The following is a 115,343-nucleotide window of genomic DNA, read 5'->3' as shown; positions in this document are numbered from 1 at the left end:
ACGCAGGAAACTGACGCGCGGTATCGCGCTGGCCATCGTTGCCGGCGCGCTGTCGGCGGGTACTGTCATGCCAGCTTGGGCGGCAGATCTTATCGCAATAATCACCCCATCGCATGACAATCCGTTTTTCAAGGCTGAGGCCGTAGGTGCAGAAGCGAAAGCCAAGGAACTTGGCTATGAAACGCTGATCCTCGTTCACGATGACGACGCCAACAAGCAGTCGCAGCTCGTGGACACTGCGATCGGTCGCGGCGCCAAGGCGATTATTCTGGACAATGCCGGTTCCGAAGCGTCCATTGCCGCTGTGCAGAAGGCAAAGGATGCAGGCATTCCATCCTTCCTGATCGACCGGGAAATCAATGCGACCGGCATTGCCGTATCGCAGATCGTTTCCAACAATTATCAGGGCGCTCAGCTCGGTGCCGAAGAATTTGTCAATTTGATGGGTGAAAAAGGCAATTACGTTGAATTGCTTGGCCGCGAAGCCGATCTCAATGCCGGCATACGCTCCAAGGGCTATCACGACGTTATCGACGACTATCCGGATATGAAGATGGTCGCGCAGCAGTCGGCCAATTGGAGCCAGCCGGAAGCCTTCACCAAGATGCAGAGCATTCTGCAGGCCAATCCGGACATCAAGGGCGTGATTTCGGGCAACGATACGATGGCTATGGGCGCATGGGCAGCCCTTGAGGCGGCGGGCCGCAAGGATGTGATCGTCGTCGGCTTCGACGGCTCCAACGACGTGCGCGACTCCATCAAGGCTGGCGGTATCAAGGCCACCGTCCTTCAGCCAGCTTACGCGCAGGCGCAAACTGCTGTCGTTCAGGCCGATGAGTTCATCAAGTCGGGCAAGAAGCCCGCTGAAGAAAAGCAGTTGATGGATTGCGTTCTGATCAATGGCGAAAATGCGGAAAAGCTTGAAACCTTTGCTTTGAAGGATTGAGCCCGGCGCGTTGAGAGCCGGGAGCCCAACGCTCCCGGCATATTCCCTATACCGAGGATATCTTCATGTCAGTGCTGAAGTCAGCGTCCATTGTTGTGCTGGCCTGTGGTGTTGCGCTTTCGGGCTGCAAGATCATCAAGACGCCAACAGCTGAGGAAGCCGCAGCCGCCCGCGGTGACAATTTCAACCCGGACCGCTCGGTTGCCGACATCTGGGACTCCAAGGTCAAACCGTTCTTCGCGGAAAAAACCGTGACGCTTGATGAAGTCATGACGGCGGCCAATACCGATGCCGACGCGGCGGGAAGCAAATTCGGCCACCGTGAAAAACAGGGCAACGCGCCATGGACCTTTGCAACCAAGCTGGAAGGCACGGTCGTTGGAGCCGAGACCAAATCACGGGCCGCCTATGTCGATGTGGACAGCAATGGTGACGGCAAGGCGGATGCGCGTGTCCAGATCGGACCGACCATTCGCGGAACGGCCATTCGCGACAGCTTGAGCTTTGTGAACTTCAACGAATTCCGCAATCAGATTGAATGGGCGCAGTTCGGCAAATCGTTCAATACCCGCGTCAACGATGAAATCCTGTCGAAGCTGCCACGCGAAAATCTGGTCAGCATGAAAGTAAAGGCCAGTGGCGCCTTCGCCATGCCCTCCAAGGGCCAGTTACCTCTTTTCACGCCCGTATCCATAGCGCTGGAGAAGTGAGCCATGGAAACGGAACAGCCAACCAAAGACGATATTGTCCTCAAGCTTGAAGACGTATCGAAAGTCTATTCCGGTATCGTCGCCGTCAAACGCGCCAATCTCGAATTGCGGCGCGGGTCGGTCAATGTGCTGGTGGGCGAAAATGGCGCTGGCAAATCCACATTGATGAAGATCATTGCCGGTGTCGAGCGCCCGACCATGGGCAAGATCATTCTCGACGACGAACCGGTCGCTTTCGACAGTCCTGCCGACGCGCAAAAGCGCGGTATCGCGATGATCTTTCAGGAACTCAATCTGTTTGCCAATATGTCCGTGGCCGAGAATATCTTTGCCACCCGTGAGATCATGCGCGGCGTGCGCGGCATCGATCACAAGGCGCAGGTTCAAAAGGCCAACGAATATCTTAACCGTCTGGATGCTGGCATTGACGCCAATATGCTGGTTTCCGATCTTCCCATCGGCCAGCAGCAATTGGTGGAAATCGCTAAAGCCATTTCACTCGATGCGCGTATCGTTATCATGGACGAACCGACATCCGCGCTTTCAGCCGCCGAGGTCGATATTCTATTCAAAGTCATCGCCGAACTGAAAAGCCAGGGCGTCGCCATCGTCTATATTTCGCATCGTCTCGAAGAGCTAATGCGCATTGGCGATTACATCACCGTGCTGCGCGATGGCAAAATCACCGGCCAAGAAGAAGTCAAAAACATCGATACGCAATGGATCGTGCGATCGATGATCGGCTCCGATGCCAAAGATTTTGCCAAATCGGTGAACCACACGATAGGCGAAGAGCGGTTCCGCGCCGAAAATATAACCCTGCCACGTACGACAGGCGGGCTTGCCGTCGATAATGTGTCCTTGTCGGTCCGCGCTGGTGAAGTTCTAGGGATATACGGCCTTATGGGCGCCGGCCGTTCCGAATTTTTCGAATGCGTCATGGGACAGCACCGTCATTCGACCGGCCATATTTTCATAGACGGACAAGAAGTGACCGAGCGCGATACGACACGCCGCATAAGGCGTGGGCTTGCGCTCATTCCCGAAGACCGTCAGCGCGAGGGTCTGGTGCAGGTTTTGTCTATCGCCAGCAACCTGACAATGGCCAGTCTCGACCGGCTTGCGAAACTGTTCCACATCGGGCCGAAGCGCGAGAAGGAAGCCGTCCGGCAGGCTATCAAGGATCTCGCTATCAAAGCTCCGAACCCGGATTTCGAAGTGACTTCGATGTCGGGCGGCAATCAGCAAAAGGTTGTGATCGGCAAGGCGCTGATGACCAGCCCGAAAGTGCTTTTGATGGACGAGCCATCGCGCGGCATCGACGTTGGCGCAAAGGCGGATGTTTTCCGCACCATGCGCCGCCTCGCTGGCGAAGGACTGGCCATCCTGTTTTCAACCTCCGATCTGGAAGAAGTCATGGCCTTATCCGACCGCATCGCCGTGCTCAGCAATGGCAAGCTGATTGCCATCTTCGACCGCGAGCACGCGACGGAAGCCGATATCATCGCGGCCTCGGCCAGGGGCCATGGTCATAACCACGATCTGCAAACCAAGGAACTCGCGTCATGACAGCCAAAACCGCCACGGCAGCCACTGACCCAACCTTTTCAGGCGGATCGGCCTTGCTGACGCTGATGAAGCTGCGGACATTCATCGCACTTTTTGCAGTTTTCATCTTTTTCTCCTTCGCCGCACCGAACTTCCTTTCGACAGCCAATCTCATTTTGATGTCGAAACACGTGGCGCTGAATGCCTTTCTCGCCATGGGCATGACTTTTGTTATCATCACGGGCGGGATCGACTTGTCTGTCGGTTCGATTGTCGGCCTGTGCGGCATGGTCGCCGGCGGTCTTTTGATCTATGGCATCGATCTGGGCATCGGCTATACAATCTATTTCAATGTGATCGAGATATCGCTCATCACGCTGGCTGTGGGGGTTGCGGTCGGCTTCATCAACGGGCTCCTGATTACCAGGCTCAACGTGGCGCCATTCATCGCAACACTTGGAACCCTATATGTCGCGCGCGGCCTTGCTCTATTGTCGTCTGACGGCCAGACCTTCCCGAACCTCGTCGGACGAGAAGATCTCGGCACCACCGGCTTCGGCTTTCTCGGCGCGGGCAGCATTCTCGGCTTGCCGGTTTCCATCTGGCTTCTGATCGTCGTTGCATTGGGTGCAGCCTATGTCGCCCGCTACACGCCACTGGGACGACAGATTTTTGCAGTAGGCGGCAATGAGCGCGCAGCACGCATGTCCGGCATCCGCGTCGACCGCGTAAAAATGTTCGTCTACATGTTTTCGGGCTTTTGCGCCGCCATTGCCGGTCTTATCATTTCCTCCGAACTGATGGCTTCGCACCCGGCAACCGGAAACTCCTTCGAACTCAATGCCATCGCGGCAGCCGTTCTGGGCGGAACCTCCATGTCGGGCGGGCGCGGCACCATCGGTGGAACGATTATCGGTGCGTTCGTGATCGGGATTCTTTCTGATGGTCTGGTCATGATGGGGGTATCGTCCTTCTGGCAGATGGTCATCAAGGGCCTCGTCATCATCATCGCCGTGGTTGTAGACCAGGCACAGCGGCGCCTTCAGCAGCGCGTCACGCTCATGCAAATGGCAAAGGCAGGATAATGGCAGAATTCAATGGCGCGCTCATCGGCTGCGGCTTCTTCGCAATCAACCAGATGCATGGCTGGAACGATGTTTCCGGTGCAAAAATCGTGGCGATCTGCGACCGCGACCCCGAGCGGTTGAAGATCGTCGGCGATCAGTTCGGGATCGAACGCCGCTATACCGATGCCGAGGCGCTGTTTGCCGATGGAAATATCGATTTTGTCGATATCGCCACAACGGTTGGAAGCCATCGCATGCTGGTTGAAATGGCCGCTGCCCATAAAGTACCAGCCATCTGTCAAAAGCCTTTTGCCAAGAACCTTGAGGACGCCAAGGCCATGGTGAAAGCGTGCCGGGATGCCGGCATTCCATTGATGGTTCACGAGAATTTTCGCTGGCAGACACCGATCCAGGCCGTTCGGAAAGCGCTCGATAGCGGTGCGATAGGCGATCTCTTCTGGGGGCGGTTTTCCTTCCGGTCGGGCTTCGACGTCTTTTCGGGCCAACCTTATCTTGCGGAAGGCGAGCGCTTTATCATCGAAGACCTTGGCATCCACACCCTCGATATCGCGCGCTTTATTCTCGGCGATGTAACAAGCCTCGTCGCGCGCACCAAACGCGTCAATCCGAAAATCAAGGGTGAGGACGTCGCGACCATTCTGCTCGACCACGAAAGTGGCACCACATCTGTTGTCGATGTCAGCTATGCGACCAGACTTCAGGTCGATCCCTTCCCGGAAACCCTCATCGAACTGGATGGCACAGCAGGCTCAATCCGACTGTATCAGGGGTACCGTCTGGAAGTCATCAATGCTGGAGGTACAACCGTTTCGGACGTTTCACCCAAACTGCTGTCCTGGGCATCGCGTCCTTGGCACAATATTCAGGAGAGCGTCTATGCGATCCAGCAACACTGGGTCGATAAGCTTGCTTCCGGCGAGGAAACGTCAACATCGGGTGCCGATAACCTCAAAACCTTCGCGCTGGTGGATGCAGCTTATGACAGTGCGGCCAGCGGCAACCGCGTCGATGTAAAGGCCATGCTGAGATGAGCAGCGTCGATCCGTTTCTGCTTTTTGGCACACAGGAAACCGAGGCTCGGCCATTTCACCTGCAAGCCGGGCGTCTAGCAGTTGACCTGAGCGATGGCAATTTACGCACCATCACCTATGATGGGATCGAAGTGCTGCGTGCAGTGTCTTATCTGATACGCGACCGCGACTGGGGGACATATGCCCCTTCTATCCGCGACCTAACCGTAGAGAGAAACACGGCTGGTTTTACTGTATCCTATCAGGCCCATGTCAGCGGTCCCAGCGATAGCGAGTTAACGATTGCTGTGACCATATCGGCGGATGTTAGCGGCAGATTGACTTTCGACGCTGTCACCACAACGACGACCGGCTTTGAAACCAACCGCTGCGGCTTTTGTATTCTGCATCCGATTGTTGGACTTTCCGGTTCACCGGTTACAGTGGAACATGTCGATGGAACGCATGTGCAGACCCATCTGCCCGATCTCATCGAGCCGTGGCAACCGTTCAAGGATATGCGCGCCATCACCCATGAAGCCATTCCGGGTGTGTTGGCGGAATGCCGTATGGAAGGCGATGTCTTCGAGATGGAGGATCAACGCAACTGGTCCGACGCCTCGTATAAAACCTATGTGCGCCCTCTTGCACTGCCTTGGCCCTATCGGATTGAAGCCGACAAGTCGACCCATCAGCGCGTTGCATTGACCATATGCGATAAACGGTCGAGTGCATCCACTGCCGTCGCGTCAAACACCGAACCAGTGCTCATTACACCTGACAACGCGCGCGGCATCATGCCAAATATCGGCATCATCATCACGCCGGAAGAAGCCAGGGCGAGCCTTGCTTTGTCCAGCCTGTTAAGCGAAATCGCTCCGCAAGATTTGCTATTCCATTACGATCCGCATGCGGGACATGACGCAACGACATTTGCAGATTTCGCTGCTCTTGCCGCTCGATATAATGGGCGCACATCGCTGGAGATCGCACTATCCTGTAAAGGATCGCTTCTCGATGAAACCGCCCAAATCGCCGCGCAAATGAAAGCGGCAGGCTTTGCGCCCGACGCGATCATTGTTTCACCCTCAATAGATCGCCAGTCCACGCCGCCCGGCAGTGCGTGGCCGCCTTGTCCTCCACTGGAAGAAATCTATAGCGCCGCACGCACTGCTTTTCCGAGTGTTACCCTTGGCGGCGGTATGCTGAGCTATTTCACGGAATTGAACCGCAAGCGCGTGCCGGGCGAATTGATCGATTTCGTAACCCATTGCACCAACCCAATTGTCCATGCGGCGGACGATCTAAGCGTCATGCAGACGCTGGAGGCGCTGCCCTTCATTACGCGTTCGGTACGCGCCATTTATGGCGACAAACCCTACCGCATCGGCCCATCGACCATTCCCATGCGTCAAAACCCCTATGGGAGCCGGACGATGGACAACCCCGATGGCAAACGCATCGCCATGGCCAATCGTGATCCGCGCCACAACGGCAACTTCGCGGAAGTATTTGCCTTTGCCTATGCCGCACGAGTGCTAGATGCAAATCTCGACTGTCTGACTCTGTCGGCCCTGACCGGCCCTTTTGGACTGATTGCGCATATAAATGAACCGATGCCTGAAGGCCAAACGCGCCCGATTTTCAACAGCGTGAAAACCTTATCCGCACTGGCCGGAAAAGAATGGCGCGCCTATCGTTCTTCTCGTCCGGCCAACGTTCTTGCCTTCGCGGTGGAGAGCGAACTCTGGCTCGTGAATATCACGCCAGAAGAGCAGAGCGTCAGCATGGAGGGTAAGAGGGCGTTTTCGCTCGCACCCTTTGGAGTTCTGTCCATACCGCTTTAAGCCAAAGCGCGGAAAGCAGTGGGTACACGATATCCTTCCAGTTGCGTATTCTTAAAAATTCAGCGCCGCTTTGCGGGCCGCGCCGCCAAAACGACGTTGTGCCGCTTGGCGAGTTCTGCTGTCACCGCTTCAATTTCCTCAGCTTTGCGCGCCTCGGTCCAGCCAAGTTCCAGGGCCAGAATATCCGCAATCGCGACCAGATTATTGGTGGTCAACGCGCCATCAATGGCAAGCGTCGTACGACGCAACACAACATCAGCCAAATGAACCACCAGTTCATTGCGAGCGATCCATGCGATTTCGGCGCGGCTTACCGTATCGGTTTCGGGCAAATAGGCAACACCGACTTTGGCTTCATCGCGAACGATGGAAGCCGCTGTTGTCCCGTAGCGTTGAAGCAACAACGCTACGCGCGTGGCTTCAAGGCCTGTCGCACTTGCCTGTTCAGCGATCCACGCGCTGCGCGCATTGTCATCCCGCGGGTAGCCCTTACCGCCACCGATTGCGAGATTACGCGTCGAGCGAACGCGCGTGCGCTGCAACCGTTGCAGAACCGTGTCCGTAACCTCTTCGGCAAAACCGCGAAACGTCGTCCATTTACCGCCCACCAGTGAAATGATTGCGAATGGGCGCACCGCATCGGGCTCAATCACCGGAGCCGAGTGATCACGGCTGATAAGCCCCGGTTCTGAGGCATTGGAAGCAGGCAGCGGGCGGATGCCGCTATAGGTGTAGACAATCTGATTGCGGTTGAATTGCAGTTTCGGCAGCAGCGAACGCAGGCTCTCAATGAAATACTCCGTTTCATCATCCTCGCAGCGCACAGCGTCCGGATCATCGGACGGAATATCGGTCGAACCGACCATCGCAAGACCGTGATAGTCGTAAACAAGGCAGATACGACCGTCATCGGCCTCGAAATAAATCATTCTTCCATCAAGGCTTTTCACCAGTTCGGGATGGTCGATCAGAATATGTGATCCCTTGGTGCCACCGATCATCTTGGTGGGTTTACCAAGCGCAGAATTCACCCGGTCGATCCAAGGGCCAGCAGCGTTGATCACGAGCTTCGGCCTGACTGAGAACGAAGCGCCGTCTGGACCTTCAAAGCTGATTGCACCGTCACCGGCTTTGACCAAGGCTGTGAAATTTGCAGCCGCACTATTTGTATTGGCCTGAAGTCCATCGCTGACAAGTTCATAGACCAGCCGCTCAGGTCGGCTGACCTTGGCGTCATGATAGATACCACCTGCCACAATCGCAGGTGTTATGTAAGGCATTTCCTTCGTTGCGGTCTTCTTCAAGAGAAAACGGTGGCGCGGCATGACGCGCTCACGCGCACCAAAATAATCATAGAGGCCAAGGCCGATCTTGATCAACACGCCGCCACGACTGCGGGGCGCAGTTGTGGAACCGAACAATGTGCGCAAGGCCGCAGTGATACCTTTGGTCCACGAGAACACAGGAATAAACGTCGGCAGCGGCTCAACATTATGTGGCGCGTTTTTCAAAAGCAGATTTCGTTCCAGTGTGGATTGCGCAACCAGACCGAATTCCCCGGTTTCCAGATATTTCAAACCACCATGGATCAGCCGCGACGGCGCGGCACTGGTGCCCGATCCGAAATCGCCTTTGTCAACGATAAGACAATTCACGCCTTGCTCGCACAAATCCCGATACAGCCCCGCACCATTGATGCCCGCGCCAAGAATAAGGACGTCCACACTGTCCGCTTCCAGTTGGGCGATGCGGTTCTTCATTTCGGCAGGGCCTACGAAACTGTTCATTTCACCGTCTTTACATCTGTTGTCTGCGCTATCGCGCATTAGGCATTCGCCTGCTGTCAATCCGTAAGGGCTTCGATTTTCGGCCATAACGGGCCAAGCGCCGAGGCAATTTCTTTGAACAGCGCGAAGCGCTTCTCATATTGCGTGCTGCGCTCCGCATCTGGCGTATAAGTGCGGCCGATCGCATCGAGATCGCGCGGATCGCTATAAACATCGGCGAAAACGCCCGCGCCTTTGCCTGCGCAAAGCGCTGCGCCCCAGGCTGCCGCCTCATCCGTCTCGGTAACCGTCACCGGCATTCCAAGCACATTAGCGAACATCTGCGCGAAAGCCGGGCTGCGCGATACGCCACCGGTCAACCGCGCAGCGGAGATGGCGAACCCTTCCTTGAGGTGATCGACATGGATGCGGTGATTGAAGGCAATCCCTTCCCAGACGGCGCGCAGCATGTCGCCGCGTTCCTGCCAGCCGCGCAGACCGAAGAACGCGCCGCTTGCCATGGCGCCATAGGGCGAACCAAAGAGATAAGGATGGAACAATGCTGTCGAGGGCTTTGCCAGCGCAGCATCTATTTCCGGGCGCAGCATATCGTGAATCGAGCGACCTGTCTGCTCCGCTAGACGCCGCTCGGATGGGCAGAGCTTGTCCAGAAACCAGTCATAATTTGCCGTTGACGCCGGCGAGATCGACATGTTGTTCCATTCTCCCGGCGCGATGCCGTTGCGGCAAAACCAGCTCGGATTCACACGCGGTTCGAAGGATAGCGTCTCGTTGATCGAATAGGTTCCCGCAACCACCGCCACAGTGCCCATCTTCAACCCGCCGACGCCGAGCGCCGATGCCGTAACATCGTGCAGACCACCAACAACCGGCGTTCCGGCGACAAGACCGGTCCGCGCCGCGCAAGCCGCAGAAACGCCACCCACGATCTCGTCCGAACGCGACATGGGCGGCAAAGCGTTCCAAAGAGCTTCCAGTCCGAACAACGCAAGTGCGTCGCGTGAATAATCCTGCGTGTTCACGTCCGTGAATGAGGTGGACGCTTCGGTGCGATCCGTACCGACCTCCCCAGTCAGGCAAAACCGGAGCCAGTCCTTGCAGGCGATGACATGTGCGATACGACTGAAGCGCTCAGGCTGATTTTCTTTCACCCAGGCGAGAATGGCCGAAGGTGCGGAAGCATGGGGCAATTGCCCGGTAATGGCGATGGACTGTTCTGCGACCTGACCGTTCACCCAGTTTTCCGCAATATCGACTGCACGACTATCCAACGACAGAATGCCCGCACCGAGCGGGCGGTGGTCACTGTCAAGCATATAGATACCGTCGCCATGGGCAGTGGTGGCGATGGCCAGAATATCGGAAGCAGGCCTGCCGCTCGTGGAAATCGCTTCAGCAATCGCATCCGCCGTGGCATTCCAGAATTCGTCCATGTCACGCTCGACGTGACGGGGATGCGGAAACGACTGGGCGACACGGCGGCGCGCGACTGACAGCGTCCTGCCGTCAATGTCGAACAATACGGCTTTCGTGACGGTCAGTCCGCTATCGATTCCCAACAGGCAGGGCATGGATCGTATTCCTGGTATGTAAATGCAGGCTCAGCAAAGCGCATTCGCCGTGACTTTGTTATTCTTTCTGACCGCCCGAACGGGCGATGACGACATTGATGTCCTGTGACTGCATATGTTCAATATGCGCCTCGGGCGTGTTTTCATCGACGATGACCACATCGAAATCGCTCAAGGCGCCGAAATTGTGCAAAGCGCGCCGTTCGAATTTTGTGTGGTCAGCCAGGAGCACACTTTTTGCCGCGCATTCGCGCATGGCTCTTTTGGTTTCAACCATTTCGGTCGATTGATGAAACAACAGATCGTCGGTGATTGCGGCAATCGAGATGAACGCCACATCGGCACGCAAGCGACGGATTTCGTGGATCGTCATGCCGCCGACAAAGGCATTGCACCAGTTATAAAGCTGCCCACCCAGACCGATCAGCGTGATGTCCTGCATATCGCGAACTTCGTTCATCAGGATCAGCGAATTGGTGATAACGGTCAAAGGCGTTTTGGCCTGAAGATGCGGCACCATTTGCAGAACTGTGGTCGAGTCATCCAGAAAGATGGCTTGGCCCGGTTCGACAAATTGCATCGCGGCTTCGGCGATCAGCTTCTTTTCTTCCGACTGCCGCGACACCCGGTAAAGATCGCTCGCTTCGATCAGGCTGGTGGGTGCTGCGGAAACAACGCCGCGCGTTTTGCGAAAAAGTCCCCGGCTGACAAGTTCATCGACATCACGATGCGCCGTCATCAGACTGATGCCGAAACGTTCCGTCAAATCTTCAATCCGCATCGACCCTTCGGCCATCACAGTCTCGGCGATCTGCTGGCGGCGCACCAGCTGACGCGCATGCCGACTGTCGTTCGGCACCTGATCTGTCATCAGATTGTCTATGCTTGCCTTGTTGCTCACCGTCATGCCTGCCATCCGTTCCCAGCCATTATTTCGTTGTCACTGACAGGTTCCGGCGGACTACGCCAGACAAAAAGGGGAACGATATTTGGAGCGCCGGTAGAAACCGGCGCTCCAAACTTTGCTCTTACTGCTCGAGAACGAACGGAGCCGTGTACTTGTCGACATTATCCTTGGTAATCAGGAAGCAATCGAAAAGCTGCTTTTCCTGATCAACACCGGTCTTGCCGGTCTTGATGAAGCTATCAGCCTGCTTGACGGCAGCTTCCGAGAAAATGGCAACAGGCTGCAGAACGGTGTACTGAAGCTCACCGGCCTTGATCGCCGCGACCGCATCCGGCGAACCGTCGAAACCGCCGACCTTGACCTGTTCCAGCTTGCCAGCCTTCTTAAGAGCAGCGATTGCACCAAGAGCCATTTCGTCGTTACCGGAGATGACACCGACGATATCGGGATTGGCCTGCAACAGTGCCTGCATCTTGTCGTGGCCCTGGGTCCGGTTCCAGTTGGCAACGTCCTTACCGGCCTTCACCAAATCCGGATACTGCGACAGGACCGTTTCGTAACCATTCGAGCGGGTTGCCGCATTGTTGTCCGATGGCGCACCGAACAATTCGACATATTTGCCCTTGTCGCCAACGCTTTCAACCCACTGGGTTGCGCCGATTGCAGCGCCCTGCGCATTGTTGGAGACGAGCTGTGCCTTGGCAAGACCTTCCTGGTTGATTTCGGCATTGACGAGGAATACCGGAATGCCTGCTGCGACGGCGCGCTTGACCGCACCAACCGAGCCGTCGGCATTGGCCGGATCAAGAATGATCGCAACCGACTTGTTGGTGATCGCAGTGTCGATCAGATTGCTTTCAGTGTTGGTGTCGCCCTTGTGACCGCCAACGACAGCCGAATAGCCCAGGCCTTCAGCGGTCTTCTTGGCGATTTCACCTTCGGTGTACCAATATGGGTTCGAAGGGTCGTTGACGATGATCGTCATCAGACCTTCAGCCCAGGCAGCGCTGGCGATAAGCGGCAGTGCCGCTGCAGCAGCGAACAGAACGCGCATACCCTTCTTAAACATGTTTCACTCCCGTAACATTTTTGTTTGTGTTGTGCCGGTTGCCCGGCGGGTATCATTTCCATTGGGCGAGGCTTTTGAGGTTGTTCGCCGTCTTGGAACCTTTCGATACGCCCTTGGAATACGGCCCATCCGAAATCGGACCTGGCCCTGTTCCTATCGTCGGGAGTATTGAATGCTGTTGAGCAGAACCGCGAGCACGATCACCGCGCCGGTGAAGACGGTTTGCCAATAGGAGGATACGCCGATGATCACCAGACCATCGGAGAGGAAGCCTATGACGAAGGCGCCGAGCAGCGTACCCTGAATGGTGCCGCGTCCGCCTGTCAGCGCCGCGCCGCCGATGACGACCGCTGCGATTGCGGTCAGTTCATATGTCGTACCGGCGGTCGGACCGGCAGAGGTCAGCTGCGACGACAGGACCAGACCGGCAATTGCGGCACAAATGCCCGAAATCACATAAACGGAGATCTTGACCCTCTTGACCGGAACACCCGAAAGCTCAGCAGCGCGCTCATTACCGCCCGAAGCATAGAGCCAGCGACCGAACGCGGTGCGATTGAGAACGATGGCGCAGATGATCGCCAGCACAGCTAGAACCAGAACGCCAATCGGAACGCCGAAAAGCGTGTTGAATCCGAGCCAATCAAAACCGGTATTCCCCAGTTCCGGGCGGCCACCGAGATTGTTGTAGGTCAGACCATTTGTCATCAACAAGGCGACACCACGTGCGCAATAGAGCACGCCGAGTGTGGCCACGAAAGCTGGAACCCGCAGATAGGCAATCAGCACGCCATTGACAGCGCCCACAAACGCACCCAGTGCACAGGTGATGATGACCACGGCCCAGACCGGGAAATATAGGATGATCCCGAATTCCTGCAGCGTCACGCCCTGCATCAGGAAACCCGCAACGACACCCGCCAGCCCCAATGTGGAACCGACAGAAAGATCGATGCCGCCATTCAGGATCACCAGCAACATGCCGATTGCCAGCAACCCGAAAATGGCCACATGCGAAGACATGATGAGGAAATTGTCGACCGTGAAATAATAGGGCGACAGGAACGAAAAGGCAGCGATGATTGCGATCAGGGCAAAAAATGCACGACCTTCGAGCAGCAGATGCACGATATTGGTTTTCCGCTTTGCCCCGCCTGGGGTTGCCGCTTTGTCTTTTGTGCTCGTGACTGACATTCTATCAGTGCTCCATAACTAAAGCATTCAAGCGATCTGGTAACATCAGATCAGGCGCTCGAACTTTTCGACTTGCGCATGCCCGCTCGAAAACCGAAGGCATGCAGCAGTTTCTCAGTGACCGACCATGGCTTCACCCGAGGCGGCCATGATCTTTTCCTTAGAGACATCCGAACCGAATTCGGCTGAGATCCGCCCCCGGTGCATGACGATGATGCGGTGCGCGATACTCAGGCATTCGCCAACTTCGGAGGTCGTATAGATGACCGCCAGCCCTTGCTTGGCCTTCTCAGCCAGTAGCTTGAACACCTCAGCCTTCGCACCAATGTCGATGCCCCGGCTTGGTTCATCCAGCAGGATTACTTCCGGCTCGGTCGCCAGCATCTTGCCGATCACGACCTTCTGCTGATTACCCCCAGATAGCGAGCCAATCGCCGCGTCGCCGCCATCCGTCTTGATATGAACATTCTTGATCGATTGATCGATGATGTTCTTCTCGCTCTTTTGGGACGTGAAGAGGCCTTTGGTGATCTCGGCAATGCTGGCCAGAGACAGGTTCTTTCCGACCGTCATCGTCTGGACCAGACCATCACGCTGGCGATCTTCTGGAACCAGAACCAGCCCCTTTTCAATGCGTTGTGCGATGGTAAGGCCCGAGACGTCGTTACCTTTGAGAAGCACACGACCACTACTGGCCTTCAGACGACCGGCGACCGTTTCCAGAAGCTCGGTGCGGCCTGCGCCCATAAGCCCATAGATGCAAACGATTTCGCCTGCCCGCACATTGAGCGACAGCCGGTCAACCAGCGCGAAATCCGCGCCTGCGGGATCTGGAACCGTCAGGTTCTCAACGGAAAGGGCAACATCTCCCCATTCATAACCGGTTGGCGGAGACCCAAGATCAAAATTCTCGCCCACCATATTACGAACGATCCATTCCAGATCGATTTCGTTGCGAGGCGCATAGGCCGTCATCGCGCCATCACGCAATACAACAGCGTGATTGGTGATCTGTAGCGCTTCTTCGAGATGGTGCGAGATGTAGACAATCGCGACGCCACGGGATGTCAGATCGCGGATGACCTTGAACAGCACCTCGACCTCCGACGCACTCAATGCGGAGGTCGGTTCATCCATGATGAGAATGCGGGAATTGACCGAAAGCGCGCGCGCAATTTCCACGATCTGCTGCTGGCCGAGTCGCAATTCCTCGACCGGCGTCAACGGATCGATATCCTCTTCCAGTTCCTGCATCAGTTCACGCGTGAGGCGTTCTTCCTCGGCAAAATTAACGCCAGTCGGCGTACGGATTTCGCGCCCCATGAAAATATTATCGCGCACATTCATGTTCGGCGCGAGGCTCAGTTCCTGATGGATGATCGAGATGCCCCGATCACGCGCCTCGGTCGACGAGTTGAACGTCACCGGTTCGCCATCCAGTATGATCGTGCCGGATGTCGGTTGAATCACCCCCGACAGCACCTTCATCAAAGTCGACTTGCCAGCGCCGTTTTCGCCGAAAAGCGTGGTGACCTGACCGCGACGTATCTCGAAATTCACACCCTTGAGAGCGTGAATGCGGCCATAGGATTTGGCGACATTCTGCGCGGCCAGAACGACATCACCGTTCTTGCCTTCAATTCCGGGATTTTCGATTGTTGCGCCGGCGCTCATTTCACTGCGAACTCCACCGGCGTCACGAGCCAGTTTTTGGGATTGACGAGCTTGAATACGCCGGTGACTGAAACGGTCTTGCCAACGAGATTGTCGGTATCCACACCCTGCAGAACCTGCTTCTTCATTTCGTTGTTGAGCGCAGAACCTGCATTTTGAAATTCGATCTGGTTCTTGAACTGACCAAATTCGATTGTGCCGGTCGCATCGCGCAAATCTGTGCCATTGACGGCAGGACCGGTCTGGACCCGTATCGCCATGCCTTCAGGCAAGCCATCGACCTTGATCACGTTATAGTTCGACTTGCGCTCTTCAACGACGCCGGTGAACTTCACAGGTATGACCGGATTGACGCTGCCGACACCGTATTTCTTGCCTGCCGCAGCCTTATCGGCTGCCAACGCCGTTCCGACTTCAGCTGCATCAGCGGCACGTTCGATAATGCTCGACTTGACCTTCGGGAACTCGGAAGCGCCATAAGCGTCAGGCGAAAATGCCTGCTGACGCACATCGGAATCAGAACCGATCTTAACGACCTTGGTATCAAATCCAATCGCGCCTATAACCACTACAGCCGTAATCACGCTCCAAAGTATGGCGCGGTTTTGCTTGGGCGAAGCTCGCGAAACTTGATTAGTCTGTGCACTCATTATTCAAACCTGCCGAATTGTCGGAACGGATCGCGGCCGAATCCGACCGCCGTGAACACTCACCTGTTTGCAAATCGCCCTGCCGTCAGGCCGGGCCCGACGGAGCTGTCCACCCGCGCGGCAACCTGGACAATGGACAAAATCATGACATCCTCCACATGGTCCCAGGGCTCCGCTCCTCCGTGCCTACTGGAAACAGGCATGGCCACCTGCTTTATGATAGCGACGTGTTATTAATTCCAATAATGATGTTATAAACGATGATATCTGTCAATCAGATGTTTTGGAACAGGCGGCAATAGACTGTGTTTCGGCGCGAAATCCGCCCGTTATGGCATTGGAAACGACTGTTTCAATCCACATATTTAAAGACCATCGCGGCTGCTGGCGACCGGATCGCGGCTCAGTATCTGCTCTGTCAAGATCATGATAATTTGTTATAAATCAAAGATTTAAATCATTATCACCAGACGATTTCAAGCTGCCAAAGGATCGAAAATCGCCTCTACTGTCGAAGCGGCTTCCCTTCCGCTAACAAGTTTGTGAAAAATAATTCGTGCACATAAAAATTTTACAGACATTCCCGAGCCGTTATGTTATCTCCCCTATACGCGAATGCCCGATTTCATTAAAAACAGGGTTGCGGCGACGCATTTCAGTCGCGGGAGGAATCCAGATGTCGATAAAAACGTGTAGTTGCCATGCGTCATAAAGGTGATCTCATCATCGGGATCGACGCTGGCACGTCCGTCCTCAAAGCAGTCGCGTTTGATTTCAAGGGTCGTCAGATTGAATCTGCAGCCGTGCGCAACAAATACGAGACGGGTGATCACGGCGCCGTAACCCAGTCTCTTTCACAAACCTGGAAAGACTGCGTCAGCGCGCTACTGGGCCTTGCAGAAAAAGTTCCAAACCTGCGCGAGAGGGCGGCGGCGATCGCCGTCACCGGCCAGGGCGACGGCACATGGCTTGTCGGCAAAGACAACCAGCCGGTCACCGATGCGTGGATCTGGCTCGATGCGCGCGCCGCCACAACAGTGACGCGGCTTGCCGCTGGTCCCATGAACCGCGCACGCTTCGAAGCGACCGGCACGGGGCTCAATACGTGCCAGCAAGGCTCGCAAATGGCGCATATGGATAGTGTCGCGCCAGAGCTGCTCGACCAGACAGAAGTCGCGCTCCACTGCAAGGATTGGCTCTATCTGAACCTCACCGGCATTCGTGCCACCGACCCATCGGAAGCAAGCTTCACCTTCGGCAATTTCCGCAACCGCCAATATGACGATGTCGTCATTGAAGCATTGGGCCTACAAAAACGCCGCAAGCTTCTGCCCGAAATCATCGACGGCACACAGATCATGCATCCGCTGAGTGCAGAGGCGGCAGCAGCAACCGGCTTGCTGGCCGGAACGCCCGTCAGCCTCGGCTATGTGGACATGGCCATGACTGCGCTCGGTGCTGGCGTTCGTGGCGGAGCCTCCGATGCTGGCTGCTCCACAATCGGCTCCACGGGCGTGCACATGCGCGCAAAGCCGGTCGCGGACATTCACCTCAATCGGGAAGGCACCGGCTATGTTATCGCATTGCCAATTCCCGGCATCGTGACGCAAGTTCAGACCAATATGGGCGCGACGATCAATATCGACTGGATATTGCAGGTGGCCGCCGACCTCATGTCCACACCGGACAAGCCTGTTTCGCTAAACGATCTTATTCCACGCCTCGACGAATGGTTCAATGCGAGTCGACCGGGCGCGATCCTCTATCATCCGTATATTTCGGAAGCAGGCGAGCGCGGACCTTTCGTCAATGCCAGCGCACGTGCAAGCCTCATCGGTCTTTCAAGCCGCGATCGTTTCCCCGAACTGGTGCGATCCGTGGTCGAAGGACTGGGCATGGCGACGCGCGATTGTTATGCGGCAATGGGCGACATGCCAGCCGAGCTGCGCATCACGGGTGGGGCCGCGCGATCACGCGCTTTGCGCAGCACACTCAGCGCATCCATCAATGCACCGGTTCGCGTTTCCTCTCGCGAGGAAGCCGGAGCTGCCGGTGCGGCGATGATGGCTGCTGTCGCCATTGGCGCCTATCCAACCATGGACGACTGTATCGCCGAATGGGTGGAGCCTCTGCTTGGAACCCCGGAAGCGCCCGACGCCTCCCGCGCACGGCACTATGAAGAGCTTTATCTTGCCTATCGGGAATCCCGACTGGCGCTGGCGCCGGTTTGGGACCAACTGGCCGCCGACAGGTAAGACCGGGCGGATTGCCCGCGGCGATATGATGAGACGTGCCGAAACATCGGCATTCCAAGGAGCATGCAATGGCTGAGATGGAAACTTGTGACCTGTTTGTGATTGGCGGCGGCATCAATGGCGCGGGCGTGGCGCGCGATGCTGCCGGGCGCGGTCTCAAAGTCGTTCTGGCCGAAAAGGACGATCTGGCGGAAGGCACTTCGTCACGTTCCGGTAAACTTGTCCATGGCGGCCTGCGCTATCTGGAATATTACGAGTTTCGCCTTGTCCGGGAAGCTTTGATCGAACGCGAAGTCCTGCTCAACGCGGCACCGCACATCATCTGGCCGATGCGTTTCGTTTTGCCCCACAGCCCCCAGGACCGTCCGGCATGGCTTGTGCGGCTTGGCCTGTTTCTCTACGATCATCTCGGGGGACGCAAGAAACTTCCCGGTACCCGCACGCTCGATCTCAGGCGCGACCCGGAAGGCACACCGATCCTCGACCAATATACCAAGGGCTTCGAATATTCAGACTGTTGGGTCGATGACGCCCGCCTTGTCGCGCTCATTGCGCTGGGCGCTGCCGAAAAGGGAGCGACCATCCTCACCCGTACACCGGTTGTGTCGGCACGCCGCGAAAAAGGTGGTTGGATCGTTGAAACGCGCAACCGCGATACAGGCGAACACCGTAGCTTTCGCGCCCGCTGCATCGTCAATTGCGCAGGCCCCTGGGTCACAGATGTCATCCACAATGTGGCCGGATCGAATTCCAGCCGTAATGTTCGCCTAGTCAAGGGTAGCCATATCATCGTCCCCAAATTCTGGGCCGGTTCGAATGCCTATCTCGTCCAGAACCACGACAAGCGCGTGATCTTCATCAACCCTTATGAAGGGGACAAGGCGCTGATCGGCACCACAGACATTGCCTATGAGGGTCGGGCGGAAGACGTTGCCGCAGATGAAAAGGAAATCGATTATCTGCTCGCCGCGGTGAACCGCTATTTCAAGGAAAAACTGCGCCGGGAAGACGTGCTGCACGCATTCTCAGGCGTGCGCCCATTGTTCGATGACGGCAAAGGCAACCCTTCGGCTGTCACGCGCGACTATGTTTTCGATCTGGATGAAACCAACGACGCGCCCCTTCTGAACGTGTTCGGCGGAAAAATCACCACGTTCCGCGAATTGGCTGAGCGCGGCATGCACCGCCTGAAGCATATTTTCCCCAATATGGGGGGCGACTGGACCCATGGCGCGCCGCTACCCGGCGGTGAAATACCCAACGCCGATTACGAAACCTTCGCCAATAGTTTGCGCGACAGCTATCCCTGGATGCCACGCCAGCTTGTGCACCATTACGGTCGTCTTTATGGTGCCCGTACCAAGGATGTCGTCGCTGGTGCGACAGCACTTTCGGACCTAGGCCGCCATTTCGGCGGCAATCTCTACGAGGCCGAAATTCGCTATCTGGTCGCAAAGGAATGGGCGAAGACGGCACAGGATATTCTCTACCGCCGCACGAAGCATTACCTGCACCTGACTGAGGCCGAACGCGCCGCCGTCACGGAATGGTTCGACAACACGCATATTGCTGCCTGAGGACGACATGGCCCTTACGCTCTCTTTGAATACCAACCCGCTGGTCAATCGTTTTGCCGAGCCTGATGATCTGATCGAAACGGTGGCCCGCGATCTGCGTCTGCGCGATCTTCAGCTGACCCATGAATTCATCAATCCCAGCTGGCAGTCCTCTACGATCCGTCGCCTGACGCGCGCGATGGACAAGGCCTTGCAGCGGACAGGCGTGCGCGTGACATCAGGCATGACCGGCCCCTATGGTCGCCTCAATCACTTCGGCCATCCCGACCGCGAGGTGCGCCGCTATTATGTCGACTGGTTCAAGACCTTTGCCGATATTATCGGCGACCTTGGCGGCAAATCGGTCGGCACACAATTTGCGATCTTTACGTATAAAGACTTTGACAATCCGGCACGTCGCGAAGAGCTTATAGAGATTGCAATCGACTGCTGGGCGGAAGTGGCCGACCATGCAGCCGGTGCCGGATTGGATTATGTGTTCTGGGAGCCGATGAGTATCGGTCGGGAATTCGGCGAAACCATCGCCGAATGCGTGAAACTTCAAGCTCGCCTGACCGCTGCAAATATGACGATCCCGATGTGGATGATGGCCGATATCGATCACGGCGATGTCACATCGGCCAATCCGGACGACTTTGACCCCTATGCCTGGGCCCGTGCGGTGCCAAAAGTTTCGCCGATCATCCACATCAAACAGAGCCTGATGGATAAGGGCGGCCATCGTCCGTTCACCGCAGCCTTCAACGCCAAGGGTCGCATTCAGCCAGAACCTTTGTTGAAGGCTTTTGCCGAGGGTGGCGCTGAAGACAACGAAATTTGCCTCGAACTTTCGTTCAAAGAACGCGAACCGAACGACCGCGAAGTCATTCCGCAGATTGCGGAAAGCGTGGCTTTCTGGGCGCCGTACATTGACACGGGCGTCCATGATTTGAAGATATAGACCAAGGCGGAATCCGGTCGATGCGCCACCACGTTCGACCGGATAATGCTTCAAGTGAAAGACCTTAGGTGCGCTTCTCTGAAACGATCAGATCGAAGCGCGCCGGATATGCGAGAGGAGCCGGACAGCTCGAAATGGCAGATGCAGACGATTCCCTCGCCCTTCGTGCAGCCTGGCTCCACTTTGTTGCAGGCATGACCCAGTCAGCCGTTGCCAAGCGCCTCGGCCTGCCTTCGGTCAAAGCGCACCGTCTTATCGCCAAGGCGGTTGCGGATGGGGCCGTCAAGGTCACCATCGACGGCGACATTACCGAATGCATTGATCTGGAAAACCGTCTCGCGGATCGCTACGATATCGATTATTGCGAAGTCGTTCCTGATATTGGTGAAGAAGGTCTGCCCCTCACCGCGCTTGGCCATGCGGGTGCAAATTTTCTTCGCCGCGAAATCGAACACGGCGACCATGAGGTGATCGGCATCGGCCATGGCCGTACCCTGTCGGCTGCGGTGAACTATATGCCACGCGTTGTGGCAAATGATTTGCGCTTTGTCTCGCTTCTCGGCGGCCTTACGCGCAATTTCGCCGCCAATCCCCATGACGTGATGCATCGCATCGCGGAAAAAACGGGTATGCCTGCCTATGTGATGCCGGTGCCCTTCTTCGCCAACACGGCTGAAGATCGCGAAGTGCTGCTTGCCCAGCGCGGCGTCACCACCGTTTTCGACATGGGGTGTCGTGCAGAATTGAAAATTGTCGGGATCGGTACGGTTGATTCTCAAGCGCAACTCGTGACATCCGGCATGATCGAACTCGCCGAAGTCGAAGAAATCGCTTATCTTGGCGGCGTCGGCGAAATGCTCGGACATTTCTTCGATGCCAATGGCAAGCGCCTTGAAACTGGCCTCACCGCACGCACCATCGCCGCATCGGTCGAAAACGCGGATATGAGCCGCATTATTGCTCTTGCGGGCGGCTTGCCGAAAGCCGAAGCCATTCGAGCCGTTCTGAAAAGCGGGCGCCTTTACGGCCTTATCACCGATGAACGCACGGCTAAATTCCTCGTCGAATAATAAACGCGAAAACGTAACAAAATCACATTTATTGTAGATTTTTTTGTGATTTTGTGATTTATCGTCGCTGAATGTTCCGCGAGAGAGATCGGACACAAGCGTGAAGCGCGACGACAGAAGACAGGCGATCATAAATTTACTGATTGAAAATCAGTCCGTCGATCTCGACGATCTGTCGGATCGCTTTGCGGTGTCCAAAATGACGATCCATCGCGATCTGGATTCGCTCGAAGAATCCGGCGTTTTGCGCAAGGTTCGTGGCGGCGCGACAATGGATGCAGGCTCGCAATTCGAAAGCGATTTTCGGTTTCGTGTGCGCCAGGACAATGAAGCCAAGCTTCAGATGGCACGAGCAGCACTGGAACTGATCGAGCCGGGCATGACTGTCATGATCAATGACGGTTCCACCGCGGCAGTTCTGGGCGGGCTTTTTCCCGAAAAGCGGCCACTAACTGTCATCACCAACAACGCGGTCATCATTGATGAGCTGAAAGGCGAAAGCGGGATCAATCTCATTGCCCTCGGCGGCGTTTTCTCGTCCAAGTTCAACGCATTTTTTGGCCTTCTGACGGAAGAGGCACTGTCGCATCTGAGTGCCGACATCGCCTTCATTTCGACACCCGCCGTCAATGGCAGACTCGTCTATCATATGGACGAAAATGTCGTGCGCACCAAACGCGCAATGACCGCTTCGGCAACACGCACCTGCCTTCTGGTCAATCATCAGCGCTTCGGGCGTCCCGCTTTGCATGTCATGGCCGACCTCGCCGACTTCGATGCCATCATCACCGATACATCCCCTGGCCGCGAAATCACGGCCGAGCTGGAACAGGCTGGGATCAAACTGACAATAGCAGACTAGGAAAGAGCATTTAGGCATGGCCAGATTTTGGGTTGGAACGAGCTGGAAAATGAACAAGACGCTGGCGGAAGCGTGGGCATTTGCCGACGCGCTGAAGGCCGCTGACGGCGAACATTCGGCTGATATTCAGCGTTTCATCATTCCACCCTTCACCGCTGTGCGTGAAGTGAAGGAAATCCTGTCCGACACTTCTGTAAAGGTCGGCGCACAAAACATGCATTGGGCTGATAAAGGCGCATGGACCGGTGAAATTTCTCCGCTGATGCTCAAAGACTGCAATCTCGACATCGTGGAACTCGGCCATTCCGAGCGTCGCGAACATTTCGGCGAGACCAACGAGACTGTTGGCCTTAAGGTTGAAGCTGCGGTGCGTCACGGGCTGATCCCGCTGATCTGCATCGGCGAGACATTGGAGGACCGTGAAAGCGGTCGGGCGGCAGAGGTTCTCGCGGAAGAAGTGCGCGGCGCGCTGTCCAAATTGTCGGACGAGCAAAAGCAGGCCGAAATCTTGTTCGCTTATGAGCCCGTCTGGGCCATCGGCGAAAACGGTATTCCCGCTTCCGCAGACTATGCCGATGCTCGGCAGGCAGAAATTATCGCCGTCGCTGAAGGCATTCTCGGTCGCCGCGTGCACTGTCTTTACGGCGGCTCGGTCAATCCCGGCAATTGCGAGGAACTGATTGCCTGCCCGCATATTGACGGCCTCTTCATCGGACGCTCAGCCTGGAACGTCGAAGGCTATCTCGAAATTCTGGCCAAATGCGCAGCCAAGATTCAAGTGAATTGAGAATTCAGACTAGTTAAGGAGTGAGATCATGAAAATTGCAGTAGCAGGAGACAGCGCTGGCGAAGGTTTGGCCAAGGTTCTTGCCGACCACCTCAAGGACCGTTTCGAGGTTTCGGAAATCTCGCGCACCGATGCCGGTGCCGACGCGTTCTACGCTAATCTTTCCGACCGTGTTGCATCGGCTGTTCTGGACGGCACCTATGACCGCGCCATTCTCGTCTGTGGCACTGGTATCGGCGTCTGCATCGCGGCCAACAAGGTTCCGGGCATTCGCGCAGCGCTGACGCACGACACCTATTCGGCGGAACGCGCCGCTTTGTCGAACAACGCCCAGATCATCACAATGGGCGCCCGCGTCATCGGATCGGAAGTCGCCAAGACCATCGCCGATGCATTCCTCGCCCAGACCTTTGACGAAAACGGTCGCTCGGCTGGAAACGTGAACGCCATCAACGATGTTGACGCCAAGTACAACAAGCGCTGATTTATCCGTCAGGGAATGACCATAAAAAAGCGGACGGGAAACCGTCCGCTTTTATTTTTACTGCAGCTAAGAGCTTAGCTGAACTTCGGATCGAGCGAGCCGTCGAGATAGCGCTTCGCCATATCGGCCAGCGGGATCGGGCGGATGGAGGATGCGTGACCGGCTGTGCCGAACTGCTCGAAACGGTCCTTGCAAAGCTTGGTCATCGCCGCCATGGCCGGCTTCAGATATTTGCGCGGATCGAACTCGCTCGGATCTTCCTGCAGGATGCGGCGGATCTGGCCGGTCATCGCCATACGGTTATCCGTATCGATATTGATCTTGCGCACGCCGTGCTTGATGCCGCGCTGGATTTCCTCGACCGGCACACCCCAGGTCGGCTTCATCTTGCCGCCGAACTTGTTGATGATTTCCTGAAGGTCTTCCGGCACAGACGACGAGCCATGCATGACAAGATGCGTGTTCGGCAGCTTGCGATGAATTTCTTCGATCACATTCATGGCCAGCACCGAACCGTCCGGCTTGCGGCTGAACTTGTAAGCGCCGTGCGAGGTGCCCATGGCAATCGCCAATGCATCGACCTTGGTTTCGCGGACGAATTTCACCGCTTCATCCGGGTCGGTCAGAAGCTGGTCGTGCGAGAGCTTGCCTTCCGCGCCGTGGCCGTCTTCTGCATCACCCATACCGGTTTCGAGCGAGCCGAGAACGCCGAGTTCACCTTCCACCGAAATGCCGCCGAGATGCGACATTTCGCTGACGCGGCGCGTGACCGAGACGTTATAGTCCCAATCGGCGGGTGTCTTGCCGTCGGCCTTGAGCGAGCCGTCCATCATCACCGAAGTGAACCCGGCCTGGATAGCCGTCATGCAGGTGGCGGCCTCATTGCCGTGATCAAGATGGACGCAAACTGGAATGTGCGGATAGATTTCCGTCACTGCATCCATCATATGGCGAAGCATGATATCGTTGGCATAAGAACGCGCACCGCGCGATGCCTGCAAGATAACGGGCGCATCAACGGCATTGGCCGCCTCCATGATCGCCAGTGCCTGTTCCATATTGTTGATGTTGAATGCCGGAACGCCATAGCCTTTTTCGGCTGCGTGATCGAGCAATTGACGCAGTGTGATGCGTGCCATTTTTCAGTCTCCCTACCAGTCGCGGTCAGATGCGCTCACGCGCGTAATATTCACCCAGAACATCCACCTCTTCAGCAACGCCAAACACGAGCGCGCTTCGCTCATGGTAGGATTGCGGCAGAATATCGAGGATGGCGGTTGAACCGTTGGTCGCTTTCCCGCCTGCCTCCCGGCAAAGGAAAGCGATCGGATTTGCTTCATAAACAAGCCGCAGGCGGCCCTTCTCGTAGCCCGCACGGCGATCATCCACATAGAAGAAGAGGCCGCCGCGCTGCATGATGCGATGCATGTCCCCAACGGCGGCGCCGAGCCAGCGCATGTTGAAATTGCGACCGCGCGGACCATCTTTGCCGAGGAAGGCGTCATTCACATAGGCCTGCATGCCCGGTGAAAGATGCCGCTGAACGGATGCATTGAACGCAATATCCGACGTGCGTTCCGGCAGGGTCACATTGCGGCGCGTAATCTGGAAGATATCGCTCGCCGGATCGAAGGTGGCGAAAATCACGCCATCGCCAACCGAAAAGCAGAGATCGACAGAATTGCCGTAGGACACATAGCCCGCTGCAATCTGCTTGCTGCCCGGCTGAAGAAAAGGCTCGTCCGTATCAGCGGGGAAGAACGAGAAGATCGTGCCGAGCGGTGCGCCGAGACCAACATTGCCGGAACCGTCAAGCGGGTCGATGGCGACCGCAATCAGACCATCCGCCTTCCCCGCCACAGGTAGATCCGCTTCTTCCGATAAAACGGCGGCCACACCGGCTTCAATCAGCAAATCGACGAACAGATTGTGCGAGCCGACATCGATGCTTTTCTGCTGATCCTGATCGCTATTGACGCCAACAAGCTTGCCCGGATCACCCGGCAACGAACCGCGTGCGATGCGCCCGGCAAGCCTGCTCGCGCCGGTCAAAATGGCTTTGATTGCAGTGGCTGTTGCCAGTCGCAGGGCATCTTGTCCAGCCCAGCCCTCGAGATAGTCTCCAACGGTCTCAGCTTCGATGCGGTCATTATCGCCAGCCAGAACCAGCGGCGCGAAAGTGCCAGCCATTATTATTTACCTTGCTCCAGAAGAAATTTCGCCGAGCATCGACGAGGAAGCGTCGAGCCGTTCATGCCAATCACGTCGTCTTGGATGCAGTCTGCCAGTTGCAGCATGTCGGATACGGGCGAGGCGAAATTCATGGCGGCAACCTCCTTGCCAATCACTGATTTTTTGCCTGCCGCACGCATATTCGTGAGAAAGGTCAGCGGGCCCCAGCCCACTAACATCATCCTGAGATATTAACAACGTGGCTATAACATTATAACGATTTAAATGTGATTTTGTGTTCAATTTTTTTATTTCGTGATCAGTGAAATTCTGCCATCTCCTTGGAAACATTATGTTTCAACCACATCGCCTCTTCGTAGAGATTCAAGGTTGAACCGAGGTTGTAAAGCGAGTCACTGCCTCATTGCGGCGATCATGCTTCTCAAACCGACCATATTCCATTCCATGCATGAACAAGGGTCCTGCCGTTGCGAAACTGGCCGGTTGCCAGCATTGATATGCCTGCTATGAGTGGAGATACTGTTTCGAGATAGATCGCAGCTGAAGGCGCGCGCAATGTGCAAGGCACGGAAATGAACGAGGATTTCGGATCGCTGGATGACGAGCTTGAGCGCGCGCGCGTTGCCTGGCTCTATTTTATCGGTGGGCAGACCCAGCAAGAAATTGCACAGCGGATGAACATCACCCGGCTCAAGGTCAACAAGATCATCGGGCATGTGCGCGAGTCGGGGCAGGTGCAGGTCAACGTCAACCTGCCATTGACCGACTGCATTGAACTGGCTGAGAAGGTTGCGGCGCGATACGATCTGGTCGAGGCGGTCGTCGTGCCCGATCTCGACGATTATATCGAGCAGAAACGGGTTATCGGCGAAGCCGCAGGCACGATGGCGTCGGAACTGATTGAAGGGCGCGACATGGGCGTCGGGATCGGCTCTGGCAGAACCTTGAGCTTTGCCGTCCGCAGGCTCCATCTACGTCCCAAGCCGGAGAGCTGGGTGGTCGGATTGACAGGCGGCGTCACCAGTGGTTCGGCGACAAACACATTCGAAGTTGCCACTGATTTTGCCCGTGCATTGGGCGTGGAATGTCACTACCTGACCGCGCCGATCTATTGCGCAAACCCGGAAAGCCGCAATGCGCTGCTGCTCAATGATGAACTGACCGATGTTCTGGCGAGAACAGAAATTGCTGATATCGGGCTTGTTTCATGCGGCCCGCTGACGCAAGAAACGTCACTGACACATATCCGGGTTGTCAAAGATAATCTCGATACGGTGCTGAAACTTGGCGCCGTCGGAGAATTTATGGGTTGTTTTCTCGACGCTCAGGGACGACCAATCGAACATTTTCTCAATGATTCAATCATTGCCCTGCCGCCGGACAAGCTCAAACTCAAACCCGTCTCGGTACTCGTTTCTGGTGGTCTCAATAAAATTCCAATCATCCGCGCCATATTGCGCGGCGGCTATGTCAATCGTCTCGTCACCAATGAAGGCGTAGCCCGGGCCTTGTTGCAGGGGCCGCGTTAAGCAGCCTCTGCAACAAGAGCATGTCTCCCGAAAATAGGAACGGGCTTCGGGAGACATGCGTAAAACTAAACATAGAGGTGGCCCAACGAAGACGCCTGTAGGGAAACTCTCCAGCAATTCTTACTTCTTCGCAGCGGTCTGCAAGGCTTCCGCCATGGCGCGCAGCGTCACAAATGTCGATGCTGCGCCGGGATCGATGTGGCCCACTGAACGCTCGCCGAGTTTGGCGGAACGACCACGACGCGATTCCATGGCAGCCGTCGATTTCATACCGGCTTCTGCACCATCACGAGCCGCAAGAAGGACATCCAGCGTCGAGCGGCCCTGCTTTGCGGCCTCCGCAGCGGCAGCCACAGCGGGAACCCACGCATCGATCATGGTCTTATCGCCCGGCTCGGCGCGGCCCCGATCACGAATGCCCTGACACGCCGCCGCCAGCCAATCGGCCATGCCCACGCCATCAAGGTTCAGGCGGTTGCTGACCGCAGTGCCAGCGCGCAGGAATGCCGTCGCGTAGAGCGGTCCCGAGGATGCACCCACCGCGTCGAGAAATGCCTTGGCCATGCGCTTGCAGATGGCTTCAATGGTTTCGTCTTCCGGTGCGTCTTCCAGCGCGTGCTGCACAGCCTTCCAGCCGATCTCCATCGTGATGCCGTGATCGCCGTCGCCGATAACGCCGTCCAGCTCCGATAGCCAGTTTTTCTCGGCGATGATCTGCTCGCCGACATTGGCCATCATGATCTTGAAAATGGCGGGCGTAACATCGCCTTCCTTGATTAGCTCACGCGGCGCATCATGGGCGGGCTCGCGAGTTTCTGCAGCATGTTCCACCTTGTGGCTGCGACCGGCCAGACGCGCCTTCGGCTGCACGGCGCCAACCGTCAGCGCGGGCGTATGACACGGATGGTCGAGCAGCGCCTGCAATGTATCGTCGAGCTTCATCAGCGTAATGGAAGCGCCAGCCATTTCGAGCGATGTTGCATATTCGCCCACCCAGGACGCGTGGATGCTCACGCCCTTGGCATCCAGCAACTGCTTGACGCGGCGGAAAACCAGATAGAGCTCGATCTGCGATGTTGCGCCAAGTCCATTGACCAGAACTGCAACGCGGTCACCGCGCTTGAGGGCCAGTTCTTCCAGAATGGATGCCATCAATTCGTCGGTGACGGCATCGGCAGGCGCAAGCTTTTCGCGACGGATACCCGGCTCGCCATGCAGCCCCATGCCGATTTCCATATCCTCGTCGCCGATGGTGAAATTCGGCTTGCCGGTCTGCGGCAAGGAACATGGGCTGAGCGCAACCCCCATGGAACGCGTGGCCTCGTTCGCGGCCTGCGCAAGTGCTTCAACGCGCGCCAGTGGTTCACCGAGATCGGCGGCGGCCCCTGCAACCTTGAATACGAAGAAATCACCTGCAATGCCGCGCCGTTCCGTCTTCCGCTCCGGCGGTGCGGAAGCCACATCGTCGGCGACAGCCACATGGCGCACGTCCATGCCACTCTGAGCCAGTTCTTCCGCAGCCATTGTAAAGTTCAGTACATCGCCGGTGTAATTGCCGTAAAGCATGAGAACGCCGACACCGCCATCCGCCGCGCGCGCCGCCTCGGCTATATGCGATGGCGATGGCGAGGCGAAAATATTGCCAACCGCCGCAGCATCGGCCAGTCCGCGACCGACATAACCAGCAAAAGCAGGCTCATGTCCCGAGCCCCCACCCACAACGATACCGACCTTGCCGTCACGCGGACCATCGACGGCCACCACCGCACGCCCCGTTTCGCCTTCGACGCGCAATATATCGGGATGAGCGCCGACCATGCCTTCGATCAATTCCGCAATAATGTTTCCCGGCGCATTAATCAGCTTTTTTGTTCTGATCTGTTCATTCATGTTCGTATCTCTCATCAAACTTTAGCGACGGATTTAGAGCGGTTCCGGTTAAAACGGAATCGGAGAACCGCTATCTATTTGTTTTTACGCATTATCCGACGCAAAACCGCTACGTACTTTTGCTGGAAATGCTCTAGTTGGCATCGCGTCGCAGATAGCGGCGCGAGATTGCATCAAAGGAAATAGCGAGAACCACAATCGCACCGGATACAATCCCCTGCCAGTAAGGCGAGACACCAAACAGCACGATGATGTTTTCGATGATCGCGATGATACCCGCGCCGAGGATCGCTCCAATCGGGCTGCCGATGCCGCCCGTGGTGGCGACACCACCAATGACAGAGGCTGCAATCGGGGCCAGAACCCAGCTATCGCCGATGGACGGCTGTGCCGTTCCCAGACGCGCCACCATCAATACCCCGGCCAGTGCCGCGATAGCGCCCGCCAAGACGAACACCAGAAGGCGCACACGATTGACGCGAATACCCAGCATACGCGCACCGTCACGATTGTTGCCGATCGCGTACATATAGCGACCAAACGGCGTTTTCAGCATCACGAAGGTTGCAACCAGAAGTGCGGCAATCATCACCAGAAACGGCACCGGAACACCAACGAGATCACCACGTCCAAGAAACTGTACATCACGCGGGATGCCAGTAATCGCGACACCGCGCGTCAGCACCAGATTGGCTCCGCCGAAAATACCCGCTGTACCGATAGTGAGAACCAGCGAATGCAAGCCGAGGACAGTAACCAGCAGGCCGTTGAGCAGGCCGAGGCAAGCACCGAGACACAGCGCCAGAAGCATGGCGGTATAAGGCTCGATTCCCAGCTTGACCATCAGGATACCGGAGACGACACCGCACAAGCCGCCGATGACGCCAAGCGACAGATCGAGTTCTCCCAATACCATGAGCATGGACTGGGCAATGGTAATGAGCCCCACAAAGGCCAATCCGCGTGCAACAACCGAAAGATTATATGGCGTGAGGAAGTAAGGTGAGATCACCGCCGACAGGATGAAAATCACCAGAAGGGCAAAGAATACGCCTGCAAGCGGCGTGCGTATCAGATTGGAAAGCGGTTTAGTTTGCATCGGCTTTTACCTCTGTTCCAAAGATCGCGCCTACGAGTGTTTCATTGTTGGTTTCGGTGGCGTCATAGTCGCCAGTGATGCGCCCATTATGCATCGTGACGATACGGCTTGCGCATTTCTTCAATTCGTTCAGTTCCGAGGAAACCAGGATGACACCCACGCCCTCCTCGGCCAGATTCTTCATGATCCGATAGATTTCGGTCTTGGTGCGAATATCGATGCCCTTGGTCGGTTCATCGAAGATCAGCACACGCGGCCGCGTTGCCATGGCGCGCCCGATAATCGCCTTTTGTTGATTACCGCCCGAAAGCTGCGATATGCGCTTGCCCATGCCGGAGGTGCGGATACCGTAATCGTCGATGATCTTCTGAACGATGTTACGTTCGCGCCGGTCGTTGATGCCAAGCGAACCGCTGGTCAGTGAAAGCACCGACAGACCGATATTCTCGCGCAGCGACAGCAGCGGAAAAATCCCGTGGTGTTTACGCTCTTCCGAAAGATAGAGCATGCCGCCCGCCACAGAACGCGACGTGTCGTTCAACGTCCAATCCTTGCCCTCGACCTTCACGCTTCCGGCTCGAGCCTTGAGAAAACCGAAGATGGTCTGCATGACTTCCGAACGCCCAGCGCCGACCAGACCAGCAAACCCGAGAATCTCGCCCTTGCGCAGATCGAAGCTGACATCCTCAAATCTCGGACCCGAAAGTCCTCGAACTTCCATGATCGGCGCGCCGGTCGCGCCCGTCGGTCGGAAATGCTCGTCCAGCGCGAGATCGCGGCCAGACATGGCGCGGATAAGATCCGCCTCCGTCACGTCGCTGATCTTGCCGCTCTCAATCTTTGTGCCATTGCGAAGGATCGTATAATCATCCCCGATCTGGAAGACTTCATCCATCTTGTGACTGATGAACACAATCGCATGGTCGCGGTCGAGCAGGCTTCGAATAACCTTGAAAACGCGCTCCACCTCGACACGCGTCAGTGACGATGTTGGCTCATCCAGAATGAGAACCTTCATCTGAGAATTGGTGCAGGCGCGCGCGATTTGCAAAAGCTGCTGATCGGATACCGATATATTGGCGACCAACTGATGGGGATGCGCTTCGATACCGAACCGATCCAGATAGGTTTTGGCCTCTTCCATCAATGCGGTGCGATTGACCAGAAAACCGCCGTGACCTGTCCGGCTGAATGGCATGAACAGGTTTTCGGCCACACTCATCTGTGGGAACAGGGTCAGTTCCTGCGGAACATAGGCCACATTCTTATAGAGCGTCGGATCGGAGACAGGATCGCGCCCATCGATCAGAACCTGACCGCGCGATGCGTGATCGGTCCCGGTCAGAATTTTCACGAGGGTGGATTTACCCGCGCCGTTCTCCCCAGCGAGAATATGGGTGCGTCCGAGCTCAATCTGGAGATCGACCCCATCCAGAGCGGTCACACCGGGAAAATCCCTGCCGAGGCCGCGCGTTTCAAGATAAGCCATAGAGGGACATCCTGGACAGCATTGGACAAAGGAAGCGCGGAGAGACTCCGCGCTCCTACAGCGTGATCGGTGGGATTAGTTACCCACGTTTTCCTTGGTCAGGAATGCGTTGCCGGTATCGATATAGCCCGGAACCGGAGCGCCAGTTGCCTGTGCCCAGAGCACCATGACCGACCAGTAACCCTGCAATTCCGGCTGCGATGCCGAGGAACTGTCAGCAACGCCGTTGCGGATCATGTCCAGCATTTCCGGCAGGTTGTCGAGGCCGACGAGCGTGACCTTGCCTTGCTTGCCAGCTTCGACAATAGCCTGACCGATGCCAATCGGGCCTGCGGCATCCGAAGCGACCCAGCCCTTCAGATTTGGGTTGGCCTGCATGATTGCGGCTGCCTGCTGCTGAGCGGTTTCGATGCTGTCATTGTCGATGCCTTCAGCAACGACCTTGATGCCCGGATGCTCGGCGAAAACCTGACGATGGCAATCGGCGCGGATCGAGTGATTTGGCGCCGTCGGCACACCCATCATGATCGCGACTTCGCCTTCACCGCCAAGAACCTCGACCAGACGGCGCGCGGCGATCTTTGCCTGCTCGCAGAAGTCGGAACCGATATGGGTGATCGCCATGCCTTCCGGCGGCACGGAATCGAACAGGACGAGCGGAATCTTCTGTCCCTGCGCTTCTTCGAGCGAAGCGCGATTGCCGGACGGGTCGAGCAAGTCGAGCGCCAAGCCATCGGGACGTGTTGCCAACGCACTGTCGATGATCTGGTTTTGCTGTACGACATCCGCGCTCTGCGGAGCCGAATAAACGATTTCAACATTCGCGCCGGTCTGCGCCTTGAGCGCCGCCGCAGCTTGCTGCGCGCCATCATTCACCTTGTCGAACCAGGGATGCACGACCTTCGGTACGATAACGAAGCGATAGCTATCCTTCTTCGTCGTTCCCGGCGCATCCTGCGCGATTGCGACAGTCGGCAATGCAAAGGCGGCAAGCGCCAGCAAAGTAGCGAATTTTTTCATTAGATTCCTCCCTAAGCAAAATCAGGCCAGGCAACCTCACCTGCCCGCAAATCGATGTGCGAAACTCCATGATTTTCGTTTTACACATTAAGATCTTCGGCACATTTACAACTGTATTTTTAGAATTACAAGAGTTTAGTGACATCCTTCGTCTCGTCCGCATGTCCTCGGGCATAAAATCAGCACTTCAGGGACGACAGAATTTTCGCGACGAGCCATTGTTTTCCGTATCCCTTTTGCCTCCGGCGAAAAGGTCGCCTTCCCCTCGACGGGAAGATCAGCGATGGTTATAAAATCCTCCGAGCCTAGCGCTCGATCATCTGACAGGAGGCCACATGCAGCGTTTCATCAACAACCCCGACGAAGTAGTTGAGGACACTGTAAAGGGCTTTGTCAAAGCTCATTCCGACATTGTGCGTCAGGCTGAAAATCCGCGTGTCATCGTCGCCAAGGATGCGCCCATTGTTGGCAAGGTCGGCGTGGTGACCGGCGGCGGATCGGGCCACGAGCCGGCATTCATCGGCTATACCGGCAAAAACATGCTCGATGCGGTGGCTGTTGGAGAGCTATTCTCTTCACCGACGGCAAAAAGTTTTCATGACGCCATTCGGGAATCCAACGGCGGCAAGGGCGTCGTGGTTCTCTACGGCAATTATGCTGGCGACAACATGAACGTCAAACTGGCAGCCAAGCTTGCGGCAAAAGACGGTATCGAAATTGCAACCGTCGTCGCCAATGACGACGTGTGTTCCGCACCAGTCGACGAACGGGAAAAGCGTCGCGGCGTGGCCGGTGAAATCTTCATGTGGAAAATCGGCGGCGCCAAAGCGGCATCCGGTGCAACGCTGGAAGAAGTGCGCGCAACGGCACAAAGAGCCATCGACAATTGCCGTTCCATCGGGATCGGCCTTGGTCCCTGCACCTTGCCTGCCGTCGGCCACCCCAATTTCGAAATTGCGCCGGGCACTATGGAAGTTGGTATCGGCCATCATGGCGAACCTGGAGTTCGTGTGGAACCGCTCAAGACCGCTGACGCGATAGCCCGGGAGATGTGCCACATCGTTCTCGACGATCACAAACTTGCCGAAGGCACGGAAGTCGCCGTTCTCATATCCGGTCTTGGTGCGACGCCGTTAAACGAACTCTATATCCTCAACGATACGATCGAAACGGAAATCACCGCGCACGGCCTGAAGATCTACCGCACCTATATCGGCAATTACTTCACCTCCCTCGAAATGGTTGGCGCGACACTGACTGTCATGGCGCTTGATGATGAGCTGAAGCAGCTGCTCGATGTCGAAGTGCGCTGCACAACCATTCTGTAAGGAGAAAGCCGTGCAGACCCTGAACAACGCAAAAGCTGGCGCTATTGTCCTCGCCATGGCCGAACGGATCGTGGAAAACCGCGCTTATCTGAGCGAGATCGACGGCAAGATCGGTGACGGTGACCATGGCGTCAACATGGCCAAGGGCTTCAACATGGCTGCCGAACGCCTGAAGGGCAAAGGCGAAACGCTTGCAGCCTCGCTTGATACGCTTGGAACTGTTCTTTTGACCGAAATAGGCGGCTCGATGGGACCGCTTTACGGTGTGATGTTCACCGAATTCGCGGAAAAAATTGACGGCGTCGATGAGATTGACCCGGACACTTTCGGCCGCATGTTGCACGCTGGCCTGGAGGGTGTCCGATCTATCGGTTCGGCAAAGGTTGGGGACAAGACGCTGCTGGACACACTTGTCCCGGCCATCGAAGCATTCGATGACGCGAACACTTCCGGAAAATCCTTTTCGGATGCGCTGGATGCGCTCGTCGAAGCGGCCGAAAAGGGACGCGATTCCACAATCAACCTCGTGGCCAAGGTCGGCAGAGCAAGTCGCCTTGGCGAGAGATCATTGGGCGTACTCGATGCGGGAGCGACCTCATGCGCGATTATCTTGAAAGAGTTATCGCTCGGCGCCCGCGAACGTTTGGAGTAACATCGACGAAATGGTCGCGCGGGTTCACATAGCTCGGCGGCCCATCTGCCGGTCGTTGTTCGCGGATCAGGGGATGTCAGAGATACACATGGGGAACGGACAATGCCGCATTGCGTCCGGCAAGAAAAAGGCAAGGTCCGGGTTGTGCTGGATGACAGAGCGCCTGACCGGACACACATTCCGGGGCCAGGGCTGACGGCACCATCGGTAATCAGGAACGGACCCAGAAAGCAATCGAGGCTGCAGGCGAATTTTCAACGCTCAAGGCCGACCTGAGAGCTTCGGACTTGGATATCTCCGGCACGTGGAACCTCGGCAGATCTGGCCAGTTATTCCTGAAATGTGCGCAGAGGAGAGTGGGAATTGAGCGATTTTGATCTTTACTACTGGCCCGTACCCTTCCGTGGCCAATTTATTCGAGGAATTTTAGCCTATGCCGAATGTTCCTGGGACGAACACAGTTTCGACGAAATCGAAGAAGTCATGGGCCTTGATGCAGAGGAGCAGCCGATTGCATTTATGGGGCCGCCAATACTGATTGATCGCCTGCAAAATTTTGCAGTATCGCAAATGCCCGCAATCGCCATCTATCTCGGGGAAAGGCTGGAACTCCTGCCGTCAACCATCGAAGGCCGGGCCCTTACTGCCAAGATTGTAAACGATGCCAACGATGTCATCGATGAACTGACGCTCGATGGCGGCCGCGAAATGTGGACAGGTGAAAAGTGGAATGAATTCGTTCCCCGGCTGCAAAAGTGGATTCGCATTTTTCAAGACACGGGCAGGCGAAACGGGCTCACTACGAATGAAGGGTTTATCCTGGGAACCGAAAAACCCGGCGTCGCCGATATAGTGACTTCAATTCTCTGGTCTACGATGGCTGACCGTTTCGCTAAAATTGAAGCCATCATTGAAGAGACCTCTCCAACGATATGGAGTCTTTCCAAACGAGTGCAGGAAATACCCTCACTGGCTGCGCTGAGTACCAAAAGCTTCAATGATTATGGCACTTCATATTGCGGCGGAGAAATAGAGAAGTCGCTGCGGAGAGTAGCGACTTAGCTTTCCCGCTACGGGGTGCGTCAAAGCAGAATCGACCCTTACAGACCACGCTTTCTGCTTTGACGTCGAATATTGCTCACTCAGCCGTTTGCGATCTTGACCGCTTCGGCAGGGTAAGAAAAGGCGCCTTTGTATCGTATGGCTGGATGGCGTTCATTAAGACGGTCTGATCCAAACATCTTGGCGCGTAGCGAGCCGTCTGCATATTCGCGTTTGGCAAGGCCCCGCTTTTGCAGTGTCGGAAGAACATGTGCGTTATATTCCTCATAGGAACCAGGGATCATCCAATTGATAAGATTGACGCCGTCAATGCCCGCGGCGCGCCAAGTCTCAAGTCCGTCTGCAATCTGGTCGGGCGTTCCGACAAGCCGTGCATGGCGGCGTGAGGTGAGCCGACCAAGATCGGCCACGGTAGGTTCGCGTCCGGGTGTCGCTTTGCGGAGCCATTCGATATGGCTATGGCCACCATTCGTTCGGATTTCCGCAAGTGGCATATCTGGCGGGTATGGCCGTCCCGTGTTCTGATCCACACCCAGATTGGAATGAGCGAGAAAGGCCTCTCCGCTCAGATAGTCATCAAGTTCCGCTTCCTTGCGACGAGCCTCTTCCTCGGTACTTCCCACAACGAACGAAAATCCCTGGAAAAACTTGATGTCCTCAGGCCGCCGTCCAAAACTCTGCGCAAGACGCCGGGTATCCGCGATGAGTTCCGCAGCCGCCGCAGGGTTCGGTGGCGCGATAAACTGTGCCTCGGCGTGGCGAGCGGCGAATGCTCGCCCTGCTCCCGAAGACCCTGCCTGAAACAAGAGTGGCGTCCGCTGGCGCGATGGCGACGGCAAGTGAGGACCTTCGACACGATAGCGTTGACCGACATGATGGATTTTGTGAATCCTGGTGTGATCGGAAAACACGCCACGCTCGCGATCCTTCAGCAACGCGCCTTCGTCCCATGACCCTTCCCAGAGCTTATAGACAACGTCCAGATATTCTTCGGCCCAGACGTAACGTTCATCGTGATCAGTCAAGCGATCGAGGCCGAAATTCCGGGCAGCATTTTCCTGTGTGCTGGTAACAATGTTCCAGGCAATCCGACCTTTGGAAATGTGATCGAGCGTGGAAATCCGCCGCGCGAACTCGTAAGGATGCGCCTGCAGAACCGAACTGGTGAATGCGAGCCCCAGATGCTCGGTATGGACGGCGAGTGCCGACATAAGCACAGAAGGATCATTGCTTGGAATCTGAAGCCCTTCGCGCGCATTGACTTCATAATCACCGTGCAACGGTCCGTAGAGCCCAACGACATCAGCAAAGAACATCGCGTCGAAAAATCCTGCTTCCAGCGTCTTGGCAAGAATGATCCAGACATCGACATCCTCGAAATCGGCTTGTCTGGCGTCTGGGTGCCGCCAGAGGCCGTGCTGGATATGCGAGGCGGTGTTCATCACGAAAGCATTGAAAAGAAGTTCGGCCATGATCAGTTTCCCTTCGGCCCAGGGGCTATACCGACACTCCAGGCAAGTTCTGGGAGCTTGTCGTTGACGTGATAGTCACCAACGATGCGTGCGCGATAGACCAAAGGATTGTGCGAGAGAATAGTGCGGGCGTTGCGCCAGTGGCGATCAAGGCCATTTTCGATCCGTACAGCGGATGCGCCCAACGCGTCGAAGAGGCGGCTTGCCGCACGCAGGACGAGATCGGCAATGACAAGTTGTACTTTGTTCACGTCGATCTCCAACTTCTGTGCCGTCGCCTTGGCAAGTTCGGGATTGCGTGCGAGAACCGCCGCCTGAGCCTCCGCGAAACCGCTACTGGTCGAAAGCACAAGATTTTCCGCGGCATAAGCAGCCGCAGCAATTTCGCCGACCACCTGTTTGAGTTGTGGATCATCCTTCGCGAGATCCGAGTTGCCGTGGCTATATATGCGCTTGCGCGTTTTCAAGTGGACCGCCGTTTCATTCGCTATGGATCGCGCAATACCAGCGAGTGCCGCAAGCAGGACCGTCTGATAGACAGCGCCCAGATAAGGAAGTCGTTGCGAACGCACCACAATCGCGTCATCCTCGACCGGAACGTCCGAAAACACACCGGTCCCCGTTCCCGTGAGCCGCTGGCCGAAGCCATCCCAATCATCGGCGATTGCCACACCAGGGTGATTGCGGTTGACAAGGACAGACACATGTTCGTCGTCGCTACGCCGCGCCGACGCATCGATCCAATCAGCGAAGATACTGCCGGTCGTGTAGAACTTCGTGCCACTCAGTTTCCACACACCATCACTTTCCACGAGGCGTGTGGACTTCTTGTCAACGGCGCCGTCACCGGGTTCTGTCGATGCATTGCCGACAATATCTCCGCGCCCAAGCCTTTCCAGCCATAGGGCTCGCCGGCGGGCATCCGGTTCGGCGAGCTTTTCCTCAACCACAGCGAAATGGCCTCTAAAAAGATGCGCTACGTTAGGATCAGCCTCCGCCAGTTCTATCAGCAACTGGAGGTAGCTGCGATGATCCAATCCGTAACCGCCAAATTGCTGCGGCACCCGCAAAGCACCAAAGCGTTTTTCCTTGAGCCAGCCAACCTGTTCGAAAGGCAAACGACGTTGCTGTTCGCGGTCAAGCGTTCCCTCAGCAATGCGACGGAAAATCGGTCGAAAAATCTCTGCTGCAGTGTCGAAGGAATATTCAATGGGGTTGGAAGCGCGTTCAATACGCGCAGACAGGGTCGAAGCGTTCATGCATGTATTCCTGCTTGGCTGGAGCCTTTGATGCGCGGGATCGCGGCCATCAGTTCCATAGTGTAGAGGTGACGTGGGTGCGTCATGGTGTGGAAGGTCTCGCCTTCTTCGACAATCCGCCCGTCCTTCATGACGATCACGCGGTCGCTGATGTGGTTGATCACGCCAAGATCATGCGAGATGAAAAGATAGGCCACACGGGTCTGAGCCTGAAGGTCCGCGAGAAGATCCAGAACCTGTGCCTGCACCGAGACATCCAATGCGGAAACCGGCTCGTCGCAGACAATGACTTTCGGCTCTGGCGCGAGCGCCCGCGCGATGGAGACGCGCTGGCGCTGTCCACCAGACATTTCGATTGGGAACCGGTCAAGAAAGGACGCATTCAGGCCGACTGAATCGAGAAGTTCAATTGCGCGTCGTTTTCGGGTTTCTGCGCGCGTAATACCGGCAACGGAGATGGCTTCATCGAGCGTTCGCCCCACCGAATAGCGCGGATCAAATGAGCTTAGCGTATCCTGATAGATGACCTGAATTCCCCGGCGCAGCTCCAGCCTTTCACGCCCCCGAAGCGACGACCAGTTCTTGCCTCCGATCTCCACCAAGCCGCTATCCGGTTGGGTCAACCCGAGCAGAATGCGCGATGTTGTGGTCTTACCGGAGCCGGACTCCCCGACGACGCCGAGAGTTTCCCCCTCCCGCAATTCGAAAGAAACGGATTCAACCGCATTTCGCCCGGCAGCATTTGCACTGTGGAAGCGTTTGCTGACACTCTCCACCCGGGCCACGACCTGAGCCGGTGCTGAATGTTTCACTACAGCTGGCGGCGCTGACCTTGCCGATAGGCGCGCGCCACGAGGTTTTCCAGTCGGGACCGCTGCAATGAGAAGCTTCGTATAGTCATCTTGCGGATCGTACAGAACTTGATCTGCCATTCCGATCTCAACGATCCGACCATTGTTCATAACGGCAATCCGGTCGGCCAGACGACTGACGACCGCGAGGTCGTGACTGATTACCAATAGCCCTTTTCCAGCTTGTTTCAATGTCTCGAAAAGCGAAAGGATTTGCGCTTGAACGGTGACGTCAAGTGCTGTTGTTGGCTCGTCAGCGATAAGAAGATCGGGATTGCCAGCGAGGGCTGTCGCAATCAGCGCCCGTTGGCGTAGACCGCCAGAGAGTTCTGAGGGCAGCTGGCGCGCACGGCGAGCAGGTTCGGGAATTCCCACCCGGCTCAAAAGGTCGACCACAAATGTCTCGAGCACTTTGCCCTTAAGAACGGGATTATGCACACGAGCCGCTTCTGCAATCTCCCTTCCCACGGTGCGAAGTGGATCAAGAGAAACCAGCGCGTCCTGCAACACAAAACCAATCTCCGCGCCGCGTATCCGCCGCCAGGAGCGATCATTGCTTGCGAGAAGATTTGCGCCCTTATAAGCCAGTCGTTCGCCGGAGACGATTGCCTTGCGGCCTGCCAAGCCGATAAGCGACCGCGCCGTGACGCTTTTGCCGGAACCGGATTCCCCAACGATTGCCAAGCATTCACCTTTCGCAATTGAGAACGAGATGTCCTTCACGACCGGTTCATGCACGCCAACGAAGCTGACCTTCAGGCGTGAAACATCGATAAGTGTTTCCGCACTATTCGGGCCTTGATCTTGCTTCATGCTCTGCCCTCCAGACGTTTTTGCAGCTGGCGTCCAAAAACGGAGGTCGAAATAACGAGAAGGATGATAGCAAAGCCTGGAAAAGTTCCGTACCACCACGCTTGGCGCAGGAAGTTGCGGGCCGCCGCCAGCATCGATCCCCATTCCGGTTCAGGCGGAGACACACCAAGACCGATGAAGCTGAGCGCAGCGCCCGCAAGTGTTGCCGTACCCACGCCGATCGCGGCGACAACGAGGATAGGCGGCACCGCATTCGGCAGGATATGGCGCCACAAAACACGTGAATAACCGAGCCCGAGCGCATGTGCGGCCTCGACATAAGATGATCTGCTCACTCCGAGCGCTTGCGCCCGTGTGAGCCGCGCATAGCTTGGGATCGTTGCGATGCCGATTGCAATCAGTGCGCTATCTGACCCCGACCCTATCAGCGCAATTACGATCAATGCCAGAAGCAATTCCGGAAATGCCAGGCCGACATCGACGGTGCGCATAACAAGGATATCCGCCAGACGATTGCCCAGTGCCGCCGCGAGGCCAAGCGCAATACCGCCCACCAACGCAATAAGCACAGCGCCGAAGCCCAGCCGGAGTGAACTTTGCGCGCCATAGATGATACGGCTGAGCACATCTCGACCATTTTCGTCGGTGCCGAACACATGATCGAATGAAGGCGCAGCGAGGATATTATGCGTATCAACGGCAAATGGATCGTATGGGGCCAGCAGCCAAGGCCAAAGTGCGCTCACGATCAATAGCAGCAGCATAGCGCCCGATAGCGAGAGGGCCGCATGACGATAAACCCAAGATAGGAAGACAGACACAACGCCCAATCTTGACCGTTGTCGAACATATTCCGCAGGTTCTATGACCAATGTGTCGTAAGCCGTCATTGGGCAAAACTCCTCAAACGCGGATCGATGAACGGATGAAGCAGATCCACGATCAGATTGATTGTCACGAAGACGAGTGCAGCCAGAAGCACCACACCCATGACCACTGGAAGATCCTGCCCCAGCACGGCATGCAACAACAACTTGCCGATGCCCTGACGATTGAACAGCATCTCGGTAATGACAGTACCGCCAAGCAAGCTGCCCACAAGATACCCAGCCATCGTGAGGTAAGGCGGCAATGCATGGCGCAGAACGTGGCCGGTGCGAATGCTCCAGTCGCCCAGCCCGCGCGCTCGCGCACTCAATACGAATGGCTGGTCCAGCCCCTCCTCCAAGGCCTGGCGCAGCACCTGCGTCATGGAGCCTGCCAATGGCAGCGCCAGTGTCAGTGCGGGCAGCACCAATGCCAGTGGATGTGTTCTGCTAATCGCCGGCAGCCATCCGAGCTTGTAGGAGAAAATCGTGAGCAATAGGAGTCCCAGCCAGAAAGTCGGCATCGACGCAAATGTAAGCTCAATCGCCGAAGAAACGGCTCTGATAACCGGGTTGCGGCCCGCCGTTGCCAGCGCCAGAATCACGGAAAGCCCAACCGCAATCAGCGCGGCCGAGGACGCCAGCGCAAGTGTCGGCCACGCCTGCTCGATGATGGCGTCCCGGACAGGAATATTCAGCCGGTAAGACATGCCGAGATCGCCGGACAGGAATTTTGTCACATATTGAACGAACTGGGTCACAAGCGGCGCATCCAGTGCATATTCGGCCCGGATCTGCGCCAGCACTTCGGGCGTAGGAGAGGCTTCCGGGCCGCCAGCAATCGCTTGCGCCGGATCTCCGGGAACCATGCGCGCGGCAACAAAGGTAAGCGCCGCCGCGCCGAACATGACGCCAACGCCTTGGAGCAGGCGCCAGCCCATATGGGAAAGGAAATTACTCATAGGGCCGCGTCGTCCAGCCAGACGTCGAACCAATAGGGCTGTAGATAGGCATAGTCGAATTTGACGCCCTTCACCCGCTTCTGGAATGCTGCTGTGCGCGGATCGCCGTAAAGCGGCACACTAGGCACCAGCTCGACGAGACGTTCCTGCGCCCGCCGATAGAGCACCTTGCGTTCCTCCGGGTTCCCGGACTGCCGGGCTTTCTCGACCAGATCATCAAAGGTAGGATCGCTGAAATATGCTGCGTTTTGGCCTAAAACCTTTCCATCGGAAATGTTTTTGCTGGAAAACCTCAACCACAACATATCTGCGGTGTTTGACGACCAAAGCCCTGCATTGACATCGTAATCGCCCTTGAGCTGGCGTTCCGACAATTGCTGCCAGGGCAAAAGTTCAATTTTCAGATCAAAGCCAACGGCGCGCGCACCAGCCTGTGCCTGCTCGGCCAATCGCTTGCGCGACGCATTGGTGCCATCAAGGGGAATGAAGCCTTCGAGCCGTTTTCCGTCCTTCTTGCGAACACCATCGGAATCCCGCTCTGTCCAACCCGCCTCATCCAGCAACTTGTTGGCCTGATCTGGATCATAGGTCAGATGCTTGCCGAGATTGGCGGCGAAATCGGGGGTGGATGATGTTAGAAAATCGGAGAGTTCCCATTGTCCAAACGAAGACGCCGCAACAATCGTCGCGCGGTCGATCGAGTTCAATAAGGCCTTGCGGACAAGCGGATCGTTGAAGGGTGGCCTGGAATTGTTGAGGTGCCAGGAATAGGCCGTGCCCGGACGAATTGCCCGGATAAAGCCGAAATCCGGGTTTTGCTTGATCTCCTCGACATTCTCAGGCGGCACAAAATCGACGGCGTCGATCTCACCATTCAGCAATGAATTATAACGGATCTGATCTTCTCCAATGAAGAGCAGGTCGAGTTTCTCCACATAAGCTGGCCCTTCATGGCTGCCAGGAGGACCCCAATTGTAATCGTCATTGCGGACGAATTCGATGTTACTATTCTTGTTCCACTTCACGATCTTGAAGGGGCCGGAGCCAATCGGCGCATCGCAGGTTGTTTCCGGTTTTTCAGTGATCTGCTTGGGCGACAAAAGTGCGAAATAGGACTGTGCGAGAATGTTGATGAAGGAGTTGTATGGCTGTTTGAGGTGAACTTCGAGCGTGTCGTTGTCGATCACGACAGATTTCTCATAAGGCTTGAAGTAGGCCATTGAGAGCTGCGATTTCGTCTTGGGATTGACGATATAGTCGAAGTTTGTTTTCACCGCCTGAGCGTCGAGCTTGGCTCCATCCGTGAACGTCACACCCTTGCGGATTTTGAAGGTGTAAACCTTTCCGTCGTCGGATATGGTCCAGCTTTCAGCGAGCCATGGGAGAAATTTTCCGTCTTCGGTCTGCCAGACAAGCGAATCCGAATAGTTTCGCGATACGATCACCCCTGCCGTCGCATTAATGAGTGGATCAATGCAGGCTGGCTCCTGACCATTCGTAGCAACAGTAAATGTGCCACCTTTAACCGGGGTCTGCGCATATGCAGCGACCGAACTTGCAGCCATAAGCCCGATAATACAGGCCGCATAAATCCCGTTTAATCCAATCTTGGTCATTCGTGCCCTCTTCACGTCCCGCAATGGCTTGCAGGCGAATTCGATGTTGAAGGGCGAGGATATGCCGGGCTTTAGGAAAGCACGAACAATATTACACTAATTCTATGGATAATATAAATTGTTTTTCCTAATGTCCTTTTTCTGCATTCATATAATAGCAATAAGAAGCATGTCCTGGATACTGCAATACTGAGGCCATGGGATCGGCCCCGCTTTGTTCAATCGAGAACGGAAGTTTCGATCCAGCCAGTAAGCTGTGCGCTAAACGCAATAACCCCATCGACAGTTGGCGACGGGGTTATCTGTAATAGTGTGGAAAGACTTCAGCCCTTTTTCAAGGCTCCGTTTTCCCAACCTTCAAATTTGCCGGTGAAGAAATCGACATTCTTAAAGCCAAGGAGGGAAAGCACCGTATAGCTGTGGGTCAACTGCACGCCGCCGCGCGTGAAGAGAATAACCTTCTTGTCCGGCGTCGCGCCGACTTCAGCGTAGATTTTCTTCAAGTCTTCCGGCTTTTTAAGCACGCGATTTTCATCGAGTGTCGCGTCCCAGAACACATTCACCGAACCTGGAATCTGGCCGGCGCTGTAATCTGATGGCGAGCGTACGTCGACGACAACCACCTGGGGATCTTTCGCTTGTTCCTTGACCTGCGCTTCGGTTAGAAAATGCGGGCCAGTTTCTTTGGAGCCGGAAGAAACCTCATCGCCTGAGAAGGTGTAGTTTCCCAATGCTAGCGACTGCCCTGCCTTCGGGTCACGGCTCCACTCGTCCCAGCTTTCATCATAGATGCGCACATTAGTATAACCGAGATTACGCAGGGCGATATAGTTGTTGGCGGCCGCGACACCACTACCGCAATAAGAAAGAATTTCCTTGCTCTTGTCGATACCACGCGCTGCCAGCAGATTGTTGATCACATCTTCGGGTTGGACTTTTTTGTCCTGTGTCAAAAGATTGGCTGCCACAACCGATTTGGCGCCGGGAATATGACCGTCGACAAAGGCGTCGGCATTGCGTCCGTCGACAATAACCGTGTCTTGGGCTTTGAGCTTCGATTCAACATAAGCCTTGTCAACGCGCACATCGTGCTTGTCGGTAAGTTTGAAATCACTCTTTTCAACCGTCACGGCTTCAGTCGAGAGGTCGCCCGAATATGCCCCCACACCGCCATCCAGGACATGGATATTCTTGAAGCCAGCATATTCGAGCGCGATGAATGCGCGACCTGGCAGGGAATTGGTGTCATAGATGACCAGCGTGTCGCCTGCCTTCAAACCGGCAGTGCTGATCACATCTTCAAAGACTGAATCTTCAGCAAATTCGTTACGAATGCCGTCGCGTTCCGAAACATTGAGCTTTGCCCAAGGCAAATTGACCGCGCCTGGAATATGTCCTTTTGCGTAAGCGGCAGGCTGGCGTGAATCAACGATCTTAGCTCCCGTGTCGACCAGCGCTTTGAACTGCTCCCCGTTGACAATGATCGGAGTTACCGCCTCCTGAGCAAACGCTTCGGCGCTGACAGGCAAATTCGGGATGAGCGTGTTGATCACCGGAGCGGCACCGAGGAACAGTACCGACAGAGCACTGGCGGCTAGAAGGCTTTTTACTGATTGGGTCGACATTGCGATATCTCCTGAAACTTACAGGATGAATTTTCACGAAAGCGACGATCAAAACAATGAATAGCCTGCCAATTATCCGGCTGTTGGGGGTAAATTGTTTTCCTGAACGGCGGTTCTGGAAAACTCATTTTGCCGCTGCTTTTTCCCAGCTTGTGAGAGCGCTGTCCCAACCCGGAAACCATTGAAACAAAATTGCCTGAATTGAACGATCAAAGCCGAACCAGATTGCAAGGCCAACGAGCAGTATAAGCACCCCCATAGCTCGCTGGATTGTGGCGCTGTGTCTCTTGAGAAACCCTAGGCGGTTATAAACCCGGCTTCCAAGAAGAACGATGATCCCCATCGGAATGGCCGTACCCAGGCTGAAAGCCATTGCAGTTAGGGCGGACGCCATGGTGGTCTGCTGATTGAGTGCCAACGTAATCACGGAGGCCATGATAGGGCCGACACATGGCGTCCATGCGAGGCCCAGTCCGGCTCCAGTCATGAACCCGCCCCCAAAACCACTCGCCTCTCTGCCCGCCGGTGCGAACCGCCCGACGATACGGGACGTCATTATTTCGAAGGCGGCCTTGAGGGAAGGTATCGCCAGAATGAACCCCAGCCCGATGAAGATGATCGCAGCAGACGTGCGGTGAACGTCCGGCGATACAGCGAACTGGCGAACAAAAACGCTTAAAAGCAGGGTAATGACGGTAAAGAAAACCGCGAAGCCAATGATGAGGCCAACGGGACGTGACCGACCATCCAGCGCTGTGCTGGCGAGAATGACCGGCAAAAGCGGCAATACACAAGGCGAAAGTATAGTTACCACACCGGCGACAAAAGCGAAAAGGAGGCTCATTATGGCCGTGTGTTCTCGTTCAAACCGGCGACACCACCTGCATTCCAAAGTTTTGCACTTTTTGCATTCTTATCCAGAAGGACGAAACTGTCCTGATAAGTAACACCATATTCGGCTTTGAGCGCAGCTTCCTGATCGTAATCCGCAATCACCAACGTGATATCGGGCGATACCTCGTTCCATTTCTCCTTGAGTTCCGTCAGGGTCAAAATGCAATTCGGGCACCAGGTCGCAAAGAAGAATACAACCGTCTTTCCGTTGGCAGCGAGAGCCTTAAGGTCCGTGTTGGGCGTATATTGAACCAGTTGAGCGCGTTGCTCCTCGGCATAAGCCGGAACTGTTGCTGTGGCGGAGCAGATTGAAGAGAAAAGAAGTGCGAAAGCGACAATGGCTTCGCGGAACGGTCTCGGTTTCACAGCGCGATCCTTTCAGATTACCCGTTGGAAAATAGCCAGTGAAACATCCGCACTAAAGGAAGAAACTACTTAATATCGCGCATAATCCGCGGAAAATTTTTCCGAAACGCCGGTTTTCGGGATCGTATTTATTTTCCGAAAGAGAGCATTCGTGGGATAAGAACGGGAGTATAGAGGAACGAAATATTATGGCATTTTTTGCGGCAAATACGCTGCCCCAATCGTCCAACGTGAATGTTCCACCTCTCCTGACTGTTCTGGTGGTAATGGGTGCTGGCATCGCTGTGATCGGCACACTCATCAGCCTGACGCAAGCGATGCTTTTCGTGACTGGCGGTATGCTCGGCCTTGCATTGTACCATGCTTCGTTCGGCTTCACGGGCGGCTGGAAGCGTTTTGCCACAGAAGGCCGTTCCAGAAGCATGCGAGTGCAATTCCTGATGATCGGCTTGACCGCACTTATCTTTATACCGCTGCTGAATGGACTGAACCCTTTTGATCATTCGTTCGTTGGCGCCTGGGCACCGGTTGGTGTATCGGTCATTTTGGGAGCTTTCATCTTCGGCCTCGGGATGCAACTCGGCGGTGGATGCGGCTCTGGAACCCTGTTCACCGTCGGAGGCGGAAGTAGCCGTATGTTGCTGACGTTGTCGGGCTTCATTATCGGCGCGGCGGTTGGAACTGCACATCTCCCGTATTGGCTCTCCCTGCCATCGCTTCCCCTCATAACGCTAGGCGGTTCTTTTGGCCCGCTTTTGGGTACTGCAGTGACGCTGATCGGAATCGCCGCCATCATCGGCATTCTCGCCACGCTCGAAAAGCGCAAGCATGGCAATATTGAATCTGTTTTCCATGGCCTTGCAGATTTAACTCCGGCAAGGTTTCTCCATGGACCCTGGCCGCTGATCGTTGCGGCTTTGGTACTTGCTGTCGGCAACGTACTGACGCTTTTTCTCGCTGGGCATCCCTGGTCTGTGACTTATGGTTTCGGCTTGTGGGGTGCAAAAATATTCAACGCCGCCGGCATTCCTGTCGAGAGTTGGGCCTTCTGGCAGAATCCGGCGCAGGCACGTGCCTTAAACCAGAGCGTTCTCTTCGACGTGACATCGGTGATGAATTTCGGCGTCATTCTCGGTGCGGCTTTGGCCGCGTCGCTGGCTGGCAAATTTGCAGAGAAAGCGAAAGTGCATTTCGCCTCGTATCTTGCCGCGGTTCTCGGCGGTCTGCTGATGGGTTATGGTGCGCGCCTGTCGTTCGGATGCAATATCGGGGCGCTTTTCAGCGGCATCGCGTCCGGCAGTCTGCACGGCTGGGTGTGGTTTGTCATGGCATTCTTGGGAAGCCTTCTGGGAATTGCTTTGCGCCCATTATTCGGCCTCGATGGATTCAAGAGAAAATGAGCAAGAAGAACACTCTCCTTTTTGGTGCTTCGCTCGTCACCGTCCTTGGTGCAATCGCAGCCGACTATGCAACCAGCGAGGCACCGAAACCGACGCTTGCCCATGACGAGAGCTTCAACCCCTGCGCGGCAGCTGTACCGAAAGCGCCGGGACAGCGCAGCTATGACGATCTCGCCGACGAGTATAGCGGCGGAACGGCACCGACGCCCGAACCGGCAGTTCGACCTAACGCTGCATCTGGCGGAAATCCCTGTTCAGCGGGAGCACTTTGATGTTGTCACCGGCAAAGGAGCGAGCGGCGCAGGAAATGGCCTATTGCGAAAATATTCTCGCGAAATCGGGTTCCAGTGTGCTCGTCAGAATATTGCCGTCGCAAGGTCTCAAAACATGGAAGCATTATCCTGAAAAGGATGTCTATGACCAGGCCTCAGGCGCTCAGTGGTATTATCATTGTCATGACGACGCTGGAAGCCAGGGCGAGCACGGGCATTTTCATTGTTTCGTGCGCCCTGACGGACGCGAAAGTTCGCCATGTCACCTCATTGCTCTCGGCGTCGATGCGCGCGGCAAGCTGCAACGGCTTTTTACCGTCAATCAATGGGTGGTTGGCGGCCAATGGTATGACGCGGAGACAACCAACGCCTATCTCGATCGGTTCAACGTCGAACTTGCGGATCCAGATTTTCTTGTAAACCGTTGGCTGACTGCTGTTGTAACCCGATACGAAGACGAAATTATCAAACTCAATATCGAACGCGATTCTTATATGAAGTCACTTGGGCGTGATCTCAGCGATTTAAAAGAGGACCGCAACGTCGAAGTACTGTCGGTTTTAAAATTATAGCTGCTGATCAAAGCCCCATCAGTATCCAACGCCCTCCAGGACCGAGCCTGTCTTCCGAGCCGCCAAGCGGCTCGAACAGCATAGCTCACGGAGAAAGGCTTCGTCTTTATCCCACATGCAGACCTGGTGCTTCCTGACCGGTGCTTTCAACATATTCGGTGTAGCCGCCGCCATATTGCTGAATACCATCCGGCGTGAGTTCCAGCACGCGATTGGAAAGCGCGGCCAAAAAACGACGGTCATGCGATACGAAAAGCATCGTGCCTTCATATGCTGAAAGCGCCTTGATGAGCATTTCCTTGGTGTCGAGATCGAGATGGTTTGTCGGCTCGTCGAGCACAAGAAAGTTCGGTGGATCGAACAGCATCGCGGCCATGACCAGTCGGGCTTTCTCGCCGCCGGACAGCACGCGGCATTTCTTCTCGATATCATCTCCCGAAAAGCCGAAGCAGCCAGCAAGCGCGCGTAAAGGAGCCTGTCCTGCCTTCGGAAAGCGCTGCTCCAGCCATTCGAGAATAGTGCTGTCGCCGTCCAGAATATCCATCGCGTGCTGCGCAAAATAGCCGAGTTTTACGCTGGCGCCGAGATTAACAATACCTTGATCCGGTTCCGCTGCACCTGCGACAAGCTTGAGCAACGTCGATTTACCGGCGCCGTTGACGCCCATAATGCACCAACGCTCACGACGGCGAACCATAAAATCCAGCCCGTCATAGATCGTACGGCTCCCATAGGTTTTGTTGACGCCCTTAAGACTGACCACATCTTCGCCCGAACGCGGGGCTGGCAAGAAATCGAATGCAACCGTCTGGCGGCGACGTGGCGGTTCCACACGATCAATTTTCTCAAGCTTCTTCACGCGGCTCTGCACCTGCGAGGCATGAGACGCGCGTGCCTTGAACCGTTCAATGAACTTGATTTCTTTGGCCAGCATTGCTTGCTGACGTTCGAACTGGGCCTGTTGCTGTTTTTCGTTCAGCGCGCGTTGGCCTTCATAAAAGGCATAATCGCCCGAATAGGAATTGAGCGAGCCGCCATCGATTTCGATGATCTTGGTGACGATGCGATTCATGAATTCGCGATCATGCGATGTCATCAGCAGCGCACCATCGTAATTCTTGAGGAAAGCTTCCAGCCAGATCAGACTTTCAAGATCCAGATGGTTGCTCGGTTCGTCGAGCAGCATCACATCGGGCCGCATCAACAGAATGCGGGCTAGCGCCACGCGCATTTTCCAGCCGCCGGACAATTTGCCGACATCGCCGTCCATCATTTCCTGACTGAAACTCAAACCGGCCAGAACTTCACGGGCACGGCCATCCAGCCCGTAGCCATCGAGTTCCTCATAGCGAGCCTGCACTTCGCCGTATCGTTCAATGATAGCGTCCATCTCATCAAGACGATCAGGATCGCACATTGCCGCTTCAAGCTCGCGCAATTCTGCTGCAACGATGCTAACTGGCCCGGCCCCGGCCATCACCTCAGCGACCGCTGAACGTCCGCCCATTTCACCAACATTCTGGTTAAAATAACCGATCGTCACACCTTTTTCGACCGTGACCTGACCTTCGTCCGGCAATTCTTCACCGGTGATCATGCGGAAAAGCGTTGTTTTGCCAGCGCCATTTGGTCCGACAAGACCAATCTTTTCGCCACGATTCAGCGCGGCAGAGGTTTCAATGAACAGAATGCGGTGGCTGTTCGACTTGCTGATATTGTCGATACGGATCATGAGTATGGGAGGCCTTGTGATAACGTGGCCCCCCTATGGCACGCATTGCCCGCGCTGTCACGCGGCACGACACTACACACAATGCGATTTTTCCCTTTCGAGAATAAAGTGGGCGTTTGCCCTGCAAACCAATAGGTACGGCGGAAACATTGCCCGATTACGCCGCCTGATCTCTCACGATGCGGTTTCGCCCCTGTTGCTTGGCACGATAAAGATAACCATCCGCCCGGGCGATCGCCGATTTGAACGGCTCGCCGTGTTCGAGAACGGTTACGCCAAGGCTTACCGTTAGCTGCAAATCGACAGATATATGGCGCCACCGTCTTGCTGCAAATGTCTGGCGCAGATCCTCTGCTAGAGTGGCCGCAAGCATAGCTGAGGTTCCAGGCAACAGAGCAACAAATTCCTCCCCACCCAAGCGCGCTACGCAGCTTCCTCGGCCCGCTCGTTCTTGTAACAATTGTGCAAAATCGGCCAGGACCATATCGCCAGCGTGATGGCCAAATCGATCATTCACCGTTTTGAAGTGATCAATATCCGCCAGAATGATTGTCATCGGCTCGACCGCCCCTCGGGTCAGCTGATAGGAGCGCAGGAATGCCTGCAGACCTCTTCGATTTGGAACGCGCGTGAGCGAGTCCGTATGAGCCATATCGCGATAGCCGTTGATCACATCAATGCTCACCGCAAGCACAATTGAAAACGTTAGCATAACGCCGCCGAAAAGACCCGTAAACTGCAGCATAACGCCCCAGAACGAACGGCTCCAAAAGCCGACCTCAGGCGCGGCATCGCTCAAAAACAGATAGACAACACCCTGAATTAAAAGAAAGCCGAATATCGCGATGAAAGTTACAAAAATTACATTCTCGGAAGAGGATTTCTTCTTTGTTCTCACCTGCCAGAGAGAAGCCAATATCAGCGACGCGCTACCACTGAGTATCGATAATGTTTCAAGCCTTACACTTTGAAAAAGCGCCAGCGATAATGCGGCTGCGCTGAGAAAAATAACGATAACACTGACATTAAGAACTGGCTTCCCTGGCATTTTGAAATGCACAACGAGCGCATGGCAGCATACCGCTACGCCTGCCAGAATGAGCAAGTCCTCGCCCAAAGGTTTAACAGCAGAGAACGTGGCAGTTCGAAAGAGCATCAGGCCGTAGCCAGCGCCCAGCAAGCATAATCCACGGCCCCATAGAATTGTAGGAAAGCCGAATCGGGCAGCGACAATCAGGCCAGTACCGCAAACAAGGATCAATAGTGGAACGGACCATTCCAGAGCGGAATTGATCATACGGCGGCCTTTACAATCATTTAGTTGAGTTGAGACTTGACTGACGTTGGAAGGCCGCGCATTTCACGGATCGACATGAATTGCTTACATCGTCCTATCCGCATTTCGACTAACATCTCGTGGTATTTTCAACAAGCCGCGTTTTACTTAAATCAATCAAAACGATGTTTTATTCATACATGTTTAGTGAGAGCAATTACTGCCTTATCCAAAATGGCGCGCGAAAAAGACACCCGCATTAGCAGAGGTGAAAGTTGATGCTCTACTCGTTGATTAGGGCCTTCTACCTGATGAGGTGAAGCCCACCCACAGAGGATGGGGCTACTGGCAATAAGACGGTTTTTTGCCGCTTACCATGCCGCAACCGCGCTTAATTTCATCCCTGATTAAATCGCACGAATTGCTCGAATTGCATGGCGGGTTGGTAGCGGGTGAAATTTCCTTACATTGATTGACAAGAATGTTTGCCGCTTTCGCACCAATCTCCTGTTTGCAATCAATCGCTGTATCGGAATTGTCCTGCTGGCCAATTTTTTTCAACCAACCAAGCTGTTGGCTCAAAAGTCCAATTCTTTGACGTGTCAGGACCTCCTTGCAATCCACTTCAGAAACCATAATCCCATAGTTTGCCTGCTGATAGCGGCACTCACTATCGCGATACTTGATCCAGTTGCGCTGGCTTTCCTTGAGCTGCGCTTGATTTTCATCCGACAAGGCATTCACAACCTGACCATAAAGATCATTCAGTCGACGATCCGCGGACTTCAAATCGGCATGCGCCAAAGACGCCTGGAGCATAACAGACACAATCAAACCGAACATCATCAATCGCTGCATCATCGCACTCCTCTATCGCCACAAAGCAAAGAACCGGCACCGGGTGGACGGCGGACTGAGAGTACTCGATCCGCCATTATTGGTCTACTTGGTTGTATAACCGCCATTGACAAGAATTGTCTGGCCTGTCATCCACCAGCCTTCCGAGACCAGCAAGCGGATCCAGGGAACAATGTCGGCAATATCCGTGAGACCTGTCTTGGAGAAGTTCGAAAGTGCTGCGGCGGTTTTGTGATAGGCCACAGCGTCGGCACCTTCAGCGGGATAGAAGAATGGCGTATCCATCGGACCTGGTCCAATTGCGGTCACTGAAATTCCACGTTCGCCGAACTCCTTCGAAGCGGCGCGCGTGAAATGTTCGACCGGAGCCTTTGTACCGGCATAACTGGAGTAAAAAGGTGTATAAGCGCCGAGGAGTGATGTAACCAGCGTACAGATTTTGCCGTTATCGTTCAGCTGCTTGCCCGCTTCCTTGATAAAGAAGAACGCGGCCTTCGCATTGACCGCGGACATCTCGTCATATTCTGCTTCCGAAATCTCCGTCATTGGCTTCTTCAACACCTTGCCTACGGTATTGATTGCGATATCGGGCTTACCGATGGCGGCAATCGCATCAGCAAACAGCTTCTCCGTCGCACCTGCTGCGATCAGATTGGCTTGAAACGCAACCGCTTCCGCGCCTGAAGCATTCACTGCTGCAACTGTCGCATCAGCATCCGCTTTGCTCGCTGCGCTGTTATAGTGGATCGCGATTGCCTTGGCGCCCTGCGCAGCAAGATCGCGGGCGATAAGCCCACCCAGATTCTTCGCGCCGCCAGCAATAATGACGGTCTTGCCTTTGATGGAATGATCGGTCATGGAAAGGGCCTCCTTTGGTATTACCGAATATTGCAGCTATCCCTTCCAGACAGGTGCTGATACTCGCTATAGCAGACGGCATATCTTAGTTTTTGCTCCAAAATCAGATGCTGTTGTTAGATTCTGATCGAATTCAGAAATGACAGTTGTTTCGGAACAATGCGTGACTGTACCAAGATGCGAAAATCCGAAACTATTCCACTATCGTCATGACAAATTCCCTGCATTTTTATATTTCGCCGCGTCGTATCTTCGTTGGCGTCGTATGCAAACGCTGCCTTATCAGCGAAGTCATATGACTCTGGCTTCCGAACCCGCATATCCGCCAGATTTCAGATAAGGGAAGATCGTCGGCGCGAATGAGATGTTCTGCGCGCTCGACACGCAGATCAATGAGATACTGATGCGGACTTTTTCCAGTGGTTTGGCGAAAGGCGCGGGAGAAGTGGCTGACCGACAAGCGCGCTAAACTCGCAAGTTTTTCGATTGGAATGGTCTCTGCAAGGTGCGCCCGCATATAGTCATCAACACTACGCCAAGCCCTCGACGAGAATCCGCCCGCAAGGCCATTATATGCAGTCTTCCTAATTGAAGAATGATCTCGCAGAAGGTGCAGCCATAACGCCACATTCAGGGAGTCCAGATAAAGCAAGTTAGAACTGTCGTTTCCACGTAAAATCTCTTCCCGCATGAGCCGCGCGAGCGCCAAGGCCGTCTTGTCTATCCTTCCCGGGGTCAGCGGCCTTAACTCATACTCATCCGTCTCAAACTCCACCCCGGCAAGGTTCCGCAACCGTTCACTTCCAAAACATGACAGGATGTTTTCCTTCGGTGTGCGCCAGCGCGCGAAGAGGTCAGCGTGACCCGGAATAAGCTCGAGCGAACCGACCGGGACATTCGCGGTCGTGCTTCTGTCGGAGCCTATTCTCGCCTCTCGTTTTATCTGCGGGGTGAGCAAGATAAGTGCGAAGGGATCTGGAGCTACAATCGTGATTTGATTTGGCCCGGTCCTGGTGAGGGTGACCGCGCTCTTATCCGTCTTGTGCAGCTTACCCCATTGCTCGGGGATGTTGTCGAGCCACTTCATTCGACCACCAAACTCAAATCCGTATCAACCAGTTTACTCCACGCAACAAAAAGGCGACCGCTGCCAGTTAACTGGGGGCGAACTGATAGCGGTCCGTCACAGTACCTGCGTTGGCGAGCGCGGACAGCCAACGAAGATCTCTGGACTTTGATGTTTTGTTTTCGTGAAGTTGAAACGTCCACTCGCCCGTGAAAAGCCTGCGTTTAAGCGGAAGGACATCCGCAATATAAAATGGCGTTCTGCAAATCTGCTGAAAAGCAGCAGGTCTGCCATCTACCCACAGCATGCAGATTACTTCAACTATGCTTCCGCAACCGGCCGCTGATGGCGCGTATAATCCATCAATCATGCGCATCCCTCAAACGCATTTTTAAACTCCCCGTATTAACCACCGCTCAATCAGAGTATGCCATTTTAAAGTGTTATTAAATACGCAATACAATTTTGGGACGTTACGTAACGGTCACATTTCTAGCGAAACAGAACCAGTTTCAGACAGCTAACCAAGGCGATATAAGCGGAATAAAGCGGTGCGTCAGACGACGTTGATATCTGGTGGGATGTTACGGAAAAACTTAGGTATGTAGCTCCCCTTGGGGATTGCGATGTGGACGGGATCCCCCTTCCCCTTTCCCATATTATAGCTATCCAGCGACTGTCGAAGCCTCTTGGCGCTTGTTCTGACGAGCGAATCTCCCGCAAGATCGTGCCCGCTTTTGCGGTCAAATACATCAAGCGCAATCGTGTATTCTTTTATTCTGTCCGCCCGCCCCGAAAGGGTTTCTTCAACAATATAAATAAGAAATTTTCTCGCACGCGGGGATCTGGAAAATTCCTCTGCACTTGTAATTTTGACAAGACATTCACGTATAACGTTCTCCATATCTGCAATTTTAGTCTGATCCACCTCTCGTCGCTCTACTTCATTTGTCGAAATAGAAGGTACCGTCGAGAGATCGATAGAATTAACTGACGAGTGATGTATATTCGATCCATTATGTACGACAGACGAGCCGGTCGTAACCGATAAATGAACCAATTCACCCGATGTCGACGCGGCAACGCCATTGGGAATTCGACTTATCTTATCCCGATAAGCTGCAACTATATCCAGATTTATCGTCAGTAGAACTGATAGAGCAAGTATCAGCCCACCGAAAAGGCCTGTATACTGTAGAATAATCCCCCAAATAGAACCACTCCACAAACCAACTTCATTATCAACATCGTGCAGAAATATATAGGCTCCAGCTTGCGCCAGCAAACACACAAGGACCAATACAAAAACCGATATTAATATTAAATCACTTGAACTCAGTCTTTTAATTTTCGTCCGCGATAAGTATGAAATCAGAAGAATAGCACAACCTATTATGATTGAAAGGCTCTCCAGCCGAACGCTCTGAAAAAACAGTAATGAAAACGCTGCCGCTGACAGAGCGAGCAGAATAATCAGCGCATCAACAATCAATAATGCCTCAATTTTAAATCTTCCGGCAAATGCATGACAACAGATCGCAATGCCTGACAGTATCAAGAAATCTTCACCCAGCGGTTTGAAAGCAGAGAAATTTTCAGTACGGAAAAGCATTAACGAATAGCCACCGCCTAAAAAACATAAACCGACACCCCATTTCATTGTTGTGGCGTTCAATTTTGCTGAGACGATAAGCGCGAGCCCACAAAGGAAAAGTAATATCGGAACGGACCATTCTAAGGCGGCAGTTAACATTGTTCAGGGCCTTTTCTTTCAACCGCGAAGCGAGGGCAATAAAGGGGGGGCCCACGCTATGCAATCCGGAGGGTCGACAGCCGCTCCAATAGAAATCGACTAACACCCGCCGTTTCGCCCTACAATAATTTTAATCAATTATGCTTTTCAAATGAGTATTTATTTCGGACATTTTCAGTGAATGCGCATTTTGCAGCGACACGTTAATCGTATTCTATATACTATAGCGCAATTGGCGCGGTAGCTTTCGAATATTCATTCACCATCCGATTAGAGCGATTGCCTTTTAGTAGGGGCACCATTGCGCGAAGGGCGTTGAGGGGCAGCACGTTTACGCCCCTCATCGCACCAGGCTGCTAATCGGGACTGTCAACCAGACACCCGACACCGTGACATCCAATGTAGTTGCCATGAGTATCGAAGTTAGGCTCACCGTTTCTATCGAACTGGGGTGTGGTATCGATACGCTCCGAGTTATCCGGCGTGTCAACGCTGCATCCAATCCCGTGGCAGCCATTGTAGTCGTCGGAGTCACGATAGTTACTTGTTGTGTGGCTGTGTTTGTGCTTGTGGTCCGTAACCATCCCCTCAACAATCGCACCGAGCACAGCACCCGCGACGACACCGCCAATATCATGACCATGATGATCATATTGGCGCGCACCCGGATCAAATCCATCACCGCGACCGTGGTGATAGCCACCCACATCTGCAAATACGCCTGAACACCCTTGAGCAACCCATATATAGCGGCTCCTTGGATTGTAACCCCAGCTGCGATTCAATATGCAAGCCGAGCTTGACGTTTGATGGATAAGCTGAGGCCTGGACAGCGGGCCTGCATAGCATTCGTCGTATTTATAATCTCTTGAACGGCACTCGACTGTCGTTTGAGCTTTTGCTTCGAAGCTGAATGGAGGCGCGATCATTGTGCCTACCACGAGAGCTCCCAGCATGATCAAGTATTTCAACATTCGTCCCTCCGAATTCATTGACATTTGTCGCCAGGGTCAAAGCGCTTGTAGAACGCGAGACCAATGCAACAAACCCATAGACTATACTTACACAACTTCATGAGGACGTGTTTATATTAATCTGAAACAATGTTAACATAAGGAAAATTAGAAGACTTTGATATACGTCTATTTATGAGATCGTGGAGTAGGCCGGCTGCACTTAAGAGCGAATCCGAAAGTGGTGAACGTCTCCGCAGGGAAATCAGTCCCCTGAACTGATTTCTTATCCTGCTTCGATCAAAAAATGCGCATTAAAACAGAGAACTAGAGCGCCGATCTGATCCAATTAGATAGAAACGCGCTCTAAGAGCCAGTCATGTCGCTGCATAAATGAAGTTTTGCTCGGAAAACAGTTTCAAAATTCAGGGATCTGCGCATACGCTGTTTCGCGCCTGCAAGATTGCTATCTTCACGACCGGAAGCTGGCCGTAACCTGATAAATAAATCTCAGATAAAGGTTATCGGCGAGATAAGCGTTGCCAAACACTGTCACAGCGTGTCGCGACAACGTTACCATCCGTCGTGTGACTATTCTTTGCGCTGTTTCTTTTCAATCTGATAGGAAAGCCAGCGGCAGAACATGCCGACAATAGATGTCGCTGCGCCGGATATCAGACATATCGTCAGCAGAATACTCTTCTGCGCACTCGCCCAGCTGACCAATGCCAAAAGAAAAACGCTCAGTGTGGAAACGAGATAGCCGACCCCCTTCAGTTTATGTAAGGAATTCGGATTCATTATCGCTACCCATCTCGCTAATCGTTCTGGGTGCATTCGAGAAGCTGAGCCAACGGTCCATGAATATAAGATTGAAGCGTGGGGAGTGCCTCGGCCTCAAGGCCTTTCTGATCGAGAAAATACTCGATCAGCCTATCAGACTCTTTCATGAACTTGTCCTGCTGTATCTCAGCAGCTGGAAAACTCAAATCCTCCAATACCCGTGACAGTTTATCCCTGATTTGAGCCTGTTCAGCTGTTCCTTCGGCAAACTCAATGAGCTCAACGCTATCAAGCATTCCAGCTTCCAGCAATGCAAGCCGCAGCTTGAAGCAGAAAGGGCACCCCCGCTTCAAGTAAATGACCGGCTTTCTCGATGCAGGTTCAAGTGCGTCGGTTTCCGATAGCCCCTTCCCCAAGGCGCCCGTTACACCTCCGGTTTCCTCGTTGGGTTCAGGTTCTCTATATTGATCATCGCTTCGGGTGCGAGCTGACTTAGGTTGATTATTCATGTCTCCTCACGGGCATTAACGGACAGAACAGGTGACGCCGCCTCCTGTTAGAATTTTACGCCTTCTTCGCGTGGCCAAAATCTGAGCTTGCGACAAGCCTCGATGAAAACCGGAATGGAAGCTGCACTATCGACGGAAATCAGGCCCTTATCAGCATCCGGCGCAATGCCCGCCTTCGAAAGGAGCGGAATGGCACCTGAAGTAAACCCGATAAACTTGCAGTGCGCAAAAGCATCAGCTGCAAAATCGCGCGCTGAAGCTTCTCCACTAAGCTTATTGGCCGCCTCTTCTGTCAACACAAGCGCCACGGCATCAAACACTACCGAAGGACCCCCATCAATCATATGGTGAGCCACAACCCAATCACCGGTAGAGGCCTCAAAACCGCCCACAGTTGGTGAGACAAGTTCAATCACCGCTCCTTCTTTGAGAGCCGCTTCACGGATCGCTTCCACCAGTTTTATGTCGGTTCCATTTGCGACGAGAACGCCGATCTTGCGGCCCCTAAAGCTTGAGGGGGCATTTTCAATAATGCTGAGGGCCGGAGAAAGAGGCAGATCTTGACGAACGGGTTCGATCACTTCCGCGGCCTTCGGCATTTTGCGGATGCCCAGCCTGTCCGCAACCTCGTTTGCGAGGGCCGCGTCGATATTTAACAAATGGGAAATCATACGCTCGCGAATGACCGGGGTTTCAACTTTCGATAGCTCGAAAGTCAACGCCATGGTGATATGCTTCTGCTCCACCGGCGTCTGGCTCAGATAGAATTGGCGCGCTTGGCTATAGTGATCGTTGAAACTTTCCGCACGCAGGCGCACCTTTTCGCCGCTTTCACGGGCTTCGAAAGACCGTAAGCCATGTTCAGGATCGGGCCGCGGCCCCTTCCCCCAGGAGTTGGGCTGATAGTTAGCCCGACTGTCCGGATTGCGCATGGCCATATGGCCATCCTGCTGAAAATGCGCAAACGGACATTTTGGCGCGTTGATGGGAAGGTGAGTGAAATTCGGCCCGCCAAGCCGCTTCAGTTGCGTGTCCAGATAGGAAAAATTGCGGCCCTGTAGCAATGGATCGTTTGAGAAGTCGATGCCAGGCGGCACATTCTGCGTCATGAAGGCAACCTGCTCGGTTTCAGCAAAAAAATTTTCAGGCATACGATCAAGGACCAGCCGTCCCACGGAAATAGGCTTGAGGACTTCTTCAGGTATCAACTTGGTCGGATCAAGCACGTCGAAATCGAAGCTGTCCGCAAATTCCTGATCGAAGAGCTGTACGCACAGCTCCCATTCCGGGAAATTGCCTGTCTGAATGGCAGTCCAGAGATCGCGCCGGTGGAAATCCGGATCGGCCCCATTGATCTTGACCGCCTCGTTCCAGACGACCGATTGTAATCCGAGCTTCGGCTTCCATAGAAATTTGACGAATGTGGATTCATTATTTTCGTTTACGAAGCGGAAAGTATGGACCCCAAACCCTTCCATGAAGCGAAATGAGCGTGGGATCGCGCGATCCGACATGATCCACATGACCATGTGCATGGATTCGGGCGTTAGACTGATAAAATCCCAGAAATTATCGTGAGCGGATTGCGCCTGCGGAAAAGCGCGATCCGGCTCTTCCTTCACGGCATGAATGATATCGGGGAAGCGTATCGCATCCTGAATGAAGAAGACGGGAATATTGTTGCCGACAAGATCCCAATTGCCTTCCTTGGTGTAAAATTTAACTGCAAAGCCGCGCACGTCGCGGGCGAGATCGAATGAACCCTTTGAACCAGCAACCGTGGAAAAGCGGACAAAGACTGGGGTTTTTTCACCGACACGCTGAAATATGTCGGCACGCGTATATTCAGAGATCGATCTGGTTGTCTCAAAATAGCCGTGCGCGCCATAGCCTCTGGCATGAACGACCCGTTCTGGTATGCGTTCATGATCAAAATGAAAAATCTTTTCCCGAAAATGGAAGTCTTCGATCAGTGTCGGACCGGAACTGCCGATCTTAAGCGTATTCAGATCGTCTGATACCGGCCCACCCTGGGATGTCGTCATGACCGGGAAATCCTCGGTCGCGATCTGGTGCAGATCGCCTCCGTTACCGGGGAAAAGTTTCTGATCGTGGATCGTAACCGACTGGTCTCCGGCGCTCGGCCTTTTACTCGCGGGCATGGTTCGCGTCCCCTTTCAATGGTTTTTAGCCACTTGGGAAGTGACAGGAGCTTGTTCCTTAACCGCGCGAAATTGGTTTTGTTCCTGACCAGCCTGCAACAATCGGATTTTTGTTCGACTTATCTTTGTTTGGATGGCGCGCGGACGCATCTCAGAGCAGTTCTGTTTAATACGGAATCGTGGAACCGCTCTATCTATTTGTTTTTAAGCGTTATCCTGCGCAAAACCGCTGCGCACTTTTGCTGGAAATGCTCTTAGAAACCTTACGGCTGAGGTTTACAAGCACTCAGGCGCGATTTTGGCCCGCTGACAAAAGCTGACCCTCGCAACCAGAAGCGCCAAGGCGCTTCAATTGCGCGACTGATGCCAATACGCGGGCCGCTGTCCACAGTGCAGGGCTCCGAAGACGCCGAAAGCGAAAAAGGAGCGGCATTGAGCGACGCCCCATCCAGTTCGCCGGAAATTCCCCAAGCCTGGGCAAGCTTCGCGGGCCCGGAGCAGAGCTGCTTGACGTCGGCTGTATGACGTCTTTCCTGCATTTGCGTTATGCCGTGCCGAGGCTCGATAGCCCGCAGGAGCACGGCCGATGCATCAGCGCAAACAATGTTCATGCACCAATGCAAACCATATATTCGATAAATATAGGCGCAGCCTGGCCTTCCAAACATAGAGACATTTCTGCGCGTTGGGCCGGGAAAACTATGAGACGCCGGGTCAGATCTGGAATAAGCTTCCGTTTCGACAATCGCGCCGCCGACGCCACCAACGCAAAACGTCCAGCCAATCAATGCAGGAGCGACCTCGACGGCGCTGCGGTTCAGGAATATATGCAGAGCATCCGTAGTATTCATAACGCCTTGCAAAAGGGCCATTTTCGAGTCCAAACCCGTCTTCTTTTAGAAAGCAGAAAAGCACGCGCTAGCTGTTATCCGCAATCGTGTCCTGGCGTGCTTTGGAATTTGCAGCCTCAGAGTTCTGCTGATGCCGCTCTGCAAACCTCTTGTGCGAAAGCCTTGCTGAAAGCTCTACAATATAATTCTGCTCTCTTAGTCCGCTGTCATACAGCAGCAGGATAGATGACGCCAGATCGCGGCCCGAATACGCATGATCACTCTCTTCGAGGACGATCGCCGCCAGCGTATAACAGCTGCGCATGAAGTCGACTTCGACCTGGCTATAAATGCGGCTCGCTTCGTGGAATAACGGCATATCTGCCTCCATTAAAAAGCCATTATGCGCCTACTTCCACGCCGCATGTCAAATGGTCTGCTAACGTACGGAGCCGAAAGTATTTTCTTGCCGTGCAACCGCGCGCACCGGAAACAAATTTTAAAGTCTGTCGTCCAACTTTTTGGCTCGGAGAGTTAAGCCGGATCAGAAAAAGCGCGGTCAAAGTTGCTCATGAGACGGGAATATTCCTTCTCAGGCCAACCATAAGCGTCCATCGCATATTGCTCCAATCCTCGGCGGTTACGAATGAGAACCGCCCCGCGCACGGACTTGATCAGTCCCAACCCCTCCAATATATGGAGCGACGTGGTGACGCTCGGTCGGCGAACGGCAAGCATTATGGACATAAACTCGTGAGTCAGCGCTATTTCGCTGCCCGATATTCGGTCATCACACATCAACAACCAGCGCGCGAGGCGTTGCGGCACGTCGTGAATGGCATTGGAGGCAGCCGTGTGGGCAAGTTGAACCGAGAAAGCTTCGATCGACCGGATCATGATGTTGGAGAAATTGCGGCTTTTGGCCATCCAATGGCGAAATCTTTCATAAGGCAATTCATAACCCCCGCCAGCGACCTGAACGAAGACGTCATAAGAACTTGTTTCGACACCGGCAATTGCTGAAGTGGGCACATAACCATCAAATCCAAAAAGCCCTGCTTCAGCCCGGTGGCCTTCTGCTGTCGTTACCACAATCGACCCGATGCCGGACGTCAAGAAATAGACTTTCGTGATCGACCGACCTTTTTCAGCAAGAATGACGCCGCGCGGAAGGTCGACATACACGGTTTCACGAACAATGGCAGTATATTCGTCAGGTGGAAGCAAAGCTAAAAGTTTATTTGCCATGGCATCCTGATTGGGGAAAAACATAAATGCACCTCATCTAGCCCGCCATGAACAACAACCAGAAGAACGCTTGGTTCCGAATTCATCCCCGCACCAACCCTGAGCAGACTGTCTAGACGCAATGGGAATTAATGAACGACCAGCGGCTCGCTGCACGTTCGTCGGTAGAACGTTGTGTCGGAATCAAAGAGCATTAGGCAGTGGCGAAAATGGCGATTTCGAAAACCGGCAGTGTGACGATTGGATCAGACATTCAGATCGCTTTCGAGCTGGGAGCGCGCCCTGCTCAGCCTACTTTTGATTGTGCCGATGGTGCAGCTGGCCTTGGTGGCGGCATGTTCATAGCTCAATCCCTTAAAGATCACCAGTTCGATGACATCCCGGTGCAGGGGCGATAATCTGTCATAGGCGCGCCCGACATCCTGCAATTCCATGGCCCAGTCCTGCGATGGCCCAATGATCGGCCCATCCCCTTCCTGCATCACATCCTCGCGCCGCGTCCGCTTGATCTTGCTACAAAAAGTATTTTTCATAATAGTGAAGAGCCAGGACTTCAGCGAACCGAACGGAACATATTTATCCTGGTTCTTGAGTGCTTTAATCAGTGTTTCCTGGACCAGATCGTCCACGTCTGAGGACTGGCGACACATTGTCCGCGCAAACTGATGGAGCGCGGGTAAAAGTTTCACCAACTCATCTTCGAAATCCGCATTGGATGACATCGTATTTCCTCCTGCCCACCGGTGGGATAAGGAGCAGGGAAGCCGTTGGTTCCAAGACCAGTGCGATTGGTACGCTACCGTACTTTTCAGCTGACATGGAACAAAGCGCAGCGTGAGCGGTTAAATTCGACGTAACCGAGGAGCATGTAATGAATATTCTGACGATTAACGTTCGAAGCGATGAAACGCCAGTCGTTGTGGAATTTGTTGGCGAGGCGGAGGAGAAAATTACAGTTCAGCTGACGCCGTGCGGATCGTCAGAGCGAAACGAACAACTGGAGCAAGCCGCCAGCTCTCTGAACCAAGCGATAAAAATGGTCGAGATCGAATTGGGGCGAGCACCCACGCCGGCGCAAGGGGATACTGAAGACCAACGTTTGGAGAAGGGGTTAAAGGATAGCTTTCCGGCGAGCGACCCGGTTGCAGTGACGACGCCATCGACCCCGGCCTCGGCAGATCCAAAATCCTGAGGCTCGTTTTTGCGAACTTTCGATGAGGAGAGGAGTGATTTTCATGAAAGGTAGTTTCGCCAACATGCAACACGTCACTTGTTGGCGGCACTTATCATGCCGGTAGATACCCGTCTGTTGCGAGGAAAGCCCCAAGCTGGTTCCGTGCATCTCTGTATCGATATGCAGAACTTGTTTGGGCCCAGATCACCATGGTTTGTCCCATGGGTAGAGCGAATTTTGCCACAAGTCATCGATATCTGCTCCATTCAGAGCGAAAATACTATATTCACCCGCTTTATCCCACCAAGACGTCCCGAGGATGCTATAGGCGTCTGGGTCGATTACTATCGAAAATGGGAAGCCCTTACGCTGAGGCGTATCGATCCCACCCTAATTGAACTTGTAGATCCATTGAAGGATTTCACACCGCCTGCCGCTGTCCTCGACAAGGCGGTCTATTCACCTTGGACAGAAGGCCACTTGCAAAACTACCTGGTGAGGAAGCGGATTCACACATTGGTCATCACTGGTGCCGAAACTGATTTATGCGTGCTCGCCACCTTACTGGGTGCAGTGGATCGCGGATACCGGGTTATCGTTGTCCATGATGCGATCTGCAGCGTTTCCGACCAAACGCATGATGCAATCATGTCGCTTTGCCACCAGCGCTTCAGCGAACAACTGGAACTCGTTTCCGCCGAAGAACTAATTGCCGCCTGGCATTAGACCGCGTTTCCATCTGATTGGATTAGATCGGCGCTCTCATTCTTTGTTTTAACACGCATCCAGAAAGCCGTTTCACACTTTTCTGGATGCGCCTGATATTCAGGAGAGAAACCCCGCCTCACGGACCCAGAATCAGGATAAGGATCACAATGACCGCCAGAAGGAAGACCAGCGCGACGACGAAAGGCCGCACAGTTCGTTTTCGATCCTTCTCCCACTGACGCAAGGCCGAAGCGTGGCTGGAAGCATTGCTATCATGCTTCATTAGTTCAGGCGTTTGCCCCAACTCCAACCCCGGAGCGGGCGCACCGCCCGCCTCGGAATCCGTTTCGAATGGTGCAGCAGCCGGATCAAAACCGGGCACCTTTTCACCCGTGCGTCCTTTTTGAATAGCGCCGCGTAGGCGTGAGCCTTCGCTCCTTTTGTGCTGGTCCTTGTCCATTTTTGGTTTACCTCAGCAGCCCAACCCCACATTGACGCGAATGTTCCCGGCGTGTCAGTCAGCTTTTGGACAGCGGAAGGATGTTATTCAACCGTTATCTTCGGGAGGAAGATTGAGATTTGGAGTGTATTGTCTGTGCAAGCTTCCTCGACCTGGCAATATCCCGTGAGATCGTGCGCCAGGCCGCAATCGTTCGGATCAGTTGCATTCGCATCATGTTGCGCAATGGTTTCGGACCATAGGTGTTTTTTCCCAGCATGTGATGGTGTAGAAGTTTCACCGACCCAGCGGAGAGAGCTTACGCTGGTCTCGGCAGCGTGAAACTTGGATGAATCGGAAGCTACATTTGCAGAACTTACAGGATGTCCGTGCAGTCATTTTGATTCCGGCTTATGGCCAATCGGCGTTGACCGCAGAGACTTTACAAACAGCGATCGCACAACAATGCGAATTCCCCTTCGCGGTTGTCGTGGTCAACGATGGTTGCCCGTCGCCGGAAACCCATGAAATCTGCCAGAATTTTGCGAGCTGCTATCCCGGTTTGGTTTTCTATCTCCACAAGACCAATAACGGTCTGAGCGCAGCACGCAATACCGGGCTTGAATTTGCGCTCAGTGCTTTCCCAGCTCTTGAGGCCGTATTCTTTCTCGACTGCGACAACCACATCGGCCCATTCTTGCTGCAACGGCTCGTCAGCGCTCTGAGAGCAAGCGACCAAAAAACGGGCTGGATTTATACCGATGTTGATAAGTTCGGTTTTTCCAGTTTCAGCGATATGTCTGGGACATATTCAGCTCTTGAACACTTGTTTCGCAGCTTTTGCGAGGCGGGCAGCATGGTTTCTCGCCGGATGCTGGACGCAGGCGCCCGTTTTGATGAAGCAATGAGAAAGGGTGTTGAAGACTGGGAGTTCTGGCTTCAGGGTCTGGCCCTCGGCTTTCATGGTGTTCACGTCCCGAATGCGGGCTTTCACTATCGGCGACGCGGCGAAAGCATGCTAACTGAAGCCGAGCGCGAATTCACGCAAATCCTTGATTATATTCGCAAGAAGCACTCGGGACTCTATAATGTTCAAGCCGTCCTCAAACGGGAAATAGAAGATTGCACGCGGTACGCGATTTACCACCCGGACGCTGGTCAGGTTCATACGCTGAGCGCAATTGCAAAGCCCTCCAGACTGGTGCCATTGCAGACCTATTTATCGCAACTCCTTCGTGCAACAGAAAAGCCAGATTACGGGAAATGCCCGGGGCATCTGTTCGTCATTCAACAGGCAACCTACGATCATCTGAGGGATCAGAAGCTGCTCAGCGGCGTACTCTGGAACATGGAATGCGCGCTGCAGCAGGCAGCCAGTTCATCTTGCTCCATTGAATTTTCGGCTTCACCAAGTTTTGCGATGACTTCGACCATCAAAGATATCCGAAAAACAGAGGCGATTTCCGTTCCTCCCCCCACTCAGCCCGTGCAAGTCTGGGCGGTGGAAGTAGGTGCATTGCTTGCGCAGCAATTTCCAGAAGGCGGTTTTGCCTTCGGCAATCATTGGCATATGAGTAAGCAGTATGCAGCCCGAGATTGTTCTCTACAGATATGGATGGAGACACCGCCATCTGACTTGCCAAGGGTCCAGCCCAACACGCTCGCTCTATTTTTTGAAGCCTTGCAAAATGTGGCTAGCACGCAGAAGCGCGATTTCTGGCATTCGATCCGTTATGACCGATATCGGGCTCAAGCGGCGATGCCGCGAGATTTTTATCCAGAGTTATTCAGGATTCCATCTGCCTTCCCTATCGATGAGGCCAACCGCACGATTGCCTTTGTTGTCGATGAGCCAGAAGCCGACGATATCGCCCGGGCGTCTGAACTGGCAAAGGCGTCGGCGCAGCATGGGGTAATTCCGCATCTGGTTTGTTTCGGCTCAATTTTTGCTGCAAATCCAGTTGACCTTAGAGGCTTTGCAGAAATCATCACGCTGCCAATGCCTTCGCTGGACAACGAAACCGATCAACGAAACATGCAAAACTACATGGGCACCGCGCTGCCAAACCTCGACGGGCGTGACAGGCAGATCGCACTGGCTACGTTGGCGGCTTATTCCACGGTCGTATCCGTTAGAAGTAGTGTTCTGCACCTCATCGCCGGCTCCTTGCGTAAACTGCGCGCGAAAACCTTTGCCATTATCGACAATAATGAATACGGGGCGAGCAACTCGGTGATTGGTTGTTCGGCCTTTGAGCAAGCTTATGACGCGATTTTCCCTGCATCCCCGGAAATTCGACAATTGTGCAACGGCGTTGGCTATCCTGCTGGCAAACTCAAGCGATGGGAGGATTACTTCCCTTTCAGGACAACGCCGATAATCGACCATTCAGAGCAAACGGATAGAATTTACGCATGATCGAAGTAGCTGCAAATATGCTGCTGTCCCTCTTCACGGGCGGCCCAAAAATTCTGGTCCTGAGATCCGAGGGAGCGGATACAGACAACGCATATCCAGAGTTACCCGTAGATTGGATCGAGATGACAGCGCTCAATGGTGGAGAGACATTTCTGATTGGTGAGATCGGCGACCAGAGGCGTCCACTGGAAGTTCCACCAAGCAATGTTCTGGCGATATGGAATCCCGAAGACGGTATATCTACAGGGTTGTTGGAAACCTGGTGGGTACATGCCTCCGGCTCGGGCGATCTTCCGATGTTCTTGAAAGGCGGGTCCGAACGACTTGTTGAAGCGGTTGCCCAAAAGGCTATTCAGGAGAATAAGCGGCTCACACATTTGAACCAGACGCTTATTGAAGATCTGGCCACATTCAGACAAGGGCTCGCGCATCATGTCAGGATTCCACCGGAGCTGGAGATGCTCGTAAAGAACCTTAGAAAGGCCCCACCCCAACTTGTTTATGAAACCCCTTCTGCCGGTTCATCGAATAGTACGATCACTGGGGCGCTAACGCAGCCATTGTTCGTTGGGGCACGAGGTTTTCTTGGTTTTGACCTCCGGATCGAAAAACCAGGCGCGGGGAAAGGCCACCTGCTCGTTATGTTGAGGGTGCCTTCTTCTAAGCAGGAGCTGTCCAGATGGAAGATCGCGTTTGATGAAATAGTATCGGGCTGGCTTGCGCTTCGCTTGGAAAAAGTTCTGTCTCGTATGGATTCCTCGCTGGAGCTCTTGGTCCAGACTGAAGGCGAGGGCGTGCCTCCCCACCTCTTCACGACATCATCGGGACTAATGCCAGAATTCGCGTTTCACAGCGTAGACCATGGAAATCCCAACAAACAGATGCTTGAACTGAGGATTTGGGGTGGCTACCCAGGGCTCAGTTACGACTCGCCCAGCACCGTTGCAGCTTCACTTGCCAAGATGAAGATAGCGGATCACCTGATCAGCAAAGCCCAAACCACACGTCATTTAAGTTGGGCATACCCATATTTCGGTTATATGGACGGTGGTCGGTTGCTCTTGCGCCCATTAAAGCAAAATCCCGCGTCAGCAGCCAAGATCGATCTGCCTTTATTTCCGGGCTTTTCGGGCGTTTCCTGCACGGCCAAGATAGATGATGCTCTGTGTCAGACCCGACTGCTTGTTCGCGTAGCGCTCAGCTATCCCGGCCAAAACGTTGATGATGTCGAAAGCGGGAAAGCAGCTGTAGCGTCTACGGACTGGGTCGAACTGGCGGAACCGCTAAAGCCGTTTGAGCTCAAGATAGGGCTTCCCCTACCGCTTAACGAACCGATGGAACTCCATCTCTTCTCTCGGCTGCCGACCGGAGGCAAACTCGACCATGGCAAGGTTGTGTTCGGGGATTTCGAAACAATTCTGGATGAATGCTCTGCATTCTCTCGCCCTCCATATCTGCCAGTCATCGAAGCCGCTTCCTGACATCAAAAACATCTACCCGGAAATCAATCTGATAGATTGATTTCCATCCGCGCTTCGCTTCCGCGAAAAACTCGCAACCGCTATGAATTAGAGCGGTTCTGATGCTTCGAGCCTTGATGTGGTCGCTACGGTGCCAACCTTCAAGAACTGCGCAGCGCCGTGGCTTTTCCTCCACGCGATATAACGGGAAATGCCATCGGCCAGCGATATGCGCGGATGCCAATGAAGATTGGCTCGCGCCCGGGAGATATCGAGGACGTTCCGCGGGACATCGAAGGATCTTTTGTGCGTGAAGGATTTTTCGAATGGTGGAAAATGTCGCCCGATCTGCACGCAAAGATCATTAAGGCTGGTCCCCTGCCCTGAACCAATATTAAAAATAGTCTGTGGACCGGAATATTCGATTGCTTTCAAGATCGCTTCCACAACATCGTCGATGAAAAGATAGTCGCGAACTGTACTTCCATCGCCCCAGATTTCCACGGGCTTACCCTGTAAAATACGTTCGACAAAAACCGCTATTGCCCCTTGAGTTCCCTTTTCAGCCTGCCCTGGTCCGTACGGATTAGCAAGACGCAGCGTGATTGAGGGTAAATCATGCAGTCGGTGAAACAGCTGAAGATATTTCTCAGCCGCCAGCTTGGTAATGCCATAAGCGGAAATCGGATCTGTCGGATGATCCTCGCTGATCGATTGTGCGGTTGTCTGGCCATAGACGGTTCCACCAGAGGAAATATAGATCAGCTTCTTCAATCTATGCCGTCTTGCAGTTTCAAGGAGTTTTACTGTTCCCGCGAGATTGATCTGAATGTCGGCAAGCTTGTTCTCGATAGACACAGATGGGACCATCGAGCCTGCGAGATGGATACAAGAGGTGCAATTTGGCAGGAAGTGATCGAGCAAGCCTTCATCGTCAAAGTTGCCTTGGACAATTTCAAGCCGGTTTCGACCGAACTTATCAGGAAATTTTCTTTCAATCATTGTAACTGGAGAACGATTTATGATCGTAACCGCGTGGCCTTCAGATAGAAGCCGTCTTACGAGATGGGATCCTATAAATCCCGCTCCACCAAGCACGAGGTAATGTTTCTCGTCGCGCATTTGTGTATTCCTCACCTATTGACATCTTCCACCAATATTAAAGTATGCCAGTATTTTAGCGTGCTCACTGTGACGAGCCCGCATTAATCTCGGTTTCAGGGGTCATTTTTTATGACCGCTGGCAACAAAGACCTCAGCGATTTCGATCATGCGCGCCTTGCGGATGCCTATCACCGAAAGCAATATCGTCCCCCGCCTTGTTGCCGGGATCTATCCGCTTAGCCGCGGACCGGTATAGCGGGATTGCAGTTTGATAGGCCCCTGCCTCCCTGTGTTAATGCTCAGCGCATGTACCGCCCATCCCGCGTTCTTCCAGACCGCAGCATCGCTGGAAACCGTGGGGCGAACCTGAAACTCCCATCTGTGGCCGTTGATAAATAGTTTGCAATACAACCGCTTTAACTAGTTCTTGTCGTTCTTTGCTCAGCACAATATGGTTTGAGCGTTAACTCCCGTATTGACCTTGGTTTTTGGACAGAATGCGCATGAATGAGAAACGAGGTTCTGGCGATTCGAAGCCACTCAATCCGGCAACATCATTCCGCGAGAATGACCGGCCCACTCTGAAGACCATCGCGTTCATGACCGGGCTCGGTGTCACGACAGTTTCGCGCGCTTTGAAAGATGCTCCTGAAATCGGGCCTGAAACCCGAAAACGTGTTCAGCTTATTGCGCGCCAGATCGGTTATCGTCCGAACCGAGCGGGCGTGCGACTGCGCACAGGCAAGACGAACGTTATCGCACTGGTGCTCAATACACAGGACGAAATCATGGGCTTTACCAGTCAAGTCATTCATGGCGTGGCCGACGTTCTGGCCGAGACCCAATATCATCTGATCGTGACCCCGTATTTCGGCTCCAGAGCGCCCATTGAACCGATACGCTATATCGTTGAGACCGGCTCCGCCGACGGGATCATTTTTTCACGTACCGAACCCGACGATCAGCGCGTGCATTATCTGACCGAGCATGACTTTCCATTCGCAACCCACGGGCGAACGGATGCAGGCACCGACCATCCATATCACGACTTCGATAATCAAGCATTTGCCCGAAGGATGGTGGGGGAGCTGTGCGCTCGCGGACGAAAGAAACTTGTACTATTGACCCCACCAGCACAGCTGACCTATTACCGCCATATGGTCAATGGGTTTTATGAAGGCTTGCGGGAATTTGGTTGTGTCGGATCGCCATTGGAAAGTGTCGATCTCGATACGCCACTTGAAGATCTTCGTATCTCTATCGCCAATCGGATGAAAAGCCCTGATCGACCCGATGGCGTCATATGTTCAGGGAGCGCCGCAGCATTGGCAGTCGTCGCGGGCATTGAAGACGCCGGACTGAATATTGGCCAGGAAGTTGATGTTGCGGCAAAGCAGTCCACCCAAATTCTACGCTGGTTTCGCCCCGGCCTCATTGTGGTGGAGGAGAGTTTCAAACTGGCCGGACAACAGCTCGGCAAGGCGATTTTGGGGCGTATCAACGGAGCGGATATAAAATCGCTCCAGACGATAGGATAATCAAATCGGTGGTTAAGCTACAAGCCGCTCCGATGCGCCGGTGACATCAGGCCATTCGGAACGGCTTGCATTATTCGAGCGCTCAGAAAGCTAGCTCATAGCCCGCTTTGCTTCAGCTTGCACCGGACGTAGCAAAGCCTCGGCGGCCGTAACATCGAGTGCTTCAGGTCTGTTGCACGTTGTCGCCACATCAATGAAACGCCCCTCCTCGCCTGACCTGAGAATGGCAAGCATGACATCTACACCATGCAATGCACGTTCAAGCGAACAGCGCATGTCACGGCCTTCCAGAATGGAGGCAGCCATGTCGGCCAGACCGGCTGTACGATAATTCGCCATCATGCCGTTGGAGTGCTCTTCATTCGCAACGCCAAATGGATGGTTCCAATTCCCAACCGTCGTAGCAGGCTGGCCTGGCTTTACCACCTGTACGTCACCGCCAAAGAAGTTCGGATCGGGTAGATAAAGTGATCCTTCGGTGCCATAAAGTTCCATGTTTGCGTGGCGATGCGACCAGACATCCCAGCTTGCAGACAATGTGATTGTGGCGCCTTGTTCAAACTGAAGTAGTGCATGGATGGTGGTCGGCGTTTCAACCGGGATAGTTTGACCCTTGCGCGGTTCCGACAGGATGGTACGCGTCGGCGTCGCAGCAGAAGTCAACGCCGCAACCCGCCTAACCGGGCCGATCAGATTGATCAGATTGGCAATGTAGTAAGGCCCCAGATCGAGGATTGGCCCGCCGCCGCGCTTGAAGAAGAAATCCGGATTCGGATGCCAGTGCTCCATGCCATGGCTCATCACATGACAAGTGCCCGATGTGATGCGCCCGACAGTTCCGCTATCAACTTCGCGCCGCGCAAGCTGATGTGCTCCGCCGAGGAATGTGTCGGGGGCGCAACCCACCTTGAGGTTGCGACCATCGGCGAGCGCCTTCAGCTCCAGACCCTGTTCCATGGACAAAACCAGCGGCTTTTCCGAATAGGCGTGCTTGCCCGCGGCCAGTATCTGCTTTGTAACGGCGTAATGCGCATCAGGAATGGTCAAATTGACGACGATATCAATGCCGTCATCCTGCAGCAGTTCGGCGATGGTCTGAGCTTTTATGCCAAATTCTTCAGCGCGCACCTTGGCGGCAGCTGGATTAATATCGGCGCATGCTCGAATTTCGATCGATCTAAACATCGGCGAAAGCCGCAGATAGGCCGCCGATATATTTCCGCAACCGATAATGCCGACACCAAGTGTGTTCGTCATTTCCTTCTCCCGATCAAAGTGTCTTTACGGTTTCGATAGAACGGCTGGCAAATCGGGCATCGTCCGATGGATTGTCGTGCTCCATAATGAAATAGCGCACCGGCGTCTTGCGCAGAGCTGCAAACAATCCCGCCCAATCGACCGTTCCATGGCCGACATCTTCCCAACCGTCCTCATTAGCCTTTTTACCACTGACAGCAATATCCTTGACGTGAACGGCGAGGATGCGGTCACCATAGCGTTCGATCCATTCCAGCGGGTCGGCTCCGCCCTTGATGATCCAGGCGATGTCGGCCTCCCATGCGAGTTCCGGCGACGCATCAAGAATATGTTCTTGCGGAACCGAACCGTCCGGCAGCGCCCGAAACTCAAAATCATGATTGTGCCAACCAAACGCATAGCCTGCATTACGATAGGGCTGGCCTGCCGCCGCAAGTCGTTTACCGAACTCCCGCCAACCTGAAACAGTCTCCGGTCGCCGATCTGCGTCGAGATAGGGACAAAAGATCGCCTTCATATCGGCGATTTTTGCGATCTCCAGAACACGGTCGACTTCGTTTTCCAGCATATCGAGACCAAAATGCCCGGTCGGCATGGACAGTCCGAACCTATCCAGATCTTTCTTCAGTTGCACCGGATCTGCATAGATGCCGCCATATCCTTCAACCCTGCTGTAGCCGAGATCGCGCAGCATGGTCAAAGTTCGCTCTAGAGGTTGGAAATTGCGGGAGCTGTAGAGTTGATAGGAATAACCATTCATGTCTTTCATCCTTTGAACCTAATCCTGAATTTTAACCGGACTTCGACGAGACAAACTCTCCCGTCACGGCGCGAATCCTTCGCGCCGTCTGTGGAACGTCAGTCGTTTCAGATGTGATGGAAGCGCTACGGAGCGCGTGCGTGTCTATTCATTTAGAGCCTTTCCTCAGACTGAGAATCGAAAAGCGACAGCGCATCAGCTTTGAAGCCGATCTTGACCTTGTCTCCGACCCGATAACGCTTACCAGCCTCCACGCGTGCTGACAGGACATGTCCGCTCAGCTTGAGCCAGACCAGGCTATCTGCTCCCATCGGCTCATCCAGATCGATGGTCGCCTCGAAACCATCTGCAACATCAAGCCTGATATGTTCGGGTCGGACGCCCAGCGTCACCTGCCGTCCCTGTTCCAGCGCACCGTCATAACCGTCGAGCTGCACCGCGGTTTCGCCTATGTGGAAGACCGGCTTGCCGCGTCGCGAAGCGATTTCGCCGGAAAAGAAATTCATGGATGGAGACCCCAGAAAACCGGCAACAAAACGATTCTTCGGGCGATTGTAGATTGTCAGCGGGTCGTCAAGCTGCTGGACGACGCCGCCTTTCATCACAGCGATGCGATCCGCCAACGTCAAAGCTTCGATCTGGTCATGCGTGACATAAATCATCGTATTGCCGAGCTTCTGGTGCAGGCGTTTGATTTCGACACGCAATTCGGAACGCAGTTTGGCATCGAGATTGGACAGCGGCTCATCGAACAGGAACACATCGACATCGCGAACAAGCGCCCGCCCTATAGCGACACGTTGCCGTTGGCCGCCCGACAAGGCCGAGGGCTTCCTTTGCAGCAATGGTTCAATCTGAAGAATTTCAGCGGCGCGTTTGATGCGCTTGGCGATCTCGGGCTTGGGCAGGCCCGCAACACGCAAACCGAAAGACAGGTTCTTCTCAACCGTCATTTGCGGATAAAGCGCATAAGACTGGAACACCATGCCGATGCCGCGATCCTTTGGCTCTTGCCAAGTGACATTCCGGCCTTTGATGAAGATGCGGCCCTCGGAAATATCGAGAAGACCTGCGACACAGTTCAGCAAGGTTGACTTCCCGCAACCGGACGGACCGAGAAGCACGAGAAACTCGCCCTCGCCGATTTCCAGATTGAGATTTTGCAGCACATTGACCGAGCCAAAATCGAGCGAAAGGTCCTGAATGGAAATACTGGAATTCATAAGGTTCATCCTTTCACTGCGCCCGCAGCAATACCGCGTACGAAGTAACGGCCCGACAAGAAGTAAACCAACAAAGGTACGGCGCCCGTTAAGATGGTGGCGGCCATATTGACGTTATACTCCTTCACACCCTGCATCGAATTGACGATATTGTTGAGCTGAACGGTCATCGGAAAATTCTGTGTTCCCGCGAACACGACGCCGAACAGGAAATCGTTCCAGATTCCGGTCACCTGCAGAATGATCGCAACCACGAATATGGGGAACGACATGGGCAGCATGATTTGAAAGAAGATGCGCCAGAATCCGGCGCCATCGACCCGCGCGGCCTTGAATAGTTCGGGCGGCAGCGCGGCAAAGTAATTGCGGAACAGGAGCGTCAGTATGGGCATGCCAAAAATCGTGTGGACGAACACAACGCCAGCCAGTGTACCGAATATGCCAAGCTCCCGCGTTATGATGACCAGCGGATAAAGCATGACCTGATAAGGAATAAACGCCCCGAACAACAGGATCGAAAAGAAGATTTCCGATCCTTTGAACTTCCAGTTCGACAAGGCATATCCATTGACCGAAGCGATGGCGATAGACACGATGACGCTTGGCACCGTGATCTTGACGGAGTTCCAGAAGCCGGCGCGTATGCCTTCGCAATAAAGACCCGTGCAGGCCTGACTCCACGCCTTGACCCATGGTTCGAACGTGATTTCAACGGGCGGCGCGAAGATATTACCGAGGCGTATTTCCGGCATGCCCTTCAATGATGTCACCACCATAACATAGAGTGGCAAAAGGTAGTAAACAGCGGCTACGAACAGGATGCTGTAGAGCATGATGGTCGCAGGGGTAAAGCGCCGTTTCGGCTTGCGCCCCCAGGGCTGCGCAGCACTCCCTTGCGCCCCGCCAGGAGGAACTTCGGTTTGCTCCAACGCAGGCCCCATCTTCCGGTTAAGCACTGCCTCCGTCATCGCGCTTTCCTCCGGCTGTATTCGAGCATGGTCCAAGGGACGAGGATAATGAGGACAGTAGTCAGCATGACTGTCGAAGCGGCGAGCCCTTGTCCGAGATTGGCCCAGCCGAACATGAAGTCATAGACATATTTGGCCGGGACTTCCGACGCTATCCCCGGACCACCATTGGTCATAGCGACCACCAGATCATAGAGTTTCACGATGCCGGTCGCGATCAGCACCACAGTCGTTACCAGCACAGGGCGCATCATAGGCAGGATGATGAAGAGATAGGCTTTCCACTTCGGAATGCCGTCGACACGCGCGGCTTTCCAGATTTCATCGTCGACATTGCGCAACCCCGCCAGCATCAGAACCATCACCAATCCAGTCATCTGCCAAAGTCCGGCGATGACGATCGCGTAGATGACATAGATACGGCTTGAGAGGATCGCCATCTGAAAATTGTCGAGCCCTATATCGCGAATGACTTTTTCCAATCCCAGTTGAGGATTGAATATCCATTGCCAGACGAGCCCGGTCACGATGAAGGACAGCGCATAAGGATAAAGAAAGATCGTACGAAACGTATTCTCAAAGCGTATCTTCTGGTCCATCAGCGCCGCCAGCAAAAAGCCAACCACCAGTGAAAACCCCATGCAGAGAACGCCGTAGATCGCCAGGTTGCGGACAGAGACATGCCAGCGAGAGGCGCCGAAGAGCCTGACATATTGATCGAAGCCGACAAAATTCCATACCGGCAACGATTTGGAGGACGTGAAGGAATAGAGAACCGTCCAGAGTGTACAACCCACAAAGACCACGAGAACGGTCGCAATCATTGGAAGAGCGGCAATCTTCGCATTCAAATTGCGAAACATTCCGGAGGGCTTTTTGCGGCTCCCCTCTTCGATAATCGCCATGATATCCTCCCTGTCCCACTGCCAGAAAATCTGGCGCCGCCCTCCTCAAAGCAACGCCAGATTTTTAACTGAGCTAATGCGCCTGTTCGATGATCTCCGCAAAACGTTCCTGAATATCATCGACCGTCATGTCAGGATTAGAAAAGAATTCCGCCGAAAGGCTTTCGATCTGCCCCTGCGTATCGGGCGCGCGCAACTGTTCAACCGATGGGACGATATTGTCCGGATTCTTCAGAATATCAATGCCTGCGCGCATGCAACTCGAAGCCGCATCGAGGTCAATGTCGCCACGAATCGGCAATGATCCCTTTGCGAGATTGAAAGCGACCTGCGTATCCTTGGCAACGAGCATGCTTGCCAGTTTGAGTTGAGCCTTAGTGACTTCTGGATCCTTATTCTTGGGGAAGTATATCGCATCGCCCCCCGTATCGAGGTATTGGTGGACGCCGAGTCCCGGCAAGCAGTCATAGTCCTTTCCCGCGACCTTACCAGCGGTGCCAAACTCGCCTTGCGCCCAATCCCCCATGATCTGCGTCCCGGCACGGCCCGTCAGAACCATATTGGTGGCTTCGTTCCATGAACGGCCGACATAACCGGGATCAGCCAGCGCGCGCGCCTCAGATAGCGCCTCGAAAACCTTCTTCATTTCAGGACCACGCGCTGCTTCGGCGTCCTTGTCCTTGTTGACTTTGAGGTAGAGGTCCTTACCACCAATAGCCGTCGTCAACACCGTCAGCATGCCGTTTACTTGCCACCCATCGCCGGTAGCCAGCGGCACGATGTTCTTTTCCTTGAGCTTTGGTCCCGCAGCAACGAGATCGTTCCAGTTTTTGGGTGGTTCCGCGCCAACATCTCGAAAGGCTTGCGGGTTGATCCACATCCATTCCCAAGAATGAATGTTCAATGGCACACAATAAAGACGCCCTTGATAGGTACAGGATTCAAGCAGGCTCTTCGGGCGTATAAAATCGGCCCATCCCTCCTTTTCAGCGAGTTCAGTAAGATCGGTCATCAAGCCGCCCTGAACCAGCTCTTCCGCCTGCCGTCCGTGATTGAGCTGGGTAGCGCCCATCGGATTACCGCCCAAAATACGGCTGATGATGACGGGACGCGCCGTAGAGCCACTACCGGCAATGGCGCCATCGACCCACTTATCGCCACCGAGCGCATTGAATTTTTCAGCCAAAACCTTAACGGCGGCCGCTTCGCCGCCCGAAGTCCACCAATGCGTCACTTCAAGATCTGCCGCCGAGGCCGACCCGGTGATTACACAGCACACCGATGCGACCATAGCCGCGAACTTTAATCGATACATTTCATCTCCTCCCAAATCTGAAACGTTACAGGTATCGTATTGAAAACAGCCTGATATGCAAGCGTTTAATTTGGATCGAATTCTAAGCTCAGGGATTTACAAGCTATTAGGGGGTTTCTTCCCGTTTTCTTCGCCGAAAGACCGTCAAGGAATCACTATAATAAAGAGGACATTCAACAAATTGATAAAATATCTGTAACGATACAGATTCTGATGTGTCTCGCTTGCGCATAATATCCTATTATCTAAATGGCTTTGACACAGGAGAACGCATCGCATTTTTCAATTCATTAAGATCGCTTTGCTACCTCAACCAGGACTACCGGCGGCATTCCGAGATCTACAACCTTGTACGGGCTATCGTTCACAATCGGCGTGGCTTTTGCCAAATTTCCACACGCCAGGTAACTGTTACTATTTCGAGCGCCCTTCTTCGCGCCTCTGGCTCAAATGGCCTCATTTCTCGCGCCAAAAATCGGCCGGTTGCAGGCGCACCGAGTTCACTCCTTGATTGGCACTTTCGGTAAACGCCTATGTGTTGCTGCACTCAGTGCTGCATGTTCATAAATCCCGGTCATGAGATCAAGCGTTCTAGTCGCTTCTTCAAGCCCATGGTGGAGATTGTGAATCGAACCAATGGCGTTCGAAAGAAGTGACCTACGCACTTCCGCGTATCGGTCGGTCACCTCTTTGCCTTTTTCCGTCACAGTGTAACTAACACCGGAGCGCCCGCTTCCAGTCTTCTCGACAAGCCCGGCGCCGATCAACTTTCGCAGGCTATATTGCATGTTAGGGATGTCTTCCCTATTCGAAAGCCGTGCCAAATCCTTAATAGATTTAGGTCGCTCATTCATACGGATAATATGGAGCATTGCATTTTCCGGGCCGCTTGCCGCCAATTCGATCACGGAGCCCAGACATTCAGCTTGCCATCGCCCAAAAGCCTCGAAGGCGCGCATTAACGCAAATTCCATCTCGGCGACATTAATCTCCAAAGGAGTGCAAGCAAGATGCCAGCTTTTGTCGATTCCATGTCTTTCGCTATCGCCGCTTTTTCTGTTTTTGCTCATGAACCACGCTCCGATACCTCGCATGTTATGGTGATAGCATGATTAGCGATTGACAAGCTTGAAGTTTCAAATAGACTTTCTATCATAATTTATAACGAAAATAGGGGAATATAACCATGACAGAGAACACTATGTTCGCCGGCGAACAGTTTTTGCTTGGCACGTTCGCATCCAACTGTTCGGGCGGGATGTCGGTGACAAAAGTGCCGGAGCGGTGGAAAAACACCTGGGAAAACAATCTCAAGCTTGCCCGCCTTCTGGACGATGCTGGCATCGATTTCATGCTGCCGATTGCACGCTGGATCGGCTACGGTGGCGATACAAACTTCCATGGCGACGTGCTGGAAACGATGACATGGGCTGCAGGCCTGCTTGCCAGCACAGAAAACATCAACGTTTTCGCGACCATTCACACGGCCGCCAATCATCCAGCCGTCGTGGCAAAGCAGATCGCCACAATCGATCAGATCAGCAACGGCCGTATTGGCCTCAATATCGTTGCAGGCTGGAACCAGCCAGAATACGAAGCGCTAGGTCTCAATTTGCCAGCGGATCACGAAAGTCGCTACGCTTACGCTGACGAATGGTTCGATATCGTAAAAGTCCTTTGGCAAAAGACAGATGCCTTCGACTATGTCGGCAAATTCTTCGATTTGAAAAGCATTTTGGGCGCGCCCCGTCCGTCACGCCAAGTGCCGATACTGAATGCTGCGGGCTCCGGTCAGGGGCGCGATTTTGCTCTGAGGAATGCTGATTTTCTGTTTACGCCTGCCATAGATCTGGATCGCTCCAGGTCCGAAATTGCAGAACTGAAATCGAAAGGTTCCGACATAGGGCGCAATGTCGGTGTATTGACATTCTCTCACGTTGTATGTCGGCCGACGGAGAAAGAGGCCACTGAATATCTGCAACATTTCGGCAAAGACAATGCCGATTGGGTTGCTGTGGACAATCTTGTGAAGCTGCAATTTGCCCACGCCCATTCGTTCCCCCACGACCTACTGGCGCTGATCCGCGACCGGATGGCGGCTGGGCATGGCGGTTTCCCACTGATTGGCACACCCCAACAGGTGGCAGACGGACTAATATCGCTGCAAAAGGCCGGATTCTCCGGTACGACGCTCTCCTTCGTAGATTACGCGGAGGAATTTCCCTATTTCCGCGACACTGTGCTGCCATTACTCGAGCAGGCGGGCATTCGCAAACCCACCCCCAAGTCACGTCAAACTGCAGGGCTGGAAGCATAGGCGTTTTGACGCTCACGTGTTCAATCTTACTTTTTAAGATTGCCAGTCAAGAAATTACTCCCCAGACTCACTCCTCACAAGGCCGCCGCCGGAAGCGGAGCTAAGCGCGGTCGTTCTGAAAGAAGGTTCTCTTGCTTTGCTGGAACCTTCTGTTTTATATGCCGACACCTTGCGGTTTTCCTTCCGACGTGGTTCGCGCTCCCCCTCCTTCTGGCGGGCCCCAACACCCCGCCAGCATCTGGATCAGGGACACAAGAGCAACATGCCTGCCAAGCAAATACTCTTCATTCCGTCGATGCTCAGACGTAGTAAGTGCCTGCGACTGAATCGTCGGATCGATCTTTTTGGGCTTTGCAGCGTCATCCACCGGGCTCTCTCTTCGATTAGGCTCCATGCTGGTCGTTGCGCTCGCTCAAGGCATCAGCCCACCACACGAGATCATCGATCATGCTGATGGCCGTGATGTTGAGATAATCAAAATCACCAATCCGCTTTTCGCTATTGGCGATCGCGAGATATTGCTCCATGCCAATGTGCACGGCGGTGCGCAACGGTGCGAGTTGAAGCTCACAGCAAATTAGTCGCAACTGTTCGATCGCGCGTGCCGCACCCACCCCGCCATAGCCGATGAACGCCGCCGGCTTGCGGTTGAATTCCCGATAAGCGTGGTCGAGCGCGTTCTTCAGAACGCCAGGGATGCTGCGATTGTACTCCGCGGTAATGAAGATGAAGCCATCTTTCTCGTCGACTTTGCTCGCCCATTGGCGCGCGGCCTGATTGTCAGGAGCTGCGTAGGCTGGTGACGTGACCTCATCGAAAAAAGGCATGGGGTAGTCTCTGAGATCAATGATTTCTGCCGCGATCTCTTCTCGCTGTGCGAGATGACCCATGATCCACTGTGCGGGTTTATCGGCAAAACGGTTCTGCCGGGTCGTGCTGATGACGACCCCGATGCGGAGCTTCTTCACGGTTATTGTTCCTTTCTGACTTGAGAGGTCTCAGCGCCAAACGGTTCGCCGATTAGACACGTATCCAACGGCAATGATGACGGCCACCACTGCTGCGCCCAGCGCTGTTCCGAGAAAGACACTTCCCGCCAGACGCTCCGCGATTCCCGCGCTGACCGGCGCCAGAAACTGCCCGAGGAACAGACTGGCCGCGACCCCGCCCGCGAAGCGCCCATGTTTGGGGGCGGGCGTGGCGGTCAGAACGAGACCATTGACGGTAGGAAGTAGAATGCCTGTCGAACATCCGGCGATGGCCATCCCGCCTAGCGCCGACGCATAGGAGCCGGAGAGGACGAATGTCTGTCCGATGGCGATCATCGCAAATGCGATTGCGACCATCATGGGCGGCGACATCCGTTGGCGGAGACGACTATAGAAGGTTGCGGCAAGTCCACTAGCAAACGTGCACAGCGACAGCGCATAGCCGGTCAACGTGGGGTCGGTGACGCCATGCGCCCGCAGATGGAATGGCAACTGCACCGGGATGACATAAAACAGGATCATGCCGAGGAATGCCGCGCAATAGGCGAAGGCGACGTGCCCCCAGCGGGTCGGTTCCAATGTTTTGCAAGTGTTGACGCTCGCCACCAGGACACCGCGCGGGATGCAAGCGAGCATCACCGGGATCAGCAGAATGGAGAGAAGGTAGGTCGCAAAAGGAAGGCGCCAGTCATAGGCCGCCAGCAGGCCGCCCAGTAACAGGAATGCCATCCCACCGAATGAGGCTGCTGCGCCTTGTAGTCCGATGACACGCCGACGTCGTTCGTCTTCGTAGAGCGCACCAATCAGCGTGAGAGCGCCTGTGCTCATTCCCGCGATTGCGAAACCAAGAACTGCACGTGAGATCAGGAGTGTGAATAATGTGGGGGCGTAAAGCCCGGCAGAGCCCGCAATGGCCAAAAGGAGTGCGGAGGCAATCAACACCCTGCCGGCTCCGACCCGGTCGGCCATCGTTCCAACGATCGTTGCAGACAAGGCGATGATCAGCGCTGGCAATGTGAGCGCGATCTTAACCAGAAACCGGGCGTTCGGTGTGCCCGCGAACGCATGCGCCATGCCAGGAAGCGCTGGGGTTATGGCAGTCGCTGCCATGGCGGTCAGGCAACTCGCGCCAAGCACCGCGATGAGCGCGCCATTGTCGCTCGTCGTGTCGGCGTGTTTCGCCTCTTGAATGCCTGTGATCGAACGCAACATGGGTGCCATTTCTTGTTTCTTTGAACATCCTCCTAGGCTACCTTTAGAGACAGTGGCCCGGTAGACAGCTAAAATGGATTAACTGTCTCCATTTATGGACAGTGACGATGCCGGATATCAGACTGAACGATCTCTTCTTCTTTGTGCAGGTGGTGGACAATCGCGGCTTCGCCGCTGCCTCACGGGCGTTGGGCATCCCCAAATCCACCCTCAGCAAGCGCGTTGCCGAACTGGAAAAGGATCTGGGGGTTCGCCTCATCCAGCGCACGACGCGTCATTTTGGCGTAACCGAGGCCGGTGAAGATTTTTATCGACACGCTGCGGCGGCGCTTTTGGAAGCAGAGGCTGCGGAAGACGTCGTGAAACGACGCCTGGGCGAGCCGCGTGGGCTGGTCCGTATTTCGGCCTCAATGGCAACCATACAGATAGCGCTGGCTGACCTGCTGCCCGAATTGGCAAGGCTATACCCCAAAATCCAGATCGGGTTGGTCGCTACCAGCCGCTACGTCGATCTGGTTCAGGAAGGGTTTGATCTGGCGATACGCGCCCACCGCGAGCCATTGCCGGATTCGGGGTATATCCAGCATCGGCTTGGCTATGCGCCCAACTATCTGGTTGCGTCTCCAACCTATCTCAATGTGAATGGCAGCCCGGATCAACCAGAAGAACTCACCGCGCATTTCGGGATTGTTCCTGAAAGCAATGGTGCAGTCGTCAAATGGCCGCTGCGCAACGACAAAGGTGACGTTAAGCTCGTGCAGCCAGTGCCGAAGCTGCTTACGGACGACCCGTTCATGATCGTGAATGCGGCGTTGGCAGGAATGGCGATTGCCAATCTTCCACGCGGATTGGCGCGCCCACACATCGAGAGTGGACACCTAGTGCGGCTATTCCCGTCATGGGAAATGGAAGGCGCGACGACGACCTTACTCATGCCGCATCGTCGCGGGCAGTTACCGTCCGTCAGAGCTGTAGTGGATTTTCTGGCGGCGGGGATGGTGCAGCATATGTCGCTTCAATGATTGAAATACGTACTAGCCCACCGCGCACCTATACGGTAGTCAATAAGATACCTTGGGGCGAGAATTCATGTCACCGCATTCTCCAAAAATGACTCCAGTTTTGCAGTGAGCTTTTGACAGTTCCGATCTGAATTTCAGTAATTTCCAGCTTTGTTTATGATTTTAAGTCAAGAACTTGAAGAGTTGCATCGAAAAAACTCGCCAGTTCCGCAGTCTTCTTCAGATTTGCCAGTCAGAATCTGTCGATCACGGTTAGAGCCTCTTCGCGCGAACAAAACATTGGCGGGTCCGTCGGCCCACGCTAAACAATAGATTTTTATATGATGAGTGGTAAGTGCAGCGCTTTCGTAAACTTTTGCATCCGCTCAATTCAGCACAACTGGTGGCCCGACTTCATTACCGCAGTCGCCTTCGATCTTAGGCACTCTTATCGCCATCTCTTGCTGTTACATGTCACTATGATCCGATGCCAATGGTTTAATAGAGCGATGGCCCATATTCTCATAAAGCGGAACGCATTGGCCATCGCACATGCAGCGACTAACGTGCTCCTCGCACGAAGCTCTCACCAAGTGCTTGTGGCAAGCTTGCCTTGCGGCCAGCGATCAACAACACCAACATCACCATCACAAACGGCAACATCTGGATCACGTCTGTCGGCACATTGACGCCAGCAACCTGTAGCGCCGTGGCCAGCGACAGGCTGACACCGAACAGCAATGCGCCGCCCAATACCCACAGCGGTCTGCCGCGCGCCAGCATGGCAAGAACAATGGCGATGAAGCCATTGCCATGGCTCATGAACGGAATGAACACGCCCGCAACTGCGACCGACATGAAAGCACCGCCGAGACCGGCCAATGCGCCCGTTATCAGCACGGCAATGCTTCGCGTGCGGACGACGTCCACCCCCGTTGCGTCGAGCGCTGCGGGTTTGTCCCCTGCCGCCTGCAATGCCGTGCCAAGATGCGTCATACGATAGATCCAAGCGAAAACCGCTACCAGAACAACCGCCACATAGACAACCGGATTATGGTTGAACAGGATTGGCCCCAGCACGGGAATTTCGGACAAAGGCCAGATGGGCCATTTCGGAGCACCATCCAGACGTGGATAAGTCTGCGAAAACTGCACGAAATGCAGAAGAGCGGTCAGGCCTTGCACCGCCAGCGTCAGAGCAATACCGATGACGATCTGATTGAGGCCGAGCCGCACGCAAAACAGCACCATGAAGGATGCGATGAACGCGCCCGCAGCGATGCCGCCGACAAAGCCCAGCCCCATGCTGCCGGTGGTCCATGCCACCAGAAAACCGGCATAGGCACCGGCTAGCATCATGCCTTCGAGACCGATATTCAGCACGCCTGCCTTTTCCGACAATTGCTCGCCGAGACCGGCCAGCAAAAGTGGTGTACCCGCAGCGATTGCGCCGAGGAACAGAGTGATGATGAAACTTTCCGTAAAAAGCGCCATGTTTTCTCCTCCTCAGACCTTCGCCCGGTAACGGCGGTTCTTGTCAAAATATTCCGCTAGCGCCAGTGTGATCAGCAACAACGCCACGATGACGAGCGAGAAGAAGCTTGGGACACCAAGCCGACGCGCTGCGCTTTCCCCACCGATTGTGAGGGCGGAAAACAGGAAGACATAGGCGATGGAGCCGAAGCCGTTGAGCCGTGCGAGGAAAACCAGCGGCACCACCGTTAAGCTATAGGCCGGATTCCAGTCCGCGCGGACATTGCCTTGCGTGCCCAGAATATCCACGGCACCAGACAGCCCGGCAAGACCTGCCGAAATGGCAAAGACGGCGATGGTCAGTTTCGGAACCGACAAACCAGCATGAACAGCGGCGCGTGGATTGGCCCCGACCAGTCGCAATTTCATACCGAACGACGTTTTTGTCATCATCAAATGCATGACTATGATAACGACGAGGCCGATGATCAGGCCCGATGAAATGGTCGTATCGAACAGTTTCGGCAAGCGCGCATCCACCGGAAGCGTGCGCGTTTGCGGAGTCGTGGTCGCTGGATCGAGAAAAGCGAGCTTCACCAGCACATTGGCCAACGAAACACCAAGGAAGCTCATCATCAAAGTGGTGATGATTTCATTGATCCCATGCCACGCCTTCAGCATGGCAGGCAACAGGCCCCAGACCGCCCCGACCGCCAGACCGATTACCAGACCGACGGCGAGGTTGAGCCAGATCGGCAATCCAGCCGTGTGCAAAAGCGGTGTGGTAGCCGCGACAATCACCGCAGCGAGCAGAAACTGCCCGTCGCCGCCGAGGTTCCAGATGCCAGCGCGGAAGGCAACAATCAGGCTTGCCGCGATCAGCAGAAACGGCCCCATACGGGTCAGCGTTGCCGATAGACCGGACGGCGATAAAATCCCCCGCTCGACCACATAGGCATAATAACTTAGCGGATTGACGCCCATGGCGAGCAGGATCAGCCCACCCAGAACAAGGGCCGCGACCAGCGGTCCAACGCTGACGGCAAGGATTCTGCCCCACGCGGAAAAAGGCGGACGTGTCATCTGTCCAGCCATCCCAGCCGTGCCGGCTTGCTGATCGCTCATTCTTCTTCTCCGGTACTCATCAGACGGCCGATGGCATCGCGCGCGCCTGCTCCATTTTGGACCGTGCCCAGCACTCTGCCCTGCTCGATCACGGCTATTCTGTCGGCGAGCTCCAGAAGCTCGTCCAGATCGGTGGAAATCAGCAACACGGCCTTGCCAGCATCTGCAGCATCGCGAATACGCTGGCGCGTGGCCCGAATGTTTTTCACGTCGAGCCCATAGGTCGGCTTTGCAAAAATCACCGCTTCGGCTGCGCCCGTCAGTTCGCGCGCCAGCAGAACCTTCTGGATATTGCCCCCCGACAAGGTGCCGACCGGCGTCTGGACATCCGGCGTGCGGATATCGAAATTGCGAACATGTTCGGTAGCCTGGGCGCGGATCTGTTGCGGTTTTTCCAGCCCTTTGCGCCAGAACGGCGCAGCACCAATGTCCTTCAGCAGAAAATTGGTGGCGACGGCAAAAGCCCCCACCGTTCCCTCGCCGAGACGATCGTCCGTCACGTAACGCAACCCAGCCGTGCGGCGTTCGCCAACCGAAAGCGCGCCGATTTCAGTTCCGTGCAAGCGAACGCTTCCAACAGAAGGCGCTTGGCCCGCAAGCGCTTCCGCGAGTTCTTTCTGGCCGTTGCCATCGATCCCGGCAATCCCCAGCACTTCCCTTGCGCGGATTGTCAGCGAAACGTCGCGAACCGGAATGCGCCCTGCGCTGGAGTTAAGCTTTTCGACCGTCAGAACCGTCGCGCCCAGATCGCGACTGACACGCGGCGCGGTTTCACCGTCGCCCGTTGCGGCATTTCCGAACATCAGCCGAATTATATTGGCTGTGTTTTCTGCATCGGTATGGGATTTCAGCTCTTCCGGCGCGATAGCGCCAGCGTTCTTGCCGAGGCGCAACACGGAAATCCGGTCGCCATAGGCAAGCGCCTCATTGAGCTTGTGGGTGATGAATATGACCGCCAGCCCTTGCGCTACAAGCCGCCGCATCAGCTGCCCCAGCGACACAGCTTCATTGGGCGTCAGCATGGCTGTCGCTTCGTCGAGGATCAGGCATCGGCTGCCGCGCATTAAGGCACGCAGAATTTCCACCTGCTGGCGTTCGCCGAGCGACAGGCTGGAGACCAGCGCAAACGGATCGACCCGCAGCCCTACTCGGTTCGCCGTTTCGTTGATCCGCCGCGCAACCCCGCTGCGATCCGGTTTCCGCCACCACGCGCCACCAAGCGTAAAATTGTCGACGACCGTCAAACTCGGCACCAGCATGGAATGCTGAAACACTGTGCCGATCCCTAACGACAAGGCATGGCGGGGCGATGTGATGTTGACCTTTGCGCCATCCACCTCGATCCAGCCATCATCGGGCTGCTGTAGCCCTGACAGCATGCCGACAAGTGTGGACTTGCCCGCGCCGTTTTCGCCCAGGAGAACATGAACCTCTCCCGGCCAGATATCTGTACTGACATTATTATTGGCGACGACGCCCGGAAAGCGCTTGGTTATGCCGCGCAGAGTGACAAAGGGCATGCCCGAAGAACTGACCGGAGAATTTATTGCGTGTGATGAAAGAGGGACTGCTTTTTCTGTTGTCGCCTGCATCAAACTGTCCTTCATGGAAGTCCGTCTCGTCGCGACCGGATGGATCACGACAATGCCCGGAAGCAACGAGACGGGTATTCGAGCGCCGTGCGTCCTTGCGAACGCACAAAATTCGCTCTCACTGCTTTATCCATGCATCGCGCTTTTCAGAAATCGAACCCGATTTCTGTGCCGATGCCTGAGCAAGCCGGTTACTTGGAAGCGACCGTTTTCACCAACGCATGCACGCTGTCGGCATCGAACTTCGGCTCAACCTTGATCTCGCCGGAGACAACCTTGGCCTGAAGATCTTCGATCTCCTTCCACACATTGTCCGGGATGTTCTTGGTCTTCAGAAGACGCAGGCTGCCATCATCCAGTTTGATATTATAGTTATAGCTGCCATATTTGCCGTCCTTCAGGTCCTGAATCATCGCCGCATAAACGGGTTTCAGGTCCCAGATCACGGAAGACAGAAGGTAGCCCTTGTCGATCGGGCTCTTGTCGCCGATGACGTCGATGAAATAGGCCTTGCCGCCATCCGTGGCAGGCGTGGTTTCAACGGCCTGCAACATGCCGAAGCTGGAACCGTTGCCCTGTCCAAAGATAACGTCAGCGCCTGAAGCGATAACTGTTTCCGTCACGCGCTTGCCGCCTGCGGCATCCGCATAGGCAGCTGGTCCAATGACGGCATAACGAACTTCAACCGCCGGATTTTCGGCCTTCACGCCCTGCGCAAAAGCAACCGACATATTGTTCCACGATGGCGGCTCACCCGAAACGACGATACCGACGACCCTGGTGCGGCTGACCTTGGCGGCGAGGCGACCGGCGAGATAAGCACCATCGCTACCAGCAGCCGTGTAATCGGCCACCTTGCCCGCAGAAAGCTTGTCGGGGCTGTCGACAATCGCGACGGGAACCTTCATTTCCTCGCCGATTTCCGGCGCGGCCGTGTTGTAGCCGGAAGCATGCGCGATCAGCAGACCGGCGCCATCTTCGGCAAGCTCGCGCAGCGTTGGGCGCACGTCGCCATAACCGAGATTTTCTGCAACCACGACCTTCACACCGGCAGCTTCGCCAGCGGCCTTGGCAGCGGCCACGCCCTGTTGGTTCCAGCCCATGTCGGTTCCCATTTCCGGGGCCAGAATAGCAATTGATTTGATATCTTCCGCCAATGCAGTACTGGCCATACAGCCGCTTACTGCAAGAGCAAGCACAGCTTTACTTAATGTACTTAATCCCATTTTCTTCATTTTGTCGTTCCCTATTGTAGAATTTTGTTGACTATTTCTTACTCTCCGGTTGAATCTTAAGTACAAACGGGAGCAAAGTTTGAAAATGCGAATTCACCTTACCTTTCTTGCTACAGCACTTCTTGAATTAAACACCGCGCAAGCCGCAATCAGCGGCCAATCGCTCGACATTACCGTCGAAAACAGTGGAAAGACTTCACTGGCATGCTCGGCTGCTTTCGCGCACTGGTTTTCCGCCGATCTTGGCGAAGTTGCACCCGGCGCGAGCCGTTCATTCAGCTTTGGTGTCGATGTGAAGACGGGCAATGTCTTCCAGTTGAACTCGGTCGGCGACAAGATGGCCGTGCAGCGCATCTGGTGCGGGCACAAGGGAGATGACTGGGCAACACGCGCCGAAATCCCGATGGAGCGGCGTGCAGGCGTAACGCCGGAACCGGTGCACGTGCGCTGCGAGGCAGGCGTCAAGGCAACCCGATGCGCCGCCCCATAGCGGCGCTCGAACAAGCCCTGGATTGGGCGAATTGCCAATCTGTTACAGCCTCGCATCTGACCCCTCCATTTGGAACGAAGCCGGTCCGAAACGCAGATCACCGAAAGATCTCTGCTGCGCATGAACCTCACCCCGATTGACAGTGCGAGAATACGATAGCATGATCATACCGTAATACAATATTGAAAATCGACTAGCGGTGAATTTGCAGAAAATCCTTGCATCCATTTGGATATAAAGGGAAATTTCAAAACGCCCGCAGATCAGCATTGATAAGAGAGAGAAAATGCGCACAGCAATTGTTACCGGAGCGAGCCGCGGACTGGGGAAAGCCTTCGCTATCGGACTGGCAAAAGACGGGTTCGCCCTTGGTCTTTGTGCCCGTGATGCGGCAGCGCTGGAAGAGACTGCGGAGGCTGCACGCGCCGCTGGCGCGCCGGAAGTCGTCACCATTGCCGCCGATCTTTCGCAGCCCGGTGCCGCTGAAAAAGTTGTCGCCAATACGCTTGCCGCCACCGGACGGATCGATGCGCTGATCAACAATGCAGGCGCGACCAAACGCGGCGATTTCCTGTCACTCAGCGACGATGATTTTCTGGAAGGTTTTGCGCTCAAATTTCACGCCACCGTGCGCTTCTGTCGGGCCGCGTGGCCCGCTCTTGTCGAGAGCAAAGGCAGCATTGTGAATATATCGGGTGTCGGCGCGCATACGCCCGAGCCGGACTTCACCATTGGCGGCTCGGTCAACTCGGCCTTGATCAACTTTACAAAAGCGATTTCAAAGCGCGCCCAAGGCACCGGCATGCGGATCAATACGCTCTGCCCCGGTCATATCGTGACCGATCGGCTGCTGCGTCGTATTGAAGTGCTGGCGAAAGAACGGAATATTTCTCAGGATGCAGCCCGCGATGCGCTGCGGGAAGCGCAAGGCATCCAGCGCTATGGCGAAGCGGAAGAAGTTGCCAACGTTGTGCGTTTTCTGTGCAGCCCCGCGGCTGCCTATGTCCATGGCACGGTCATCAATGTCGACGGTGGCGCGACGCCGGGAATATGACCCCAGCGTCAAGCTTCCAGTTTAAGAAGCGCTAGCCTCTTCGGCAAGCCGCTCGCGCAGAATGGCGATTGCGACTTTGCCTGCGTTCATGACGTGATAAGCTGCCGCCTTGCGGGCTTCCTTGCCGCGTCTGGCTGCCAGATGGCCAACCACTTCTTCCAGCTCGGTGAGGCTTTCGCGCGTTCTGCCCGGCGCGCCGAGCGACGTTGCGCGGAGAACCATGACGCGGGCGTTCAGCGACGACAGCGTATGCCCCAGCGCTTCATTATGCGCACCGTAGATCAGGCAGTCATAGAAAGCGTTTTTGGCTGTCAGCCGCTCCAGAGGATCGGTGATCTTATCGCTGTTCTTCAACACTTCGAACGCCGCCTTCAAAGCTGCAATGTCATCATCGGTCGCATTTTGGGCGAACAGCTCGCAGGCAAGACCTTCCAGTTCGACACGAACCTGATAGATGCCCTCGGCCTGTTCGGGCTTCAGCCGCGCGACGATGGGGCCGCGATGCGGCACCACTTCCACGAGACCTTCACTCTCCAATTGCCGTAGCGCTTCGCGCACAGCCGTGCGGCTCACGCCGGTCATTTCGCACAAATCACGTTCCGTGATGCGCTGTCCGGCGGTGAAATACCCTATCGCGATAGAGTTACGGATACTTTCCGTAACGCTGTGACGGACAGGTGCGGCGGCCTTTATTACTTTGAAATCAATAGGTGGGTTTTTTCCGTTCATCAATATCGCCATAAGTTTGCGCCCCATAAGCGAAAAGCGGGCATATTACCGTATTACTATACGATAACTGCACTTTTTGAAAGCATCCCTTCGCTCTCTCTGCCCGTTTTAGGTGCAGAACGTTAAGCGGGTGCCTCTTCAATCACCGCCATCGCCGCCGCAACGCCTGCACCCACGTCGATATCCGGCACGCCTGCCGCCTTGAGACCGCCTGCCATGGCGGCGACCGAGACCAGCGAATAGGTCGGGCGCGCCGTCGGCCCCATATGTCCGATGCGGGTCAGTTTGCCGAGCGTCTCGCCGCGTCCTGACGAAAAGACGACTCCATAACGGTCGCGGATCGCCGCCCGCAATTTGGCTTCATCCACCCCTTCCGGGATCGCCACAGCCGTACAGGTCGGCGACGCGATTTCTTCCCGTGCGGCCCAGAGCTTCAGACCGGCGGCCTGAATGCCTGCACGGCAGGCCCTGGCAGTCCAGGCATGGCGCGCCCAGACGGCCTGTTCGCCCTCTTCCAGATAAAGATCGAGTGCTGCATCCAGCGCATTGATCTCCGAAACGGATGGCGTGAAGGGGAATGGCTTGTGGGCTTCATGGGCACGCTTCCAATCGATGATCGACAAAATGGAAGCTGTCGGCGCATCGGGATTGGCGACAATTTTCTCCCAGGCGGCATCGCTGACATGCAGGAGCGTCAGCCCGGGCGGACAGCCGAGGCATTTGTTGGGGCCAGTCACGAACATGTCGGCATGCGCCGTTTCCGGCAGCACATCCATGCCGCCGAAGGCCGACACGGAATCGACGATAAACAATTTGCCCGCTGCCTGAACAACCGCGCCAATTTCCGCGACCGGATTGACCGTGCCGGAAGGCGTATCGTGGTGACAGATCGACACAATCGCCACATCCGGGCGTTTTTTGAGGCAATCAGCCACGGCTTCAGCAGTCAGCACCTCATTATAGGGCACTTCCAGTTCGACCACTTCCTTGGCATAGCGCGCAGCCCAGTAGCCAAAGCCTTTTCCATAGACGCCCGAAACGAGATTGAGCACCACATCGTTTCTGGTAATCAGCGAAGCGGCGGCCGCTTCCAGCCCCAGCACAGGCTCGCCATGCAGGATAACCGGCGGTGTCTTGGTATGAAACACGCGCTGCACCTTGGCATTCACAGCCTCGTAGAACGCAAGGAACGCCGGATCGTAATCATAGAGAACCGGTCGCGACAAGGCCCGCAACACCGCCGGATAGGCGTCGACGGGGCCGGTGGTCAGCGTAAAAATCGGGTCGGCAATTTTTCCTGCATTCATTTCGTTCTCCCTTGCTTATACTTTTATTTCGATGCGCTATCTGGCTCGCGCCAGGCTGAGAAATGATGTTGCGTCAGCGGCATTCTCAATCCCTTCAAGGGAAGCGATCAATGCGTCGCCGTCGAGTGCGATCCCGCGCCAGTCGATCTGCGCCTTGAATTTCTGCGCCAGTTCGGCGTTGCTCATTGGATGAGCCAGCCCGCCCCTGGCGTCATCGATCCTGCGCACGAGTTTGCGCCCATCTTCGAGCAGAACGCAAACCTCGACCGCCTCAAAAGAAAACGACGGATCATCGACGAAGGAAAGCTTTTCGCCCAGCGCCTTCAGTTCGGGATCGGCCACGGCGGCATCGGTAAAGGCCGCCAGATCGGCCTTGCCCCATAACAAGCTGACCGCAACGGCGTGTTGGGCGCTGACCTGCGCCAGCCGTCCGGTGGTAACGCCGGGCCTATCCGTGCGCTGGCGCAGCAGCGGATGACCGGTCAATGTCACAGCGGTAATGGCACCGGCCCGCAGACCGCCCTCACCGTGCAGTTCAAGACAGGCTTCTATGACCGGATTGAGCACCACACCGCATGGATAGGGCTTGAATGTGTTCTTCAAAATTTCCCAATCGCTGCCAAGTCCGCCCGTCAGCGCGTCATAGTCCGGCGCATCGGAATGCAGGGCCAGAAAGCCGCGCGCGCCCTCCAGCGGTTCCGCCGGGCCGGTATATCCGTCGGCAGCCAGCAAGGCGAACATCAGGCCAGATCGCGCCGCCTGCCCTACGGAAAGGCTTTTGGACATAGTGCCCAATGTTTCGACCGAGCCGGAGGCTTGTGCCAGAGCATGGCCTAGCGCATCGACGAGTTGCGACGGGGAAAGCCCCAGCAGCTGACCCGCCGCCAGAGCGGCACCGAATGTCCCGCAGGTGGAGGTAATGTGCCAGCCGCGTGCATAATGAACCGGATGCAGCGCATTGCCCAAACGGCACGTCACTTCTGCACCCAGAACGAAGGCCTCTATCAGCGCCCTACCCGATACCGGCCGCCCTTCCCCCGCCATGGCTTCCGCCAGTGCCAGAACAGCTGGCGCAACCGGGGCCGATGGATGAATGACTGTCGGCACATGCGTGTCGTCAAAGTCGAAAATATTGGCGGAAGCGGCATTGACATAGGCCGCCCAAAGCATGTCGGCTCGCTCGGAGCGGCCAATGATGCTCGCTTTCGCCGGTCCTGAAAAAGCCGGCAGCATAGCCGCCAGTTTTTGTATCGCCGCTTCGTTCGAACCGCCTATGGCCGTCCCGACCATATTAAGCAATGAACGCCGTCCCGCGGCACGCACTGCGTCGGGCAAAGCGGGCGGAGCATGGACAAACTCCGCCAGAGTGAGGCTTAAACCCTTCATGTCACGCGCCAGCAGCTTTGCCGCGCACTTCGGCGCCCGCCCATTTTTCAAGCGGGCGAATGATGGCTGTCATGTCGGCATCCGCACCGAAATCGGCCTTGGTGATCGAGAAAAGCATGCGCACCGCATTGCCCACCATCATCGGTACACCGAGCCGTTCGGCTTCTTCGAGGCACAAACGAATATCCTTGAGCGACAAGCCGATGGCAAAGCCGAAATCGAATCCGCGCGGCAGTACGAAACGCGGTATTTTATCGGCGCTCGCGGAGGTGCGACCGGAACCGGCATTCAGGACTTCGATCATGACATCGGCATCGAGACCAGCCTTGGCACCCATCACCATGGCTTCTGACGTAATCGCCAATGCAGCAGCCGAGCAGATATTGTTGATGAGCTTCATCACTTGCGCCTTGCCCGGCTCTTCGGCAACACGGATCACCTTGCCAAGCGCGAGCAGCATCGGTTCAACGACCGAAAAATGCGCCGAAGGACCAGCAGCCATAAGCGCAAGTGTGCCCTTCTTGGCACCTGCGACACCGCCCGAAACCGGACTATCAATCAGGGCAATGTCTGCCGCCAACAATATTTCAGCCAGATCCATCTCGGCTTTCGGCCCGGTGGTCGACAGATCGACGACGCGTTTCACCACGCCGGGATTGGCCGCAATGCTGCGCCCGACGGCGACCACCACCTCGGGCGTCGGCAAAGATAGGAAGATCGTCTCTGCGCGCGCGGTCAACTCGCCGATGGTGCCAGCCTCTTCCGCCCCTGCGGCAACCAATGCGGCCACCGCCGCTTCGGCGCGGTCATTCACGGCAAGTTTGTAGCCAGCACCGATGATGCGCTCCGCCATAGGGCGTCCCATATTACCAAGGCCGACAAAACAGACTTCACTCATTCCACTCTCCTGTTATCGCGGTCGCGCCATCAGGCAAACGACCAGCCATTATCCACCGGTATCGCCGCACCGTTGATTCCTTCGCTGGCAGCGCCACAAAGGAAAAGCGCCAAGGCGGTCACCGTCTCCATCGGAATAAATTTGCCGCCCGGCTGACGGGTGGAAAGGAAAAGACGCGTCGCCTCTTCAGTGCTGATGCCTTTTTCCGCGGCCAGCACATCGATGCGGCCAAGCGCGGAATCCGTTGCCATCAGCCCAGGGCAGATCGCGTTGCAGGTGATTGAGGATGAGGCCAGTTCCAGCGCGACCGTTCGCGTCAGGCCGATCATTGCGTGTTTCGTGGTGACATAATCAGCACGACCGGCAAGCGCGATGAGGCTGTAAACAGAAGCCATATTGACGATCCGCCCCCAACCCCGTGCCTGCATGCCCGGCAGACAGGCGCGAATGAGCCGGAAAGGGGCAGACAGGTTAACCTCCAGCGCCTTGTCCCAGTCGGAATCAGCCAGCGTCTGCACCGGCGACATTTTGCGAATGACCGCATTGTTGACCAGGATATCGATTCCGCCCAGCTGTTCGGTTGCATGGGCTGCAAGCTGATCGGCTGCCCCGGCCTCAGACAGATCGATCACCGACGATCCCACCGGCTGTCCTGTTTCAAGGCTTAGCACTGCCGCGGCATCGCCCACTTCGGGCAAAACATCTGTAAGAAACACACGATCACCGGCCTTTGCAAAGCTGCGGGCCAGTTCCAGCCCGAGGCCAAGGGCCGAACCGGTGATCAGAACACCACGTCCCGTTGCAAACGTCATCGCGCCAGCTCCTCCCACGTCAAACTTGGCGCAACGTCGAGCCGAACGACGATCCCCTCCAGTTCAGCCGAAGGTGCTGAATAGGCCTGCATGACCGCTGGGTCGTGGCCCGGAACAATATGATCGAGGCTTGGCGCCAGTTCGGTCAGCCGTGCATAGCCGCGAATAAGAGAGGCTTCATCGTAGAGCACGGGAAACGGATTGCGGTGCTCCATATTGGCGTAGAAATGCGTCGCATCGGATGCCAAAACTACCCAGCCACGTGCGGTATAGACGCGAACCGCCTGCAAACCGGCGCTATGGCCCGGCACGGCATGAAGCCAGAAACCTGGCGAAAGCTCCCGGTCGCCCCGGTGAAACTCAATCCTGCCCGCATAGAGGTTGCGGATATAGGCAACGATGTTTTCAACATCGAAAGGAGCGCGCGCTTTCGCGTCGCACATGCAGGGACCGGTCGCGTGTCCCGCCTCATCAACTTGCAAATGAAAATGCGCTGCCGGAAAATCACCAAGCGTTCCCGCATGATCGTAGTGGAGATGTGTCAGCACGACCTGGGACACCTTGTCTGCATCCACGCCGAGAAGTGCCAGCGCATCCACCGGCTTTCGCAGCAAGGTTCGCCCGCGCGCATTGGCGGCATCCTGTCCGAAGCCGGTATCGATAACGAAAACCTCGTCACCGCGCCGGGCGAGCCAAACGAAATAGTCGAGATCAGCTCCCCACTCATGCGGATCAGAGACATGTAGAAAATTGTCTTTAATGGTTCGCCCGCCATGGGTGGCGTAACGCAAGGCATAAAGCTCGAAGGGCACTATTTCCCCGTCAGATCCCGTTATCGGCTCCGCCATGATCCTCCCGCCCCACAAGCGCATCCGACGTCGATGCGCCGAACAATTTCATCTTAGCCTACAGTATGACCGTAATCTTGTCATACAATCTATTGACAGGTCAAGTCCGGCATGTCTAACCTTGGGTCAATAAGAAAGACAAAACCACGGGGACAAGCTGGCGCACTGCCACCTTAACGGAGAGATGTATGACTCGTCCTGAATTCAACGGTGAACAATTCCAGAAGGGGTTGAAGGTTCGGCGCGAAGTGCTTGGCGAGGCTTATGTCGCGCCATCGCTGGCCAATGCCGATGATCTGACCGCACCGCTTCAAAAGCTCGTCACCGAATGGTGCTGGGGTGAAATCTGGACCCGCCCCGGTCTCGAGCGCAAGACCCGCAGTTTTCTCAACCTCGCCATGCTGACGGCGCTGAACCGTCCGCATGAAATCAAGATCCACGTTCGCGGCGCATTGAACAATGGTGTGACCGAAAACGAGATCGTCGAGGTCATTCTTCAGGCCGCGATTTACTGCGGTGTGCCTGCCGCGCTCGACGCCATGCGCGTTGCTTCGGATGTGATCCGGCAAATGCGTGAAGAAAAGGCCGAAAGCGCCTGATTTATATAACCGGAAACGCTCCATAAAACCGGGGAACACCGGCGATTCCAATTGCAAATAGGAGGCCCAATGACACAGGGAACAGCTACAAAACCAGCCAGCACGCCGCATCGGCTGAAGACCGGCGCGGAGTATAAGGAATCCCTCAAGGACAACCGCCAGATCTGGGTCGGCGGTTCCAAACTGAATTCCGTCTATGACGAACCCGCGCTGGCTAAGGGCATCGACCTTCTGGCCTCGATGTTCGACGATCAGTTCACCGAAGAACATGCCGACGCCACCACCTATTACGACGAGAAGGCAGGCGCTGTTCTCAGCCGTTCGTGGCAGATTCCGCGCACCAAGGAAGATCTGGCCGCACGTCGCCGCATGATCGAATATACGTCGCTGAAGACCGCAGGCACCTTCGGACGTCCGCCAGATCTCGCGCCTTCCATCGTTGTTGGTCTCTATGCCTATCTGCCGACCTTCAAGAAGAAGAAGTCGCTTATCGACGGCATTGATCCGGACTTCGCTGAAAACATCGAACGCTACATGGAATATGGTCAGAACAACAATCTGACCGCTTCGGAAAGCCTCGCCGGACCGCAGGCTGACCGTTCCTCGCCCAAGGCCTCGGAGGCCTCGCTCCTGAAGGCGCGTAAGGTCACGAAGGAGGGCGTCTATATCTATGGCGCCAAGACTGTCGGCTCGATTGCGGCTCAGGCCAATGATATTTTCTTCACTAATCTCGGCGGCATTCAGGAAACTCCTGCGGATGCCTGCATCTGGGGTTCGGTGCCAATCGACACGCCCGGCATCAAGATGATCTCGCGTGAAATGGTCTCGCAGCCATTGTCGAGCAAGTTCGACCATCCGGTGTCGAGCCTCGGCGAAGAAGCCGACCAGTTCATCGTGTTCGACAATGTTTTCGTCCCGAAGGAACGGCTTTTCAACCTCGGCGACCCGACGGCGATGAGCTATTACGGCCCGGTCTGCGTCTTCGCGCATTGGCATGTTCTGACCCGTCTCGCCGTAAAGGCGGAATTGTTCGTCGGCGCAGGCCAGATGGTTCTCGACTATCTCGGCACCGGCAAAATTCCGGCCGTACAAATGATGCTGGGCCAGCTCGTTGAATATGCGCAGACACTCCGCGCCTTCGTCACCGCTGCCGAAGCGCTGGCTGTCCCGACCGAAGGCGATGTCATGCGCCCCGATGTCGGCATGCTGACCGCCGGTCGCCTGTATTCGATCGAAAACTACCCGAAGATCATCCATATCCTTCAGGAACTGTGTGGGCAGGGTCTGGTGATGCGTTTTGGCAAGAAGGCGTTCGACAATCCGGAAGTCGGCCACTTCCTGCATGAACTGCTGCCCGGACATGGCGTATCGGCCATGGTCAAGGAACAGCTGATGAATTTCATCTGGGACATGACCTCCGGTTCGCTGGCTGGCCGCGTTGCCCTGTTTGAAAACGTCAACGCCACACCGGCTCCGGCCCTGCGCGCCCGACTCTATAATGAAGTCAAGCGCGACGGCTATGTCGCCCAGGTGAAGAAGATCGCCGGGATCGAGTAAAGCTCTGACGACCCCGCCTGATGCCAATCGGGCGGGGTTTCTTCTTTCGCGACATGTTGGAGATTGCGATGGATCAGTCCACGCTTATCGACCGCTTTTATAGCGCTTACACTTCGCGCGATGCCGAGGGAGCGGCTTCGCTTTATCACGCCGATGGCTGGCACGAGGAAGTCGCCATGGCAAAACGCCGTCAGGGACACGCCGCTCTGGCCGAGGGGCTGACCGGCTTCTGGCGTATGCTGCCCGATGTTGCATGGGAACGGCGCGGCTATATCCGCTCGGGCAATCAGGTTGCTGTTCCCTATCGGATGACCGGGACCTTCACGCCGCGCGGCGACAATGTTGAACCACGCCAGATCGCGCTTGATGGCCTGCATATATTCGAGTTCCAGGACGGTCTGCTGGCGGGCACCAAGGACATGTGGGACCTCGATCTTTTCAAAGCGCAGATGAGTTGAGACGATGAATGATCTGGCGAAACTCGACGGCATCGCGATTGCCGGTCTGATCTCCAGCAAGGAGATCAGCGCAAGCGAAGTCCTCGAAACCACTATCGAACGGATCGAGCGGCTCAACCCGCTGCTCAACGCCGTCGTGCATCCGCATTACGATCTCGCGCGCAAGCAGGTCACTGACGGCTTGGCCAAAAGCCCGCTTTCAGGCGTTCCGATGCTGTTGAAGAACACCGGCTTCGAAGCGGAAGGCATGCTCCTGTCGAGCGGGTCAGAACTGCTGCGCAATGTCGTCAGCAAACGCGATTCCACCATCACCGCGCGCTATAAGGCGGCGGGCATGGTGATTGTCGGCAAGTCCAACACACCGGAATTTGCACTCAGCTTCACCACCGAATCCGATGCCTTCGGCCCAGCCCGCAATCCGTGGGATATCACCCGCACGGCGGGCGGCTCGTCCGGCGGCTCGACGGCGGCTGTCGCCAGCGGCATGGTACCGCTTGCCAACAGTTCGGACGGCGCGGGTTCCACACGCCTGCCTGCCAGCCATTGTGGTCTTTTCGGTTTCAAGCCTTCGCGGCTGGTCAATCCTGTCGGTCCCGTCGCCGCTGAAGCCATCGGCGGCATGTCCACACCACACGCCGTCACCTGGTCGGTGCGTGACAATGCGGCCATGCTCGACGTGACAGGCGGCAGCGATCTCGGCGACCCATGGGCTTCTCCCGCCACGCCGGGCAGCTATCTGGCGGCACTCGACAAAACTCCGCCGCGCCTCAAGGTGGCGATGATTGTCGCCGCGCCGGACGGCAGTTCTATCGATCCAGAAATGATCGAAAGCGTGCGCGCCACCGCACGGTTGCTGGAAGATCTCGGGCACAGCGTCGAAGAAGTTGCAGATGCCGGCTATGACGCGGAAGCGCTGAAAGCAGCATGGCGTATCATCGTCGGCGTCAACGTGGCTTTGGGTGTCAGCGGTGGCGATGCATCCTCCGCCAATATCGGCAAGCTTGAACCCATCAATCAGCAATGGGTTCGCGAAGCGCTGGCAATACCCGGCACCCGTTATTTGTGGGCCCTCAACCAGCTTCACGCTTCGGCGCGAGCCCTCGGGCGCTTCTTCAGCACCTATGACGTCATGCTGACCCCGGCTGCGGCAGAACCCGCGCCGCTCTTGGGCAAGCTTGCCGGTCGGGACAAGAACATCGACGAATTCTACGATCTATTCTGGTCGCATTCGCCTTTCACCGCCGTTTTCAACACATCCGGCTGCCCGGCAATGTCGGTTCCGCTGGGCATGAGTTCCCATGGCCTGCCCATCGGCTCTCATCTCGGGGCCGGCTTTGGAAACGATGCCCTGCTTTTCGCATTGGCTGCGGAGCTTGAATGCGCCGCTCCCTGGATCGACCGGCGCCCATCCATATTCGGCTGAGGAAATGCTTGATGAACAACTCTGAAATCCTTGCCCTTGATGCTCGCGACATCGCCGCTGCCGTTGCCTCCGGTGCTCTCACCACCCGTGCTGTCACGGAAGCCTATCTCGAACGCATTGCGGACAGAGACGGCCCGGTCATGGCGTGGCAGCATCTTGATGCTGCGCAGGCACGCGCCGCCGCCGATGCGATGGATGCATCTGGAGCCAAGGGGTCGCTGGCTGGCGTCCCGATTGGCGTCAAGGACGTCATCGACACCGCCGACATGCCAACCGGCTACGGCACGAGCATCTATGAGGGCTTTCAGCCGCCATGGGATGCGCCAGCCGTGCAGATTACCCGCAATGCGGGCGGCTTGATCCTGGGCAAGACGGTGAGCACGGAACTCGCCATGGCGAGCCCGAACAAGACCCGCAACCCGCACAATCCGGCGCATACGCCGGGCGGATCGTCATCCGGCTCCTGTGCTGCGGTTGCCGCTGGCATGGTGCCTCTGGCCTATGGCACGCAGACTTCCGGTTCGGTTATTCGCCCGGCAAGCTTTTGCGGCGTGACGGCCTTCAAGCCGACCTTCGGTGCAATCAATACGGTCGGGATCAAGGTGCTCTGCCACGGGCTGGATACGCTCGGCATTCTTAGCCGCAACATTGGCGATGCTGCCCATTGCGCCGCAGTGCTGACCGGCCAATCCGAACTCGCCGCCCTCAAACCACCAGCGCGCCCTCGCATCGGCGTCCTGCTCGGCACCCGCCTCGAAAAGGCGGAAGCCTATGCGATCGACATCGTCAACCGGCTGGCATCCCTTGCAGAAGCATCCGGCGCAGATGTGACCGTGCTGCCCGCTCCGTCCTGGTTTGACGGCATTTTCGACCTGCATGAAGCCGTCATGGGCTGGGAAGTCACCCAGTCGCTGGCCTCCGAGACCAGCCGCCATTGGGACGGGTTGACACCCGTTACCCGTGCCATGATGGAAGATCAGGGTCGCGTTGATGAAGCACGCTATCGTGCAGCCATGGTTGAAATACCAGGTATCCGCCTCATGATGGACGCGATCCTTTCGCGTTTCGATGCGGTGCTGACGCTGGCCGCCCCCGGTGAAGCGCCGGATGGAACGCCGACCGGCGATCCGATTTTCAACCGGCTGTGGAGTGTCCTGCAAGTACCGCTCATCTGCCTCCCGGCAGGCAAAGGCCCAAAGGGATTGCCCGTCGGCGTCCAGCTTGTCGGCGCACGCGGGGCCGACCACCGGCTTGCCTCCGCGGCGCTCTTTCTTGAAACCGTGCTTGCTGCAAAAGGAGGCACCCTATGATCCAGCCAGACACCGATCAGTTGACCGATGATTTTCGCTCCGCCATGCGTCAGCTTGCGGCGACGGTGAACATCATCACCGCCGGTGAGGGCGATCAGCGGCGCGGCCTGACGGCAACTGCCGTCTGCTCCATGTCGCTGACGCCGCCTTCCATGCTTGTCTGCGTCAATCGCTTCGGTCAGGCGCACAAGGCGATCACCTCGGCAGGAAGCTTCTGCGTCAATATTCTCGCCGACCGCCAGCGCGAAGTCGCCATGCGTTTCGCAGGCCAGATCGGCCAGATGGGCGAAGACAAATTTGCGCCCTATCGCTGGACGAGCCTTGCGACGGGTGCCCCCGCTCTTGATGACGCGATGGCCAATCTCGATTGCGAGATCGCCACGGTTTCCGAGACGGACAGCCATTCGATTTTCATCGGCAATGTAAAGGCCATTCGCTTCGGACCAGAAACATCGCCACTGCTACACTACAACCGCAACTTTTTCACACTGGCAAACCAAAACGCACTCTAGAGCGGTTTCAGCAGAGGTTGAATCGCAATAACCGCGCTAGCCTTTTGTTTTGTCGCACATCTTATCCGAAAACCGCTTCGCATTTTTCGGGATGTGCTCTAGCAACCCGACAGAGTGGGAACCGGCTGCACCAGAATAAACACAATAACAAATAGATAGAGCACTTTCTTCATCGGGACTGGCCGACGTGCTCTCAGCTGCAGCCACAATGTCAAACGGGCAGACGCCCAATGGAGGTATCATATCATGTCAATCAGCGATGCTCAGTTCCTGAAGGGCTGGAGACAGGTGCTCGAAATGTGCAACCTGAAAGCTGGCGAACAGGTCACCATTCTGACGAGTGACGACAGCAACAAGCAGATCGCCTATATCGCCAAGCTTGCAGCTTCCGATCTTGGCGCAGTTGTTACCGAACTGAACCTTGCTCCGGTCAACGCTGAAAAAGCGATCTCGCCAGACAAGTCTGGCTATATCGGCAAGACGCCACTCGACGGCAATTCGGCAGCGCTGGCCTGCCTCATGGCGTCCGACATGGTCATCGACACATTGCAGCTTCTGTTTTCCAAGGAACAGGAAGAAGTATTGAAGACGGGCACGCGCATGCTGCTGGCGGTCGAACCACCGGCAATCATGATGCGCCAGATTCCGCGCCCGGAAGACAAGCTGCGCGTTCTCGCTGCCGCCAAGAAGATCGGCGCGGCCAAGGAAATGCACGTGACCTCGAAAGCCGGTACGGATTTCCGCTGCCGTCTCGGCCAATATCCGGTTCTCACGCAATATGGTTTGGCCGATGAGCCGGGCCGCTGGGACCACTGGCCAAGCTGCTTTTCGGCTCGCTGGCCGGATGAAGGGAGTGCCGAAGGCACCATCGTCATCGACGAAGGCGACATCCTGCTGCCATTCAAAAAATACGCCCGCGCGCCGATTACGGTCACCATCGAAAAGGGCTTTATCGTCGATATCAAAGGTGGTTACGATGCCGAGTTCATGCGCAAGTTCATGGACAGCTTCAATGATCCCCGCGCGTATGCCATGGCCCATGTCGGCTGGGGCCTGGAAAACCGTGCTAACTGGACGGTGCTTGGCCTTTACAACCCTGAGGCCCAGCTCGGCATGGATGCGCGGTCCTTCGCAGGCAATTTCCTGTGGTCGTCGGGTCCGAATACCGAAGCAGGCGGTGATCGCGATACGCCGTGCCATCTCGACATTCCGCTGCGCAATTGCTCTGTCTCCCTCGATGGCGAAGTCATGACCCTGGAAGGCGTCGTGGTTCCCGCGGATCAGAAGTAACGCCATGGCACAATATGACTTAGCAATCATCGGCGCCGGCTCTGCTGGCGCCCTTCTGGCCGCACGGCTGAGCGAAGATCCGGCCCGGCAAGTCGTGCTGATCGAAGCTGGCGGCGAGCCAACAGATCCCGATATCTGGAAACCGGCCATGTGGCCCGCCATCCAACATCGCCCTTATGATTGGGATTATAATACCGTCCCACAGTCGGGTGCTGCCGGTCGCAGTTTCGCGTGGGCACGCGGCAAGGCGTTGGGTGGCTCCAGCCTGCTGCATGCCATGGGTTATATGCGCGGCCACCCCGCCGACTTTGCCGCCTGGGCGGAAGCGACAGGTGATAAACGCTGGAGCTGGGAGGGCTTGCAGAAAGCCTTCATGGCAAATGAAGACCACGCGCTGGGCGGCGATGGTATCCACGGCAGGGGCGGCCCGATGCCGGTATGGATACCGGATGAGGAAGTCAGCCCCCTGACCCGCTCCTTTATAGAAGCGGGTGCTGCACTTGGCCTGCCCCGCATTCCCGGTCACAGCACCGGGCAGATGATCGGCGTCACGCCGAACTCGCTGATGATCCGCGATGGCCGACGCGTAACGGTTGCCGAAGCATGGCTGACGCCAAGCGTACGTGCGCGTCCCAACCTGACAATACTGACAAGTACAAAGACCCGATATCTCTGTTTCGACAACGCTCGTGCCACGGGCCTTGAGGTTCTCGGCCCGCAAGGACCGGCCACGATCACTGCCGACCAGATCATCCTTTCGGCGGGTTCGCTGGAAGGCCCGGCCCTTCTCATGCGTTCTGGCATTGGTCCGGAAGACGTGTTGCGTGAGGCTGGCGTGGCCTGCCGCATCAAAGCGCCTGAGCTGGGCCGCAATTTGATGGATCATCTGCTTGGCGCGGGCAATCTCTATGCTGCCAAGAAGCAGCTTCCCCCGTCCCGCCTGCAACATTCGGAGAGCATGACCTATATGCGCGCCGACGGGACTGCCGCTGACGGCCAGCCGGAAATCGTCGTCGGATGCGGTGTTGCACCCATTGTGTCGGAACAGTTCACCGCGCCAGCACCGGGCAGCGCCTATTCCTTCCTGTTCGGCGTCACGCATCCCACCAGCCGTGGTGAAATACGCATAACCGGCGCAGGTCTGGACGAGCCCCTTAGGATCGACCCGCAATATCTCCAGACCGAGAACGACCGTCGCTTGTTTCGGGCAGCCCTCGCGGCAGCGCGGGAAATCGGTCATCGCACCGAACTGGATGAATGGCGCGACCACGAAGTTCTCCCCGGAGCCGTGGAAACTGAGGATGATATCGACGCCTTCATCGCCAAGGCCGCCATCACGCATCACCACCCGTCGGGAACCTGTCGTATGGGCAAGGATGATGCCGCCGTGGTCGATCCCGGCCTGCGGCTGAATGGGTTGGATAATGTCTACGTCGTGGATGGCTCTGTTCTGCCGAGCCTGACGGCTGGGCCCATACATGCGGCGATACAGGCCATCGCCGAGCGCTTTGCCTGCGACTTCATCGGCAAGGTGATTTAGCTAACAGGGCGCGTTCGCTGTTCCAGCCCGGTGCGCCCAATTTTCCTGCCAAGCGGCGATTTTTACGATAGTTTTTGGCCTCGTTGCACAAAACTTTGAAAAAAGCCAAATAATCTTAAGACGCATTTGCGCTGCGAATGTTTCAAACTGCTACCTGACCTAACCCTCTCATCTTCGCGACTCCAAGATAGGGTCCAGAGGGGGATCAATGTGTTGTCGCTTACTTCATAGCGCGAACAATGGCAGTATATCCAGCCATCTGATTGCCAGTCAGTGTCCGGATGTTGTGAAAGTTCAAATCTCAGCCGTTGACCATATGTAGGATATTCTACTTCACATGTTAGGGTCTGCGTTCGAATGTAAGAGCGTCTCTTCAAAAGTTATAAGTTTGAGCATAAACGAAAATTTCCTGTCATCAACGGCATTCAAAAATTAGTATATTCCCAGATATGCTTTTCGAACATTTTCATTACCGAGGAGTTCTTCACTCGCTCCTGAAAGATGTATCTGCCCATTTACTATTACATAAGCACGTTGGGACAATTTTAGTGCGTGATTGGCATTCTGTTCGACCAGAAAAATAGTCTTGCCCATCGTGGCAATCTCTCCCAGCACCTCGAAGACGCGCTTTACGACGAGCGGCGCGAGCCCCAGCGAAGGTTCATCGAACAAGATCAGCTCGGGCCGCGCCATCATGGCGCGCGCAATGGCCAGCATCTGCTGCTCACCGCCGGACATGGTGCCTGCAACCTGATTGCGGCGCTCCTTGAGGCGGGGAAACAGCTCGAACATGGTTGCGCGGTCGGTGTCGAAATGCTCCATGCCGACAGGCGTGGTGCCCATCATCATATTTTCCTCGACCGACATTTCCTGATAGATCTGCCGCCCTTCCGGCACCAGCGCCACGCCGCGCCTGGAAATACGATTTGTGGCCAGACGCGAAATATCCTCACCCCGATGAACGATCCTGCCTTTCGACGCGCGCGGCGAGCCGAAGATCGTCGAGAGCAGCGTGGTCTTGCCTGCGCCATTCGCGCCGATCAGGCTGACAATCTCGCCCTTGGAAATATGCACATTGACCGAGCGCAGCGCTTCCACCGCACCATAATGCGCGTGCACATCCACTAGCTCCAGAAGCTTGTCGGTTGCGCCCTGCCCGTTTGGTTCTGCCACTTGGCTCACGATTGCACCTCTTCTTCACTGACACCGAGATAAGCGGCGATCACGGCCGGATCGTTGGCCACCTGTTCGGGCGTTCCATCGGCAATGACCTCGCCGTGATCCAGCACGACAATGTGGTTCGATATGCGCATCACCAGCCCCATATCGTGCTCGATCACCAGCACGGTCAGTTCCTGCTCAGCGCAAAGCCGCTGGATGATCTGGGAAAGCTCATGCGTTTCGGATGGGTTCAGCCCCGCCGCCGGTTCATCAAGGCAGATAAGCTGCGGCCCGGTGCACATGGCGCGAGCGATCTCCAGCCGTCGCTGCCGACCATAGGGAAGTTCGCCAGCCAGCCGGTTGGCGTCTTCAAGCAGGTTCATCTGGCCGAGCCAGTAATAGGCGCGGTCCACCGCCTCGGTTTCCGCCTTGCGGAAGGCCGAGGTCTTGAAGATGCCGCTCAAAAGCCCGTTGCGGGTGGCAAGATGCTGGGCAACCAGCAGGTTTTCCACCACCGACATTTCCTTGAACAGCCGGATGTTCTGGAATGTGCGGGCGATGCCCGCCCGCGTCACCTGATGGGAGCCGCCGGTGATCGGCTTGTCCATATAAGCGCCGATGTCGCGCGGGCCTTGCGGACCGTTGAGCACGATGCGGCCTTCGCTCGCGCGATAAAAGCCGGTGATACAGTTGAACATCGTCGTCTTGCCAGCGCCGTTGGGACCGATCAGCGCTGTGATACCGCCTTTCGCCACCGAGAAATTGACCCCGCGATTGGCGACAATGCCGCCAAAGGACATGGTGACATTCTGAACCTCGAGAATTGGCGCGTTCATCGGCTGGCCTCCATGGTCAATTGGTCCGGCTTGGCGGAAAGCCCCGCCGATACCACCGCTTCCGACGACGGGAAGAATGCCGGACGCGTGACCCGCACCAGTCCGCGCGGCTTCCAGATCATCATGACGACCATCAGCACGCCGAAAATGAAGACGCGGTATTCCGCGAAGTCGCGCAGCAATTCCGGCAGGATAGTCAGCACCAGCGCGGCCAGGATGACACCCACCGTCGAGCCGAGACCGCCCAGCACAACGATGGCGAGGATGAGCGCGGATTCGAAGAAGGTGAAGGAGGTCGGGTTCACGAAGCCCTGATGTGCCGCGAAGAACACGCCTGCAATCCCGCCTGTCGATGCGCCAAGCATGAAGGCGGAAAGCTTGATGAAGACGTGATTGACGCCAAGCGACCGACAGGCAATCTCATCCTCGCGCAGTGCTTCCCACATGCGCCCCAGCGGCATGACGCGCAGGCGCTCCACCGTGTAGATCACCCCGCACACGACGAGGAACAGCACGAAATACAGGAACCAGAACTTGTAATCGGAATTATAGGCGATGCCGAAGAAGTCGTGGAACGGCGTGCCGCCCTGCTTTGCGGTCCGGCTGAACTCCAACCCGAAGAGTGTGGGGGCGGGAGCGGCGGCGCCGTTCGGTCCTCCGGTAAAGTCCAGCCAGTTGTTGAGCACAAGGCGGATGATCTCACCAAAACCCAGTGTCACGATGGCGAGGTAATCGCCATGCATCTTGAGCACCGGAAAGCCGAGGATCATGCCGCAAAGGCCCGCGAGAAACGGCGCGATGATCAACGCGCTCCAGAAGCCCAGCCCCAGATATTGCGAGCCGAGCGCCAGAAGATAGGCCCCCACCGCATAGAAGGCGACAAAGCCTAGATCGAGCAGGCCGGCCAGCCCGACGACGATATTAAGCCCCAGACCCAGGAGGCAGTAGATCAGTGCCAGAATGGCGATACCGAGGAAATATTTGTCGGCCACGAAAGGCAGCATCAGCCCCGCCAGAAAAATCACCGCCAGCAGCGGGGCTGCGGATTTTTCCTTGCCGGTGCGGACGGTAACGCCGCCGCTATTGCTGGAGAGACGAGCCTTCAGCCTCGCGCCGAGCGGGCTCATGCCGATCAGCGAGAAGATCAGCCGTCCGGCTGTGACGATGGCGGCAAGCGTGACGGCCCGCATCAACTCGTTGCGGAAGGAGAAGCCGTCCAGCACGAGACCGGAAATCGGTCCAAGCAGGATCAGCGAAATGGCGAAAGTCAGCAGCGCTTCCTTGAAAAGCGCGAGAAGACGGTCTTTTGGCATGGTTTCCGCCCTCCCCTCAGACTTTCTGGATTTCCGGACGACCGAGTAGGCCGTAAGGACGGAAGAACAGAAGGACAATCAGCAAGGCAAAGGCGAAGACGTCCTTGTAGTCCGTGCTGACATAACCGGCGAACAGCGCTTCGGTGAGGCCCAGCAATATGCCGCCGAGGACCGCGCCCGGCAGCGAGCCGATGCCGCCAAGCACTGCCGCCGTGAAGGCCTTGATCCCCATCACGAAGCCGATGAAGAAATTGAACGAACCGTAGTTGAAGGTCACCAGCACGCCGCCGACGGCAGCCGTCGCCGCGCCGATCACGAAGACGGTGGAGATGGTGCGGTCGGTATTGACGCCGAGTATCGCGGAAATGCGGATATTCTGCTGGGTCGCGCGGCACTCACGGCCAATGCGCGTATAGCCGATCACATAGGTCAGAATGCCCATGGCGACCAATGAGGCCAGCAGGATCACGGTCTGCATATAGGTGATCTGGGCAAAATGCTGTTCGGTGCCGAACCGGAAAGCACCCTGGATCAGCGTCGGCACACCCTGATCGCGCGCGCCTTGCGAAATCTGAACATAGCTTTGCAGCATCAGCGATATGCCGATTGCCGAAATGAGCGGCGCCAGTTTGGTGGAGCCGCGCAACGGCCTGTAGGCCACGCGCTCGATCACCCATCCGTAGACCGCCGTGATGGCGCAGGTGATGATGAGGATCGAGATCAGCGCGAAAGGAACTGACTGAACGCCGAAGAAGCCGAGCACTGCAAGCGTGATCGCGGCAATATAGGCCGACACCATATAGACGTCGCCATGAGCGAAATTGATCATGCGGATGACCCCGTAGACCATCGTGTAGCCGACGGCGATCAGTCCGTAGATAGCGCCCAGCGTGATCCCGTTGATCAGCTGCTGGGCCAGAATATAGAAGTCCATGGCAACCCCTTTTGCATTCAGAGCGACAGGCGATCTGAACTCTTGGTCCGACGCATCCAGCCGACCAGCGTGACGGGCTGCGGATGCGATTCAGGCAAGGAGGAACCAGCCAGACTGCAGGGTCTGGCTGGAGCTGGTAGAGCCTTAATTGACGAGAACTGGGGTTCCCTTATCGTCGAAATTATAGAAGACGAACTTGAAATCCTTGATGTCGCCCTTCTCGTCCCAGGTGATCTTGCCAATGGCGGAATCAACCGTGTTGTTACGCAGCCAGTTGGTCTGGGCCTTGATGTCGTCACCCGCCTTCAACGCAGCCACGATGGCCTGTGCATTGGCATAGCCATAGAGTGTGTAGTTGGCTGGCGTGATATTCGCCTTCTTGAGCGCATCCTGAACGCCCTTGGTCGACGGATCGGCCAACGGGTCCGGCGTTGCCGAATAATAGACATTCTTGAGATTGCCCGCGCCGCCCGCGGCCGCAGTCAGCTCAGCCTGCGCGAAGGAATCGCCGCTCACCACGACCACATCCAGCCCCTGTTCCTTGACCTGGCGGATCAGCGGGCCGCCTTCCGGAATAAGACCGCCGAAATAAACCGCCGTTGCGCCGGAGCTCTTGATCTTGGTCACCAGCGCATTGAAATCGCGCTCGCCGCGCGTCAGTCCTTCATAGAGAACAGGCTTGATGCCGCGCGCTTCGATGGTTTTCTTGACCGCATCGACGAGGCCCTGACCATAGGTGTCCTTGTCATGGATCAGCGCGATCTTGTCCCGCTTCAACGTGTCGAGAATGAACGCACCGGCAACAACAGCCTGCTGATCGTCGCGTCCGCAACCGCGAAACACGGTTTCAAGACCACGCTCGGTCACCGTTGGATTGGTGGACGCAGGCGCCATCTCCAGAATGCCCGCATCATTGTAAATTTCAGAAGCGGGAATGGTGCTCGACGAGCAGAAATGGCCGATCACCGCCTGAACCTTGTCCTGATCGACAAAACGGTTGGCAACGGCAATCGCCTGCTTCGGTTCGCAGGCATCGTCGCCCTTCACCAGCTCGATCTGCTTGCCATTGATGCCGCCGCTGGCGTTCACATCGTTTACATAAGCGGAAACGCCGCTGTAAACCTGTTCACCGAATGTAGCGTTGGGGCCTGTCATCGGGCCTGCAACACCGATCTTGATCGTGTCGGCGGCAAAGGCCTGCGACAGCAGGAGACCGGATGCGATGGCCGATCCGGCGAGAAGTCTTGCGATGGATTTCATGGAGTTTCCCTCTGGTTTTAATCGTTGTTCTTATCGAAGCGATTTCTGTTCCGACGGAAGTGTTCGAACCGCTCCAGCTCTTTGTTTGCATGCATTTCCGAGCAAAATCGCTCTATATTCTCACTGGAAACGTTCTGGCCGCTCCCGGCCCTCGCCATTTCCACGCAATCGGTCACATCGCACCAATCGTCTGATTTTGCTTGCCTATTACCTCCACCAAACAAAAATTGACCAGCTGAACCGCCACTCTTGCGGCTTGTTTTCATGTTGACACATATATGATAAGTGACGTATTTAAAGATCGTCAAGTGGAAATACGAACGAGCGCGGCCCGACGCCATCAAGACGCATCAATTCCAGACCCCGACGGCCCGATCTTCCACCCGCCTCCATACGACCCAGCACAAAGAAACGCCGTGATCGGCGACACGCCAGGAACCACAGGCCAGGGAGCCCAGACATGAACATGATCGCGTTCGAAAGCCGGCGCGCGGCGACCATCAAATCCTCACCGTCGATGGCCGTTTCGATGGCGGCCAAGGCCATGCGCGCCAGAGGCGAAAACGTCCTCGACCTGTCGCTGGGCGAGCCGGATTTTGATACGCCGCAACACATTGTCGAGGCGGCAATCGGCGCGATGCGCAGCGGCGTCACGCGCTATACCGCGCCTGACGGCCTGCCGGAGCTGCGCCAGGCCATTGTCGACAAGTTCAAGCGCGAGAACGGTCTCGACTATGCGCTGGACGAAATCTCCATCGGCAATGGCGCAAAGCAGATCCTGTTCAACGCCTTTCTCGGCACGCTGGAGCCGGGCGATGAAGTGATCGTTCCGGCCCCTTACTGGGTGTCCTATACCGATCTGGTGATCCTGCATGGCGGCCTGCCGAAAGTGATCGCCTGCGGGGTGGAAGACGATTTCAAGATCACGCCGGAGCGGCTGGAAGCGGCGATTACCCCGAAAACCCGCTGGTTTCTGTTCAACTCGCCATCCAATCCAACTGGCGCGATCTATACGGCGGAAGAACTAAAGGCGTTGGGCGAAGTGCTGGCGCGCCATCCGCGCGTCGCGATCATGTCGGATGAAATCTACGAACATATCGTCTGCGGCGACACGCCTTTCACCTCATTTGCCATTGCCTGCCCCGATCTGCGTGACCGCACATTGATCATCAACGGCGTTTCCAAGGCCTATGCCATGACCGGCTGGCGTCTCGGCTATGCGGCGGGTCCGAAGGAACTGACCAAGGTGCTCAACAAGCTTCAGTCGCAGAGCACCACCTGCCCCTCCTCCATCACGCAGGTTGCGGCGGCGGCGGCCCTCAACGGCCCGCAGGATTTCGTGCGGGCGGCGGTTGCGGAATACAAGGCGCGCGGCGAACTGGTGACGAAGGGCTTTGGTGCCATTCCGGGACTTGAAGTGCGCGCGCCGGAAGGTGCATTCTATCTCTTCCCGAAATGCGCTGCCTATATCGGCAAAGTGACGCCGGACGGCACTGTGATTGCGAATGATACGATGCTCGCTTCCTATCTTCTGACCGAAGGCAAGGTCGCCACTGCCCCCGGCGCGGCTTTCGGCGTTGAGCCCTATATCCGCCTCTCTTTCGCGACCTCCCGGGAAAACCTCGCCGCCGCCATCGAGCGCACGTACGATGCCCTCACAAAACTTCGTTAATTAGGACCTCTTCATGACCCACTTTCAAAGAACGCTGTTGACCGGCGCCGCCGGTCGCCTCGGATCGGAGCTGCGCAAATCGGGAACGCGGCTGGGCCAGATCGTGCGCTTGTCCGCGCTGGAACCGTGTCAGAATCTCGCGCCGCATGAAGAGGACTTCCCCGCCGATCTCGCGGACTTTGACGCGGTTTCGCGCACGGTCGAAGGCTGCGACGCCATCATACATATGGGCGGACAGTCGGTCGAAGCGCCGTGGAAGACCATTCTCGATTCCAATATTTCCGGCGGCTACAATATTTACGAGGCAGCCCGCCGCCATGGCGTGAAGCGCATCGTCTTTGCAAGCTCGGTCCATGCCATCGGCTATTACGAGCGGACGCAAACCATCGACGGCAATGTTCCAACGCGCCCGGACAGCCTTTATGGCGTTTCCAAAACCTTCGTGGAAAATCTGGCCCGGTATTATTTCGACAAGTTCGGCATCGAAACCGTCTGCATCCGCATCGGCTCGTCTTTTCCCGAACCGACCGACCGCCGCCATCTGATCACCTGGCTGTCTTTCGATGACTGCCGCCAGCTCGTCGAGAAGTGCCTGTCGGCGCCGCGGGTCGGCTTCATGGTCGCCTATGGCATGTCCAACAACAGCGAATCCTTCTGGGACAACCGTACCGCCGCCGTGCTCGGCTACAAGGCCAAGGACAGCGCCGACGATTATCGCGACGCGGTTTTCGCCAAGACGCCGCAGGGCGACCCCAACGATCCGGCAGTCCGGTTTCAGGGCGGCAGCTTCTGCGCCGCCGGTCATTTCGAAGACGAAAACAAATAGGCTTACAATGCAGGCTTCCAAGAGTTCCTATGATGTCGTCATTGTCGGCGGCGCGGTTGTGGGCAGCGCGACCGCCTATTTTCTGGCGACCAACCCCGATTTCAATGGCACCATACTGGTGATCGAAAAGGACTGGACCTATCAGCGCTCGGCAACGGCGCTGTCGTCCAGCTCCATCCGTCATCAGTTTTCCAACGCCATCAATGTGCAGGTTTCGCGCTTCGGCACGGAATTCATCCACAATTTCCGCGAAAACGTGGCCGTTGACGACGACACGCCGGAAATCGGCTTTCACGAAGCGGGCTATCTGTTCCTCGCCGCCGATGACCGCGGCGATCAGGTTCTGCGGCGCAATCATGAAACGCAGGTTTCCTGCGGCGCGGAAGTTTCGCTGCTGGATGTGGATGGCCTTGGCCAGCGCTTTCCGTGGCTCAATCTTGAGGGGTTGACGCTTGGCAGCACCGGCGAACTCGGCGAAGGCTGGTTCGACAGTTCCGCGCTCATGCAGGGTTTCCGCAAGAAGGCGCGCTCGCTTGGCGTCGAATATATCGAGGACGAGGTGGTAGCCGTCAATCGCGAGGGCGACCGCATTGTCTCCGTGACCACCAAGAGCGGGCAAACGATTGCCTGCGGCACGATGGTCAACACGTCCGGCACCAACGGCAAGAAAGTCGCCCGCATGGCCGGGCTGGACATCCCGGTCGAACCACGCCGCCGTTCGCTGTTCGTCGTCGATTGCCGCACACCGCTGGAAGGCAAGGTGGGCCTTACCATCGACCCCAGCGGCGTATTCTTCCGGCCTGAAGGCAAGTTCTATCTGATGGGCACCTATCCCAAGCACGACCCGGAAGTCGACCCGAACGATTTCGATGTCATGCATGACGAATTCGACGAGGAAATCTGGCCGACCTTGGCCAATCGCGTTCCGGCTTTCGAGGCGATCAAGGTCGTCAACTCATGGGCGGGCCACTACGACTATTGCACGCTCGATCACAATGTCATTCTGGGGCCGCATACCGAGGTAAAGAACTTCCTGTTCGCCAACGGGTTTTCCGGCCACGGATTGCAGCAGTCCCCTGCCATGGGGCGCGGCTTGAGCGAGCTGATCATCTATGGCGCCTTCAAGACGCTCGACCTCTCGCCCTTCGGCTATGAGCGCGTGACGGCCAATCGTCCATTCCTGGAAGATGCCGTGATCTGACCGGCCTTCCGGACACAATCAAAAAGCCCGAAACCATCGCCGGTTCCGGGCTTTTCTTTTTGTTGCTCAGTCCGTCAGCGCATCGCTGGCCGGTTCTTCCAGCAAGGAGCGATAGCGATTGAGGCTTTCCTCCAGATGCGCGACCAGCGCATTGCGCGCCGCCTTCGCATCGCCCTGCGTGATCGCGGCAAGGATCATCGCATGTTCCTTGTTGATCTTCTTGAGATAAGACCGCGAAGCCCGCACGGGCTGGCGATGCTTCAGGAGAAGATCGAAGTTGATCTCGCCGATAACCGCTTCCAGAAAGCTTGGGAAATGCGGATTGCGGGTTGCCCGCGCAATCGCAAGGTGAAAATCGAAATCGGCGCGCGCCTCGATTTCCGGATCATCGGTTTCCAGATTTTCCAGATGATCATAAGCGCGCGCGATTTCCGCCAGCGCCTCCGGTGTGCGGCGGGTGGCGGCAAGCGCCACCGACT

The 115,343-nt window shown here is 55.6% G+C and carries 104 protein-coding genes and 1 pseudogene (2 of these 105 running past the window's edge); 41 read left to right on the top strand and 64 right to left on the bottom strand.

Going from position 1 to position 115,343, the window contains the following annotated elements:
- The 6 genes from JAU75_RS13480 to JAU75_RS13455 all read left to right on the top strand — a co-directional run.
- Positions 1–946: the 3' portion of a D-ribose ABC transporter substrate-binding protein gene (locus JAU75_RS13480; protein WP_199057014.1), read on the top strand. Its footprint begins 11 nt before the window's first position; the window shows 946 of its 957 coding nt (coding positions 12–957); its start codon lies beyond the left edge, outside the window; the stop codon is at positions 944–946.
- Between the two features lie 65 nt (positions 947–1,011).
- Positions 1,012–1,656 (top strand): DUF2291 family protein, encoded by a 645-nt coding sequence (locus JAU75_RS13475; protein WP_199057013.1) that lies wholly within the window; start codon positions 1,012–1,014, stop codon positions 1,654–1,656.
- A gap of 3 nt (positions 1,657–1,659) precedes the next feature.
- Entirely contained in the window at positions 1,660–3,225 is a 1,566-nt protein-coding gene (locus JAU75_RS13470) for a sugar ABC transporter ATP-binding protein (RefSeq protein WP_199057012.1), read from the top strand.
- On the top strand, positions 3,222–4,289 hold the full coding sequence (locus tag JAU75_RS13465; protein WP_199057011.1) for an ABC transporter permease: 1,068 nt from the start codon (positions 3,222–3,224) through the stop codon (positions 4,287–4,289). Before JAU75_RS13470 ends, JAU75_RS13465 begins: the two co-directional genes overlap by 4 nt.
- Positions 4,289–5,323, top strand: coding sequence for a Gfo/Idh/MocA family protein (locus JAU75_RS13460; protein WP_199057010.1), 1,035 nt, complete (start codon positions 4,289–4,291; stop codon positions 5,321–5,323). Before JAU75_RS13465 ends, JAU75_RS13460 begins: the two co-directional genes overlap by 1 nt.
- Positions 5,320–7,149: a hypothetical protein gene (locus tag JAU75_RS13455; protein WP_199057009.1), complete on the top strand. Its 1,830-nt coding sequence runs from the start codon at positions 5,320–5,322 to the stop codon at positions 7,147–7,149. The genes JAU75_RS13460 and JAU75_RS13455 overlap by 4 nt, the downstream gene beginning before the upstream one ends.
- Before the next feature lie 59 nt (positions 7,150–7,208).
- Here the strand turns inward: JAU75_RS13455 and JAU75_RS13450 are convergent, their stop codons facing one another.
- From JAU75_RS13450 to JAU75_RS13420, 7 genes are all read right to left on the bottom strand, one after another.
- Positions 7,209–8,936, bottom strand: coding sequence for a glycerol-3-phosphate dehydrogenase/oxidase (locus JAU75_RS13450; protein ID WP_199057008.1), 1,728 nt, complete (start codon positions 8,934–8,936; stop codon positions 7,209–7,211).
- A gap of 56 nt (positions 8,937–8,992) precedes the next feature.
- Complete coding sequence (locus tag JAU75_RS13445) at positions 8,993–10,507, bottom strand: FGGY-family carbohydrate kinase (RefSeq protein WP_199057007.1); 1,515 nt, start codon at positions 10,505–10,507, stop codon at positions 8,993–8,995.
- Between the two features lie 58 nt (positions 10,508–10,565).
- Positions 10,566–11,414: a DeoR/GlpR family DNA-binding transcription regulator gene (locus tag JAU75_RS13440; RefSeq protein WP_199057006.1), complete on the bottom strand. Its 849-nt coding sequence runs from the start codon at positions 11,412–11,414 to the stop codon at positions 10,566–10,568.
- A 121-nt stretch (positions 11,415–11,535) separates the two neighbouring features.
- The gene (locus JAU75_RS13435; RefSeq protein ID WP_199057005.1) at positions 11,536–12,483 is read right to left on the bottom strand and encodes a D-ribose ABC transporter substrate-binding protein; all 948 of its coding nucleotides are present in this window, start codon (positions 12,481–12,483) and stop codon (positions 11,536–11,538) included.
- A gap of 153 nt (positions 12,484–12,636) precedes the next feature.
- Positions 12,637–13,677, bottom strand: coding sequence for an ABC transporter permease (locus JAU75_RS13430; RefSeq protein ID WP_199057004.1), 1,041 nt, complete (start codon positions 13,675–13,677; stop codon positions 12,637–12,639).
- A gap of 114 nt (positions 13,678–13,791) precedes the next feature.
- Complete coding sequence (locus JAU75_RS13425) at positions 13,792–15,351, bottom strand: sugar ABC transporter ATP-binding protein (RefSeq protein ID WP_199057003.1); 1,560 nt, start codon at positions 15,349–15,351, stop codon at positions 13,792–13,794.
- Complete coding sequence (locus tag JAU75_RS13420) at positions 15,348–16,001, bottom strand: DUF2291 domain-containing protein (protein WP_199057002.1); 654 nt, start codon at positions 15,999–16,001, stop codon at positions 15,348–15,350. Before JAU75_RS13420 ends, JAU75_RS13425 begins: the two co-directional genes overlap by 4 nt.
- A gap of 701 nt (positions 16,002–16,702) precedes the next feature.
- On the opposite strand from JAU75_RS13420, the gene JAU75_RS13415 reads away from it, so the two are divergent.
- The 7 genes from JAU75_RS13415 to JAU75_RS13385 all read left to right on the top strand — a co-directional run bounded on the left by JAU75_RS13415 (position 16,703) and on the right by JAU75_RS13385 (position 23,976).
- Positions 16,703–18,256 (top strand): FGGY-family carbohydrate kinase, encoded by a 1,554-nt coding sequence (locus tag JAU75_RS13415; RefSeq protein WP_199057001.1) that lies wholly within the window; start codon positions 16,703–16,705, stop codon positions 18,254–18,256.
- A 68-nt stretch (positions 18,257–18,324) separates the two neighbouring features.
- Entirely contained in the window at positions 18,325–19,833 is a 1,509-nt protein-coding gene (locus JAU75_RS13410) for a glycerol-3-phosphate dehydrogenase (RefSeq protein WP_199057000.1), read from the top strand.
- A gap of 7 nt (positions 19,834–19,840) precedes the next feature.
- Positions 19,841–20,773, top strand: a complete 933-nt coding sequence (locus JAU75_RS13405) for a TIM barrel protein (RefSeq protein WP_199056999.1) — start codon at positions 19,841–19,843, stop codon at positions 20,771–20,773.
- A 134-nt stretch (positions 20,774–20,907) separates the two neighbouring features.
- Entirely contained in the window at positions 20,908–21,843 is a 936-nt protein-coding gene (locus JAU75_RS13400; RefSeq protein WP_199056998.1) for a sugar-binding transcriptional regulator, read from the top strand.
- Positions 21,844–21,943: 100 nt separating this feature from the next.
- Complete coding sequence (locus JAU75_RS13395; protein WP_199056997.1) at positions 21,944–22,705, top strand: DeoR/GlpR family DNA-binding transcription regulator; 762 nt, start codon at positions 21,944–21,946, stop codon at positions 22,703–22,705.
- Positions 22,706–22,721: 16 nt separating this feature from the next.
- The gene (locus tag JAU75_RS13390; protein ID WP_199056996.1) at positions 22,722–23,492 is read left to right on the top strand and encodes a triose-phosphate isomerase; all 771 of its coding nucleotides are present in this window, start codon (positions 22,722–22,724) and stop codon (positions 23,490–23,492) included.
- Between the two features lie 28 nt (positions 23,493–23,520).
- Positions 23,521–23,976, top strand: a complete 456-nt coding sequence (locus tag JAU75_RS13385) for an RpiB/LacA/LacB family sugar-phosphate isomerase (RefSeq protein WP_199056995.1) — start codon at positions 23,521–23,523, stop codon at positions 23,974–23,976.
- A gap of 74 nt (positions 23,977–24,050) precedes the next feature.
- On the opposite strand, the gene fba is transcribed toward JAU75_RS13385, so the two are convergent.
- The 3 genes from fba to JAU75_RS13370 are packed head-to-tail and all read right to left on the bottom strand — an operon-like array spanning position 24,051 to position 26,381.
- Positions 24,051–25,115 carry a class II fructose-bisphosphate aldolase gene (gene fba / locus JAU75_RS13380; protein ID WP_109365861.1) on the bottom strand — a complete coding sequence of 355 codons (1,065 nt, stop codon included), beginning with the start codon at positions 25,113–25,115 and terminating at the stop codon, positions 24,051–24,053.
- 25 nt (positions 25,116–25,140) lie between these two features.
- Positions 25,141–26,166, bottom strand: coding sequence for a class 1 fructose-bisphosphatase (locus JAU75_RS13375; protein ID WP_210339292.1), 1,026 nt, complete (start codon positions 26,164–26,166; stop codon positions 25,141–25,143).
- A 2-nt stretch (positions 26,167–26,168) separates the two neighbouring features.
- A complete protein-coding gene (locus JAU75_RS13370) occupies positions 26,169–26,381 on the bottom strand; it encodes a hypothetical protein (protein WP_199056994.1) in 213 nt (70 codons plus the stop codon).
- A gap of 360 nt (positions 26,382–26,741) precedes the next feature.
- Between JAU75_RS13370 and JAU75_RS13365 the strand changes: the two genes are divergently transcribed.
- The gene (locus JAU75_RS13365; RefSeq protein WP_199056993.1) at positions 26,742–27,698 is read left to right on the top strand and encodes a sugar-binding domain-containing protein; all 957 of its coding nucleotides are present in this window, start codon (positions 26,742–26,744) and stop codon (positions 27,696–27,698) included.
- Positions 27,699–27,818: 120 nt separating this feature from the next.
- Here JAU75_RS13365 and dhaL (JAU75_RS13360) read toward each other — a convergent pair whose 3' ends face one another.
- The 4 genes from dhaL (JAU75_RS13360) to JAU75_RS13345 all read right to left on the bottom strand — a co-directional run bounded on the left by dhaL (JAU75_RS13360) (position 27,819) and on the right by JAU75_RS13345 (position 33,196).
- Positions 27,819–29,588: a dihydroxyacetone kinase subunit DhaL gene (gene dhaL / locus JAU75_RS13360; protein ID WP_199056992.1), complete on the bottom strand. Its 1,770-nt coding sequence runs from the start codon at positions 29,586–29,588 to the stop codon at positions 27,819–27,821.
- A gap of 133 nt (positions 29,589–29,721) precedes the next feature.
- Positions 29,722–30,687, bottom strand: coding sequence for an ABC transporter permease (locus tag JAU75_RS13355; RefSeq protein WP_199056991.1), 966 nt, complete (start codon positions 30,685–30,687; stop codon positions 29,722–29,724).
- Complete coding sequence (locus JAU75_RS13350) at positions 30,677–32,176, bottom strand: sugar ABC transporter ATP-binding protein (protein WP_199056990.1); 1,500 nt, start codon at positions 32,174–32,176, stop codon at positions 30,677–30,679. Before JAU75_RS13350 ends, JAU75_RS13355 begins: the two co-directional genes overlap by 11 nt.
- A 75-nt stretch (positions 32,177–32,251) precedes the next feature.
- Entirely contained in the window at positions 32,252–33,196 is a 945-nt protein-coding gene (locus tag JAU75_RS13345) for a substrate-binding domain-containing protein (protein ID WP_109365855.1), read from the bottom strand.
- Positions 33,197–33,531: 335 nt separating this feature from the next.
- On the opposite strand from JAU75_RS13345, the gene JAU75_RS13340 reads away from it, so the two are divergent.
- The 3 genes from JAU75_RS13340 to JAU75_RS13330 all read left to right on the top strand — a co-directional run bounded on the left by JAU75_RS13340 (position 33,532) and on the right by JAU75_RS13330 (position 36,238).
- A complete protein-coding gene (locus JAU75_RS13340; protein ID WP_199056989.1) occupies positions 33,532–34,524 on the top strand; it encodes a dihydroxyacetone kinase subunit DhaK in 993 nt (330 codons plus the stop codon).
- Between the two features lie 10 nt (positions 34,525–34,534).
- Positions 34,535–35,176 (top strand): dihydroxyacetone kinase subunit DhaL, encoded by a 642-nt coding sequence (gene dhaL / locus JAU75_RS13335; protein WP_199056988.1) that lies wholly within the window; start codon positions 34,535–34,537, stop codon positions 35,174–35,176.
- Between the two features lie 363 nt (positions 35,177–35,539).
- Positions 35,540–36,238: a glutathione S-transferase gene (locus tag JAU75_RS13330; protein ID WP_199056987.1), complete on the top strand. Its 699-nt coding sequence runs from the start codon at positions 35,540–35,542 to the stop codon at positions 36,236–36,238.
- Between the two features lie 80 nt (positions 36,239–36,318).
- On the opposite strand, the gene JAU75_RS13325 is transcribed toward JAU75_RS13330, so the two are convergent.
- The 9 genes from JAU75_RS13325 to JAU75_RS13285 form a co-directional block, all read right to left on the bottom strand.
- Entirely contained in the window at positions 36,319–37,710 is a 1,392-nt protein-coding gene (locus JAU75_RS13325) for an NtaA/DmoA family FMN-dependent monooxygenase (protein WP_199056986.1), read from the bottom strand.
- Between the two features lie 2 nt (positions 37,711–37,712).
- Positions 37,713–38,969: an acyl-CoA dehydrogenase family protein gene (locus JAU75_RS13320; RefSeq protein ID WP_199056985.1), complete on the bottom strand. Its 1,257-nt coding sequence runs from the start codon at positions 38,967–38,969 to the stop codon at positions 37,713–37,715.
- Positions 38,966–40,633, bottom strand: a complete 1,668-nt coding sequence (locus JAU75_RS13315; RefSeq protein WP_199056984.1) for an ABC transporter ATP-binding protein — start codon at positions 40,631–40,633, stop codon at positions 38,966–38,968. Before JAU75_RS13315 ends, JAU75_RS13320 begins: the two co-directional genes overlap by 4 nt.
- Positions 40,630–41,523: an ABC transporter permease gene (locus tag JAU75_RS13310; protein ID WP_199056983.1), complete on the bottom strand. Its 894-nt coding sequence runs from the start codon at positions 41,521–41,523 to the stop codon at positions 40,630–40,632. Before JAU75_RS13310 ends, JAU75_RS13315 begins: the two co-directional genes overlap by 4 nt.
- On the bottom strand, positions 41,520–42,461 hold the full coding sequence (locus JAU75_RS13305; protein ID WP_199056982.1) for an ABC transporter permease: 942 nt from the start codon (positions 42,459–42,461) through the stop codon (positions 41,520–41,522). Before JAU75_RS13305 ends, JAU75_RS13310 begins: the two co-directional genes overlap by 4 nt.
- On the bottom strand, positions 42,458–44,077 hold the full coding sequence (locus JAU75_RS13300) for an ABC transporter substrate-binding protein (protein ID WP_199056981.1): 1,620 nt from the start codon (positions 44,075–44,077) through the stop codon (positions 42,458–42,460). Before JAU75_RS13300 ends, JAU75_RS13305 begins: the two co-directional genes overlap by 4 nt.
- A 323-nt stretch (positions 44,078–44,400) precedes the next feature.
- Positions 44,401–45,702, bottom strand: coding sequence for a rhodanese-like domain-containing protein (locus JAU75_RS13295; protein WP_199056980.1), 1,302 nt, complete (start codon positions 45,700–45,702; stop codon positions 44,401–44,403).
- Positions 45,703–45,826: 124 nt separating this feature from the next.
- A complete protein-coding gene (locus JAU75_RS13290) occupies positions 45,827–46,546 on the bottom strand; it encodes a cytochrome c biogenesis CcdA family protein (RefSeq protein WP_199056979.1) in 720 nt (239 codons plus the stop codon).
- Positions 46,546–46,962 carry a thioredoxin domain-containing protein gene (locus JAU75_RS13285; protein ID WP_199056978.1) on the bottom strand — a complete coding sequence of 139 codons (417 nt, stop codon included), beginning with the start codon at positions 46,960–46,962 and terminating at the stop codon, positions 46,546–46,548. Before JAU75_RS13285 ends, JAU75_RS13290 begins: the two co-directional genes overlap by 1 nt.
- 188 nt (positions 46,963–47,150) lie before the next feature.
- On the opposite strand from JAU75_RS13285, the gene JAU75_RS13280 reads away from it, so the two are divergent.
- From JAU75_RS13280 to JAU75_RS13270, 3 genes are read left to right on the top strand one after another with little or no spacing between them, the layout of a single operon-like run.
- A complete protein-coding gene (locus tag JAU75_RS13280; protein ID WP_199056977.1) occupies positions 47,151–48,362 on the top strand; it encodes a YeeE/YedE family protein in 1,212 nt (403 codons plus the stop codon).
- A complete protein-coding gene (locus JAU75_RS13275; protein ID WP_199056976.1) occupies positions 48,359–48,634 on the top strand; it encodes a hypothetical protein in 276 nt (91 codons plus the stop codon). The genes JAU75_RS13280 and JAU75_RS13275 overlap by 4 nt, the downstream gene beginning before the upstream one ends.
- A complete protein-coding gene (locus tag JAU75_RS13270; RefSeq protein ID WP_199056975.1) occupies positions 48,634–49,206 on the top strand; it encodes a hypothetical protein in 573 nt (190 codons plus the stop codon). The genes JAU75_RS13275 and JAU75_RS13270 overlap by 1 nt, the downstream gene beginning before the upstream one ends.
- A 106-nt stretch (positions 49,207–49,312) precedes the next feature.
- Here JAU75_RS13270 and JAU75_RS13265 read toward each other — a convergent pair whose 3' ends face one another.
- The 6 genes from JAU75_RS13265 to JAU75_RS13240 form a co-directional block, all read right to left on the bottom strand.
- Positions 49,313–50,938: an ABC-F family ATP-binding cassette domain-containing protein gene (locus JAU75_RS13265; RefSeq protein ID WP_199056974.1), complete on the bottom strand. Its 1,626-nt coding sequence runs from the start codon at positions 50,936–50,938 to the stop codon at positions 49,313–49,315.
- A gap of 157 nt (positions 50,939–51,095) precedes the next feature.
- The gene (locus tag JAU75_RS13260; RefSeq protein WP_199056973.1) at positions 51,096–52,235 is read right to left on the bottom strand and encodes a GGDEF domain-containing protein; all 1,140 of its coding nucleotides are present in this window, start codon (positions 52,233–52,235) and stop codon (positions 51,096–51,098) included.
- Positions 52,236–52,556: 321 nt separating this feature from the next.
- A complete protein-coding gene (locus JAU75_RS13255) occupies positions 52,557–53,072 on the bottom strand; it encodes a lysozyme inhibitor LprI family protein (protein ID WP_247880478.1) in 516 nt (171 codons plus the stop codon).
- 84 nt (positions 53,073–53,156) lie between these two features.
- The gene (locus JAU75_RS13250; protein WP_199056971.1) at positions 53,157–53,930 is read right to left on the bottom strand and encodes an SDR family oxidoreductase; all 774 of its coding nucleotides are present in this window, start codon (positions 53,928–53,930) and stop codon (positions 53,157–53,159) included.
- A 229-nt stretch (positions 53,931–54,159) separates the two neighbouring features.
- The gene (locus tag JAU75_RS13245) at positions 54,160–55,017 is read right to left on the bottom strand and encodes an AraC family transcriptional regulator (protein ID WP_199056970.1); all 858 of its coding nucleotides are present in this window, start codon (positions 55,015–55,017) and stop codon (positions 54,160–54,162) included.
- Positions 55,018–55,552: 535 nt separating this feature from the next.
- The gene (locus JAU75_RS13240) at positions 55,553–56,749 is read right to left on the bottom strand and encodes a hypothetical protein (protein ID WP_199056969.1); all 1,197 of its coding nucleotides are present in this window, start codon (positions 56,747–56,749) and stop codon (positions 55,553–55,555) included.
- Between the two features lie 410 nt (positions 56,750–57,159).
- On the opposite strand from JAU75_RS13240, the gene JAU75_RS24100 reads away from it, so the two are divergent.
- Complete coding sequence (locus JAU75_RS24100; protein WP_247880496.1) at positions 57,160–57,474, top strand: hypothetical protein; 315 nt, start codon at positions 57,160–57,162, stop codon at positions 57,472–57,474.
- Between the two features lie 42 nt (positions 57,475–57,516).
- Here the strand turns inward: JAU75_RS24100 and JAU75_RS24095 are convergent.
- The 8 genes and pseudogenes from JAU75_RS24095 to JAU75_RS13200 all read right to left on the bottom strand — a co-directional run.
- Positions 57,517–57,678: pseudogene (locus JAU75_RS24095) on the bottom strand (hypothetical protein); the annotation flags it as partial.
- Positions 57,679–58,293: 615 nt separating this feature from the next.
- Positions 58,294–58,503 (bottom strand): hypothetical protein, encoded by a 210-nt coding sequence (locus JAU75_RS13230; RefSeq protein WP_199056967.1) that lies wholly within the window; start codon positions 58,501–58,503, stop codon positions 58,294–58,296.
- Between the two features lie 17 nt (positions 58,504–58,520).
- On the bottom strand, positions 58,521–58,994 hold the full coding sequence (locus tag JAU75_RS13225; protein ID WP_199056966.1) for a glutathione S-transferase N-terminal domain-containing protein: 474 nt from the start codon (positions 58,992–58,994) through the stop codon (positions 58,521–58,523).
- Between the two features lie 47 nt (positions 58,995–59,041).
- A complete protein-coding gene (locus tag JAU75_RS13220; protein ID WP_199056965.1) occupies positions 59,042–61,156 on the bottom strand; it encodes a catalase in 2,115 nt (704 codons plus the stop codon).
- Between the two features lie 263 nt (positions 61,157–61,419).
- On the bottom strand, positions 61,420–62,028 hold the full coding sequence (locus JAU75_RS13215; RefSeq protein WP_247880477.1) for a DNA-3-methyladenine glycosylase: 609 nt from the start codon (positions 62,026–62,028) through the stop codon (positions 61,420–61,422).
- 46 nt (positions 62,029–62,074) lie between these two features.
- Positions 62,075–62,365 (bottom strand): hypothetical protein, encoded by a 291-nt coding sequence (locus JAU75_RS13210; RefSeq protein ID WP_199056964.1) that lies wholly within the window; start codon positions 62,363–62,365, stop codon positions 62,075–62,077.
- A gap of 155 nt (positions 62,366–62,520) precedes the next feature.
- Entirely contained in the window at positions 62,521–63,258 is a 738-nt protein-coding gene (locus tag JAU75_RS13205) for a Crp/Fnr family transcriptional regulator (protein ID WP_199056963.1), read from the bottom strand.
- 221 nt (positions 63,259–63,479) lie between these two features.
- Entirely contained in the window at positions 63,480–63,956 is a 477-nt protein-coding gene (locus JAU75_RS13200) for a sigma-70 family RNA polymerase sigma factor (RefSeq protein WP_199056962.1), read from the bottom strand.
- 149 nt (positions 63,957–64,105) lie between these two features.
- On the opposite strand from JAU75_RS13200, the gene JAU75_RS13195 reads away from it, so the two are divergent.
- Together JAU75_RS13195 and JAU75_RS13190 are read left to right on the top strand one after the other, a co-directional pair.
- Complete coding sequence (locus tag JAU75_RS13195; protein ID WP_199056961.1) at positions 64,106–64,426, top strand: hypothetical protein; 321 nt, start codon at positions 64,106–64,108, stop codon at positions 64,424–64,426.
- Between the two features lie 96 nt (positions 64,427–64,522).
- The gene (locus tag JAU75_RS13190; protein ID WP_199056960.1) at positions 64,523–65,134 is read left to right on the top strand and encodes an isochorismatase family cysteine hydrolase; all 612 of its coding nucleotides are present in this window, start codon (positions 64,523–64,525) and stop codon (positions 65,132–65,134) included.
- 118 nt (positions 65,135–65,252) lie between these two features.
- Here JAU75_RS13190 and JAU75_RS13185 read toward each other — a convergent pair whose 3' ends face one another.
- On the bottom strand, positions 65,253–65,576 hold the full coding sequence (locus JAU75_RS13185; protein WP_199056959.1) for a hypothetical protein: 324 nt from the start codon (positions 65,574–65,576) through the stop codon (positions 65,253–65,255).
- A gap of 346 nt (positions 65,577–65,922) precedes the next feature.
- Between JAU75_RS13185 and JAU75_RS13180 the strand changes: the two genes are divergently transcribed.
- On the top strand, positions 65,923–67,974 hold the full coding sequence (locus tag JAU75_RS13180; protein ID WP_199056958.1) for a glycosyltransferase family A protein: 2,052 nt from the start codon (positions 65,923–65,925) through the stop codon (positions 67,972–67,974).
- A complete protein-coding gene (locus JAU75_RS13175) occupies positions 67,971–69,455 on the top strand; it encodes a DUF6212 domain-containing protein (RefSeq protein ID WP_199056957.1) in 1,485 nt (494 codons plus the stop codon). The genes JAU75_RS13180 and JAU75_RS13175 overlap by 4 nt, the downstream gene beginning before the upstream one ends.
- An 87-nt stretch (positions 69,456–69,542) precedes the next feature.
- Here JAU75_RS13175 and JAU75_RS13170 read toward each other — a convergent pair whose 3' ends face one another.
- Positions 69,543–70,556 carry an NAD-dependent epimerase/dehydratase family protein gene (locus JAU75_RS13170; protein WP_199056956.1) on the bottom strand — a complete coding sequence of 338 codons (1,014 nt, stop codon included), beginning with the start codon at positions 70,554–70,556 and terminating at the stop codon, positions 69,543–69,545.
- A gap of 485 nt (positions 70,557–71,041) precedes the next feature.
- Here JAU75_RS13170 and JAU75_RS13165 point away from each other — a divergent pair, with 485 nt between their 5' ends.
- Positions 71,042–72,076 carry a LacI family transcriptional regulator gene (locus JAU75_RS13165; RefSeq protein ID WP_199056955.1) on the top strand — a complete coding sequence of 345 codons (1,035 nt, stop codon included), beginning with the start codon at positions 71,042–71,044 and terminating at the stop codon, positions 72,074–72,076.
- Between the two features lie 90 nt (positions 72,077–72,166).
- Here the strand turns inward: JAU75_RS13165 and JAU75_RS13160 are convergent, their stop codons facing one another.
- From JAU75_RS13160 to JAU75_RS13130, 7 genes are all read right to left on the bottom strand, one after another.
- The gene (locus tag JAU75_RS13160) at positions 72,167–73,333 is read right to left on the bottom strand and encodes a Gfo/Idh/MocA family protein (RefSeq protein WP_199056954.1); all 1,167 of its coding nucleotides are present in this window, start codon (positions 73,331–73,333) and stop codon (positions 72,167–72,169) included.
- A 13-nt stretch (positions 73,334–73,346) separates the two neighbouring features.
- On the bottom strand, positions 73,347–74,093 hold the full coding sequence (locus JAU75_RS13155) for a sugar phosphate isomerase/epimerase family protein (protein ID WP_371836174.1): 747 nt from the start codon (positions 74,091–74,093) through the stop codon (positions 73,347–73,349).
- Positions 74,094–74,245: 152 nt separating this feature from the next.
- Positions 74,246–75,316: an ABC transporter ATP-binding protein gene (locus JAU75_RS13150; protein ID WP_199056952.1), complete on the bottom strand. Its 1,071-nt coding sequence runs from the start codon at positions 75,314–75,316 to the stop codon at positions 74,246–74,248.
- Positions 75,317–75,321: 5 nt separating this feature from the next.
- A complete protein-coding gene (locus JAU75_RS13145; RefSeq protein WP_199056951.1) occupies positions 75,322–76,284 on the bottom strand; it encodes a carbohydrate ABC transporter permease in 963 nt (320 codons plus the stop codon).
- Entirely contained in the window at positions 76,281–77,189 is a 909-nt protein-coding gene (locus JAU75_RS13140; RefSeq protein WP_199056950.1) for a carbohydrate ABC transporter permease, read from the bottom strand. The genes JAU75_RS13145 and JAU75_RS13140 overlap by 4 nt, the downstream gene beginning before the upstream one ends.
- Positions 77,190–77,262: 73 nt before the next feature.
- Positions 77,263–78,504, bottom strand: a complete 1,242-nt coding sequence (locus tag JAU75_RS13135; protein ID WP_199056949.1) for an ABC transporter substrate-binding protein — start codon at positions 78,502–78,504, stop codon at positions 77,263–77,265.
- A gap of 500 nt (positions 78,505–79,004) precedes the next feature.
- The gene (locus JAU75_RS13130; RefSeq protein WP_199056948.1) at positions 79,005–79,574 is read right to left on the bottom strand and encodes a winged helix DNA-binding protein; all 570 of its coding nucleotides are present in this window, start codon (positions 79,572–79,574) and stop codon (positions 79,005–79,007) included.
- 116 nt (positions 79,575–79,690) lie between these two features.
- On the opposite strand from JAU75_RS13130, the gene JAU75_RS13125 reads away from it, so the two are divergent.
- Positions 79,691–80,821 carry an LLM class flavin-dependent oxidoreductase gene (locus JAU75_RS13125; protein WP_199056947.1) on the top strand — a complete coding sequence of 377 codons (1,131 nt, stop codon included), beginning with the start codon at positions 79,691–79,693 and terminating at the stop codon, positions 80,819–80,821.
- 383 nt (positions 80,822–81,204) lie between these two features.
- Here JAU75_RS13125 and JAU75_RS13120 read toward each other — a convergent pair whose 3' ends face one another.
- The gene (locus JAU75_RS13120) at positions 81,205–81,789 is read right to left on the bottom strand and encodes an NADPH-dependent FMN reductase (RefSeq protein ID WP_199056946.1); all 585 of its coding nucleotides are present in this window, start codon (positions 81,787–81,789) and stop codon (positions 81,205–81,207) included.
- Between the two features lie 30 nt (positions 81,790–81,819).
- Positions 81,820–83,031: an MFS transporter gene (locus tag JAU75_RS13115; RefSeq protein ID WP_199056945.1), complete on the bottom strand. Its 1,212-nt coding sequence runs from the start codon at positions 83,029–83,031 to the stop codon at positions 81,820–81,822.
- 98 nt (positions 83,032–83,129) lie between these two features.
- Between JAU75_RS13115 and JAU75_RS13110 the strand changes: the two genes are divergently transcribed.
- Positions 83,130–84,044 carry a LysR substrate-binding domain-containing protein gene (locus JAU75_RS13110; RefSeq protein WP_199056944.1) on the top strand — a complete coding sequence of 305 codons (915 nt, stop codon included), beginning with the start codon at positions 83,130–83,132 and terminating at the stop codon, positions 84,042–84,044.
- Positions 84,045–84,584: 540 nt separating this feature from the next.
- On the opposite strand, the gene JAU75_RS13105 is transcribed toward JAU75_RS13110, so the two are convergent.
- From JAU75_RS13105 to JAU75_RS13090, 4 genes are all read right to left on the bottom strand, one after another.
- Positions 84,585–85,517: an ABC transporter permease gene (locus JAU75_RS13105; RefSeq protein WP_199056943.1), complete on the bottom strand. Its 933-nt coding sequence runs from the start codon at positions 85,515–85,517 to the stop codon at positions 84,585–84,587.
- 12 nt (positions 85,518–85,529) lie between these two features.
- Positions 85,530–86,621, bottom strand: a complete 1,092-nt coding sequence (locus tag JAU75_RS13100) for an ABC transporter permease (protein WP_199056942.1) — start codon at positions 86,619–86,621, stop codon at positions 85,530–85,532.
- Positions 86,618–88,141, bottom strand: a complete 1,524-nt coding sequence (locus tag JAU75_RS13095; protein WP_199056941.1) for an ABC transporter ATP-binding protein — start codon at positions 88,139–88,141, stop codon at positions 86,618–86,620. The genes JAU75_RS13100 and JAU75_RS13095 overlap by 4 nt, the downstream gene beginning before the upstream one ends.
- Before the next feature lie 263 nt (positions 88,142–88,404).
- A complete protein-coding gene (locus tag JAU75_RS13090) occupies positions 88,405–89,385 on the bottom strand; it encodes a BMP family protein (protein WP_247880476.1) in 981 nt (326 codons plus the stop codon).
- A 148-nt stretch (positions 89,386–89,533) separates the two neighbouring features.
- On the opposite strand from JAU75_RS13090, the gene JAU75_RS13085 reads away from it, so the two are divergent.
- Both JAU75_RS13085 and JAU75_RS13080 read left to right on the top strand, forming a co-directional pair.
- Positions 89,534–89,938 (top strand): hypothetical protein, encoded by a 405-nt coding sequence (locus tag JAU75_RS13085; protein WP_199056940.1) that lies wholly within the window; start codon positions 89,534–89,536, stop codon positions 89,936–89,938.
- A 286-nt stretch (positions 89,939–90,224) separates the two neighbouring features.
- Entirely contained in the window at positions 90,225–90,992 is a 768-nt protein-coding gene (locus JAU75_RS13080) for an SDR family oxidoreductase (RefSeq protein WP_199056939.1), read from the top strand.
- Positions 90,993–91,013: 21 nt separating this feature from the next.
- Here JAU75_RS13080 and JAU75_RS13075 read toward each other — a convergent pair whose 3' ends face one another.
- The 6 genes from JAU75_RS13075 to JAU75_RS13050 form a co-directional block, all read right to left on the bottom strand.
- Positions 91,014–91,721, bottom strand: coding sequence for a GntR family transcriptional regulator (locus JAU75_RS13075; RefSeq protein WP_199056938.1), 708 nt, complete (start codon positions 91,719–91,721; stop codon positions 91,014–91,016).
- 122 nt (positions 91,722–91,843) lie between these two features.
- Positions 91,844–93,028 carry a pyridoxamine--pyruvate transaminase gene (ppaT, locus tag JAU75_RS13070; RefSeq protein WP_199056937.1) on the bottom strand — a complete coding sequence of 395 codons (1,185 nt, stop codon included), beginning with the start codon at positions 93,026–93,028 and terminating at the stop codon, positions 91,844–91,846.
- 36 nt (positions 93,029–93,064) lie between these two features.
- Complete coding sequence (locus tag JAU75_RS13065; protein WP_199056936.1) at positions 93,065–94,414, bottom strand: MmgE/PrpD family protein; 1,350 nt, start codon at positions 94,412–94,414, stop codon at positions 93,065–93,067.
- Position 94,415: 1 nt separating this feature from the next.
- Entirely contained in the window at positions 94,416–95,312 is an 897-nt protein-coding gene (locus JAU75_RS13060; RefSeq protein WP_199056935.1) for an NAD(P)-dependent oxidoreductase, read from the bottom strand.
- 29 nt (positions 95,313–95,341) lie between these two features.
- Positions 95,342–96,124 carry an SDR family NAD(P)-dependent oxidoreductase gene (locus JAU75_RS13055; RefSeq protein WP_199056934.1) on the bottom strand — a complete coding sequence of 261 codons (783 nt, stop codon included), beginning with the start codon at positions 96,122–96,124 and terminating at the stop codon, positions 95,342–95,344.
- A complete protein-coding gene (locus JAU75_RS13050; RefSeq protein WP_199056933.1) occupies positions 96,121–96,972 on the bottom strand; it encodes an N-acyl homoserine lactonase family protein in 852 nt (283 codons plus the stop codon). Before JAU75_RS13050 ends, JAU75_RS13055 begins: the two co-directional genes overlap by 4 nt.
- A 188-nt stretch (positions 96,973–97,160) precedes the next feature.
- On the opposite strand from JAU75_RS13050, the gene JAU75_RS13045 reads away from it, so the two are divergent.
- The 8 genes from JAU75_RS13045 to JAU75_RS13010 all read left to right on the top strand — a co-directional run bounded on the left by JAU75_RS13045 (position 97,161) and on the right by JAU75_RS13010 (position 105,661).
- Positions 97,161–97,571, top strand: a complete 411-nt coding sequence (locus JAU75_RS13045; protein WP_121539385.1) for a carboxymuconolactone decarboxylase family protein — start codon at positions 97,161–97,163, stop codon at positions 97,569–97,571.
- A gap of 69 nt (positions 97,572–97,640) precedes the next feature.
- On the top strand, positions 97,641–99,128 hold the full coding sequence (locus JAU75_RS13040; RefSeq protein ID WP_199056932.1) for a 4-hydroxyphenylacetate 3-hydroxylase N-terminal domain-containing protein: 1,488 nt from the start codon (positions 97,641–97,643) through the stop codon (positions 99,126–99,128).
- A 68-nt stretch (positions 99,129–99,196) separates the two neighbouring features.
- Positions 99,197–99,586 (top strand): nuclear transport factor 2 family protein, encoded by a 390-nt coding sequence (locus JAU75_RS13035; protein ID WP_199056931.1) that lies wholly within the window; start codon positions 99,197–99,199, stop codon positions 99,584–99,586.
- 4 nt (positions 99,587–99,590) lie between these two features.
- Positions 99,591–101,009 (top strand): amidase, encoded by a 1,419-nt coding sequence (locus JAU75_RS13030; RefSeq protein WP_199056930.1) that lies wholly within the window; start codon positions 99,591–99,593, stop codon positions 101,007–101,009.
- A gap of 11 nt (positions 101,010–101,020) precedes the next feature.
- The gene (locus JAU75_RS13025) at positions 101,021–102,319 is read left to right on the top strand and encodes an amidase (RefSeq protein ID WP_199056929.1); all 1,299 of its coding nucleotides are present in this window, start codon (positions 101,021–101,023) and stop codon (positions 102,317–102,319) included.
- Positions 102,316–102,831 carry a flavin reductase family protein gene (locus tag JAU75_RS13020; protein ID WP_199056928.1) on the top strand — a complete coding sequence of 172 codons (516 nt, stop codon included), beginning with the start codon at positions 102,316–102,318 and terminating at the stop codon, positions 102,829–102,831. The genes JAU75_RS13025 and JAU75_RS13020 overlap by 4 nt, the downstream gene beginning before the upstream one ends.
- Before the next feature lie 246 nt (positions 102,832–103,077).
- Positions 103,078–104,121, top strand: a complete 1,044-nt coding sequence (locus JAU75_RS13015; protein ID WP_078339159.1) for a 2,5-dihydroxypyridine 5,6-dioxygenase — start codon at positions 103,078–103,080, stop codon at positions 104,119–104,121.
- 4 nt (positions 104,122–104,125) lie between these two features.
- Positions 104,126–105,661, top strand: coding sequence for a GMC family oxidoreductase (locus tag JAU75_RS13010; RefSeq protein WP_199056927.1), 1,536 nt, complete (start codon positions 104,126–104,128; stop codon positions 105,659–105,661).
- Positions 105,662–106,093: 432 nt separating this feature from the next.
- Here the strand turns inward: JAU75_RS13010 and JAU75_RS13005 are convergent, their stop codons facing one another.
- From JAU75_RS13005 to JAU75_RS12985, 5 genes are all read right to left on the bottom strand, one after another.
- Positions 106,094–106,843, bottom strand: coding sequence for an ABC transporter ATP-binding protein (locus tag JAU75_RS13005; protein ID WP_371836173.1), 750 nt, complete (start codon positions 106,841–106,843; stop codon positions 106,094–106,096).
- The gene (locus JAU75_RS13000) at positions 106,840–107,658 is read right to left on the bottom strand and encodes an ATP-binding cassette domain-containing protein (protein ID WP_199056926.1); all 819 of its coding nucleotides are present in this window, start codon (positions 107,656–107,658) and stop codon (positions 106,840–106,842) included. Before JAU75_RS13000 ends, JAU75_RS13005 begins: the two co-directional genes overlap by 4 nt.
- On the bottom strand, positions 107,655–108,971 hold the full coding sequence (gene livM, locus JAU75_RS12995) for a high-affinity branched-chain amino acid ABC transporter permease LivM (protein ID WP_199056925.1): 1,317 nt from the start codon (positions 108,969–108,971) through the stop codon (positions 107,655–107,657). Before livM ends, JAU75_RS13000 begins: the two co-directional genes overlap by 4 nt.
- Positions 108,972–108,987: 16 nt before the next feature.
- On the bottom strand, positions 108,988–109,905 hold the full coding sequence (locus JAU75_RS12990) for a branched-chain amino acid ABC transporter permease LivH (RefSeq protein WP_078339029.1): 918 nt from the start codon (positions 109,903–109,905) through the stop codon (positions 108,988–108,990).
- A gap of 144 nt (positions 109,906–110,049) precedes the next feature.
- Entirely contained in the window at positions 110,050–111,165 is a 1,116-nt protein-coding gene (locus JAU75_RS12985; protein ID WP_199056924.1) for an ABC transporter substrate-binding protein, read from the bottom strand.
- A gap of 460 nt (positions 111,166–111,625) precedes the next feature.
- Here JAU75_RS12985 and JAU75_RS12980 point away from each other — a divergent pair, with 460 nt between their 5' ends.
- From JAU75_RS12980 to JAU75_RS12970, 3 genes are read left to right on the top strand one after another with little or no spacing between them, the layout of a single operon-like run.
- Positions 111,626–112,837 (top strand): pyridoxal phosphate-dependent aminotransferase, encoded by a 1,212-nt coding sequence (locus tag JAU75_RS12980; protein WP_199056923.1) that lies wholly within the window; start codon positions 111,626–111,628, stop codon positions 112,835–112,837.
- A gap of 13 nt (positions 112,838–112,850) precedes the next feature.
- The gene (locus JAU75_RS12975) at positions 112,851–113,663 is read left to right on the top strand and encodes an NAD(P)-dependent oxidoreductase (RefSeq protein ID WP_199056922.1); all 813 of its coding nucleotides are present in this window, start codon (positions 112,851–112,853) and stop codon (positions 113,661–113,663) included.
- A 7-nt stretch (positions 113,664–113,670) separates the two neighbouring features.
- Positions 113,671–114,864, top strand: coding sequence for an FAD-binding oxidoreductase (locus tag JAU75_RS12970; RefSeq protein WP_199056921.1), 1,194 nt, complete (start codon positions 113,671–113,673; stop codon positions 114,862–114,864).
- Positions 114,865–114,930: 66 nt separating this feature from the next.
- Here the strand turns inward: JAU75_RS12970 and JAU75_RS12965 are convergent, their stop codons facing one another.
- Positions 114,931–115,343, bottom strand: the 3' portion of a protein-coding gene (locus JAU75_RS12965) for a FadR/GntR family transcriptional regulator (RefSeq protein WP_199056920.1). Its footprint extends 319 nt past the window's final position; the window shows 413 of its 732 coding nt (coding positions 320–732); the start codon falls outside the window, past its right edge; its stop codon occupies positions 114,931–114,933.

The organism is Ochrobactrum sp. Q0168 (genome assembly GCF_016427605.1).
Classification (GTDB): domain Bacteria; phylum Pseudomonadota; class Alphaproteobacteria; order Rhizobiales; family Rhizobiaceae; genus Brucella.
This window is presented reverse-complemented; position numbering and strand designations above follow the sequence as displayed.

Coding starts and splice junctions, on each gene's coding strand:
- JAU75_RS13475 (WP_199057013.1), top strand. CDS start 1,012: ATGTCAGTGCTGAAGTCAGCGTCCATTGTTGTGCTGGCCTGTGGTGTT.
- JAU75_RS13470 (WP_199057012.1), top strand. CDS start 1,660: ATGGAAACGGAACAGCCAACCAAAGACGATATTGTCCTCAAGCTTGAA.
- JAU75_RS13465 (WP_199057011.1), top strand. CDS start 3,222: ATGACAGCCAAAACCGCCACGGCAGCCACTGACCCAACCTTTTCAGGC.
- JAU75_RS13460 (WP_199057010.1), top strand. CDS start 4,289: ATGGCAGAATTCAATGGCGCGCTCATCGGCTGCGGCTTCTTCGCAATC.
- JAU75_RS13455 (WP_199057009.1), top strand. CDS start 5,320: ATGAGCAGCGTCGATCCGTTTCTGCTTTTTGGCACACAGGAAACCGAG.
- JAU75_RS13450 (WP_199057008.1), bottom strand. CDS start 8,936: ATGAACAGTTTCGTAGGCCCTGCCGAAATGAAGAACCGCATCGCCCAA.
- JAU75_RS13445 (WP_199057007.1), bottom strand. CDS start 10,507: ATGCCCTGCCTGTTGGGAATCGATAGCGGACTGACCGTCACGAAAGCC.
- JAU75_RS13440 (WP_199057006.1), bottom strand. CDS start 11,414: ATGACGGTGAGCAACAAGGCAAGCATAGACAATCTGATGACAGATCAG.
- JAU75_RS13435 (WP_199057005.1), bottom strand. CDS start 12,483: ATGTTTAAGAAGGGTATGCGCGTTCTGTTCGCTGCTGCAGCGGCACTG.
- JAU75_RS13430 (WP_199057004.1), bottom strand. CDS start 13,677: ATGTCAGTCACGAGCACAAAAGACAAAGCGGCAACCCCAGGCGGGGCA.
- JAU75_RS13425 (WP_199057003.1), bottom strand. CDS start 15,351: ATGAGCGCCGGCGCAACAATCGAAAATCCCGGAATTGAAGGCAAGAAC.
- JAU75_RS13420 (WP_199057002.1), bottom strand. CDS start 16,001: ATGAGTGCACAGACTAATCAAGTTTCGCGAGCTTCGCCCAAGCAAAAC.
- JAU75_RS13415 (WP_199057001.1), top strand. CDS start 16,703: ATGCGTCATAAAGGTGATCTCATCATCGGGATCGACGCTGGCACGTCC.
- JAU75_RS13410 (WP_199057000.1), top strand. CDS start 18,325: ATGGCTGAGATGGAAACTTGTGACCTGTTTGTGATTGGCGGCGGCATC.
- JAU75_RS13405 (WP_199056999.1), top strand. CDS start 19,841: ATGGCCCTTACGCTCTCTTTGAATACCAACCCGCTGGTCAATCGTTTT.
- JAU75_RS13400 (WP_199056998.1), top strand. CDS start 20,908: ATGGCAGATGCAGACGATTCCCTCGCCCTTCGTGCAGCCTGGCTCCAC.
- JAU75_RS13390 (WP_199056996.1), top strand. CDS start 22,722: ATGGCCAGATTTTGGGTTGGAACGAGCTGGAAAATGAACAAGACGCTG.
- JAU75_RS13385 (WP_199056995.1), top strand. CDS start 23,521: ATGAAAATTGCAGTAGCAGGAGACAGCGCTGGCGAAGGTTTGGCCAAG.
- fba (WP_109365861.1), bottom strand. CDS start 25,115: ATGGCACGCATCACACTGCGTCAATTGCTCGATCACGCAGCCGAAAAA.
- JAU75_RS13375 (WP_210339292.1), bottom strand. CDS start 26,166: ATGGCTGGCACTTTCGCGCCGCTGGTTCTGGCTGGCGATAATGACCGC.
- JAU75_RS13365 (WP_199056993.1), top strand. CDS start 26,742: ATGAACGAGGATTTCGGATCGCTGGATGACGAGCTTGAGCGCGCGCGC.
- dhaL (WP_199056992.1), bottom strand. CDS start 29,588: ATGAATGAACAGATCAGAACAAAAAAGCTGATTAATGCGCCGGGAAAC.
- JAU75_RS13355 (WP_199056991.1), bottom strand. CDS start 30,687: ATGCAAACTAAACCGCTTTCCAATCTGATACGCACGCCGCTTGCAGGC.
- JAU75_RS13350 (WP_199056990.1), bottom strand. CDS start 32,176: ATGGCTTATCTTGAAACGCGCGGCCTCGGCAGGGATTTTCCCGGTGTG.
- JAU75_RS13345 (WP_109365855.1), bottom strand. CDS start 33,196: ATGAAAAAATTCGCTACTTTGCTGGCGCTTGCCGCCTTTGCATTGCCG.
- JAU75_RS13340 (WP_199056989.1), top strand. CDS start 33,532: ATGCAGCGTTTCATCAACAACCCCGACGAAGTAGTTGAGGACACTGTA.
- JAU75_RS13325 (WP_199056986.1), bottom strand. CDS start 37,710: ATGGCCGAACTTCTTTTCAATGCTTTCGTGATGAACACCGCCTCGCAT.
- JAU75_RS13320 (WP_199056985.1), bottom strand. CDS start 38,969: ATGAACGCTTCGACCCTGTCTGCGCGTATTGAACGCGCTTCCAACCCC.
- JAU75_RS13315 (WP_199056984.1), bottom strand. CDS start 40,633: ATGAAGCAAGATCAAGGCCCGAATAGTGCGGAAACACTTATCGATGTT.
- JAU75_RS13310 (WP_199056983.1), bottom strand. CDS start 41,523: ATGACGGCTTACGACACATTGGTCATAGAACCTGCGGAATATGTTCGA.
- JAU75_RS13305 (WP_199056982.1), bottom strand. CDS start 42,461: ATGAGTAATTTCCTTTCCCATATGGGCTGGCGCCTGCTCCAAGGCGTT.
- JAU75_RS13300 (WP_199056981.1), bottom strand. CDS start 44,077: ATGACCAAGATTGGATTAAACGGGATTTATGCGGCCTGTATTATCGGG.
- JAU75_RS13295 (WP_199056980.1), bottom strand. CDS start 45,702: ATGTCGACCCAATCAGTAAAAAGCCTTCTAGCCGCCAGTGCTCTGTCG.
- JAU75_RS13290 (WP_199056979.1), bottom strand. CDS start 46,546: ATGAGCCTCCTTTTCGCTTTTGTCGCCGGTGTGGTAACTATACTTTCG.
- JAU75_RS13280 (WP_199056977.1), top strand. CDS start 47,151: ATGGCATTTTTTGCGGCAAATACGCTGCCCCAATCGTCCAACGTGAAT.
- JAU75_RS13275 (WP_199056976.1), top strand. CDS start 48,359: ATGAGCAAGAAGAACACTCTCCTTTTTGGTGCTTCGCTCGTCACCGTC.
- JAU75_RS13270 (WP_199056975.1), top strand. CDS start 48,634: ATGTTGTCACCGGCAAAGGAGCGAGCGGCGCAGGAAATGGCCTATTGC.
- JAU75_RS13265 (WP_199056974.1), bottom strand. CDS start 50,938: ATGATCCGTATCGACAATATCAGCAAGTCGAACAGCCACCGCATTCTG.
- JAU75_RS13260 (WP_199056973.1), bottom strand. CDS start 52,235: ATGATCAATTCCGCTCTGGAATGGTCCGTTCCACTATTGATCCTTGTT.
- JAU75_RS13255 (WP_247880478.1), bottom strand. CDS start 53,072: ATGCAGCGATTGATGATGTTCGGTTTGATTGTGTCTGTTATGCTCCAG.
- JAU75_RS13250 (WP_199056971.1), bottom strand. CDS start 53,930: ATGACCGATCATTCCATCAAAGGCAAGACCGTCATTATTGCTGGCGGC.
- JAU75_RS13245 (WP_199056970.1), bottom strand. CDS start 55,017: ATGAAGTGGCTCGACAACATCCCCGAGCAATGGGGTAAGCTGCACAAG.
- JAU75_RS13240 (WP_199056969.1), bottom strand. CDS start 56,749: ATGTTAACTGCCGCCTTAGAATGGTCCGTTCCGATATTACTTTTCCTT.
- JAU75_RS24100 (WP_247880496.1), top strand. CDS start 57,160: ATGAGTATCGAAGTTAGGCTCACCGTTTCTATCGAACTGGGGTGTGGT.
- JAU75_RS13230 (WP_199056967.1), bottom strand. CDS start 58,503: ATGAATCCGAATTCCTTACATAAACTGAAGGGGGTCGGCTATCTCGTT.
- JAU75_RS13225 (WP_199056966.1), bottom strand. CDS start 58,994: ATGAATAATCAACCTAAGTCAGCTCGCACCCGAAGCGATGATCAATAT.
- JAU75_RS13220 (WP_199056965.1), bottom strand. CDS start 61,156: ATGCCCGCGAGTAAAAGGCCGAGCGCCGGAGACCAGTCGGTTACGATC.
- JAU75_RS13215 (WP_247880477.1), bottom strand. CDS start 62,028: ATGGCCCTTTTGCAAGGCGTTATGAATACTACGGATGCTCTGCATATA.
- JAU75_RS13210 (WP_199056964.1), bottom strand. CDS start 62,365: ATGCCGTTATTCCACGAAGCGAGCCGCATTTATAGCCAGGTCGAAGTC.
- JAU75_RS13205 (WP_199056963.1), bottom strand. CDS start 63,258: ATGTTTTTCCCCAATCAGGATGCCATGGCAAATAAACTTTTAGCTTTG.
- JAU75_RS13200 (WP_199056962.1), bottom strand. CDS start 63,956: ATGTCATCCAATGCGGATTTCGAAGATGAGTTGGTGAAACTTTTACCC.
- JAU75_RS13195 (WP_199056961.1), top strand. CDS start 64,106: ATGAATATTCTGACGATTAACGTTCGAAGCGATGAAACGCCAGTCGTT.
- JAU75_RS13190 (WP_199056960.1), top strand. CDS start 64,523: ATGCCGGTAGATACCCGTCTGTTGCGAGGAAAGCCCCAAGCTGGTTCC.
- JAU75_RS13185 (WP_199056959.1), bottom strand. CDS start 65,576: ATGGACAAGGACCAGCACAAAAGGAGCGAAGGCTCACGCCTACGCGGC.
- JAU75_RS13175 (WP_199056957.1), top strand. CDS start 67,971: ATGATCGAAGTAGCTGCAAATATGCTGCTGTCCCTCTTCACGGGCGGC.
- JAU75_RS13170 (WP_199056956.1), bottom strand. CDS start 70,556: ATGCGCGACGAGAAACATTACCTCGTGCTTGGTGGAGCGGGATTTATA.
- JAU75_RS13165 (WP_199056955.1), top strand. CDS start 71,042: ATGAATGAGAAACGAGGTTCTGGCGATTCGAAGCCACTCAATCCGGCA.
- JAU75_RS13160 (WP_199056954.1), bottom strand. CDS start 73,333: ATGACGAACACACTTGGTGTCGGCATTATCGGTTGCGGAAATATATCG.
- JAU75_RS13155 (WP_371836174.1), bottom strand. CDS start 74,093: ATGAATGGTTATTCCTATCAACTCTACAGCTCCCGCAATTTCCAACCT.
- JAU75_RS13150 (WP_199056952.1), bottom strand. CDS start 75,316: ATGAATTCCAGTATTTCCATTCAGGACCTTTCGCTCGATTTTGGCTCG.
- JAU75_RS13145 (WP_199056951.1), bottom strand. CDS start 76,284: ATGACGGAGGCAGTGCTTAACCGGAAGATGGGGCCTGCGTTGGAGCAA.
- JAU75_RS13140 (WP_199056950.1), bottom strand. CDS start 77,189: ATGGCGATTATCGAAGAGGGGAGCCGCAAAAAGCCCTCCGGAATGTTT.
- JAU75_RS13135 (WP_199056949.1), bottom strand. CDS start 78,504: ATGTATCGATTAAAGTTCGCGGCTATGGTCGCATCGGTGTGCTGTGTA.
- JAU75_RS13130 (WP_199056948.1), bottom strand. CDS start 79,574: ATGAGCAAAAACAGAAAAAGCGGCGATAGCGAAAGACATGGAATCGAC.
- JAU75_RS13125 (WP_199056947.1), top strand. CDS start 79,691: ATGACAGAGAACACTATGTTCGCCGGCGAACAGTTTTTGCTTGGCACG.
- JAU75_RS13115 (WP_199056945.1), bottom strand. CDS start 83,031: ATGGCACCCATGTTGCGTTCGATCACAGGCATTCAAGAGGCGAAACAC.
- JAU75_RS13110 (WP_199056944.1), top strand. CDS start 83,130: ATGCCGGATATCAGACTGAACGATCTCTTCTTCTTTGTGCAGGTGGTG.
- JAU75_RS13105 (WP_199056943.1), bottom strand. CDS start 85,517: ATGGCGCTTTTTACGGAAAGTTTCATCATCACTCTGTTCCTCGGCGCA.
- JAU75_RS13100 (WP_199056942.1), bottom strand. CDS start 86,621: ATGAGCGATCAGCAAGCCGGCACGGCTGGGATGGCTGGACAGATGACA.
- JAU75_RS13095 (WP_199056941.1), bottom strand. CDS start 88,141: ATGCCCTTTGTCACTCTGCGCGGCATAACCAAGCGCTTTCCGGGCGTC.
- JAU75_RS13090 (WP_247880476.1), bottom strand. CDS start 89,385: ATGGCCAGTACTGCATTGGCGGAAGATATCAAATCAATTGCTATTCTG.
- JAU75_RS13085 (WP_199056940.1), top strand. CDS start 89,534: ATGCGAATTCACCTTACCTTTCTTGCTACAGCACTTCTTGAATTAAAC.
- JAU75_RS13080 (WP_199056939.1), top strand. CDS start 90,225: ATGCGCACAGCAATTGTTACCGGAGCGAGCCGCGGACTGGGGAAAGCC.
- JAU75_RS13075 (WP_199056938.1), bottom strand. CDS start 91,721: ATGAACGGAAAAAACCCACCTATTGATTTCAAAGTAATAAAGGCCGCC.
- ppaT (WP_199056937.1), bottom strand. CDS start 93,028: ATGAATGCAGGAAAAATTGCCGACCCGATTTTTACGCTGACCACCGGC.
- JAU75_RS13065 (WP_199056936.1), bottom strand. CDS start 94,414: ATGAAGGGTTTAAGCCTCACTCTGGCGGAGTTTGTCCATGCTCCGCCC.
- JAU75_RS13060 (WP_199056935.1), bottom strand. CDS start 95,312: ATGAGTGAAGTCTGTTTTGTCGGCCTTGGTAATATGGGACGCCCTATG.
- JAU75_RS13055 (WP_199056934.1), bottom strand. CDS start 96,124: ATGACGTTTGCAACGGGACGTGGTGTTCTGATCACCGGTTCGGCCCTT.
- JAU75_RS13050 (WP_199056933.1), bottom strand. CDS start 96,972: ATGGCGGAGCCGATAACGGGATCTGACGGGGAAATAGTGCCCTTCGAG.
- JAU75_RS13045 (WP_121539385.1), top strand. CDS start 97,161: ATGACTCGTCCTGAATTCAACGGTGAACAATTCCAGAAGGGGTTGAAG.
- JAU75_RS13040 (WP_199056932.1), top strand. CDS start 97,641: ATGACACAGGGAACAGCTACAAAACCAGCCAGCACGCCGCATCGGCTG.
- JAU75_RS13035 (WP_199056931.1), top strand. CDS start 99,197: ATGGATCAGTCCACGCTTATCGACCGCTTTTATAGCGCTTACACTTCG.
- JAU75_RS13030 (WP_199056930.1), top strand. CDS start 99,591: ATGAATGATCTGGCGAAACTCGACGGCATCGCGATTGCCGGTCTGATC.
- JAU75_RS13025 (WP_199056929.1), top strand. CDS start 101,021: ATGAACAACTCTGAAATCCTTGCCCTTGATGCTCGCGACATCGCCGCT.
- JAU75_RS13020 (WP_199056928.1), top strand. CDS start 102,316: ATGATCCAGCCAGACACCGATCAGTTGACCGATGATTTTCGCTCCGCC.
- JAU75_RS13015 (WP_078339159.1), top strand. CDS start 103,078: ATGTCAATCAGCGATGCTCAGTTCCTGAAGGGCTGGAGACAGGTGCTC.
- JAU75_RS13010 (WP_199056927.1), top strand. CDS start 104,126: ATGGCACAATATGACTTAGCAATCATCGGCGCCGGCTCTGCTGGCGCC.
- JAU75_RS13000 (WP_199056926.1), bottom strand. CDS start 107,658: ATGAACGCGCCAATTCTCGAGGTTCAGAATGTCACCATGTCCTTTGGC.
- livM (WP_199056925.1), bottom strand. CDS start 108,971: ATGCCAAAAGACCGTCTTCTCGCGCTTTTCAAGGAAGCGCTGCTGACT.
- JAU75_RS12990 (WP_078339029.1), bottom strand. CDS start 109,905: ATGGACTTCTATATTCTGGCCCAGCAGCTGATCAACGGGATCACGCTG.
- JAU75_RS12985 (WP_199056924.1), bottom strand. CDS start 111,165: ATGAAATCCATCGCAAGACTTCTCGCCGGATCGGCCATCGCATCCGGT.
- JAU75_RS12980 (WP_199056923.1), top strand. CDS start 111,626: ATGAACATGATCGCGTTCGAAAGCCGGCGCGCGGCGACCATCAAATCC.
- JAU75_RS12975 (WP_199056922.1), top strand. CDS start 112,851: ATGACCCACTTTCAAAGAACGCTGTTGACCGGCGCCGCCGGTCGCCTC.
- JAU75_RS12970 (WP_199056921.1), top strand. CDS start 113,671: ATGCAGGCTTCCAAGAGTTCCTATGATGTCGTCATTGTCGGCGGCGCG.